This window comes from Polyangium sp. 15x6 (assembly GCF_029960785.1).
In the GTDB taxonomy this organism is placed as follows: Bacteria; Myxococcota_A; Polyangia; order Polyangiales; family Polyangiaceae; genus Polyangium.
In genome coordinates this window covers 55,090-157,874 of sequence record NZ_JASBQE010000020.1, presented here as the reverse complement: position 1 = coordinate 157,874, position 102,785 = coordinate 55,090, and the positions used below count along the sequence as shown (strand labels likewise).

General features: G+C 68.4%; 81 protein-coding genes and 1 pseudogene (1 of these 82 running past the window's edge). 42 read left to right on the top strand and 40 right to left on the bottom strand.

The features are described 5' to 3' along the window. Window positions 1-1,414 (top strand): annotated as a pseudogene (locus QHF83_RS17405) (hypothetical protein); the annotation flags it as partial. Between the two features lie 276 nt (window positions 1,415-1,690). On the opposite strand, the gene QHF83_RS17400 reads toward QHF83_RS17405, so the two are convergent. The 3 genes from QHF83_RS17400 to QHF83_RS17390 form a co-directional block, all read right to left on the bottom strand. Continuing rightward, on the bottom strand, window positions 1,691-2,422 hold the full coding sequence (locus QHF83_RS17400; protein ID WP_282418969.1) for a hypothetical protein: 732 nt from the start codon (window positions 2,420-2,422) through the stop codon (window positions 1,691-1,693). A 5-nt stretch (window positions 2,423-2,427) separates the two neighbouring features. After that, the gene (locus QHF83_RS17395) at window positions 2,428-3,552 is read right to left on the bottom strand and encodes a M50 family metallopeptidase (RefSeq protein ID WP_282418968.1); all 1,125 of its coding nucleotides are present in this window, start codon (window positions 3,550-3,552) and stop codon (window positions 2,428-2,430) included. A gap of 179 nt (window positions 3,553-3,731) precedes the next feature. Beyond that, on the bottom strand, window positions 3,732-4,304 hold the full coding sequence (locus QHF83_RS17390; RefSeq protein ID WP_282418967.1) for a hypothetical protein: 573 nt from the start codon (window positions 4,302-4,304) through the stop codon (window positions 3,732-3,734). A gap of 217 nt (window positions 4,305-4,521) precedes the next feature. On the opposite strand from QHF83_RS17390, the gene QHF83_RS17385 reads away from it, so the two are divergent. Further along, on the top strand, window positions 4,522-6,573 hold the full coding sequence (locus QHF83_RS17385; RefSeq protein ID WP_282418966.1) for a TonB-dependent receptor: 2,052 nt from the start codon (window positions 4,522-4,524) through the stop codon (window positions 6,571-6,573). Window positions 6,574-6,629: 56 nt separating this feature from the next. Here the strand turns inward: QHF83_RS17385 and QHF83_RS17380 are convergent, their stop codons facing one another. Continuing rightward, entirely contained in the window at window positions 6,630-7,415 is a 786-nt protein-coding gene (locus tag QHF83_RS17380) for a hypothetical protein (RefSeq protein WP_282418965.1), read from the bottom strand. Between the two features lie 582 nt (window positions 7,416-7,997). Between QHF83_RS17380 and QHF83_RS17375 the strand changes: the two genes are divergently transcribed. The 6 genes from QHF83_RS17375 to QHF83_RS17350 all read left to right on the top strand — a co-directional run bounded on the left by QHF83_RS17375 (window position 7,998) and on the right by QHF83_RS17350 (window position 13,933). Then, on the top strand, window positions 7,998-9,374 hold the full coding sequence (locus QHF83_RS17375; RefSeq protein ID WP_282418964.1) for a hypothetical protein: 1,377 nt from the start codon (window positions 7,998-8,000) through the stop codon (window positions 9,372-9,374). Between the two features lie 35 nt (window positions 9,375-9,409). Then, entirely contained in the window at window positions 9,410-10,792 is a 1,383-nt protein-coding gene (locus QHF83_RS17370; RefSeq protein WP_282418963.1) for a tetratricopeptide repeat protein, read from the top strand. A 371-nt stretch (window positions 10,793-11,163) separates the two neighbouring features. Continuing rightward, window positions 11,164-11,955 (top strand): hypothetical protein, encoded by a 792-nt coding sequence (locus QHF83_RS17365; protein ID WP_282418962.1) that lies wholly within the window; start codon window positions 11,164-11,166, stop codon window positions 11,953-11,955. A gap of 74 nt (window positions 11,956-12,029) precedes the next feature. Then, entirely contained in the window at window positions 12,030-12,635 is a 606-nt protein-coding gene (locus QHF83_RS17360; RefSeq protein ID WP_282418961.1) for a macro domain-containing protein, read from the top strand. Window positions 12,636-12,788: 153 nt separating this feature from the next. Beyond that, a complete protein-coding gene (locus QHF83_RS17355) occupies window positions 12,789-13,337 on the top strand; it encodes a hypothetical protein (protein WP_282418960.1) in 549 nt (182 codons plus the stop codon). 83 nt (window positions 13,338-13,420) lie between these two features. Beyond that, complete coding sequence (locus tag QHF83_RS17350; RefSeq protein ID WP_282418959.1) at window positions 13,421-13,933, top strand: hypothetical protein; 513 nt, start codon at window positions 13,421-13,423, stop codon at window positions 13,931-13,933. Window positions 13,934-13,948: 15 nt separating this feature from the next. Here QHF83_RS17350 and QHF83_RS17345 read toward each other — a convergent pair whose 3' ends face one another. The 3 genes from QHF83_RS17345 to QHF83_RS17335 form a co-directional block, all read right to left on the bottom strand. Then, complete coding sequence (locus QHF83_RS17345; protein ID WP_282418958.1) at window positions 13,949-14,239, bottom strand: hypothetical protein; 291 nt, start codon at window positions 14,237-14,239, stop codon at window positions 13,949-13,951. Between the two features lie 85 nt (window positions 14,240-14,324). After that, window positions 14,325-16,799, bottom strand: coding sequence for a magnesium-translocating P-type ATPase (gene mgtA, locus QHF83_RS17340; RefSeq protein ID WP_282418957.1), 2,475 nt, complete (start codon window positions 16,797-16,799; stop codon window positions 14,325-14,327). Continuing rightward, window positions 16,796-20,245: a protein kinase gene (locus QHF83_RS17335; protein ID WP_282418956.1), complete on the bottom strand. Its 3,450-nt coding sequence runs from the start codon at window positions 20,243-20,245 to the stop codon at window positions 16,796-16,798. Before QHF83_RS17335 ends, mgtA begins: the two co-directional genes overlap by 4 nt. Window positions 20,246-20,323: 78 nt before the next feature. Here QHF83_RS17335 and QHF83_RS17330 point away from each other — a divergent pair, with 78 nt between their 5' ends. The 7 genes from QHF83_RS17330 (at window position 20,324) to QHF83_RS17300 (ending at window position 27,226) form a co-directional block, all read left to right on the top strand. Beyond that, window positions 20,324-22,138, top strand: coding sequence for a hypothetical protein (locus tag QHF83_RS17330; RefSeq protein WP_282418955.1), 1,815 nt, complete (start codon window positions 20,324-20,326; stop codon window positions 22,136-22,138). A 67-nt stretch (window positions 22,139-22,205) separates the two neighbouring features. Further along, a complete protein-coding gene (locus QHF83_RS17325) occupies window positions 22,206-23,036 on the top strand; it encodes an SDR family oxidoreductase (protein WP_282418954.1) in 831 nt (276 codons plus the stop codon). A gap of 74 nt (window positions 23,037-23,110) precedes the next feature. Further along, the gene (gene tpx, locus QHF83_RS17320) at window positions 23,111-23,602 is read left to right on the top strand and encodes a thiol peroxidase (protein WP_282418953.1); all 492 of its coding nucleotides are present in this window, start codon (window positions 23,111-23,113) and stop codon (window positions 23,600-23,602) included. 155 nt (window positions 23,603-23,757) lie between these two features. Continuing rightward, window positions 23,758-25,209, top strand: coding sequence for a hypothetical protein (locus tag QHF83_RS17315; protein ID WP_282418952.1), 1,452 nt, complete (start codon window positions 23,758-23,760; stop codon window positions 25,207-25,209). 178 nt (window positions 25,210-25,387) lie between these two features. Continuing rightward, entirely contained in the window at window positions 25,388-25,828 is a 441-nt protein-coding gene (locus tag QHF83_RS17310) for a hypothetical protein (RefSeq protein WP_282418951.1), read from the top strand. Between the two features lie 63 nt (window positions 25,829-25,891). After that, a complete protein-coding gene (locus tag QHF83_RS17305; protein WP_282418950.1) occupies window positions 25,892-26,578 on the top strand; it encodes a hypothetical protein in 687 nt (228 codons plus the stop codon). A gap of 42 nt (window positions 26,579-26,620) precedes the next feature. Next, window positions 26,621-27,226, top strand: coding sequence for a pentapeptide repeat-containing protein (locus QHF83_RS17300; RefSeq protein ID WP_282418949.1), 606 nt, complete (start codon window positions 26,621-26,623; stop codon window positions 27,224-27,226). A 5-nt stretch (window positions 27,227-27,231) separates the two neighbouring features. Here QHF83_RS17300 and QHF83_RS17295 read toward each other — a convergent pair whose 3' ends face one another. The 5 genes from QHF83_RS17295 to QHF83_RS17275 are packed head-to-tail and all read right to left on the bottom strand — an operon-like array spanning window position 27,232 to window position 32,061. Next, window positions 27,232-28,038 (bottom strand): carbohydrate ABC transporter permease, encoded by an 807-nt coding sequence (locus QHF83_RS17295; RefSeq protein WP_282418948.1) that lies wholly within the window; start codon window positions 28,036-28,038, stop codon window positions 27,232-27,234. Continuing rightward, complete coding sequence (locus QHF83_RS17290; protein ID WP_282418947.1) at window positions 28,035-28,913, bottom strand: sugar ABC transporter permease; 879 nt, start codon at window positions 28,911-28,913, stop codon at window positions 28,035-28,037. Before QHF83_RS17290 ends, QHF83_RS17295 begins: the two co-directional genes overlap by 4 nt. Continuing rightward, the gene (locus QHF83_RS17285) at window positions 28,910-30,181 is read right to left on the bottom strand and encodes an ABC transporter substrate-binding protein (RefSeq protein WP_282418946.1); all 1,272 of its coding nucleotides are present in this window, start codon (window positions 30,179-30,181) and stop codon (window positions 28,910-28,912) included. Before QHF83_RS17285 ends, QHF83_RS17290 begins: the two co-directional genes overlap by 4 nt. Further along, complete coding sequence (locus QHF83_RS17280) at window positions 30,178-31,263, bottom strand: ABC transporter ATP-binding protein (protein WP_282418945.1); 1,086 nt, start codon at window positions 31,261-31,263, stop codon at window positions 30,178-30,180. Before QHF83_RS17280 ends, QHF83_RS17285 begins: the two co-directional genes overlap by 4 nt. A 3-nt stretch (window positions 31,264-31,266) precedes the next feature. Next, window positions 31,267-32,061: an HAD family hydrolase gene (locus QHF83_RS17275; protein ID WP_282418944.1), complete on the bottom strand. Its 795-nt coding sequence runs from the start codon at window positions 32,059-32,061 to the stop codon at window positions 31,267-31,269. 192 nt (window positions 32,062-32,253) lie between these two features. Here QHF83_RS17275 and QHF83_RS17270 point away from each other — a divergent pair, with 192 nt between their 5' ends. Next, a complete protein-coding gene (locus tag QHF83_RS17270; protein ID WP_282418943.1) occupies window positions 32,254-32,637 on the top strand; it encodes a hypothetical protein in 384 nt (127 codons plus the stop codon). A 7-nt stretch (window positions 32,638-32,644) separates the two neighbouring features. Here the strand turns inward: QHF83_RS17270 and treS are convergent, their stop codons facing one another. Then, window positions 32,645-35,959, bottom strand: coding sequence for a maltose alpha-D-glucosyltransferase (treS, locus tag QHF83_RS17265; protein WP_282418942.1), 3,315 nt, complete (start codon window positions 35,957-35,959; stop codon window positions 32,645-32,647). Continuing rightward, window positions 35,956-37,968 (bottom strand): alpha-1,4-glucan--maltose-1-phosphate maltosyltransferase, encoded by a 2,013-nt coding sequence (locus QHF83_RS17260; protein ID WP_282418971.1) that lies wholly within the window; start codon window positions 37,966-37,968, stop codon window positions 35,956-35,958. Before QHF83_RS17260 ends, treS begins: the two co-directional genes overlap by 4 nt. Before the next feature lie 214 nt (window positions 37,969-38,182). Here QHF83_RS17260 and QHF83_RS17255 point away from each other — a divergent pair, with 214 nt between their 5' ends. Beyond that, a complete protein-coding gene (locus QHF83_RS17255) occupies window positions 38,183-38,926 on the top strand; it encodes a hypothetical protein (RefSeq protein WP_282418941.1) in 744 nt (247 codons plus the stop codon). Window positions 38,927-38,941: 15 nt separating this feature from the next. On the opposite strand, the gene QHF83_RS17250 is transcribed toward QHF83_RS17255, so the two are convergent. After that, complete coding sequence (locus QHF83_RS17250) at window positions 38,942-40,504, bottom strand: 4-hydroxyphenylacetate 3-hydroxylase N-terminal domain-containing protein (RefSeq protein ID WP_282418940.1); 1,563 nt, start codon at window positions 40,502-40,504, stop codon at window positions 38,942-38,944. 146 nt (window positions 40,505-40,650) lie between these two features. Between QHF83_RS17250 and QHF83_RS17245 the strand changes: the two genes are divergently transcribed. After that, a complete protein-coding gene (locus QHF83_RS17245) occupies window positions 40,651-41,367 on the top strand; it encodes a hypothetical protein (protein WP_282418939.1) in 717 nt (238 codons plus the stop codon). Between the two features lie 5 nt (window positions 41,368-41,372). Here QHF83_RS17245 and QHF83_RS17240 read toward each other — a convergent pair whose 3' ends face one another. After that, entirely contained in the window at window positions 41,373-42,260 is an 888-nt protein-coding gene (locus QHF83_RS17240; protein WP_282418938.1) for an alpha/beta fold hydrolase, read from the bottom strand. 46 nt (window positions 42,261-42,306) lie between these two features. On the opposite strand from QHF83_RS17240, the gene QHF83_RS17235 reads away from it, so the two are divergent. From QHF83_RS17235 to QHF83_RS17215, 5 genes are all read left to right on the top strand, one after another. After that, window positions 42,307-43,500: a mechanosensitive ion channel family protein gene (locus QHF83_RS17235; RefSeq protein ID WP_282418937.1), complete on the top strand. Its 1,194-nt coding sequence runs from the start codon at window positions 42,307-42,309 to the stop codon at window positions 43,498-43,500. Between the two features lie 60 nt (window positions 43,501-43,560). After that, entirely contained in the window at window positions 43,561-43,974 is a 414-nt protein-coding gene (locus tag QHF83_RS17230) for a hypothetical protein (protein ID WP_282418936.1), read from the top strand. 138 nt (window positions 43,975-44,112) lie between these two features. Next, complete coding sequence (locus QHF83_RS17225; RefSeq protein ID WP_282418935.1) at window positions 44,113-46,011, top strand: M20/M25/M40 family metallo-hydrolase; 1,899 nt, start codon at window positions 44,113-44,115, stop codon at window positions 46,009-46,011. Continuing rightward, the gene (locus tag QHF83_RS17220) at window positions 46,008-47,045 is read left to right on the top strand and encodes an SUMF1/EgtB/PvdO family nonheme iron enzyme (protein ID WP_282418934.1); all 1,038 of its coding nucleotides are present in this window, start codon (window positions 46,008-46,010) and stop codon (window positions 47,043-47,045) included. The genes QHF83_RS17225 and QHF83_RS17220 overlap by 4 nt, the downstream gene beginning before the upstream one ends. Before the next feature lie 328 nt (window positions 47,046-47,373). Then, window positions 47,374-48,006 (top strand): hypothetical protein, encoded by a 633-nt coding sequence (locus QHF83_RS17215; protein WP_282418933.1) that lies wholly within the window; start codon window positions 47,374-47,376, stop codon window positions 48,004-48,006. A gap of 39 nt (window positions 48,007-48,045) precedes the next feature. Here the strand turns inward: QHF83_RS17215 and QHF83_RS17210 are convergent, their stop codons facing one another. From QHF83_RS17210 to QHF83_RS17200, 3 genes are read right to left on the bottom strand one after another with little or no spacing between them, the layout of a single operon-like run. Further along, on the bottom strand, window positions 48,046-51,048 hold the full coding sequence (locus QHF83_RS17210; protein WP_282418932.1) for a type I restriction endonuclease: 3,003 nt from the start codon (window positions 51,046-51,048) through the stop codon (window positions 48,046-48,048). A 2-nt stretch (window positions 51,049-51,050) separates the two neighbouring features. Beyond that, window positions 51,051-52,271 carry a restriction endonuclease subunit S gene (locus QHF83_RS17205; RefSeq protein WP_282418931.1) on the bottom strand — a complete coding sequence of 407 codons (1,221 nt, stop codon included), beginning with the start codon at window positions 52,269-52,271 and terminating at the stop codon, window positions 51,051-51,053. After that, window positions 52,268-54,742 (bottom strand): class I SAM-dependent DNA methyltransferase, encoded by a 2,475-nt coding sequence (locus tag QHF83_RS17200; protein ID WP_282418930.1) that lies wholly within the window; start codon window positions 54,740-54,742, stop codon window positions 52,268-52,270. Before QHF83_RS17200 ends, QHF83_RS17205 begins: the two co-directional genes overlap by 4 nt. Before the next feature lie 231 nt (window positions 54,743-54,973). On the opposite strand from QHF83_RS17200, the gene QHF83_RS17195 reads away from it, so the two are divergent. Further along, the gene (locus QHF83_RS17195) at window positions 54,974-55,405 is read left to right on the top strand and encodes a hypothetical protein (protein WP_282418929.1); all 432 of its coding nucleotides are present in this window, start codon (window positions 54,974-54,976) and stop codon (window positions 55,403-55,405) included. Between the two features lie 7 nt (window positions 55,406-55,412). On the opposite strand, the gene QHF83_RS17190 is transcribed toward QHF83_RS17195, so the two are convergent. Then, window positions 55,413-56,408 carry a fatty acid desaturase gene (locus QHF83_RS17190; protein ID WP_282418928.1) on the bottom strand — a complete coding sequence of 332 codons (996 nt, stop codon included), beginning with the start codon at window positions 56,406-56,408 and terminating at the stop codon, window positions 55,413-55,415. A 101-nt stretch (window positions 56,409-56,509) separates the two neighbouring features. Between QHF83_RS17190 and fumC the strand changes: the two genes are divergently transcribed. Continuing rightward, the gene (fumC, locus tag QHF83_RS17185) at window positions 56,510-57,898 is read left to right on the top strand and encodes a class II fumarate hydratase (protein ID WP_282418927.1); all 1,389 of its coding nucleotides are present in this window, start codon (window positions 56,510-56,512) and stop codon (window positions 57,896-57,898) included. Window positions 57,899-57,973: 75 nt separating this feature from the next. On the opposite strand, the gene QHF83_RS17180 is transcribed toward fumC, so the two are convergent. Together QHF83_RS17180 and QHF83_RS17175 are read right to left on the bottom strand one after the other, a co-directional pair. Next, entirely contained in the window at window positions 57,974-58,435 is a 462-nt protein-coding gene (locus tag QHF83_RS17180; protein ID WP_282418926.1) for a hypothetical protein, read from the bottom strand. A 285-nt stretch (window positions 58,436-58,720) separates the two neighbouring features. Beyond that, window positions 58,721-60,562 (bottom strand): hypothetical protein, encoded by a 1,842-nt coding sequence (locus QHF83_RS17175; protein ID WP_282418925.1) that lies wholly within the window; start codon window positions 60,560-60,562, stop codon window positions 58,721-58,723. A gap of 111 nt (window positions 60,563-60,673) precedes the next feature. On the opposite strand from QHF83_RS17175, the gene pip reads away from it, so the two are divergent. Together pip and QHF83_RS17165 are read left to right on the top strand one after the other, a co-directional pair. Continuing rightward, window positions 60,674-61,648, top strand: coding sequence for a prolyl aminopeptidase (gene pip, locus QHF83_RS17170; RefSeq protein WP_282418924.1), 975 nt, complete (start codon window positions 60,674-60,676; stop codon window positions 61,646-61,648). A gap of 51 nt (window positions 61,649-61,699) precedes the next feature. Continuing rightward, window positions 61,700-62,428, top strand: a complete 729-nt coding sequence (locus QHF83_RS17165) for a hypothetical protein (protein ID WP_282418923.1) — start codon at window positions 61,700-61,702, stop codon at window positions 62,426-62,428. A 6-nt stretch (window positions 62,429-62,434) separates the two neighbouring features. Here QHF83_RS17165 and QHF83_RS17160 read toward each other — a convergent pair whose 3' ends face one another. The 5 genes from QHF83_RS17160 to QHF83_RS17140 all read right to left on the bottom strand — a co-directional run bounded on the left by QHF83_RS17160 (window position 62,435) and on the right by QHF83_RS17140 (window position 66,769). Continuing rightward, window positions 62,435-63,052, bottom strand: coding sequence for a DUF4360 domain-containing protein (locus QHF83_RS17160; RefSeq protein WP_282418922.1), 618 nt, complete (start codon window positions 63,050-63,052; stop codon window positions 62,435-62,437). Between the two features lie 73 nt (window positions 63,053-63,125). Further along, entirely contained in the window at window positions 63,126-64,187 is a 1,062-nt protein-coding gene (locus QHF83_RS17155) for an alpha/beta hydrolase (RefSeq protein ID WP_282418921.1), read from the bottom strand. Between the two features lie 208 nt (window positions 64,188-64,395). Further along, window positions 64,396-65,268 carry a succinate--CoA ligase subunit alpha gene (gene sucD, locus QHF83_RS17150; protein ID WP_282418920.1) on the bottom strand — a complete coding sequence of 291 codons (873 nt, stop codon included), beginning with the start codon at window positions 65,266-65,268 and terminating at the stop codon, window positions 64,396-64,398. Window positions 65,269-65,308: 40 nt separating this feature from the next. Further along, a complete protein-coding gene (gene sucC / locus QHF83_RS17145) occupies window positions 65,309-66,502 on the bottom strand; it encodes an ADP-forming succinate--CoA ligase subunit beta (protein ID WP_282418919.1) in 1,194 nt (397 codons plus the stop codon). A gap of 18 nt (window positions 66,503-66,520) precedes the next feature. After that, the gene (locus QHF83_RS17140; protein WP_282418918.1) at window positions 66,521-66,769 is read right to left on the bottom strand and encodes a hypothetical protein; all 249 of its coding nucleotides are present in this window, start codon (window positions 66,767-66,769) and stop codon (window positions 66,521-66,523) included. Between QHF83_RS17140 and QHF83_RS17135 the strand changes: the two genes are divergently transcribed. Continuing rightward, window positions 66,768-67,571: an SUMF1/EgtB/PvdO family nonheme iron enzyme gene (locus tag QHF83_RS17135; protein WP_282418917.1), complete on the top strand. Its 804-nt coding sequence runs from the start codon at window positions 66,768-66,770 to the stop codon at window positions 67,569-67,571. The genes QHF83_RS17140 and QHF83_RS17135 overlap by 2 nt on opposite strands. Window positions 67,572-67,707: 136 nt before the next feature. After that, complete coding sequence (locus tag QHF83_RS17130) at window positions 67,708-72,711, top strand: AAA family ATPase (protein WP_282418916.1); 5,004 nt, start codon at window positions 67,708-67,710, stop codon at window positions 72,709-72,711. Between the two features lie 397 nt (window positions 72,712-73,108). Here the strand turns inward: QHF83_RS17130 and QHF83_RS17125 are convergent, their stop codons facing one another. The 3 genes from QHF83_RS17125 to QHF83_RS17115 all read right to left on the bottom strand — a co-directional run bounded on the left by QHF83_RS17125 (window position 73,109) and on the right by QHF83_RS17115 (window position 76,034). Then, a complete protein-coding gene (locus tag QHF83_RS17125) occupies window positions 73,109-74,206 on the bottom strand; it encodes a hypothetical protein (RefSeq protein WP_282418915.1) in 1,098 nt (365 codons plus the stop codon). Beyond that, window positions 74,203-74,661 carry a hypothetical protein gene (locus QHF83_RS17120; protein WP_282418914.1) on the bottom strand — a complete coding sequence of 153 codons (459 nt, stop codon included), beginning with the start codon at window positions 74,659-74,661 and terminating at the stop codon, window positions 74,203-74,205. Before QHF83_RS17120 ends, QHF83_RS17125 begins: the two co-directional genes overlap by 4 nt. A gap of 440 nt (window positions 74,662-75,101) precedes the next feature. After that, window positions 75,102-76,034, bottom strand: a complete 933-nt coding sequence (locus tag QHF83_RS17115; protein WP_282418913.1) for an STAS domain-containing protein — start codon at window positions 76,032-76,034, stop codon at window positions 75,102-75,104. A 137-nt stretch (window positions 76,035-76,171) separates the two neighbouring features. Between QHF83_RS17115 and parA the strand changes: the two genes are divergently transcribed. The 4 genes from parA to QHF83_RS17095 all read left to right on the top strand — a co-directional run bounded on the left by parA (window position 76,172) and on the right by QHF83_RS17095 (window position 79,661). Beyond that, entirely contained in the window at window positions 76,172-76,855 is a 684-nt protein-coding gene (parA, locus tag QHF83_RS17110) for a ParA family partition ATPase (protein ID WP_282418912.1), read from the top strand. Then, window positions 76,806-77,444, top strand: coding sequence for a hypothetical protein (locus tag QHF83_RS17105; RefSeq protein WP_282418911.1), 639 nt, complete (start codon window positions 76,806-76,808; stop codon window positions 77,442-77,444). The genes parA and QHF83_RS17105 overlap by 50 nt, the downstream gene beginning before the upstream one ends. Window positions 77,445-77,665: 221 nt before the next feature. Next, complete coding sequence (locus tag QHF83_RS17100; RefSeq protein WP_282418910.1) at window positions 77,666-79,054, top strand: hypothetical protein; 1,389 nt, start codon at window positions 77,666-77,668, stop codon at window positions 79,052-79,054. Window positions 79,055-79,199: 145 nt separating this feature from the next. After that, window positions 79,200-79,661, top strand: coding sequence for a VOC family protein (locus QHF83_RS17095; protein ID WP_282418909.1), 462 nt, complete (start codon window positions 79,200-79,202; stop codon window positions 79,659-79,661). A gap of 3 nt (window positions 79,662-79,664) precedes the next feature. Here the strand turns inward: QHF83_RS17095 and QHF83_RS17090 are convergent, their stop codons facing one another. Continuing rightward, window positions 79,665-81,494 carry a TIM-barrel domain-containing protein gene (locus tag QHF83_RS17090; protein ID WP_282418908.1) on the bottom strand — a complete coding sequence of 610 codons (1,830 nt, stop codon included), beginning with the start codon at window positions 81,492-81,494 and terminating at the stop codon, window positions 79,665-79,667. Window positions 81,495-81,564: 70 nt separating this feature from the next. On the opposite strand from QHF83_RS17090, the gene QHF83_RS17085 reads away from it, so the two are divergent. Beyond that, complete coding sequence (locus QHF83_RS17085; RefSeq protein ID WP_282418907.1) at window positions 81,565-82,791, top strand: cytochrome P450; 1,227 nt, start codon at window positions 81,565-81,567, stop codon at window positions 82,789-82,791. A gap of 72 nt (window positions 82,792-82,863) precedes the next feature. On the opposite strand, the gene QHF83_RS17080 is transcribed toward QHF83_RS17085, so the two are convergent. Then, window positions 82,864-85,632, bottom strand: coding sequence for a HEAT repeat domain-containing protein (locus tag QHF83_RS17080; protein ID WP_282418906.1), 2,769 nt, complete (start codon window positions 85,630-85,632; stop codon window positions 82,864-82,866). A 119-nt stretch (window positions 85,633-85,751) separates the two neighbouring features. On the opposite strand from QHF83_RS17080, the gene QHF83_RS17075 reads away from it, so the two are divergent. After that, the gene (locus tag QHF83_RS17075; protein ID WP_282418905.1) at window positions 85,752-86,303 is read left to right on the top strand and encodes a TlpA disulfide reductase family protein; all 552 of its coding nucleotides are present in this window, start codon (window positions 85,752-85,754) and stop codon (window positions 86,301-86,303) included. Here the strand turns inward: QHF83_RS17075 and QHF83_RS17070 are convergent, their stop codons facing one another. Then, complete coding sequence (locus QHF83_RS17070; RefSeq protein WP_282418904.1) at window positions 86,304-87,638, bottom strand: alpha/beta hydrolase fold domain-containing protein; 1,335 nt, start codon at window positions 87,636-87,638, stop codon at window positions 86,304-86,306. 102 nt (window positions 87,639-87,740) lie between these two features. On the opposite strand from QHF83_RS17070, the gene QHF83_RS17065 reads away from it, so the two are divergent. Beyond that, complete coding sequence (locus tag QHF83_RS17065) at window positions 87,741-88,226, top strand: hypothetical protein (protein WP_282418903.1); 486 nt, start codon at window positions 87,741-87,743, stop codon at window positions 88,224-88,226. 3 nt (window positions 88,227-88,229) lie between these two features. Here the strand turns inward: QHF83_RS17065 and QHF83_RS17060 are convergent, their stop codons facing one another. After that, on the bottom strand, window positions 88,230-89,036 hold the full coding sequence (locus tag QHF83_RS17060; protein ID WP_282418902.1) for an SAM-dependent methyltransferase: 807 nt from the start codon (window positions 89,034-89,036) through the stop codon (window positions 88,230-88,232). A 175-nt stretch (window positions 89,037-89,211) separates the two neighbouring features. Between QHF83_RS17060 and QHF83_RS17055 the strand changes: the two genes are divergently transcribed. Beyond that, window positions 89,212-90,171 (top strand): hypothetical protein, encoded by a 960-nt coding sequence (locus QHF83_RS17055; RefSeq protein WP_282418901.1) that lies wholly within the window; start codon window positions 89,212-89,214, stop codon window positions 90,169-90,171. Between the two features lie 3 nt (window positions 90,172-90,174). On the opposite strand, the gene QHF83_RS17050 is transcribed toward QHF83_RS17055, so the two are convergent. After that, a complete protein-coding gene (locus QHF83_RS17050; protein WP_282418900.1) occupies window positions 90,175-91,314 on the bottom strand; it encodes a cysteine desulfurase family protein in 1,140 nt (379 codons plus the stop codon). Between the two features lie 134 nt (window positions 91,315-91,448). On the opposite strand from QHF83_RS17050, the gene QHF83_RS17045 reads away from it, so the two are divergent. The 4 genes from QHF83_RS17045 to QHF83_RS17030 all read left to right on the top strand — a co-directional run bounded on the left by QHF83_RS17045 (window position 91,449) and on the right by QHF83_RS17030 (window position 95,184). Continuing rightward, on the top strand, window positions 91,449-92,210 hold the full coding sequence (locus tag QHF83_RS17045; RefSeq protein ID WP_282418899.1) for a glucose 1-dehydrogenase: 762 nt from the start codon (window positions 91,449-91,451) through the stop codon (window positions 92,208-92,210). 131 nt (window positions 92,211-92,341) lie between these two features. Continuing rightward, a complete protein-coding gene (locus tag QHF83_RS17040; protein WP_282418898.1) occupies window positions 92,342-92,941 on the top strand; it encodes a hypothetical protein in 600 nt (199 codons plus the stop codon). Window positions 92,942-93,012: 71 nt separating this feature from the next. Further along, a complete protein-coding gene (locus QHF83_RS17035; protein ID WP_282418897.1) occupies window positions 93,013-93,939 on the top strand; it encodes an exopolyphosphatase in 927 nt (308 codons plus the stop codon). A gap of 57 nt (window positions 93,940-93,996) precedes the next feature. Continuing rightward, window positions 93,997-95,184: an NAD-dependent epimerase/dehydratase family protein gene (locus tag QHF83_RS17030; RefSeq protein ID WP_282418896.1), complete on the top strand. Its 1,188-nt coding sequence runs from the start codon at window positions 93,997-93,999 to the stop codon at window positions 95,182-95,184. A 5-nt stretch (window positions 95,185-95,189) separates the two neighbouring features. On the opposite strand, the gene QHF83_RS17025 is transcribed toward QHF83_RS17030, so the two are convergent. The 4 genes from QHF83_RS17025 to QHF83_RS17010 are packed head-to-tail and all read right to left on the bottom strand — an operon-like array spanning window position 95,190 to window position 100,695. Beyond that, window positions 95,190-97,049: a hypothetical protein gene (locus tag QHF83_RS17025; protein ID WP_282418895.1), complete on the bottom strand. Its 1,860-nt coding sequence runs from the start codon at window positions 97,047-97,049 to the stop codon at window positions 95,190-95,192. Further along, entirely contained in the window at window positions 97,013-98,893 is a 1,881-nt protein-coding gene (locus tag QHF83_RS17020; protein WP_282418894.1) for an acyltransferase family protein, read from the bottom strand. The genes QHF83_RS17025 and QHF83_RS17020 overlap by 37 nt, the downstream gene beginning before the upstream one ends. Window positions 98,894-98,953: 60 nt before the next feature. Further along, window positions 98,954-100,006 (bottom strand): aromatic ring-hydroxylating dioxygenase subunit alpha, encoded by a 1,053-nt coding sequence (locus tag QHF83_RS17015; protein WP_282418893.1) that lies wholly within the window; start codon window positions 100,004-100,006, stop codon window positions 98,954-98,956. A gap of 17 nt (window positions 100,007-100,023) precedes the next feature. Further along, the gene (locus QHF83_RS17010) at window positions 100,024-100,695 is read right to left on the bottom strand and encodes a hypothetical protein (protein WP_282418892.1); all 672 of its coding nucleotides are present in this window, start codon (window positions 100,693-100,695) and stop codon (window positions 100,024-100,026) included. A 136-nt stretch (window positions 100,696-100,831) separates the two neighbouring features. On the opposite strand from QHF83_RS17010, the gene QHF83_RS17005 reads away from it, so the two are divergent. Then, window positions 100,832-101,545, top strand: coding sequence for a TetR/AcrR family transcriptional regulator (locus tag QHF83_RS17005; RefSeq protein ID WP_282418891.1), 714 nt, complete (start codon window positions 100,832-100,834; stop codon window positions 101,543-101,545). A 4-nt stretch (window positions 101,546-101,549) separates the two neighbouring features. Here the strand turns inward: QHF83_RS17005 and QHF83_RS17000 are convergent, their stop codons facing one another. Continuing rightward, window positions 101,550-102,785: the end of a protein kinase gene (locus QHF83_RS17000; protein WP_282418890.1), read on the bottom strand. The gene runs 2,244 nt beyond the window's last position; 1,236 of the gene's 3,480 nt are visible here — the last part of the coding sequence; its start codon lies beyond the right edge, outside the window; its stop codon occupies window positions 101,550-101,552.

Sequence of the window (102,785 nt, the reverse complement as noted above, 5' to 3'; positions counted from 1 at the left end):
GGTTGCCGCGCCGCAGGCTCCCGCAGCCGAAGCGGCCGGCGCGGTCGATCCCGAGCCCGCCGCCGCGCCGCAGCCCGGACAGCTCGCCGCCCAGGCCCAGGCCGTCGCGCAAAAGCAGGGCCCGCGCGCGCCGAGCGTGCCCCCGAAGGCCCCCGCCGCGGCCCCCTTGCAGAAGTCCGCGGGGCCCGCCACCACGCCTTCTCCGCCCGTCGTCGAACCGCGCCCCGAGGCGAAAACGCAGCCGCCCGTCATCAAGGCGGATGCGCCGCCGCCCGAAGCCCCGAAGGCCCCCGCCCCGACCAAGCCCGCGATCGGCGGCATCAACCCCGCCGCGCGTCGCGCCCTCGCCGACACGCTCCAGAGCCCCATCGCGGCGAGCGCGCTCCGCGTGCCGAAGCCCCCGACCGTCGCCACACAACCGGCGCCGGACAAGGAGCCCGCCTGGGCCGTGCCTCCGCCGGCGAAGACGGCGCCCGCGGTCCCCGACGCCATGAAGAGGTCCGGCACCACGATGCCGCCGCCCGCGCCGCCGCGCCCTTCCGCCGCAGCGACCACCGGTCGCGCCGCGCTCGCCGCGATCAAGCCCGACGCGGCGCAGCCCCCGGCCGAAGCGCCCAAGCCCGCGGCGCCTCCTGCCGCTGCCGAACCTGCGCCGCTCTCCTCGGGACCGCCGCGCATCGGCGACGTGATGCTCGAAGCGATCGAGCCGCTCACGGACCTGCCCGAGGACGTGCAGCGCGCCCTCTCGCGCGCCGCGAAGCTCGAGGAGCTCGGCCCCGGCCAGACGCGCGCGCTCGGCGTGATGCTGGTGATCGCGGGGGAGGCGTCCGTCTACGCGGCCGACGCGACCGTGCCGGGCCACGTCGCGGGCCCGCGCTCGTTCTCGACGTCGCGCGGCTCGCTCGAAGGCGGCTTCTCCATGCGTTTCGTCACCGGCGCGAGCGGCGCGAAGATCGCCTCGTGGGACGATGCGACCTTCGACCACGCGCTGCGCTCGTGCCCGTGGGTCCTCGACGACTGCAAGGCGACCGCCGATCGCTTGCAGGCGCGCGCAGGTCTCGCGCTCGGCGCCCTCGGCGGGCTCGACGCGAAGACCCGCGACAGCCTCGCCACGCGTCTCGACATGCGCGTGGTCGAGCCGGGCGAGATCATCACGCAGGAGAACGATCCGATGCCCGGCCTGATCTTCGTGGTCGGAGGCGGCGTCGAGATCGTCGAGGGCGAGCCGCCGGCCGTCGTCGGCGAGGCGCGTGCAGGAGAGCTCCTCTTCGCGGACGCACTCTGGGCCGGCGTTCCCGCGCCACTCACGTCACGCGCGAAGGCCTCGGGCGCGCTCCTGCTCGTCGCGGACCGCAAGCTCGCGCTCGAGCTCGCGGCGGATATCCCGCTCGTCGCCGAGTTGCTCTCGCGCTGATGCCGTTGCGCTGGGGCTTCGCCCCAGGCCCGACCAGGGGCTGTCCGCCCCTGGACCCGGACCAGCCAGGGGCTGGACCCAGGGTCGATGAACTGCGCGATGCGCAGTTCATCGAACGGGCCGAGACGGTCTTGCCACCGGCTTGTGGAAGAACCGCGCATCGCGCGGTTCTTCCATCCCGAGTCCAGCGCTTGCGCTGGTTCGGGTCGAGGGGCGAACAGCCCCCGCGGGGCCCGGGGCAGAGCCCCGGCGCGACGTCCCCCAGAACAACAACCCTCAGCGCACGGCCGTCGTCGTGCTGCGCGGATCTGCGGCTGGCGCGTTCGGGCTTGCCGGATCACTCGCGCTCGCGCCATCCGTGGGACCCGTCTCCTCGATCGTCCAGACGAGCTCGCTGTTGCCTTGGGCGCCGGCGAAGCGGACTCCGAACCACTTCGCTTGTGGTGAGATCGTCGGCCTTCCCTCTGGCGTCGATCGCGGGAAGCGGATCCGGAAGGCTTGCCGGTGCACCGTGCTGTACGGGAAGTAGGTCCGCTCGAGCGCGTTCGGCTTCGTGATGGCGATGATCTCTTCTGGCGCCGTCTCGTTGCCCGTGTCGTCGATCAGCCGCACGATCCATGCGCTGTCGGGCTTCGTCAGATCGTTGAACCGACGCTCGCCGCCGTAGAGTGCCACGAAGAACTGATGCCGCTGCCGCGTCTCCTCGAGCGTCCGCTCGAGCAGCTTCTTCCGTTGATCGATCGTGAGCCGGTAGTCCTGCACGTACCGCACGACGTAGGCCCAGCGGAAGTCCCACGACTCGAACGTCGCCGTCGCGGTCAGGTAGTTTTCGAGCTCGCTCACCGCGAACAGATCTTCGGTGCGCGTCCATTTCCGCAGCACGCTCTCGTAGTCCGTCGCGACGTACTCGCGTGGACCTTCGGCGAGGCTCACGCGTGGCGTCACGCAGCCCGAGGCCCCGACGAGCAGACTCACCGCGAGCGTGGCGCCGAGCAGCGTGCGTTCCATCGTGATCACTTCGACAGCATGTGCGGCACGTCTTTGAAGACCGTGATGTACAGTGCGAGCCCGAGCAGCGTCAGGATCCCGAAGCCGTTCGTGTAGACCTCGACCATCGCGTTCGGCTTGCGCCGCGTCACCGCCTCGTAGGCGAGGAACACCAGCCTCCCGCCGTCGAGCGCCGGGAACGGCAGCAGGTTGAAGATCCCGATGTAGGCCGACAGCACCCCGAGCAGCCACAGGTATGCGGCGAGCCCTTGCTTTGCGGCGTCCTCGGTCTCCTTCATCATCCGCAGCGGGCCGCCGAGGTCCTCCGTGTTGCCGCGGAAGAGCTGCGACAGACCTGCGCCGATGCTCTTCACCACCTTCGGCGGCTCGGTCAGCGCGAAGATCGCCGCCTCCTTGATCGGCACGGGCAGCTTGTGCGGCGCGACGCCGATCTTGCCCTTGCCGCCCTCGTTCTCGGGCGTCACGTCGAGCGTCTTCCGCTCCTCGTGGTTCTCGTTGACCTTGCGCTCGATCACCACCTTGATCGGCTCACCCGGACGCTTCGAGATCTGCTCCGCCATCTCGTTCCACGTCGTGACGGGCGTGCCCGCGACCTCGACGATCTTGTCGCCCGGCTGCACTCCCGCCGCCTGCGCCGGCCTTCCGGGCACTGCGTCGACGTACGTGAGGAGCTGACGCTCGTTGTTGATGACGGCTTCGGCCGCCTTGCCGCCGTAGAGCGTCGCGCCGAAGAAGAACACCGAGGCGAACAGGTAGTTCGCCAGCGGGCCGCTGAAGATCGTGACGATGCGGCCCCACAGGCTCCCGTTCGAGAAGTTGCCCTTGTCCTTCGGGTCCACCTCTTCGAGCGGGTTCATCCCGGCGATCTGCACGTACGCGAGGAACGGGATCATCGCGACCTGGTAGACCGTCGGCCCTTGCTTCTCGGCGTCGTGCTTCCAGAGCCGCAGCTTCACCTTCTCGGCGGCCGACGTGAACCAGTAGTAACCGTCCTTCGGGGAGACCTTGAAGAACGTCGGTCCGAATCCGATCGAGAACTTCAGCACGCGCATCCCGAACGCACGCGCGGCGAGGAAGTGCCCGCCTTCGTGGACGACCATCAGCAAGGCGAGGGCCAGGATCCCGAACATCGACGTCAGTTTACCTGCCCGGCGGACGATCCGCACGCGCGAGATAAGCTCGGATGACCAGCTTTACCGTGCTTTCTGGCTCGAACGAGGGGGCGAGGGGAGGCGCGCGGCGCGCGAAGGCCCCGCGCGGGCGGGCCCGTCCCCGGGGGGCGGGGAGCCGGGCCGCCTGGAGGGGGCCGTCAGCTCCCGACGAAGAAGGACACGCCCACGCTGAACATCGGGTACCCGAGGCGGAAGGTCAGCGCGATGTCGTTGTTGAAGTGGATACGCGTGCCGACCCAGATGGCCGGGTCGATGTCGACGTAGCGGAAGGCGCCCTCGCTGCGGATGATGCCGCCGAACTCGCCGAACGCGCTCCAGCTCCGCGTGAGGAAGAAGTTCCACTGGAGCGCCACGGGCGACCAGATCGCGTAGTTGTCGCGGTAGTAGCGGCAGTAGCGACACTCGGTGAAGTCGACGCCGAACGAGATGCCGATCGTGTTGTTGATCTTCTTGATGAACATCGGATCGGCGAGCTCGATCGTGGCGCGGAAGCCACCGCCGAGCTCGGCGCCTCGCCCGTACACGCCGCTGTAGCGGCGCCGGAAGAGGATGAAGTTGGCGTGCGGCTCGAGTTCGGCCCGGTACTCCGGGTGCTGCGAAGGGCTCTTGATCACCCAGTCGACGGCGTGGGCGTCCGGCGAGTACGCCACGAAGGCCCCAGCAGCAGCGAGACCTGCAGCGAGCAAGCGGTGTGTCGTGCGCGTCTTCATGGAACCTTCGTAGCAAGAGAATTTCCGGGAAGGAAGGAACCAGCATCAACTCGCTCGCTCGGTGGTAACTCGTGTTTCCAGAAAGACGCCGCTTTTCGCGGCTTTTTGCGTCGAGGGCGGCAACCACGCAGCGAATGCTCGCCTCGCGGTGAGGATCGATCTACGAGCGGCGCGGTTCGTCCCCGTGCATCACGGGTGACCCTCGACCCGGATCGGCATGTCCTCTCGCGCGAGCGCACGTTCCCTCGTCGCGGCCGCGCTCGTCGCGACGCTCGTGGCTCCTGCGCGTGGTCTGGCCGCCGAGGAGGACGAAGCACCGGCGAAGCCCGCGCCGCTCGACGTCACCGTTCGTGGCTCCACCGCGCCCGCGTTCGTCACCCGCGCATCGAGCGACGAACGTGCCCGCGAGCCCGTCGACGCGGCCTCCATGCTCGCCGAGCTGCCGAGCGTGCACGTACGTCGCCTCGGCGCCGACGGCGCGCAGTCCACGCTCTCCATCCGCGGCTCGGCCTCCACGCAGGTCGGCGTCTTGCTCGCCGGCATCCCGCTCACGAGCGGCGCGGATCCCTCGCTCGACACAGGCTCGCTCCCGCTCTGGCCCGGCGCGAGCTTCCGCGTCTACCGCGGCTTCGCGCCTGCTTCGCTCGGCGCCACCGGCTACCTCGGCGGCGTCCTCGTCATCGACCCGCCGACGCCGCTCGCGGGCGCGCGCACCGAGTGGCACGTGCTCGCCGGCTCCTTCGGCGCGCTCAAGGTCCGCGCCGGCGATGCGCGCAAGATCGGCGACGTCACGATCGGCCTCGGCGTCTTCGGCGCGCGCTCGGACGGCGACTTCCCGTACGAGATCACGAACCCGCGCACGGAAAAACTCGACACGCGCACGCGCACGAACGCGAGCGCCGTCTCCGCGGGTGCGATCGGCCGCGTCGCGCTCGAGCGTTCGTGGGGCACGATCGGCGCGACCTTCCTCGCCGACGCGCGACGCGTGGGTTTGCCCGGCTCGGCCACCTTCCCCACGTTGCTCCCGCGCCTCGAAACGGATCGCCTCGTCGTCGGCGTCGACGCCACCGTGCGTGACGTCCTCCGCGGCTCGCTCCGCTTGCAAGCGTGGGGACGACGCGAAGGCGCGACCTTCTCGGATCCGAACGGCGAGATCGATCCGACGCGCGTCGCGATCGACGCGCGGCAATCGATCCTCGCGGCGGGCGGCTCCCTCGGCTACCGCGCTGTGTTCCCGCGCCTCGCGCGCTCGAGCCTCGGCGTCTTCCTCGACCTCCGCGGCGAGTCCCTCGCGCCTCCCGAGACGAGCACCGTGCTCGCGGGCGTCACGGCTTCGCGCCTCGCGGGTGGCCTCGGCGTCGAGCTCGAAGCGCGCCCGTTCGAGCCGCTGCGCCTCTTCGCCACCGCGCGCCTCGACGCGCGACGCGACCGCGCGACCGACGTCCCTGCCTCGCTCTCCCCGACCGACGACACGAACCCCATGGCGACGGACCTCGTCCCGAGTGGCCACGTCGGCGCCTCGTACCGCTTCGCCGACGCGGCGATCCTCTCGGCACACGCGGGCGCCCTTCGCCGCTTCCCGAGCTTCGTCGAGCTCTACGGCGATCGTGGCAGCTTGCTCGGCGACCCGCGCTTGCGTGTCGAGGGCGCGCTCGCGGCCGACGTCGGCGTGCATGGCGACGTCGCGGCGGGGCGCGTGTCGTTCCACTACGAGCTCGTCGGGTTCGTCACGTCGGCGCGTGACCTCATCGTCTTCTTGCCGCTCGGCCGCAGCACGTTCCGCGCGGGCAACGTCGACGCCGCGCGCATCGCGGGCGCCGAGGTCTCGGCCTCGCTCACGGGGGCGCGCTTGTCGACCACGCTGAGCTACACGCTCATGCACACGGAAAACCTCGGCGAGGATCCGCTCGCGCGTGGCAGACCCTTACCGGGCCGTCCGCTGCACGACCTCTCGTACGACGCGGCGTATCGATTCGGCCCGGTGCGGCTTCGTTACGGCATCGACGCGGTGGCGGGCACGACGGTGGACACGGCGGGCACGATCCTGGTCCCGCCGCGCCTGTTCCACGGCGCGGGCGCCTCGCTCGACGTCCCGCACATCCCGTCGCTGCGCATCGGCGTCGAGGTGCAGAACCTGTTCGACGTGCGGACGCTGCGCGTGCCGTCGCCGCTCTCGCGGACGAGCGTCGCGGTGCCCGTCAGTGACTTTCTGGGGTTTCCGCTGCCGGGGCGGACGGTGTGGGTGACGTTGAGGTATCGGGCGCCTTAGGGGAAAAACTCCCTCCCTCTCCACGCGTGAAGAGGGAGGGCTCGGGGAGGGTGAGGTCAGGCGGTGGGCTCGGCGGCCGGCGCGGCCGGCTTCTTCTTGCGGCGCGTCGCGCGCGCGGTGGCGAGGGCCTTGGCGTGTGCAATCGCGTCGTTCAGGGGGGCGAGGATCGCGCCGTTCTCCAGGGCGACCTCGACGTTCCCCGCCGGAGCGCGGCAATCGAGGTATTTCCGCAGGCGCCCGACGACATCGACCCACGCGGCCTCCGCGTCCTTGCCCAGGGTGATGTGATCGCCGAGGACGCCGCGCGCCGTGGCTTTCTCGGCGAGCGCGAGGTCACTCTCTCCGACCGCGGATTCGAGGCGATCGAGCCATACCATTGGAAACGAAATCCCGGCGAGCGTCGGCGCATGCTCGGGCGCGCGCAGGACGGCGAGGACGCGTCGAATCTCGCGGTTCTCGTCGGGAACGTGATCATCGAGGAATGCGCGCCCGCGCGGGAATGCGGCGGTGTGGAGCGCGCGGGCCGAGCTGACGTGGGGACCAGCCCGGCGGCTGGCCTCGATGTCGATGTATCCCTCGATGTGCCGGGCGAGGGTATCGACCTCGATATCGGCTTTCTCGCCGCGGTCGGCAAGGGCGGCGCGCGCGGCGCTCGTCTCGTCTTTGCCGACGACGTGGGTTTCGAGGCGCGTGGTGATCGCGTCGACCTGGGGGATGAAGGCGTCGAGCGTGGGCTCGGGCGGGCCTTTTTGCGCGCGGAGGGTGAGGTTGTCGTGGAGCTTGCGGCCGATGGTGGCTTTCTGGGCGCGGGGGAGCTTGGCGGGGGAATTGTTGATCGGCATGGGAACACCTCGCTGAAACACGCGCGGCGGGATGCCGCGCGGCGGGTTCGGGAGGTGATGCAGCAAGGGCAGTGCCAGGATGGAATGCGCGGAAAAGCAGGGTGGGATGGGGCGGACCAAGGGGGGAGTGCTCCGAAACGGAGCGGCTCGGTGCTCCAAAACGGAGCGGGCGTGCTCCAAAACGGAGCGGCGACGCGCCGAAGGGAGGTCGGGGCGATGGGGAAGGGTTTTCTGGTGCGCCAAGCGAAGGTCGGAGCGGTCGGGGGCGCGGTTGGCGACGCGCCGAAGCGTGTTCCGGGCGGTCGGGGTAAGGCTTGGCGATGCGCCAAGCGGAGGTCGGCGCGAGCGGATCAGGGCTTGGCGCAGCGCCAAGGCGTGTTTCGGGCGGTCGGGGTGGGGTTTTCCGGTGCGCCAAGCGGAGGTCGGGGCGGCGCGGGTCGCGCTTGGCGACGCGCCGAAGGGAGGTCCGGGCGGTCGGGGAGGGATTTTCCGGTGCGCCGGGCGTGAAGGGGCGAGCGAAGTGGGGCGTTCGGCGCGGCGCCGAAGCGCGACCTGCCGGCCGGGGCATGGTAGGGTGCGCGCATGTCGGCGAGGCAGGACTGGGAGGAGGTCTACAAGCTGTTCGATCCCGAGCAGCCTGCGTACGACAGCCGGATTCGGGTGGATCGGACCGATGGCCCCGTCACGCAGATCGTGAAGGCGCTCGGAAGGCCGTTCGGTACGCCGCACGTGCTCTTCACGGGGACGACGGGGACGGGCAAGACGACGGAGCTTTTACGGCTCACCGAGCAGCGTCGGGACGCCGAGCTCGTCGTGTTCTTGGACCTCCAACGGCATTTCTCGGACGTCGTCCAGGACCCGAGCGCGCTCGAAAAGATCAGCCCGTGGGAAGTCTGTTTCCTCGCGGGTTTGCACCTCATCGCGACATTTCGCCGACAATGTGGGATGGAGCTGCCGGAGGCGCTCGTCCGGGATTTCGCCGAGGCCTGGTCCCGCGCGGCGCGGCGCACCGACACGCCGAGGGCCGCCGAAGTCGACGTGGGGGTCTTGACGAAGGCGCTGCTCACGGTGGCCTCGGGCGGCGTCGCCCTTGCGACGGGCGCGTCGGCCGCGGCGGTGCCGGTGATGGGCAAGCTCGTCGCGGATGCTTTCGGCGCGCTCAAATTGAGCTTGCCCGTGGGTCGGAGCGCGCGTGACCTGCCCGATCAGGACCCGGACATGCAAACCATGCTCGGGTGCGTGAACAACCTCGTCACCGAGGCGCGCCGCAAGAGCCGTCCGGTGCTCTTCGTCATCGACGGGCTCGATCGGATTCGCGACATCGAACGAGCCAAGGCGCTTTTCGTCGATTCGCAGATGATCTCGAAGCTCGAATGCCCGAGCATCGTTTGCGGACCGTTTGCGTTGCGGCACCACCCGTCCACGGCCGCCATCCGCGGCTGGAGCGCGGTCTGCGTCCTCGTGAACGAGCCGGTTCTCCTCCAATCGGACCCTCGAAAGCCAGGACCGGGGGTGGATTTCTTCTGCAAGCTTTTCGAGCGCCGGGTCGAGCACATTCAGCAAAGGAACAACCAGCGGCTCATCCCGGACGACCTCCTCCGGCGGCTCGCGTATCGTTCGGGCGGTCGAGCGCGTGATTTCATTCGTTTCGTGCAGGCGGTCGCCGAGCTTGCCTGGGACGCGGATGAGGCCGTCGCGTCCGAGAAGACCGTGAAGGGTGTGCTGGACACGATACGGCGGCAGCACGAGATAGGCCTGCACAAGGGGCACATCCAGATGCTGGAGGAGATCGCCGCCGACCCCGAGCACCGCTTGCCGGAGCATCCGCTGGCGCAGGAACTTCTGACCTATAGCACGCTTCTCCCGTACCCCAACGAGTCGGAATGGTATTACCCGCACCCCCTCCTGACGATGCACCTCGTGAAGGAGCCTGGCTCGACGCCATCCTCCGCGAGCTGAGGCTGGCGGGCCAGGGTCGGGGCCTGCTCATCCTCGTGGATCACGCGCGCCCGGAGCGGCTGCGCGACCTCGTCCTCGCGCTCTTGCCGACGTATCCGGACGTCGAGGTCTATACGGACGTGCGGGCCGTGTACGAGGTGCCGGAGGGTGCGGTGATGGTTCTCGCGCCGCGGGCGGAGGACGCGGACTGGCTGAACATGCAGAGGCCGGTGTTCGCGCGGCGGAGGCTCAAGGTGATCCTCTGGTGTGATGCGGAGACGTCGGTCACGCTCGTCCGGAAGGCGTTTGATTTTTTTGATTGGATATCGCATCGGCACGAGTGCCCGCCGGGGGTGCCGATGCATGCCGTGTTTGGGATCCGGGCGGCGCTTTGTGCGCGGGTGCTCGAAATTGGATGGATAGGGGACAACCTGGAGGCCTGCTTTCATGCGGCCTTGCCGGGTAGGCGGCTCATCCATTTGAGCGCAAAGTGCTCACATGAGAAGCTCGTGCAGACGATTCGCGGGGCCGGGCGCGCGTGGTTCATGTCGCATGATGCCGATGACCCACGCCGAGTGGCGCGGGCGCTCGCTGAATTTCGCGTCAAGACCAGAATCTTCTGGGTTGGTGACTGGCCTTTGCGTCACCCATGGACCATCAACAGTCGCTGTCGCAATCTGGTCGAGGCGCGGACGGCAATTGCATCCTTGGGGACGCGCTCTCCGGGGAGGCTTGTGGCGCTCGCCGGGCTGGAGCCAGAGGCCGTCGAAGCGATCGAGCTCGGCTTACGCTGCGGCGTTCCTGAGATCGATTTCGAGCGGTCGATGCGAAGTGCCGCAGATCCCGGAGCCGCCGTGGCGCGCCTGGTGGAGACGCACGTCCCCCCCATATGGGATATACTTTGGCGTCCGCTCTTGTGGCGCGGACTCGGTCGCCGCGGGATCTGGCCTGCGGGTGAACCCTATGGAGGAAAGCGCCACGTATGGGTGACTATTTTTGCCGCCAAGGATGCGCTTCTCCACGGAAACGTGGACGATGCGGAGGCATGGGTGAACGCCTCGTTGGTCTCCGCAAGCCGCGACCCTGGGACGCGCAGCTTGGAGTATGTCAGTGCGCTCAGGGTATTCGCGTTCGTGGTCTCCGACCGCGGAGACTTCAGCGAAGCCGAGTCCACACTTCTTTACGCGATCCGCCTGGCGGAAGTGCGCCTCGGCCCCGACGACCCCTTCCTCGGCGGCCTCTACGGCGACCTCGCCGAAGTCCTGGCCCAGAAGGGCGACTTCGACGAAGCCGACCGCCTCGCCGAGCGCGCCTTCCAGATCGAAAAAAGCATCCCCTCCCTATCGAGCCCCTACATGAGCCGCGCCTACAAGCGCTTCGCGTACATTCAATCCCTCAAGGACGCGGCGGCCGCTGAGGTCCACCCGGACCGCCAATGAACCCCCCGTTTCCCTGCTCGCCCCTCCTACTCCCCATCCTCCTCCTTTCCCTCTCGCCCGGATGCGCCCCGCAGCCCGCGCCCGGCCGCACCGCGCCACATGGCGAGCCCGTGCCCTCCTCGGCAAGCATATCGCCCCCGGCCCCCTCCGCACCCCGTCGAACCGAAGCCCCGTGTGTCCCCACGACCGCCTCCACGGCACCACGTTCCCTCGCGGCAATCCCTCCCGCGACCCGCGCGACCGCGGGCGCGCCGCGCTGTCGCGTCGAGCGCGTCCCCCTCGGAATCGGGCTCGTCGGCGACGGCGTGCGGCTCGGCGTCGGCCCCCTCGGGGCCGTCGCGTGCTGGCCGAAGGACGGGGACCATGTATCCGTGCGCCTGATCGACCCCGAGGGAAAGGCCCGCGGCACAACGTGGACCTCCGCGCCTTATCCTTGGCTGCGCGGATGCGACGTGCTCGTGGGCTCGACGAGCGCGCTCGTGCTCGTCCATTCGGGACGCGAAGTCGAGGCGCGCCAATGGTTCGGCCTGTTCCTCGACGCGCAGGGGACGCTGGTCGCCGATACCCTCCTCGACCTCGACGGGCCGAGCAGCGTCGAAGTCTCGGCCACACGCGACGACGGGGGATTCATCCTCGTCCAGGTGCCCCCCTCATCGAGCGAGCGCGACGTCCGGCCGTTCGTGTTGCAATGGCTCGACGTCTCCGCGGCGCAGCCCCGCGCGTGCGCCACGCACATCCAGACCAACCTCTTCGCGCCCACCGTCCATCGTGTGCACTGGGAATCCGACAGCGCCGTCCAGCTTCGCTTCGCGGCGCTCGACAGGCCCGATACGCACTTCCTCGAATCCTGGTACACCGTGTCGCCCGGCGCGGGCGCGACGCCTGCTGTCCCGCCGAGCGCGCCGAAAGAAGAAATGGCGGACGGGGACGAGCTCGGTCTCGTGTTTTCCCAGAAGGGCTTGCAGCGGATCCTCGGGCGGCACAAGGCAGGCGCCGCGCCCGACGTGCCGGCGGAGCTCGAGATTATCGACCTCGGGCCCTTCGTGCCCAACGTCCTCGCCGTTCGAAACCCCGTGTGGACGGGCCGACGGTACCTCGTCCCGCTCCCCATGGCCGACGACGGCACGGCGGCTCTCCTCTCCGTGGATTGCACGCCGCCTTAGAGTCGCGCGTGGAGGCGAAGTGAGGCATCCTCGTTCAACCCATGCCCATCTCGCTCTCGATTCACCTACGAGACTTGAACCGAGCGCTGGTGCACGCCTGGCAAGAGGAGTTCGCCGGCGTGCCGGGGGTCACCGTCTCCCATGGCGATATTTTCACCGATCGACCCGGCCCGGTCACGGCGAGTGATCCCATCGACCTCCGCGCGGACGCGGTGGTAAGCCCCGCCAATAGTTTTGGCTTCATGGATGGCGGCATCGACGCGGTGTACACGTACCACCTGGGCCCCCAGCTCGAAGAGCGATTGCGGGCGACGCTCGCGACGCGATTCGGCGGCGAGCTTCCCGTGGGCCAGGCCCTCGTCGTTCCGACGGGCCACCCGGCCATTCCCTGGTGCATCAGCGCGCCCACCATGCGCGTCCCCGCGGACGTGAGCGACACCGTCAATGCTTACCTCGCGATGCGCGCCGCGCTGCTCGCGGTGCTCTCGCACAACGAGAGCTCGGCCGAGCCCATTCGGACGGTGCTCTGTCCGGGGCTCGCGACGGCCTCCGGGCGCATGCCGCCCGCTCGCTGCGCGCGGCAGATGCGAGCGGCGTGGGACCAGGTCCTCGGCGGACGGCCAGCCATTCCCTACTCGGTGTACGAGGCCATGGAGGACGATCGCCGGTTGCGGGCGTGAACGAGATACGCGTCCTCCCGACGGAGGCAGCGGCCGTCGCCCCTGCAGCGGACGCTGTCCTTGACGGCCAGCCGGCGCGCCTCGATGAAATACTCGCAGGGTCTTCGAGCTCCGGCGGGTACGTCGCGTGGCCGAAGAGAATGGGGGGACGTCATGCAATATGGATCGAGCGCGGGTTTCGTCGTCGCAGCCGGCGCCGCCATGCTGTCCTTGTGCAGCGTGGCGATGGCAGAGACCCCGGAGAGGGTGGCGGAAGCCGAGCAACCGCAGACGGTCGCGAACGTGCTGCTGCGCAATGAATCCACGGGGAACTGCGCGTATGTCGCCGCCCTCGGCGACCTGGTCGTTCGCAGCAACCGCCCTTGCCAGCAGCAAAATCGAGCCTTTCGATGGGACCTCGTGCTGGGTGCCGGGGGGCTTTACAGGATCCGCTCGGCCGCACCCGGCGCCGGCGTCAACCGATGCATGCTGCCCGTCGGCGGCGCCGTCATGCGGGCCAACTGTGCGAATCCTGCCACCGCGCGCTGGCAGGTCGGCGGTGGTACGGGGCCGGGGGTGTCGCATTTCATCTGGTATGTGTCCCCTGCGGGCGCTGCCGCGTCGTTCTTGCGGGGGAACGCTGCGGGCGCGCCGCTCACCGTGAACGCGCCGCCGCTGGCGCCGCCCCCCGTTCAGAAGTGGAAATGGTGGATCGTGCCATAGGGGAGGAAATCATGAGGTCGACGGCATGCGCCATCTTGCCACCGTCGGACCTCGGATGATGGATCCTGGAAGGGAGGGGCGCGATGAAGGAAGGAACATCGGTCGGGTACGCGGCTGTCGCGGCGAGCCTGCTCGCGCTTTCGGGATGCGGGGAGGCGGGCGAGGAAGCGGGGAGCGTGGCGGAGGAAGCGGAGGCATTGACCGCCAGCGCCGTGAAATTGAAGAGCAGCACGACGGGCAATTGCATGCGCGCGACGGAGACATTCGTCAGGAACGGAGATTGTGGTGATTCGCTGCTTCAGCGATGGGACATCTTCCAGCTCCCTGGGGGCCTCCATGCCGTTCGCTCCGTCGGCCTGAGCAGGTTGCTGCGGGAACCGATGTGCATGACCGTGGTCGAGCCATCGCCCGGAGACCTGGTCACGATGCAGCGTTGTGATCGCTCCGTGGGCGGCCAGCAGTGGCGGATCAGCATCGCCGCGCCGCACGCATTCTCCGTCGCATACGGCGGCAGCGCGCAATCGGGGATGTTGGGCACCCCGATCTTCGTGACGACCGGGGTCGGCGCGTCGGACAGGTGGGACGTCATTCCCTGAGAGGTGCAGCCCGCGTCACTCGATGCTCTCGCAGATCGACTCCGAGGGCGAGTCCCCAGGCCGCGGGGGCCCGCACCGGATCTCGAGCTCGCAGAAATGGTTCGTGCGTATTCCACGCAGCGTGTTGCCCCTGGGCCGGCCGAAGCAGGTCATGACCGTCTCACGCCCCACGACGGTCGTATAACTGCTGGAGGTATAGTAAAGTCGCACGATCCTGTAGGCGGGCAGCGCGTTCGCAAGGGTCGCGACGAGCAGCAAGCTCGCGCCGGCCATGATGGCCATGGTCATTCGTTGTTTGGTCTTCATGCGTTCCGAAGGGCAGCTCGCATGCCAGGGCGAACGGCCTCGGGATGTACACGAACCACACGTCACCCCATCGATCGGCGGCCTCTCAAGCCCATCCGAACCGCCGATAAAACCACCGCTTCACCACCTCGACCGTCACCAGATACGCCACCACGAGCGGCACGAGCACAGCAAAAAACATCGGCGGCAGCGGCGCGAACCCCACCTTGGGCCCGATCGGCGTGAACGGCAGGAGCATCGCCGATGCCACCACCAAGAGGCTCGTCACCAAGAGCGCTCCGCTCGGCTTTCCCCGAAGCGGGCTCCCCTGCGTCCGGATCACGAAAATCACGAGCACCTGCGTCGCCAGCGATTCCACGAACCAGCCCGTCTGGAACAGCCGCTCGTCGCCCTGGAACAGGTACAAGAGCAGCGCGAACGTCGCGAAGTCGAACAGCGAGCTCACCGGCCCGATCGTCAGCATGAACCGACGAATGAACGGCATGTCCCACCGGTGCGGGCGGGCCACGAAATCCGGGTCCACCCGGTCCGTCGGGATGGGCAGTTCGGAGAGGTCGTAAAGAAAATTGTTCAAGAGGATCTGCGCCGGCAGCATCGGCAGGAAGGGAAGAAACAACGCGGCGCCGGCCATGCTGAACATGTTGCCGAAGTTCGAGCTCGTCCCCATCAGGATGTATTTCAGGATGTTGCCGAGCGTCCGCCGCCCCTCGACGATCCCGTCCGCCACCACCGACAGGTCCTGTTCGAGCAGGAGGATGTCCGCCGCCTCCTTCGCCACGTCCACCGCGCTGTTCACCGAGATCCCCACGTCCGCAGAATGCAACGACGGCGCGTCGTTGATCCCGTCGCCGAGATAACCCACCACCCGCCCTCGTTTCTTCAAGGCGAGGATCACCCGGTTTTTCTGCGTCGGGGAGAGCCGGCAAAACAGATTCGTCGTCTCCACGCGCGCCCCGAGCGCGTGCACGTCGAGCGCGTCGAGCTCCGTCCCCGTCAGGCATCCGCGCACCTCCACGCCGAGTGTTTTGCAGACGTGCGCGGCGACGTGCTCGTTGTCCCCCGTCACGATCACCACGGACACGCCCGCGTCGCGGAGCGCGCGGAGCGCCGCTCCCGCGCTCTCCTTCGGCGGGTCCTCGAATGCGGCGAAGCCTGCGAAGACGAGCTCGGTCTCATCGCCCGTCACCACGTGCCGGCATCCAGGCCCCTCGGCTTTCCAGGCGATCCCGAGCACGCGGTATCCCTCGCGCCCGAGGTCCTCGAATCGCTTGGTAAAGGCGCGCCGCGCCGCCGCGTCGAGGGGACGCTGGTACTCGGGCCCGTTTCCCTCGTAATGCGTCGAGACCCGCAGGATCTCCTCGAACGCGCCCTTCACGACGAGCCGCACGTCCCCGTCTCGCCGCAAGAGCACCGAGATGCGCCGCCGCTCGAAATCGAACGGCACCTCGTCGAGCTTCTCCCAGCCCCGGACGTCGACCGCCTCGTGCCGCAGGATCGCCTCGTCGAGCGGGCTCCGCAGGCCCGACTCGAAATGGCTGTTGAGGTAGGCGAGCTCGAGCACGCGCGGGCTGTCCTGGCCTTGCGGGTCGAGGTGTTTTTCCAGGCGAATGCGTGCTTCGGTCAAGGTCCCCGTCTTGTCCGTGCAGAGCACGTCCATGCTCCCGAGGTCGTGAATGGCCGAGAGCCGCTTGACGAGCACCTTCTTGCGCGACATCCGCAGCGCGCCCCGCGCCAGGGTCACCGACACGACCATGGGCAAGAGCTCCGGCGCGAGCCCCACGGCGAGCGCAAGAGCGAACATGAACGACGTCAGCCACGTGCGCTCGCGGACGAGGTTCACGAGCAGCACGAACAGCACCATCCACATCGCGAGGCGCAGGATGAGCAGGCCAAAATTGCGCGTGCCGAGCTCGAATGCCGTGGGCGGCTGCTGCCGCGTCAATGCGACGCCGATCTTGCCGACCTCCGTGTTCGTCCCCGTCTGCGTGATCAATGCCTTGCCGCTGCCGCTGATCACGGACGTGCCCATGAAGACCGCCGCCGTGGCGCCGTCCGCATGCGTGGCGTCCGCGCTCGGCCCGGGGTGTTTTTCCACGGGATAGGGCTCGCCGGTGAGGAGCGCCTGATTCACGAAGAGGTCGCGCGCTTCGAGCAGCGTTCCATCGGCGGGGACGAGGTCGCCGGCCGCGAGGAGCACGACGTCGCCGGGGACGACCTCCTCGGTGGGCACGTCGCGTGCCGCGCCGTCCCGCACGACGGTCGCGTGAACCCGCGTCGCCTTGCGCAGCTCCTCGGCCGCGCGGCCGGCGCGGTGCTCCTGCACGAAATCGAGCACCACGCTCAAGAGGACCACGACCATGATGATCGTGGAGCTCTCGAAGTCCCCCGTCGCCGCCGAGACGACGCACGCCGCGAGCAAAAGGAGAATGAGCGGGTTCTTGAAACGAGCCAGAAGCTCCAGAGCGGCGGAGCGGCGCGTCGCGCCGAGGATCACATTGCGTCCGTGGAGGGCGAGGCGCCTCTTCGCTTCGGCCTGCGAGAGACCCTGGTCCGTGTTCAATGCGCCCCTCCGAGGCCCATTTCCTCCGCGAGCGCGAGCGTCCTCCGATGCGCCGGCACGTCTTCGAGGAAGCTCCGTCGAAATGCGGGATCCCCGATTCTCTCCGCCGTCGACAGGAGCCTCTCTCGCGCCTGGGCCAGCGCTTCCCGCGCCGCCTCCAGGTCCCCCGTCGCCATGCGGGCCTCCACGACGGCGAGGCGAAATCGGCTCTCGGTGAGCCCCATGCATCCCTGCGCCGAGAGCCGCTCGAAGTCCTGCTCGGCGATCCCACGCGCCTCGGCCGCGCGGCCCTGCCGGAGGAGGGACGTGACGAGGAACGTCGACGCGGGGAGCCGATAACTCGGCATGGTCGAAAGGGCCTCCCGCGCCACGCGTGCCTCCGCCTCGGCGCCCACGAGGTCCCCCTCGTGGAGCAATGCGCTCGAAAGGCACCCGTGGGCGAACCGGGCGAACAGGGTGGAGCCGGGGCAGAGGTCGATGGTCTCGCGCGTCAGGCGCTTCAGCTCTTCGGCGTCGTGAACGTCGCCGAGCATCATCAGGACCCACTGGATGGCGCACGTGGCTTGCGCGATCATCAGCGGATCGCCCACGCGTCGGGCGACGGTCAGCGCTTCACGGGCGAGCTCTTCGCTCTTCTTGCGTTGCCCCATCCACATGAGCATGAGCGCGGCGCCACATTGCGGATAGATCATTTGCCGGAGATCCCCCACCTCCGCGAAGCCCGCGGCCACCCTGCGGAAGAGGGCGAGGGCCTTCCAGGGATCGAGCCCCAGCAACATGAGGTGCGTGGCCCGGGTCTGCCAGGCATGGCAGCGCTCCCGGACGTCCGTCTCCTCCAGGGCGTCCTCGGCGCGCCGCACGTAGGCGAGCATGTCACGCGTCATCGCTTGCTCGCCGGCCACGGCCATTCCGGTGACGAGCATCGACGCCATTTCCATCGCCATGGTGCGGGCCGCGTGGTCCGGCTGGGTGGTGGCGATGTCCGCCGCAAACTCGATCACGCGGTCCCGACGGCCGGCGAAGATCCAGTACGAGCACAGGACGAACGTGACCCTGCACCAGGCGGCGCTGCCCGGCCGCGAGAGCGCCCGCACCTCCTCGCCCAGGCAGAGGACCTCCTCGGTGATGCTGCACCGGTAATGATGGGCCATGAGCTGCCAGCTCCGCAGCGTGAGCAGCACCTCGCCGGTCGCTCCGCACGAGACCCCGCGCGCTGCATGGAGGAGGACGCCATCCAGGTCGAAATGCGCGAACGACCGCTCGGCCGCGCGGGCCTCGTAATGGCAGGCGCGCTCGAGGTCGCCGCCGCGCTCGAAATGCTCCGCCAGGACCGACGGGTCCTCCTCGCCGTGCCGTTCGAGCCATTGCCCGGCGAGGAGGTGGCCGAGCGCGCGATCCTCGCCGAGCAGCATCGAATACGCGCCCTCCCGGAGCAGCGCGTGCCGGAAGCGATATTCCTCCTCGCCGGAAAACCGGCTCTCGCGCACCCGCACGACGACCTCGCCGTCCATGAGCCGCGCGAACGCTGCCTGCACCTCGGAGGCGTGATGGCTCTCGCCCATCAAGGCCACGACCCCGCCGACCCAGAACGTCTCCCCGAAGACGCTGGCCGCCCGGAGCATGCGCCGCGCCGTGCCGTCGAGCTGCGCGATCCGCGATTGCACCATGGAGACCACGGTCTCCGGCAACGTCGTCCGGTTCTCCCCCGCCGCGCGGATGAGCTCCTCCAGGTAGAACGCATTGCCGTCGGAGAGAGCGCAGATCCGCGCGACGGTCTCCTCCGAGGCCGCCTCGCCGAGCACGTGCCGGACGAGCTCCTCGCTCGCTTTCGGGCCGAGCTTCCGGAGCCGGAGCTCGTAAAAACGCCGCTTCGACCAGAGGTTCGGGAAGGCGTCGTGGACCTCCGGCCGCCCGAGCGCGAGCACGAAGAACGGCGAGCTCCGGCATTCCCGCAGCGCGGCGTCCACGAGCTGCGCCGTGGGCCGGTCGCTCCATTGCAGATCGTCGAGCAGGAGCAGCACCGGCGCCGCGCTGCATTCGGCTTGCAGGAAGGAGAGCCAGGCGTCCTGGATTCGATCTGCGAGGAGCTGGGCATTCTTGCGCGCCTCGCGGAGAAGCGTGTTCTCCGCGTCCGGAAACGGCGCGCCCACGATCTCGCCGAGCGCCTCGGCCACGGGCCGCCCCGCGGGCCCCATGCGCGTCGTGATGCGCGCGGAGAGCGCGTCCCTCGCCGCTTCGAGCGGCTGACCTTCACGAAGGCCACACGCGACGCGGAGGGCCTGGCCGAGCAGGCCCAGCGCCGAGCTTTGCCGGAGCGGATCGGCCCGCGCGTTCCAGATCGAGAGGGGCTCGCCCCGGGCGCGCAGCATCCTCGAGAGCTCGTGCGCGAGGCGCGATTTGCCCATCCCCGGCGGCGCCACCACGAGCACGGCGTGCGCGACCCCGTCCTCCACGCATTCGTCGAAGATCTGCAGGACCATGCCGAGGTCGCGCTCCCGGCCCACGCACGGCGTGGGTTTTCCGAGCAGGAGCCGCGGGCCCTCCGCGATGGGTTGCCGCACGATCATGCGGCGCTCGCTCCCGGTCATGGCGCGCCGCGGCCGCTCCGGGGCCGGGACGTCGTCCGTGATCCACGCATGCGAGAGGGCCGAGGCGACCGCCCGGCCATCGGCCGGCCGATCCGCCGGGTGTTTCGAAAGCATTCGCGCGAGCAGCTCTTCGAGCCCCTCGGGCGCGCGCGGGACGAGCTCCCGCAAGCGCGGCGGCTCCTCGAAGAGCGTCTTGCTCATGACGGCCAGGAACGTCCCGCCTCGAAATGCGGGCCTGCCGGTCAGGCATTCGAAGAGGACCGCGCCCAGCGAAAACACGTCGGCCCCCGCGCCCACCGCCTCCCGATCCCGCGCTTGCTCGGGGGCCATGTACCCGGGCGTCCCGACGATCAGCCCCGTATCCGTCAGCCGCGAGGCCCCGGGGAGCTGGGCGATGCCGAAATCGAGCACCTTCAATCCCTCGATGCGCCCGCCCACGAGGAACAGGTTGCTCGGCTTGACGTCCCGATGCACGACGCCGCGCGCGTGCATGGCGCCGAGCGTCTCGGCCGCGACGCGCAGCAATCGAACGCCCTCCGCGACGCCGAGCGGGCCGCGCCGGAGCCGGCTCGCGAGGTCCTCCCCTTCGAGCCATTCCATCACGAGCCAGGGCTCTCCGGTCGGCAGGGCCCCGCGCGCCACGTACCGCACGATATGCGGGTGCGACGACGTGGAGAGGATCTGCGTCTCGCGCTCGAAGCGCTCGGCCGCCTCTTCGCGGCCGGGCCGGAGCACCTTCACGGCGAGCCGCTCGCCGGTCGCGTGCTCCCGCGCCTCGTAAATCTCGCCCATCCCGCCGCTCTCGGCGAGCCGCACGAGCTCGAACCGCCCCCCCAGGGTGTCTCCGATCCCGAGCATGTCCTCTCCCCCCGCCTCGGGCCGGCAACGCTACCATTGCCTCCCGCCCGCTGCGAGGTTATGCGCGAACGTACGGCCATGACCACTCCCGCCGAGCCTGCCGAGACCGAGACCGAGATCCCGCCGGAGCTCGTCCCCAAGAAGCGCCGCTTCTGGCCCGTCGTCGGCGCGCTCGCCGCGCTCGTGGGCGTGGCCGGGTTCTTCGGCCTGCGCTCGCTCGGCGAGCCCGAGCCCTTGCGTGTCGTCGTCGCCGTCGACCTCGACGGTCACTTCTGGGACGGCTCGCGCGCCTCGGCCACGCTCGTGAACGAGCTTTGCCAGCGCCTCGACGCGATCGGCTTCGAGCCCGTGCGCGGCGGCGACCCCGAGGTGCTCGACGTCCTGCGCGAGAGCGAGAGCCCCGAGGCGGCCGCGAAGAAGCTCCGCGCCGCGTTCGTCGTCAAGGCCAAATTGACCCCCGAGATGATCGAGCATCCGGTCGAAGGCGGCTACTTCGAGCTTCGCGCCGACGCTTCGTTCGAACTGCGCCACGTCCGCGACGAAGTCGCGCAGAGCGGCCGCCTCGTCAGCTGGTCGGGCGGCCATACGAAGAGCGAGGCCTTCCGCCACCTCGCGGACACGCTCGCGCTCCAGGCCTTCGATCAGGTCGTGCCGCACCTGGTCAAGCACCCGGCGATCCAGAGCATTTTCCAGGGCAACGACATCAAGCTCGCCGACCACGTCGCCAAGGCGAAGAAATACGTCGAGGTCCGCGGCGGCCGCCTCGAAGACGCGCAGCGCGCCTACGAGGACCTGGAGAAGCGCCGCAAGGACTTCGACAAGGGCCCCGCGAAGGTCACCTACCACAGCGTCATCGGCGCGGACGACGCCCTCGGCGGATCGGCCGCGCCCGGGTTTCTCGTGAAGACGGCGGCCATCACGCCGTTCGTCGTGCCGCGCACCATGAACCTCTCGTGGATCACGGGGCTCGAAACCCTCGAATGGCGAACGCCCGGCGGCGAACGAAAGCTGCTCTGGAGCGGCTATCACCTCTTCAGTTATCCGGCGGCCGCGCCGGACGGCGGGCGCGTCGTGTTCGCGGAGGACCTGTTCGGCTGGGCGAAGACGCTCACCGTGGTCGACCCCGACGGCAAGGCGCGGCGATTGCGCCTCGACGAGGACCATCGATACTCCCAGCCCAAGGTCGCGCCCGGCGGCAAAGCGACCGCGCTCTACGATCGGGCCTGCCGCGATTGCCCGGCCAGCCTGGTCGTCGTCTCGCTCGACGACGGCAAGACGCTGTACGAGCGCGCGTCCGAGGGCGGCATCTTCTCGGGCTTCGCCTGGCTCGACCCGAACCGCCTCGCGTTCCTGCACAAGGCCATTCCGCAGGACGACCCGGCCGCCCCGGGCGCGGAGGAATCGGACAAACCCGCGCCCAAACCCCCGCCCCAGACCTTGTACGTCGCCGACCTCGGGGCCTCGCCGCCGGCGGTGAAGCCGCTCTACGAGGTGCCCGAGTACACGCGCTTTTCGTTCCTCGAAGCGAGCCGTGATGGGAAAAAGCTGGTCATGGAGGGGACCAACCTTTCGATCTTCGACGTGGAGGCGGGCAAGCTCCAGCGCTTCGCGACCGGGTCGGTCTCGGAAAACCCGAGCTTCTCGCCCGACGGCAAGCTCGTCACGTTCACCCAGGCCGGGGACGTGTACCTGTTCGACATCGAGCAGCAGGCCGTCCGTCGATTCACCAAGAACCCCTGGAGAGAGCGATATCCGGTTTTTTCCGAGGACGGGACGCGGATCTATTTCGAGTCTTTGGGCGACGACCCGAACTACGAACGCCGCACGATGTCGCTCATCGGCTCCGTCGCGGTCAAGGACGCCGGACCGCCGGAGCCCGCCCCCGCACCTTGACGCCCTGATCCCCTTCCCCTGATCCCTTTTTGCTCCCGCGCGAGGGGAGCAGAGGCACAAGAGCATCATGTCCCAGCAGCGGATCGTCCTCGTCACCGGCGCGACCGACGGAATCGGACGCCAGACCGCGCTCGAGCTCCTTCGTCGCGGCGCCCGTGTCCTCGTGCACGGGCGAACCGCGGCCAAAGCGAAGGCCGTCTGCGAGGTGCTCGCCCGGGAGAGCCGATCGAGCGATCTCGTACCCGTCGCCGCGGATCTCTCGTCGATGGCCGCGGTCCGCGCGCTCGCGGCGGACGTCATGGCCCACGTGGAGCGCCTCGACGTGCTGCTCAACAATGCCGGCGTCTTCATGCACGAGCGAAAGCTCACGGAGGACGGATTCGAGACGACGTTCGCCGTCAATCACCTCGCGCCGTTCCTGCTCACGCACCTGCTCCTCCCGCACGTCCAGAAGAGCGACGGCGGCCGCATCGTCACCGTGAGCTCGATCGCCCATGCTCGCGGGCAAATCGATTTCGCCGACCTCACCTCGGAGCGGTATTTCCACGGTTATACGGCGTACGCCACGTCGAAGCTCGCGAACGTGCTTTTCGCCTACGAAATCGGGCGGCGCCTCGCGGGGACGCGCGTCACGTCGAATGCGCTGCATCCGGGCGTCATCAGCACGAAGCTTTTGCGCAGCGGCTTCGGGATGGGCGGGGGCACGGTCGTGCAGGGCGCCGCGACGTCCGTCCGGCTCGCGATCGACCCCGCGCTCGCCGGGGTCACCTGCAAATATTTCTCCGACGAGCACGAGGAGGCCTCGTCGCAGGCTTCGCACGATCGCGCGCTCCAGCGCCGGCTCTACGAGGTCAGCGCGAAGCTCGTGGGTATCGAGGGTCTCCCGGACGTCACGTAGGCAGAGTTTCGCCCCTTGTGGCGCTCGTCCTTGTGTGTACACTCCGCGCCAAACCGAACAGGGAGACGATCCACATGGCGACGATCACGCTGAAGGGCAATCCGATTCACACGTCCGGCGAACTGCCGAAGCAGGGCAGCGCGGCGCCCGATTTCCAGCTCCTTCGCGGGGACCTCTCCCGGGCCTCGCTCGCGTCGTTCTCGGGCAAGAAGATCCTCAATATCTTCCCGAGCATCGACACGCCCGTCTGCGCCATCTCGGTGCGCAAGTTCAACGAGCGCGCGTCGAAGATCGGCGCGACCGTGCTGAACATCTCCGAGGACCTGCCCTTCGCGCAGAAGCGCTTCTGCGGCGCCGAGGGCATCGACAAGACCGAGACGCTCTCCGCGTTCCGCTCCTCGTTCGGCAAGGAGTACGGCGTCGAGATCACCGATGGCCCCCTCGCCGGCCTCGCGGCGCGCGCCGTGCTGGTCCTCGACGGTGACAACAAGGTCGTCTACGCCGAGCTCGTCCCCGAGATCGCGCAGGAGCCGAATTACGACGCCGCGATCGCCGCCCTCGGCTGATCTCCCCCGCCTCGCTCTCTTCGCGCCTTCCCCGCGAAAAAGATTACACATTTCCAGTCATTGACGCCGCTTCCAGGCGCCCCGACAATCTGCCGCATTGCGTCGAGCTCGCGCCGCTTGGAGGCGACGACCCGGCGCTCCACGGGAGATGGCGTATGAGGAAGCTTGCGCTTGCGGTCGTTCTAGGTTCGGGTCTCGCTTCCGTGGGGGGATGCACGGTCACGCAGTACGAGCCGCCGCCGCCGCCGGGGCTCGGCGAAGGATGCAGCGCGGAGGTGACCTGCGATGGGTCGCCGGTCGCCCTCGGGCATGGGGTCGTCACCCCGCAGGACGACGTCTTCCACGCTGTCGCGGCCTCGAGCGACGGCGTGGTGTTCCTGGGCGGCTTCGGGTCGGGGGCGGCGGAGGCCGAGGGCGCGCCGAAAAGTGGCCGCGCCCTGCTCACCCGGCGCGGCCCCGACGGAGAGGTCTCGGATTGGTCCGGCAAGTTCGTGCCGGGGAAGGAAGGCACGCTCGTCCACGTCGCGAGCCTCGCGATCGCGCCGAACGGTGACGTCGCGGTGGCCGGTTTTTTCAATGGCACGCTCCAGATCGGGATCGAGTCGTACACCTCGAAGTCGAACGAGCGTGACGCGTTCCTGGCCGTGTTCGACGCGAAGGGCGCGCTCCGGTACATCAAGGCCTTCGGGGACGAGTTCCACCAGGCGGCATACGCCGTCGCATTCGACGCGGCGGGCAACGTGTACCTCGGCGGCGAGTTCGCGGGGTCGGTGAGCTTCGACGGCAAGGAACCGCTCGCGGCATCGGGTACGGCGGACGGGTTCGTGGTGTCCTACAAGGGCGATGGCACGTTCCGCTGGCAGGCGCTGGTGCTCGGCGAGGGGGCCCAGGCGGTGAACGCGCTCGCGGTCACGAACGACGGCGACGTCCTTGCGGCCGGAAGCATGGAGGGGGCGAGCTCCTTCGGGCCGCTCGAGGGCGAGCTCACCCAGGGGAGCGACATGTTCCTCGCGCGCCTCGACGCGGCGTCGGGCGGGGTGGAATGGGCGCAGAGAATGGGCGGGTCGGGCGACCAGGTCGTCGACGCGATCGACGTCTCCGAGAAGAGCGGCGAAATCGCGGTCGTCGGCAATTTCCGCGGCGGGACGATGGACCTCCTCGGCAAGCAATACACGAACGACGACCAGCTCGTCTGGGACATGTTCGCCGCGTTTTATTCGTCGACGGACGGCGCGCTCCTCCGGAGCGCGGCATTCCAAGGACCCGGTCTCCACTCCGGCACCGGCGTCGCATTCGATCCGGCCGGGGATGTCGTGATCGGCTGCTATTTCACGCAGCAGATCCAGCTCGGCATCAAGGTCCTCGAGACATCGAGCCCCATCGACGGCGACGCCTGCGCCTTCAAGCTGCGCGGCGGGACCCTCGAGGTGGTCTGGGGCCACGACTATGGCGACGCCTGGCTCCAGGGGATCACCGCCGTCGACGTCTCCCCCAAGACGGGCCGTCCGCTCCTCGTCGGCGGCTTCCAGAGCAAGCTCACGGGCGTCCTCGACGAGCCCGAGAGCGCCGGCGGGTTCGACGGGTTTTTCGTCGAGCTCTCGCCCTGACCGCGCCGCGCTTCCATCGACCGGCGCCTCGTCCCGGACGTCTCGCCCGTGGCCTTCGGGGCGGACAGGGCCGTCATGGCGGCGAGGATATCCTCGTCCCGAAAAAAAGTTGGTCACAGAAAGACCCGACCTCGCCACATGGCGAGCGCGCGACGCTCGCGCTCGGAGGGAGGACGTGATGGTGAACGTGTGGAAGGTCTCGACGCTGGTGCTCGCGGGGGCGCTCGTCGTCGTCGTCGGTCGGGGCGCGGTGCAGGAGTCGGCCGCGTGTGACGCGGATCTCCCGACGGCCGAGCAGATCACGCGGCTCAAGCTCGCGCGGGGCTTCGCGTTCCTCGAGCGCGCCGAGCAGGAGGTCGAGCAAGCCACCGCCGCTCGCCCCCGGGAGCGCGCGAACGCGCTCGCCCAGATCGCCAAGGCCAAGGCCTCGATCGAGCTCGCCCTCGGCCCCGTCGCCGAGCCCGAGCCCCAGCCGCTCCCCAAGCCGAAGCCGCGCATTCCGCGCAAGACGGTGAACGAGACGCCGGCCACGCAGGCGGCGGGGACGACGGTGCCGGCGAGCGTGGTGAACCCGTTTCTGGTCTCCACGCGCAAGGACCTGCTGAACGGCCGCAACTGAGCGCGCCGTCGAGAAAATTCGCTTGCCAGCAAACGCGGGCGCGCAATCGCGCGTCCAAAGGGCATGGCCTACCGCGACGACGAGTTTGCCCTGCAGACGAAAAAGGCTGAGATCGAGGGCCGCCTCGCGCAGATCGAGGTGCAGCGGCGCGAGCTCGAAGGCCTGTCACGCGAGGAAGCCGACCTCGGCAAGGAGCTCGCGGACGTGAAGCGAAGGCTCGAAGAAAGGCGGCGTTTGCCCTTGCTGTCGCGGGTCGAGGTCGCGGCCCCTTGCCATGCCGACTGGGACAAGATGGTGGGCGACGACCGCACGCGGTTCTGTCCGTCCTGCGAAAAGAAGGTTTACAATCTCTCGGCGATGACCACGCAGGAGGCCGAGCAGCTCATTCACGAGAAAGGGGGCAACCTCTGCGCCAAGTTCTACCGGCGCAAGGACGGCACGGTCATGACGGCCGATTGCCCCGAGGGCGTGCGAAGTCGTCGGGCGCGGCGGTTCCTCGCCGTCTTGGCCGTGGGGGCGGGCGCGGTGGGGGCGTCAATGGGTATGCCCGTGGACAGGAGGATGGGGGGCATCGGGCTCGCGCCGGAGCGGCCCCGCATGCACGCGGGCAGCGATGTCCTCGGCCAGCTCACGCAGGAGCAATACTTGATGCACGAGGCGAGGGCGGCGGAGGAGGCGGAGGCGGCGAAGAAGGCGGCTCTGAGGGCGAAGGCGCTGGAGAAGAAGAACGAGATCACGAAAATGCCTTAGGCATTGAAACCGGGATGGCGACCGGCCTATGATGATCGCCAGATGAACCCATTCGAAGGCAAGAATTCGTTCGACGGCGAGACATTCGACAAGGTCACTCTCGAACGAGCGGACCTGCGTGATCGAGAGTTCTCCTCCTGCGTATTTCGACGCTCCAAGCTCAGCGAGGGCCGATGGTCGCGGACGCGGCTCGAGGGCTGTACATTCGAGGAATGTGATCTGCGGCAAGCCGACGTCACCATGCTCTCGTTGCGGGGCGTGACGTTCAAGTCTTGCAAGCTGATGGGGATCAACTGGACGAAGATCGCAAAGTTCCCCGACGTATCCTTCGAGGACTGCGACCTCCGATACACCGTGATGGACTCGCTCGCGCTGCGCAAGACGCACTTCACGCGGTGCGGGATCACCGAGTCGGTCTTCGCGGCGACGGACCTCTCCGGCGCCGTGTTCGAGGAGTGCCGTTTCGCGGGGACGCGCTTCGATGATTGCGATCTTCGCAATGCGCAGTTCCCCCGCTCCTCGGATCTGTACGTCGATCCGGCGAAGAACAAGGTGAAGGGCGCTCAGGTTCCGCTCGATACGGCGATCCTCCTCGCGGCCTCGTTCGGCATGCGCGTGATCGGCTTCGCCGAGCACCGAGACGAATGAACGCGCTACCCGACCCGCGCCGTCACCGCCCGTAAGATCTGCTTTTGCACGGCCGCGAAGAGCGCGAGGACGGGCAAACTCAGGATCACGTTCCCCGCCATCACGATGTGCCAGCGCACGCCGGTGCCTTGCTCGCGGAGCAGGGCGACGGCGAGGGGCAAGGTGCGCACGTCGTCGTCGGTCGTCATGACGAGCGGCCAGAAATAATCGTTGTAATGGAAGACGAAGCTGAAGAGGAACAGCGACGCGAGGGTCGGCCGTACCATCGGGGCGAGCAGGCCGTAGACGATACGAAGCTCGCTCGCGCCGTCGAGGCGCGCCGCCTCGATCATCTCGTCGGGCACGGAGAGCAGCGCTTGCCGCACGAGGAACGTCCCGAGCGCGCTCACGCCGAATGGCAGGATGAGCGCCGCGAACGTGTTCACGAGGCCGATCGGGCCGAGCATCGAGAAGACGGGGACGAACGTGACCTGCGCCGGGATGAGGAGGCAGGCGAGGACGAGCGCGAAGGCGACCTTCTTGCCGACGAAATGCAGCTTGGCGAGCGCGTATCCCGCGGGCAACGCGAGCAGGATCTGGAGGAGCGCGATGGCCACGGCCATGGCCGTCGTGTTGAGGAAATAAAGGCCGACGGGGATCGTCCGGAAGACCTCGCGATAGGCCTCGAACTGGATCGATTTCGGGATGGGCCACGCGGGCGCCGCGACGATCTCCGGCAAGGTCCGGAGCGAGGTGAGCACCATCCACGCATAGGGCCCGACCCAGAGCAGGGCCACGACGACGAGCAGGATCCACGAAAAGCGGAGCTTCATGCGCGCCTCGCGCCCGTCTTGCCGAGCTGCCAGGACCCGAGCTGCAGGGCCGTGAGCACGAGCAGGAGCACGAAAAACGCGACGGTCATCGCGCTCGCCCGTCCGACGCGCAGGTTCACGAAGACGTGCTCGTAAATCGCGTAGACGAAGACCGTCGTCGATTTCACGGGCCCGCCCTGGGTCATCACGCGGACCACGTCGAAGGCCTGGAACGAGAGGATCAGGCTGGTCGTCCCGACGAACGAGGCGCTCGGGCGCAGCATCGGCCAGGTGACGTGCAGGAATCGCGAAAAGGGCCCGGCGCCGTCGAGCGCCGCGGCCTCGTGCAAGGAGCGCGGGATGTCCTGCAATCCGGCCAGGAAAATCACCATCGAATACCCCGTGATTTTCCAGACGCTCACGGCCGCGAGCGTGTAGAGCGCGACCGCGGGATCACCGAGCCAATTTTTGGGGGCGATGCCGACGGCGCGGCAGAGCGTGGAGAGCAGCCCGCCGTCCGCGTCGAGGATCCACATCCAGAGCAGGGCCACGGCGACCCACGAGACGACGTACGCGCTGAAGACCGCGCCCCGCACGAAGGCATAAAGTTTCCCGGGGCGATCGAGCGCGAGCGCGAGCCCGAGGCCGAGCGCGAGCGAAACGACGACGACCACGACGCTGTACGAGAGCGTCCGCCCGATCGTGCCCCAGAGCTCGCCGCTCGCGAGGATCTGCGTGTAATTGGCGGCGCCCACCCATTCGGGGGGCGTGAGCATGTCCCAGCGATAAAAGCTGTTCTTGAAGACGAGCGCGAGCGGCCAGAAAAAGAAGAGGCCGAGCACGAGCGCCGTCGGGGCGAGGAAGAGGTACGGATCGAGCGGGCGCTTCGGCTTCATGGCTCCCCCGCGGCGCGGCGCGCCTCGTCGAGCGTCGCCCGCGCGTCCTTGCGGGCGAGGACGGCCTCTTCGAGCCGCGGCTGCACCGCCTCGCGCTGGATGCGGAACAAGGATGGCGCCCAGGGCCACGCGAAGGCGTCTTTCAATTGATCGAGCGCGACCCGATCATTCGGATGCTCGCCGTAATACCCGCTCGCTTCGAGCTCGGCGAGCCCCTTCTGCGAGACGGGGAGATACCCCGTCCGCGTGGCCCACTCGTTCGCCTGCCGCGGCAACATCATCCATTGCAAAAACGCGCGGGCCGCGGGGCGCTCACGCTCCGAGGAGGCAGCCGGGATCACGAACATCGTGCCGCCCGTGGGCACGCTCTTCCGCACGTCCCCCGGCAGCGGCGCGGCGCCGACCGGGAACTTCGCGTTCGTTTCGAGGTACTTGAGGAACGCCGTCGAGGTCCAGATCATGGCCACCCGGCCCGCGAGAAAATCGGTGTTCGTGGCTTGCCAGGCATTGTAATCGCGGCCCGGCGGCGGCTTCATCGTGCGCTCCTCGTGGACGAGCCTTTGCCAGAATTCGAGCGCCCGCACCCCGGCCTCGCCGCCGAGCGAGGGCGTCCCGTCGTCCTCGACCACGGCCCCGCCCGCTTGCCCCACGAGCGCGACCCAGAACCACCAATCGATGGGGCAGGCGAATCCGTGGCGGGTCACGGTCCCGTCGCTCGCCCGGACCGTCGCCGCGCGGGCCACGGATACGAGCTCGTTCCAGGTGGTCGGCGGGCGCAGGCCGAGCTCGTCGAACATCGCGCGGTTGTAATACGCGATCGGCGTCGACCGATTGAACGGCGCGCAAACGATCGGACGCTCGCCGCCGCGCACGAAACACCCGGTTTGCCCGAGGGCAGGGACGACGTCGCCGGTCACGTGGTTCGTCTCGTCGATGGGCAGGAGCGTGCCGGCCTGCGCGAGGTAAGGCACGACCTCGCCGACGACGTGCGTGAGCGCCGGCGCCGCGCGCGCCGCGATGGCCGTGCGGAGTTTCGCCAGGGCCTCGAAATAATCGCCCTGATAAATGGCCTTGATGCGATGGGTGCTTTGCTCGGCGTTGAACCGATCGACGAGCGAGAGCAGGACCTCGCGGTTCGTGCCGCCATAAGCGAACCAGAGCGACGCCTCGCCGTCCCTGCCGCCGCGCGCGCAGCCCGCCCCCGCGAGGGCGGCGAACGAGGAGGCGAGCGTGATCAGCGCGTCCCTGCGCCCGAGGCGCGCGCTCATCCTCGCGCCTCCGCGACCCTTCGGCCCGTCTGGGCATCGAAGAACAAGCAATGGCGCAGATCGACCGCCGCAACGAGCGCGTCGCCCGGCGAAAAGGCCCCCCAGCCCGGCATACGCGCCGCGATGCGTGTCCCCGAGGCGTCGAGGTAAAGGTACGTCTCGGCGCCGAGCGGCTCGGCGTGCACGACCTTCGTGGAGATTGTAATGTCGTCGGCGCGTGGTTTGTCACGCACGATCGATACGTGCTCCGGCCGGATCCCCACGACGACGCGGTTCGGGAGCCCGAGCGTCATCGGTACCGAAAAAAGGAGGCTCGGCGCCTCGATCGTTCCCGCGTGGTGCGTCGCCTCGATGCGATTGATGGCCGGCGCGCCGAGGAACGAGGCCACGAAGACATTCGCCGGCGCCTCGTAAATCTCCTTGGGCGTCCCCACTTGCTGGAGCACGCCGCCCTTCATCACGGCGATTCGATCGCCGATCGTCATCGCCTCGACCTGATCGTGCGTGACGTAAATGCTCGTGACACCGAGCCTGCGCACGAGCGAAGCGAGCTCGACCCGGAGTTCCGCCCGGAGCGCGGCGTCGAGGTTCGAAAGCGGCTCGTCGAAGAGAAAAACGCGCGGAGAACGCACGATGGCTCGCCCCATCGCGACCCGCTGCCGCTCCCCGCCCGACAGCTCCCCCGGCCGCCGATCGAGCAGCTTCGACAAACCCAGCATCTCCGCCGCCTCGAGGACCTTTTTCTCCTGCTCGGGCCGCGGCACGTCGCGCATCTTGAGGGGGAACGCCAGAATCTCGCGCACCTTCATGTGCGGATAGAGGGCATATCCCTGAAAGACCATCGCGACGTCCCGATCCTGCGGCGCCACGCGCGTGACGTCGCGTCCGTCGATCCGGATCGTCCCCGCGTCGGGCGTGTCGAGCCCCGAGACGAGGCGCAGCGTCGTCGATTTGCCGCAACCCGAAGGGCCGACGAGCACGAGCATCTCGCCGTCGCGCACGTCGAGGTCGAGTTTGTCGAGGGCGGGGATTTCGGTGCCGGGGTGCCGGCGGACGAGGCCACGAAGCTCGATCGTAGCCATGGCTCAGGTACCGACGACGACGAGGCTCGGCACCTCGGCCGCGCGCGCGAGCAATCCCGCCTTCGGCCGCACGCCGACGGGGACGCGTGAAGCCGCGAGCATGGGCACGTCGTAACTCGAATCCCCGAACGCGCCGAGCAGCGTGCCGCCGGGGCAGGCCTCGCGCAGCGCGACGGGCTTGTCATTGCCATACACGGGCCGCCCGGCGAGCTCGGGCGCGATGCGGCCGTCCTCTATCCGAGGCGTCATCGCGACCACGCGATGCGCCGGGATTCCGAGGAGCGCGACGCCAATCTCGACGATCCAGCGCGGCGAAGCCGAGACCACCCACACGGGCACTTTTTCCGCTTCGGCCCAGGCGAGGACGGGCGAAAGAAATCGATGCAGCCGCGCATCCAGCCCTCGCGCGGCGATGACGCGCCGGGCAAACGCCTCCGCTTCGGCGAGGGCAAACCCCGCGAAGACCCAGGCCATCATCGCGAAGGCGCGGACTTCTTCATATGTGCCGTCCGAAAGCGCGCGGTAGAGGCCCTGCGCGATGTCGGTCGTGCTGCCAGCTTCGCTCGTGCCAGCGGCGCGAGCTTCGACGATCAGCGCCGCGCGCGCCTCTTCGCGCACCGCTTCTTCGGCGATCAGCGCTTCGAAGAGATCGTTGCCGACGTCGCCGTTCCACAGCGTACCGTCGGCGTCGAACGCGAGGACCGGGTCCTCCTCGCGCGGGAGCGCCGCGCGCGCGGCCACGAGGCGCCGAACGACGCCCTCGGGGGTCTCGTGAATCGGGGTTCGACCTTCCTGCACGGTCTCCCCCCTACCACATCCGCGGCCCGGCGGGACATCCGGCCAGCGAACGGACACGTCCGTCGTCGCAGTCCTTGCGCCGCCACGCACGCCTTGCGTTACCTCGCGCCGCGATCCGCCGCGCCTTCGCGGGTTCCCGGTGTTTTACGCGAACCGGCTTCGCGGCACGGCGGTTGCGAAGGCAGGTTTCCCATGAACACCCGACATGCCGTCGTCTGGCTCGATCACAATGAGGCCCACATTTTCCACCTCACGCCCGAGAGTTATGCCGGGGAGGTGATCAAGTCGCCGCACGCACACACGAAGCTGCACCGCAAGGCGGGGCCGACGGCTTCGTCGGGGCACGCGGGCGAGGACCAGCATTATTATCACGACGTCGCGGAGCACCTCGCCGGCACGGAGGAGATCCTCGTGGTCGGCCCGGCGAACGCGAAAATCGAGTTCGTCCGGCACCTCGAGAACCACCACCACGACCTGAAATCGAGGGTCGTCGCGGTGGAGACCCTGGATCGTCCGACCGACAAGGAGATCGCCGCACACGCGCGCGCATATTTCAGGCGCGAGGGTACGCTGTAGCGAGCCCTCATCCTTCGAGCATGCGCGCGAGGCCGTGGAGCGGGATTCCGATCCAGTCGGGGCGATTGTCGAGCTCGTAGCCGATCTCGTAGATGCACTTTTCCAGGACGTAGAAATCGACGAGGAGGTCGATGTCGGGGTCGTTTTTCGGGAGGAACTCGCTGCCCGCCGCGGCGCCGAGGTAGCCGCCGAGGTAGACGGCTTCGGCCCAGGCGACCCAGGCATGGGTCCAGGGTTCGAGCACGGGCCGGTCCTCGGGCCGCGCGCGGCCGGCGGCGAGGGCGGAGGCCGCCGCGTAATCGAAGGAGCGGAGCATGCCGGCCACGTCCCTGAGCGGTGTGCGGCGGAAGCGGCGCGTCGCGAGCGGGCGCGTGGGTTCGCCCTCGAAATCGATGAAGACGAAATCCTCGCCGGTGAAGAGGACCTGACCGAGGTGGAAGTCGCCGTGACAACGGATACGCGTGGCGTCGACCTTTCGCGCGCCGATCGCCTTGAATCGACGGTCGACCTCGTCCTCGCGGCGCGTGATCTCCCGCGCGAGCTCCTGCACGCCCTCCGGCAAGGTGTGCGCGCGCCGGCGAAGCGCGTCGAAGGTGCGCGCGAGCATCGTGTGCGCGCCTTGATAGAGGGATTGCTGGTGCAGCGTGGAGTAGGGCTCGCGGCCGAACGTGGTATCGGTCGTGTCCGTCGCGAGCGCCGCGTGGAGCTCGGCCGTCCTCTGGCCGAGTTTGTTCAGCCAAACCCCCTGCGCGCCGAGCAGGTCGTGCGCGAGCGGCGGTAGCGGCGTGCGCGCGCGTTCGGTGAACGTGCCCCTCGGCAGGGGCGGCGTGGCGCCGGCGCGCGTGGCCTCGTCGGCGAGGACCCGCTCGAAGAAGAGGTCGAGGGATTCGAGCGCGGCCTGGAACGCGTTCCCTCGGCTCGGCACCCATTGCTGGACCATCGCGAGCACGGTCCGGTCGCGCCCGGGGGCCTGGTATTCGATCGCGCCCGCGAGCCGCGGGACATTCTTGTAGCCGTGCGCGTCGAGGAACGACTGAACCTCGAACTCGGGATTGATGCCCTCCTCGACCTGGCGGAAGAGCTTGAGCATCACGGACTCGCCATACACGACGATGCTGTTCGATTGCTCGGCGGAGAGGAGCCGGCCGCGCTCGGTGGCCTCCTCGGGGACGCTTTGCAGGAAGGGGTGCGGGACGAACCGGAGCTCGCCGCGCGCGCCGATGAATTTCGCGCCCTGACGCACGAAGCGGAGGAGCGCATTCGAGAGATCGGGGTCGACGAGCGCGTCGATGAGCGTGCCTTCGACGACCTCGGTGTGGCCATTGCTCACGTGCAGCCGGACGGCCGCGATCACGGCGTGGCCCGCGTTCTCTTCGATCTCGCGCGCGCGCTCGCCCGAGGCGAAGGTGACGGGCAGGACGTACGTCTCCGGGGGCCCGGAGGCGAAATCGACGCGGACGAAGAGCAGCCACGCGAGCGGGGCACCGGGATCGCCGAGGGGAATGGCATCGAGGATCGAGGCGCTCGAACGCGCACGGCCCTTGCTGCGGAAATACCGGCGCCCCGCGAGGTAATTGCAGAGGATGCGTTCGAGCGCGCGCCGGCCTTCGGGCCGCTTCACGAGGCTCTCGACGGTCTGGTAGGCGAGCAGGACGGGGAGCCTCTCGCGCTCGGCGATCGCGAGCGGCGCCGTGCGCTCGAGGCCGAACCAGAAGAAATCGTGCGGCCCGAGCGAGAGCGGGTATTTGCCTTCGACCTCGGGGAATCGCGTCCGGCCGAAGAGCTCCGTGGGCACCATGCCGCGGAATCGCGAGAGGTCGAGCTCGACGTACTGGCCATACCGCGAGAGGTTCGCGACGACGAGCACGTGCTCGTCCCGGTGAGAGCGGACGAACGCGAGGACGCGGTGGTTGTCGGGGTGGAGGAACTCGATCGAGCCGCGGCCGAAGACCTCGTGTTGCTTGCGCAGGCCGATGAGGCGCTTCATCCACCAGAGGAGCGACGCGGAGTTCGCCTGCTGGGCCTCGACGTTGACGGCCTCGTAATGGTATTCGGGGTCGACGATGACCGGCAGATAGAGCCTCTGCGGGTTGCACCGCGAAAAACCGGCATTGCGGTCGGAGCTCCATTGCATGGGCGTGCGGACGCCGTCGCGGTCGCCGAGGAAGATGTTGTCGCCCATGCCGATCTCGTCGCCGTAATAGAGGACGGGCGTGCCCGGCAGCGAGAAGAGGAGCGCGTTCATGAGCTCGATGCGGCGGCGCGTGCGCATGAGCGGGGCGAGGCGGCGTCGGATGCCGAGGTTGATGCGGGCGTTGCGCTCCTCGGCGTAGACCTTGACCATGTAATCGCGGTCCTCGTCGGTGACCATTTCGAGCGTGAGCTCGTCGTGGTTCCGGAGGAACGTCGCCCACTGGCAGGCCTCGGGGATCGCCGGGGTCTGGCGGAGGATATTCACGATGGGAAAGCTGTCCTCGAGCTCGACGGCCATGAACATGCGCGGCATGAGCGGGAAATGGAAGTTCATGTGGCACTCGTCGCCTGCGCCGAAATAAGCGGCGGCGTCGCTGGGCCACTGGTTCGCCTCGGCGAGGAGCATACGCCCGCCGTCGTAGCGAGCCTCGATGTGGGCGCGGAGCTTTCGCAGGAATGCGTGCGTCTCGGCGAGGTTCTCGCAGTTCGTCCCTTCGCGTTCGTAAAGATACGGCACGGCGTCGAGGCGCATGCCGTCGACGCCCATGTCGAACCAGAGGTCGACGACCTGGAGCAGCGCCTCGTGGACGGCGGGGTTGTCGAAGTTGAGGTCGGGCTGGTGGGCATAAAAGCGGTGCCAGTAATAGGCCCGCGCGACCGGATCCCAGGCCCAGTTCGAGCTCTCGAAATCCTGGAAGATGATGCGCGCCTCCTCGAAGCGGTTCGGCGCGTCGCTCCACACGTAAAAATCGCGATGCGGGTGGCCGGCCGGGGCGCGGCGCGCGCGCTGGAACCAGGCGTGCTCGCTCGACGTGTGATTGAGGACGAGCTCGGTGATGACGCGGATGTCCCGGTCGTGGGCCTCGCGGAGCAGCCGGGCGAAGTCGTCGCGCGTGCCGTAGCTCTCGCTGACGCCCGTGTAATCCGCGATGTCGTAGCCGCCGTCGCGGAGCGGGGAGGGGTAGAACGGCAGGAGCCAGATCGCCGTGACGCCGAGGTCGTGGAGGTAATCGAGCTTGTGCACGAGCCCCGGGAGATCCCCTATCCCGTCGCCGTTCTGATCGTTGAACGCGCGGACATGCAGCTCGTAGACGACGGCGTCCTTGTACCAGAGGGGATCTCGCTTCATAGGAAATACTCGTAATCGTTCTCCCTACGGGCGAGCCTCCGCGCGTGGAAGACGCAGGCGGGCGACGTCCGCGGATCGATCTCGACCCAGTTTCGCTTCCCTCGGAACGTATAACGCGCGCCGCTCAGGAGGTCATGGACCTCGAAGCCGCGCCCCGCGTCCGTGAGGCCCGGCAGATCGAGCTCGACCCAAGCGCCGTGGCGATGATACGGGTCGAGGTTGACGACGACGATCAGCGTGTCGTCTCCGTGCGTCTTGCCATACGCGAGGACGAGGTCGCTGTCGGTGTGGAAGAACTGGAGATTGTCGTTCCGCGCGAGCGCGGGGTGCTCCATGCGGATGCGGTTGATGCGCGCGATCATGGGGCGCAGGCTGTCCGGCCGGCGGAGGTCCCAGCGGCGGAGCTCGTATTTCTCGCTGTCCGCATACTCCTCGGCGCCCTCGCGCGGAGGCTTGTGCTCCATGAGCTCGAACGCCGGGCCATAAATGCCGTACGAGCTCGACAGCGTCGCGGCGAGGACGAGGCGAACGAGGAACGCCGCAGGCTGGCCGTTCTGCAAGTGCTCGGGCAGGATGTCGGGCGTGTTCGGCCAGAAGTTCGGCCGGTAAAACTCGGCGATCTCCGTCTTCGTGAGGTCGTGCATGTAGGACGTGATCTCGTCCTTGGAGACACGCCAGGTGAAATAGGTGTACGACTGGGTGAACCCGCGTTTGGCGAGGCCATACATGAGCGCCGGGCGCGTAAAAGCCTCGGAGAGGAAGACGACCTCGGGGTGGTCGCGCTTGATCGAGCGGATGACCCACTCCCAGAAGGGCAGGGGCTTCGTGTGCGGGTTGTCGACCCGGAAGAAGCGGACGCCGCGGGCGATCCAGAACCGGAAGATGCCTTCGAGCGAGCGCCAGAGCTCGGGCCACTCCTCGGTCTCGAAATCGAACGGGTGGATGTCCTGGTATTTCTTGGGCGGATTCTCGGCATAACGAGCCGTGCCGTCGGCGCGGCGCGGGAACCACCCGGGATGCTCGTGGACCCAGGGGTGGTCGGGCGAGGCCTGCAAGGCGATGTCGAGGGCGACGTCGATGCCGAGGCGCTCTGCGGCCTGGAAAAACCTGTCGAAATCGTCGAGGGTGCCGAGCGACGGGTGCACCGCGGTATGCCCGCCCTGGGGCGCGCCGATGGCCCAGGGGCTGCCGACGTCGCCATGCTCCGCGACGAGGGTGTTGTTTTTCCCTTTGCGGTTCGTCTGGCCAATCGGATGGATCGGCGGGAGGTAAAGGACGTCGAAGCCCAGGTCGGCGACATACGGCAGGCGCGCCTCGGCGTCGGCGAAGGTGCCGTGGCGGCCGCTCTCGCCGAAGGACCGCGGAAAGAGCTCGTACCAGGCGGAGAAACGTGCCTTTTCGGGGTCGACGACGACCTCGAGGATGCCCGGATATCGCGAGGCGAGGCGGCGATCGGGGTGGCGCGCGGCGGCCATGCAAAGGCCGCTGTCGAGCGCGAGCGTGATTCGCTCGGTGAGCGCAATGGTGTCGTCGCGCAGGCGCGCGGCCACGTCCGCGAGGGAGCGAGCGTCGTCGCCGGTCGCGTCTTTGGCGGCCTGTTCGAGCAGCGTCGCGCCGTCGAGGATGTCGACGGAGACGTCCTGCGCCGCCTCGACGCGCTTTTTGAGGTCACGGCGGAACGTGCCGTACCGATCGATGTAGGCCTCGACGGTGTATTGCCAGAGGCCGAGCGTGTCGGGCGTGAACGACGCGACGAATCGATCGGGCTCCGCCGTGGGCTCGAGGGGGACGGAGAGCCAGGGCGGATCGGGGTCGCCGATGGACGGCGCGGGGCGATAGAGGAGCGAGCAGGCGAGCAGATCGTGCCCGTCGGCATAAACGATGGCCGAGATGTCGATCCGATCGCCGAGGATACGCTTGATCGGGAAGCGTCCGCCGTCGATCTCCGGACGAACGCGCTCGATCTGCACACGCCGGCGGCCTTCTTCAGGGAGCTTGTCGAGATCCACCAAGGCGCTTCGATGCGCCGCGCGGGAGGGCGGTTGTCCGAGCGGGCGGGCGCGGGAAAAGAAAGGTTGTCGTCCGGCCGAGGTCCAGGGTAGTGGCGGACGCGTGATCAACGCCTCCCCGGATCCCCATTTGCGCGCCCGCATCCTCTCGTCCCGACCCTTGCCCGGGGTGCGGGCGGGTTCGGCTGTGGTTTGGCATGACCGACGTTTGCTCGTGATCCAGGACGACGCGTTCTCCGTGGTGTGGATCGATCCGGCGTCGGGGGCGATGTCGCGCGTCACGCTCGAAGGGCGTGGGGAGGAGCTGCCCAAAGCGCGAAAGCCCGATTTCGAGGCGGCGTTCGTGGGGCCGGGGCGGGCCGTGACGGTCCTCGGGTCGGGGTCTTCGGACAGGCGCAGGCACAAGGCGTCGGTCGATCTCGATTCTGGCCGGGTCGAGGTCACGGACCTCGGGCCGCTCTTCGACGCCGTCGAGGCGCGGATCGGCGTCCGGCCGAACGTCGAGGGCGCGGTGCTCGCCGGCGGGGTTTTGCGGCTGTTTCATCGCGGCGCGGGGCCCGGAGCGAGCGCGACCGTGGACGTCGCCGGGAGCGTGCTCGAAGGCCGCGCCGTGGAGCTCGTCGGGCACGCGTTTTACGACCTCGGATTCGCGGGCGGCGTGCCGCTGCATTTCACGGACGCGGCGGCGTTCGGCGGGCAGACGCTTTATCTCGCTGTCGCGGAGGGCACGCCGAACGCGATCGACGACGGTCCGGTCGTGGGCGCCGCCGTCGGATTTCTCGCGGGGGAGCAGGCGAGGTATACGTTCCTCGAAGAACCCTCAGGAGAAAGATCGTGCCGGAAGGTCGAGGGGATCACGTTCGATCCCGCGCGGAAGACGATCTGGGCCGTCACGGATCCCGACGATCCCGAGCGGCCGGCGGAGCTCTGCGTGATCGCGCTCGAGGGGTTTTTCTGAGGTGATGCCCCGCCTTCACCACGACGACGGCCGCCTCCGTGAGGAGACGACCGGGATGAGCTCGTTCGGGGTGAAGAGATCCTTGGTGCGCCAACCTTCGAGATCGTACTCGTCGAGGCAGCGGCCTGCGAAGGCCTTGCAGCGATCGGCGAGCCCGCTCGTGGCGGCCGCGGCGAGCACGTCGATGCGCATGTCGTCTGCGCTCTCCAGGCGATCGCCGGAGGCGAAATGGCTGTCGATCTGGCCGCCGAGCGCGTCCCAGAGCAATTTCGTGAGCTTGACCCGATCGAGCGCGGTGTAGCCGTTCTCCCCGCGCACGAAACGTTCGAGGTACGCCCGCGTCTCGGGGTTCATGAAGTCGCTCGCGTTCGCCGTGAGGAAGACCTGGCCGCTCCCCACCGCCCGCTCGATGACGTCGCGAAGCCGTGGATAGGCGAGCGTCGAAAAGATGCGGAAGGACAAACCATGCTCCGGGTTCGGCAGCAATGCGCCCTGCGCCCACGGGGCCGGGACCCGCGCCTGCGCCTCCGTGAGGCCCCAGAACAGATTGCGATACGAGAGGACCTCGCCGAGCGACGCGCGGACCTCCGGCGAGCCGCCCGTGCCCGCCGCCTCGACGGAGCGCAAAAGCAGGCCCGCGAGGAATTCGAGCTTGATGCTGAGGCGCGTGCACTCCTGGAAGCTCGCGCGCGCGGCGAACGAGGTGCGCTGGAAGGCCGCCGCCCGTTCGGTCGCGTCGCGGTACAGAAACACGTTTTCCCAGGGGACGAGCGCCTCGTCGAACGAGAGGACGGCCTCGTCCTCTTCGAGGCGGCTCGTCAGCGGATGATCGAAGGGGCTTCCATGGAGCTTGGTGTTCGTGGTGGCGCTCGGGCGGCATTGCAGCTTCACGCCGCGGCTGCCGAGGGGCACGACGAACGAGAGGAGAATCTCCTCGTCGCGCAGGATGCCCGGGTGCACGACGAAGCTGCAATGGGAGAGCGCCGCGACCGAGGGGACGAGCGTCGTGCCATTGACGACGATGCCCGCGTCGGTCTCGCGCTCGACGTAGAGCGGCGCCGGGGCCGGGGCGTTCGGCGGGGGGCTTCTGCGATCGAGCATCGCGTGGTGGAAAAAGAGCGCCTGTCCGCTCGCTTTGCGATACCAGCTCCGCGCGTTCTCGGCGAATCGGCCATAGACCTCGGGTGCGGCGCCGAGCGTGGCGACGACGCTCGCGCCTTCTTCCGGGCTCTGTCCCATCCAGCCGTACGTGATGCGCGCCGATTCCGCGATGGCGTCGCGGGTCGCGACGAGGTCGTCGATGCTGCGCGGGATGCAGAAGAAGCGGTGCGTCCGGACGCCCGAACCCGTTTCGGGCTCCGCCGTGAGCGCGGCTTGCCTTCCGGGATCGTTCAGGGCGTCGTAGAGCCGCGCGAGCATCCGCGTGGCGTTGCGGAAGACCGGGTGGCTCGGGAGATCGATGACCCGCTCGCCGCGGATCCAGACTTCACGCCCGTCGCGCAGGCTCTCGAGGTACTCCGCGCCGGTGAGCGGGCGGGTGCGAGGGGCCGCGGTGCCATTCGTGGGAGGGGCGCTCATGAAGTCGTCTCCTGGGCAAGCCCGGTAGTGTAGACCGGTCTGCCGGAACTCCGGCAAATTTCGCCGAGAATACTCCACAGCGCAGCGAAAAGACGTCGCTTTTTTGGCGCGTCCGGCCAGCCGATGCGAGCATCGCGGGCGCCCTCATGCGGAGCTCGCTCGCTGGAACGGTCGCCCTCGCCTGCACGCTCGTCTCGGGCGTTGGCTGCTCGCGCGAGGTCGCGGATCTCGACGCGTCTTTCCTCCTGCCGCCGATCTCCACGGCCGAGCCGCGCGCCGCGCTCGCGCTCGACTGCGACGATCTGCCCCCCCTGTCGCCCGAGGAAGCCGCTCGCCCGCCGCTGTCGCCGCCGCGCCTCGAAAAGTCGACGCCGCGAGGAAAGCCGCCGGCGTGGAGCGCGCTCGCGGACGTGACGTTGCCGGATCCGGTCGCGGACAAGGTGGACGCGATCGACGAGGCGTATTTCAAGCGGACGGGAAAACACATCACGGTCACGAGCGGGACGCGGGACGCGGCGCGGCAGGCCAAGGCGATGTACAAGATGCTGCGCCTCGGCGGCGATCCGATGCAGCTCTACCGGAACAAGGAAGCCGCGCGGGAGATCAAGCAGGCGTACGAGCGAGGGCGGGCGGGGCGCAAGGAGCCGGACGACGTCGTCGCCGCGATGCACGAGGTGCTCAAATCGCAGATCGCCCGGGGCGTGTACATTTCGGCCCACCTGCGCGCCGGGGCCGTGGACGTGCGAAACCGCGACATGTCGTCCGCCGACAAGAAGGCCTTCGTCGCGGCCGTGAACGAGGCGAAGGGCGTGACCCTGCTCGAAGAGTCGGCCCCGCCGCACTGGCATTTGCAGATCGATTGAAAGCGTCAGGCGATTGACGTCGCCCATTCCGCGATTTCTCGCCAGACGGGGAGCGAGCGCGGATCGGTCACGAGCCCCATGTGGTCGGGCGCCCGGCCGTCGTGCTCGGCGTGCGTGACGATGCGCAAAGTTTTGTTCGGGCTGCCGATGCGCGCGAAGAAACGCGTCACGGATTCGGGGTGCGCGAGCAGTTTGTCGCCCTCGCTCGCCACGGCGAGGACCGGGCAGGTGACGCGCGAGAGCGCCTCGGCATAATCGTACCGGTCGTCGACGCTGCCGTACCGATCGGAGGACCAGACCTTCCAGAACTGACGGATGTACGGCAAGGCGACGGCGTCCGAGCCGATGCGGAATGGTTTGGGGTCGAAGTGACCGAGCGTCTCGGCCGCGGCGAGCCAGGTCCGGAGGACGGCCGCCTTCGCGGCGCGCCGCGCGAGGCTCGGTTCGTCCGAAGGGAACCAGAAGTTGCCGGCGATCGAGGCGACGGCGTCGGCCGCCTTGTCCGGAAAAACGCCGGCGGAGGCGAGCGCGGCGTGCGCGCCGAGGCTGTGGCCCACGACGATCACGCGTTTGCCCGGGAACAGAGAGCGCGTGAGCCCGACGAGCGCGGGGACGTCGAAGAGCACGCAATCATCGTACGTGTACCGCGCGCCCTCACGCGCGGAGGGGCCGCTCTCGCCGTGGCCGCGCAGGTCCATGGAAACGACCGAGAGTCCGGCCGCGGCGAGCGTCGTGGCGAGGCCCGCGCCGCGTGGTTTGTCCATGCTCCGGCGGTTCGCCATCATCGCGTGCAGGAGCAGCGCCACCGCGGGCCGACGGCCCTCGGCGAGCACCTCGCCGCAGAGGTGCCAGCCGTCGTCGGTCCGGGCGGAGACGGGCCCGATTGCGATCATGGGGACGAGGCTACCACGCCCCGGATCCTTCGCTACAGTGCGCGCCATGCTGGACGAACCGCCGATCACCCTGTTCGCCGCGCAGCCCGGCGTGACGCCGGGATGGGTGATCCGCAACCTGCCCGCCTGGTCTTACACGAAGTCGGTCTACGGCGTGGCCGCGTGGCAGTGGGTCGCGCTGCCGCTCGCGTTCGTGCTGTCGATGCTCGCGGGCTCGCTCCTGTCCGCGATTTTCGTGCGCCTCACGTCGCCGATCGCGCGGCGCACGGCGACGGCCTGGGACGACGAGCTGCTCGTCGCGCTGCGCGGACCCGCGACGCTCTTCCTCGGGACGACGGCGTTCTGGTCGGTGGAGCCCGCGATCGCGCTGCGCCGCGCGGCGAGCGACGTGGTGGGCCGGGGCGTCGACGCGCTGCTCGTCGCGAGCCTGCTCTGGGGCCTGTTCGGACTGCTCGACGTGCTCGCGCACCGCGTGGGAGCGCGCATCGCGAAGGCGGGCGACACGAAGGATCGCGGCGGCGCGCTCTCGCTCGTGGCGATCTCCACGAAGGCCGCGAAGGTGCTGCTCGTGGTCTTCGGGTTCATCCTGGTGCTCGGGCAGCTCGGGCTCAACGTGACGGGGATCATCGCGGGCCTCGGGATCGGCGGTATCGCCGTCGCGCTCGCGAGCCAGAAGACGCTGGAGAACCTGTTCGGCTCGTTCACGATCGGCGTGGACCGGCCGCTGCACATCGGCGATTTCGTGAAGGTCGACGATCTCGTGGGGACCGTGGAGCAGATCGGCCTGCGCTCGACGCGGATCCGGACGCTCGACAGGACGCTCGTGACGATGCCGAACGGGCGGCTGTCGGACATGCGCATCGAGAACTACAGCGCCCGCGACCGGCTGCGGCTGCACGCGAAGATCGGCCTCGTGTATTCGACGCGCCCCGCGGCGGTGCGTCGGATCGTGGAGGAGATGCGCAGCTATCTCGCCGAGCGGCCGGGCATTTATCCCGACGCGATCAACGTGAACTTCATCGGCTTCGGCGACTCGGCGCTCACGCTCGAGGTGATGGTGTGGCTCGACTCGCGCGAGTGGACGGAGTTCACCGTCTGGCGGGAGGAGGTCCTGCTCGGGCTGATGGAGATCGTCGAGAAAAACGGCTCGGCGCTCGCGTTTCCGACGCAGACGATCCACGTGGCGTCGTATCCGTCCCCTCCGCAGCAGGGCCCGACCGAAAAGAGGTTCGAGCGGTGAGGCTTTACAGCGGGACCGTTCTGAAGGATACGTGACAAAAGTCCGAGACGAGGAGGCCCCGTGGCAAGCTGGCGAGACGAGCTCATCGAGGCAGCGAAGACCAAGGCGGAGCGCGACGCCGAGGAGCAGGAACGGCATCGAAAGCGCGTCCAAGAAGCGCTCCACACGGCCGAGGCCGCGCTCTCGCTGGGCGCCGAGGCGCTGCGCTTCACCCGCGACCGTTTGCGCGACAAGGGGCAGTCGCCCTCGTTCACCGAGCAGGCCGACGACTTCAAGCTGAAGCTCGGCGATTTCGGCCTGCGCGTGGAGCTCGCCCGAGACGCGGCCGTCGTGCGTGTGACGTTCGGCGACGGCAAGCCGCGCGAGTTCGACTTCGCCAAGGACCGGCACATCGCACCGGCCGACGTGGAGGAGTACATCGGCCGGCGCGCCGTCGAGCTCGTACGTACGGCCCAGAAGGCATCGCCCTGGTGATCCCACGGCTGTCGACGCTTGGGGGCTCCGCTCGGACAAGCCGAGCTCTGCCCCCAATCCTCGCGTCGACGCTTGGGGGCTCCGCTCGGACAAGCCGAGCTCTGCCCCCAATCCCCCGTTCGTGGTAGAGGCGTTGGCGTGAAGCCGACCCTCCTGCGCCTTCGTGGGCGCCTCGCGATCACCGCGTCCATCCTCGCCCTGCTCGCCGCCTGTGGACCCACAGCCGAGCCCGTCACCCCGCCGCCGCCCGCGCCGCCGGAGCTGCCCGCTGCGCCGGCGCCGAAGGCGGAAAACCCGATCGAGAAGGGCGATCCGCAGCGGATCGGCGAAGACGTGAAGCGGCTCGCGTCGGACGAGCTCGCAGGTCGCGGCACGGGTGATGCGGGCGCGCAGCAAGCGGCCGAGCACGTGGAGAAGCGCTTCCGCGAGCTCGGGCTCGAGCCGTTCGGAGATGCGGACGGGAGCGGGAAGGGCTTCAAGCAGAAGTTTTCCGCGCGCGTCGGCGCGAAGGTCGAGGCGCCGACGGTCTCGCTCGCGAAGAAGGGGCAGAAGGCGGCGAAGACGCCGGCGGCGGCCGACGTGATCACGGCGGAAGGCGCGCAGACGGGCGAGGCGAAGGGCGAGGTCGTGTTCGTCGGGCACGGCGTGACGGCGACCGCGGCGTCGTGGGACGACTACGCCGGCAAGGAGATCGCCGGGAAGGTGGCGCTGATCGTGGACGGCGCGCCGAAGCCGGAGTCCGGCGGCAAGAACGCCGAGGCGCTGCGCGACTTCAAGAGCGTGCGGTACAAGCTGCGCACGGCCCGCGAGCACAAGGCGGTGGCGGCGATCGTGGTGGCCGCAGGTGAGGAGCTTCCGGCCGCGCCGGAGAACGCGAGCGGGATGGGCATCCCGGCCGTGGTGATCAAGCGGAGCGCGGCGAAGGCGCTGTTCCCGGAGATCAAGTGGGACGACGCGGCGGTGAGCTCGTCGAAGGCCGCAGCGAAGCCGAAGGCGCTCGCGGGCACGGAGCTTTCGGTGGCGACGCGGCTCGAGCCGACGTTCGCGGACGCGTGGAACGTGGTCGCGAGGCTGCCTGCGCGCGCGGGTTCGAAGACGGCCGAGGAGTACGTGGTGGTCGGGGCGCACTACGATCACCTCGGCAAGGGCGGCACGTCGCACTCGCGCGCGCCGGGCTCGCGCGAGATCCATCACGGCGCGGACGACAACGCCTCGGGGACGGCGCTGCTGCTCGACGTGGCGCGGCGCTTCTCGAAGCTCGCGGAGAAGCCCGCGCGGAACGTCGTGTTCATCGCGTTCGGGGCCGAGGAGCTCGGCACGCTGGGATCAAAGCACTGGGTGGAGCACCCGCCCATGCCGATCGGCACGGTGACGGCGATGATCAACGCGGACATGGTCGGTCGCATGCGTGACCGGACGCTGGTCGTCGACGGTACGGGGACGGCGGCGGCGTGGCCGGAGCTCGTGAACACGGCGAACGCGGGGCTCTCGCTCACGCTGAAGCTCGGCGCCGAGGGCTTCGGCGCGAGTGATCACGCCTCGTTCACGGCGGCGCGCGTGCCCGTGGCGTTCCTGTTCACGGGCGTGCACGACGACTACCACAAGCCGAGTGACACGGCCGACAAGGTCGACGTGGGCGGCATCGACCTCATCGCGACGCTCGCCGCGCGCCTCACGCAAGCGGTCGCGGACCGGCCCGAGCGGCTCGCGTTCGTCGAGGCGCCGGCGGCGCAGGATCCGCACAAGGGCGGCGGAGGCGGCGGGCGAGGGTTCCGGGCGTCGCTCGGCTCGATCCCGGACTACGCGTGGCAGGGCAAGGGCGTGAAACTCACGGGCGTGCGTCCGGACGCACCCGCCGCGCGCGCTGGCTTGCAAGCGGGGGACATCATCGTGAAGCTCGACAAGCACGAGATCACGAACGTGCACGACTACGTGTTCGCGCTCGGCGATCTGGAGCCGGGGCGCGAGATCACGGTCGAGGTCGAGCGCGACGGCAAGCGCGTGGCTCTGAAGATCATCCCCGCCCCGGGCCGATGAGCGAGCGCTTTTCGAATCCGTCGAGGCTGGGCCTCGGCGTTCTGTTCTGCGTCGCGCTCGCCACCTCGGCGACGGCGCCCGCGTGCTCGGGGGGCGGCTCGACGCCGCCCGCGCCCGACGCGTCGGCCGACGCTGCGATCGAAGCCGCGGAGGCGCGCGCGGAGCTCGACGCAGCGCTCGCCGATGCGGCGCTGGATGCGGAAGCCGACGCGGATGCGGCGGCGGATGCGGATGCGGACGCGGCGATGGACGCGAATGCGTCGCTCCCCGGGACGAGCGAAGGGTGTCCGTCCGATATGGTGCTCGTCGCGGGCGAGTATTGCCCGCTCGTGCAGCAGCGGTGCGTCGAGCACCACGACGAATTCGAGAAGGACCAGGCCAAGAAGAAAAAGGCGTCCGAGGGGGGCGAGGGCTCCGGGCCGAGCACGGTGAGCGAGCGGTGCATGAAGTACGAGGAGCCGTCGGTGTGCCTCTCGAAGAAGCGCACGCCGATGCGGTATTGCATGGACCGTTATGAATGGCCGAACCAGAAAGGCGAGCTGCCTGCGCTTCTGGTCTCGTGGGGCGACGCGCAGAAGCTCTGCGAAGCGAAGGGAAAGCGGCTCTGCACGGAGGCCGAGTTCAATTTCGCGTGCGAGGGCGAGGCGATGCTGCCGTACACGTACGGCTACGAGCGCGACCCCACGGCGTGCAACATCGACAAGGTCTATCGAAAACGCGAAAAGAAGCTGTTCAAGTACGAGCGATGCATGAAGCGCCCCGAGTGCAAGGCAGAGCTCGAGAAGCTCGACCAGCGCTTGCCGACGGGCTCGATGCCGCGTTGCGTGTCGCCGTTCGGAGTGTACGACCTGAACGGCAACATCAACGAATGGGTGGTGCGGCCGAAGCAGAAATACCCGAACCGGAGCGGCCTGAAAGGCGGCTGGTGGGGCCCGGTGCGCGGCCGCTGCCGGCCAACGGTGGGGTTCCACAAGGAAGACGATTACGGCTACGAGGAAGGGTTCCGCTGCTGCAAGGAGGCGGAGGGGACGTGAGGGAGTGAGCTTCGCCGGTCCGTGGCGGAGCTTCGTCGGTCCGTGGCGGAGCTTCGCCGGTCCGTGGCGGAGCTTCGCCGGTCCGTGAAGATGCTTTGCTGGTGAGTTGACTTTCTTCTCTGACGCGTGACGGAGCCTCGCCGGGCCGCTTCCGAGCTTCGCCGGGCCGCGGCCGACCTTCGCGCCCGCGTTCCCGACCTTCGCCGCCAGGTGCCGAGGCTTCGCCGGTCCGTGCTCGACCTTCGCGCGCACGATGCCCTTGCATGTCCGGCCTGTCCCGGTTGTAATGTCGCCGTGTACAACACCACCCCAGAACGGAGGAGGTTCCGTGACCATTGATTACGAGCGCTTCGCGCGCGTCATCGCCCGCTCGATCGAAATCGCCGACGAGCCTGACGCAAACCCTGTCGTCGTCGCGGTTTTCAAGGAGACGCTCGCCGATTCCGCCATCGCATATCTCGCCGCCGAGGAAGCGGTTGCCAATGCGATGACGGCCTTTGCCAAGGAGAACCGGGAGGCGCTCGATGCCCTCGGCAACCTGGACGCTCCTTATCGCGTCGCACGCTCCGCGCTCCTCGCCGTCCTGCCCGATACGAAGCTCCCCGATACGCTGAAATCGCAGCCGACCGACACCGACCAGCTCAAGGCGATCGGGAGGCTCGTCGATCTCATCGACGATCATGTCGGCAAGCCGTGGGCGGACGCGCTGCTCGCAGGCGATTTCGGCCAGCGGGCGCCCACGGCGATCAAGGAGCTCACGGAATCCATCGCCGCGAACAAGGCGCTCTCGAAGGCGCAGATGGCGCGCGCCCAGGCGTATGGGCCCACGTACGAGAAGTACCTGTCGTTCAAGCAGGTCGTGCGGAATGCGTATGGGCCGGGGTCGAAGCAGTACCGGAGGATTCATCTCCGCGCTTCGCCGGGGGCAGCCGAAAAGGAGGCGGGGGAGCCGAATCCCTGAAACGGATGCGGCCCACCCGCGGGCGGCGCCCCTTTTCGATCACGCTGCGCTCTCGCTTCCCCTCACATCCTCATAAATCCGCCGCACAATCCACCGGAACAGCACGTCCTGGAACTGGGGATCGCTCATATACCGCGACACCACCTCCTGGTTCTGCTCCATCCGGTCGATCATCTTCGCCTCGATCTTCCCCTTCATCGACAGCGCGAAATTGTCGAGCGGGTTCGCCTTCGCGCGCTGCACGACCTCCGCGTCCTGCTTCGCCTCCTCGACGAACTGGTGGAATAGGAGCTCGTCGGCCTTCTTGAAGTCCGTGCCGAACCGCTCGTTCAACACTTGAAGGATCTCCGAGATGTTGACCTCCTCGTCCTTCTCCTTCCGCGTCCCGACGTCCGTCGGACCCTTCAGCGGCACGTTATTCGACATGTCGAGCGAGATCTGCTGCTCGCTGATCTTGTCGAGCCGGTAGTACCGAAGCGCGACCTCGCCATCGAGCGAGAGCGGGGTCTTCTTTGGATCGTGCGGTAGCTTCAGCTCGAGGAACCTGCTGAACGTGTAGAGCTTCTCCAGGTCCGGGTCCTGGAAGGGCATGATCTGCGACAGGAACGCGTAGAGCCGGATGAACGCCACGAGCGCGTTCCGGAACTCGTCCTGCTTCGCCTCGTCGAGCGCCTTGAAGCGGTCCACGCCGGGGTCCACGTGGCGGTAAAGCTGCGCGATGTCGTCCCCCGTCTGCTTGCCCTTGCTCGCGAAGAAGACCTTGCAGAACGCGTCGAGCTCGGAGGCCCAGAACACCTGGGCCGACTCGATCCGGTGCGCGAGTTCGTAGAGCTCCTGCGGGTCGGCGCTCTCCGCGATCGTCGTGCGCTCGTAGTAGGGCTGGAAGCTCCGGCGGATCTCCTCGGCCTCGTTCACGAAGTCGAGGATGAACGTGTCCTCCTTGCCCGGATGCGTGCGGTTCAGCCGCGAGAGCGTCTGCACGGCCTGCACGCCGGAGAGCCGCTTGTCCACGTACATCGTGTGCAAGAGCGGCTGGTCGAAGCCGGTTTGGTACTTGTTCGCGACGAGCAGCACTTGGTACGCGTCGGAATCGAACGCGCCGGTGAGCTGGCGCTCGCTGATGTGCTTGCCGTCCTTGCCGACGTTCATGCTCGGCTCGGTGCGCTCGACGCCGTCGGCGGGGTCTTTCACCTTGCCGGAGAAGGCCACGAGCACGCCGACGTCCGTGTAGCCGTTCTCCTTGATGTATTTCTCGAACGCGAGCTTGTAGCGGACCGCGTGCAAGCGGGAGCTCGTCACGAGCATCGCCTTCGCCTTGCCGCCGATCTTGTGCCGCACCTTCGCGCGAAAGTGCTCGACCATGACCTCGGTCTTCTGCGCGATGTTGTGCGGGTGCAGGCTCATGAACCGCGCGAGCTGCCGCGTCGCCTCCTTCTTCGGGACGCGTTTGTCCTCCTCCGTCGCCTTCACGAGCCGGTAATACGCGCGGTACGTCGTGTAACTCTTGAGCACGTCGAGGATGAACCCCTCCTCGATCGCCTGCCGCATCGAGTAGAGGTGGAACGGCGCGGGCTTGCCCTCGGCGTCGCGGTGGCCGAAGACCTCGAGCGTCTTGTACTTGGGCGTCGCGGTGAACGCGAAGAAGGACAGGTTCTTCTGCCGCCCGCGCGAGGCCATGACCTTCGCGAGCCGGTCCTCCATGTCCTCCTCGGGGGCGTCCTCGTCCGCTTGCTCGGCCTCTTCGAGGGTCGCGACGGCGAGGACCTCTTTCATCTGCCGCGCGGCCTCGCCGGTCTGCGAGCTGTGCGCCTCGTCGACGATAACGGCGTACCTGCGCTTCGGGAGCTTGCCGATCTTCTCCGTGACGAACGGGAACTTCTGCAGCGTGGTGATGATGATCGGCGTGCCGGACGAGAGCGCCTTGGCGAGCTGCTCCGAGTGCTCGTCGATGCGCGCGACGACGCCTTGCTTGTGCTCGAACTGGTAGATGTTGTCCTGGAGCTGCTTGTCGAGGACGCGGCGGTCCGTGATGACCACGACCGAGTCGAAGACCTTCTGATCGTTCGCGTCGTGCAGGCTCGCGAGATGGTGGGCGAGCCACGCGATCGAGTTCGATTTGCCCGAGCCGGCGGAGTGCTGGACGAGGTAGCTATTTCCAGGCCCGTCCTTCCGCGCTGCGGCTTCGAGCCTGCGCACGGCATCGAGCTGGTGATACCGGGGGAAGACGATCTTCTCGCTCGTGGTCTTCTTGCCCCCCGTGGTCTTCTCCTCGATGAGCACGTGGACGAAGCGGCCGACGATGTCGAGGAAGGAATCGCGCTGCCAGACCTCCTCCCAGAGATACGCGGTGCGGATGCCGCTCGGGTGCTCGGGATTGCCGGCGCCGCCGTCCTTGCCTCGGTTGAAGGGGAGGAACGAGGTCTTCTCGCCGTCGAGCTTGGTCGTCATGTAGACGGCATCGGAATCGACGGCGAAGTGGACGAGGGCGCGTTTCTTGAACTGGAAGAGGCGCTGGCGGGGGTCGCGGTCGCGGTATTGCCTGATCGCGTGCTGGACGTTTTGGCCGGTGAACTGATTCTTGAGCTCGACGGTGGCGACGGGGAGACCGTTGAGGGAGAGGAGGATGTCGAACGAGTCGTCGCTGTCGGGCCGGAATTTGACCTGCCGGGTGACGGTGAGCAGGTTCCGCGCGTACTTCGCGAGCACGTCCGGGTTCAGGCCATGGGCCGGGCGGAAGTAGGCGCAATCGAGCTTCTTGCCGAAGAACTTGAAGCCGTGGCGGAGGACGTCGAGGCTGCCGCGGGTGTCGAGAGCCTTAGCGAGGGCGTCGAGGACGGCGGGCTCGAGGCCGGAGCCGTGTTGCTTCTTGAGGTCGGCCCAGAGTTCGGTCTGGGTGGCGGCGAGGAAGGCGAAGAAGTCGGCGGGGTGGAGGGCGCGCTCGCGGTCGAAGGTCTTGGGGTCGCCTTTGGTCCAGCCGCCGGGGCCGAGGAGGCTTGCTTCGATGAGGGATTCGAGGGCCTTTTCGGTGTGCGCGCCGGGCATGGTTATGCGGCCTCTTCGCGGGTGACGTCGATCTTGCCGGTGACGGCGGCGGTGATGAGGGATTGGCGGTACTGATTTAGTGTATGTATACTTGCGTCGATCCTGTCACGGATTGCGTCAATCCGCCCAACCTCAGTCGACACAAAACTAGCGATTGCGCGCTGTGCATCGAGCGGCGGAAGCGGAATCCAGATGTTGGCAACGGTAGGAATATTTACTCTGGGCGAAGTTGCGCCTACCGTGTCTTGAACAACTTGCGCGTATGCTGATGCGCTGTTCAAGAACCACATTAGGAACATCGGATCCACGCGAGCGCCGACACGAAAGATCATCATGCGTTGGCCTAAGCAGATTGGGACACGGTCTGGAACCAGTGCTGCCATTCCGAACCGCTCGCCCTCACGGCTATACAATATATCACCGAAAGCCGGCGCCATTCGAGCTGTGCGTTCCCAATAGGTTGCCCAGGAGCATCGTCGTGCTCTTTCGAGATCAAGACGACCCCGATCAACATCCGACGTCCTAACAACGATACAGTCCCCGTCGTCCTCGTATTCTGGAGTCGAGTGAGGACAGTCGACAATCCTGGCGACGACGTGTTTGAGGCGTACTGTGTCCCAGTGCAACGGCGTTCGTCCTAGAGTCGCGACGTCACTCAGCCGCGTAGGCACGTCGCTATCCAGACCCGTGGTGACTGCCCTCGTGAGGATCGTCTGTCGCTGCTCTGCAAGTAGTGTCGCAGCTTGCTCCTTCTTGGAGATGAGCTCGTCGATTGCAGCGGTATTTCGATCTAGAAATGCAGCGATCTTTGCCTGAGCTTCTGCGGGAGGTACGGCCAGAATTGACTCGTACGCGACCTCCCTGGACAGCCCAGGGACGCCCGTATCCTGCGAGACCGCATCCAGGTTGAGCGTTTGAAGCGCATAGTAGAGCCATCTCAGACTGGCCCGAGAGTGTCGAGAATCAATAAAATAAGTTGTATCGATGCCGAATGCGGCCTGCTCAGACCACTGGATTTTACCAAAAGAGCCCTTGCGTCCTACTAAAATCACTGGTCCACGGGTGTTGGGGCAATCGTGCGTGCCGACGATGCCATTCGACCCGAATACCGGAACCGATCCTTCCCGCCGCAGTTCGGAGGGGAGTGAATCTCCGTAGGCCAGTCTTGTGATGAATTTGAGGCGAAGCCGTTGCCAACCTCCAACGTATTGCGTGCTGTTCATTTCAGCACCTCGCCGAGTAGCGCTAGGATCTCCTTCTCCAGCCCCCGGATGTCGGTCTCGATTTCTTCTAGCGGCCTCGGCGGCGTATACTTATAAAAATGTCTCGTGATCGGTATCTCGTACCCAACCTTCACCTTGTCCTCATCCACCACCAGGGCCTTCCCGCCCCGCATCTCTACCCCCGCGATCCACGCATCCGGCACGTGTGGCTTCACCTCCCGTTCGAAGTAGACCGCGACGTCCTCCTTCAGCGGCACGTTCTCGTAATCCCGCAATTCGGAATCCGCCTCCGGCCGCCCCTTGGCATCCAGGCAAACCTCCGCCGTCTCGTCCCGCTCCGACAGCGCCGCGAGGATCGCCTTTCGCGCAGGCGCCACCAGATCCACCCCCTCCGCCAGCACCGCCGCCTCGAGCGCCGCCTCGAATGCCGGTCGGCTCTTGTACACCTTCGCCGCATCGAGGTGCGTGAGCGTCCGTAGGATTGCCTCCTGGAGCGCTCGCCCTTCGCCCGAGGCCCCCTTCTTCGCCTTCGCGAGGTTCACGAACCCGGACTCCTCCCGCAGCCGATCGATCCGCTCCGGCGACGCCTGGAAGTTCAAGCGCAGCGGGCGCTCCACGATGATGCGCCGGTACCCGAAGTCTTCGTTGTCGAACACCTTCGAGACCTCGCTCTCGACGAAATCACCAAAGGTGTCGACGATCGTCTTGATGTGCCCCGCCCCGAGCTCGTTCCGCTTGTTCCCGAGCGACTTGCGCATCTTCTGGTACAGCTCCGTCGCATTGATGAGCTGCACCTTCCCCTTCCGATGCGCCGGCTTCCGGTTCGTGATCACCCAGACGTACGTCGCGATTCCCGTGTTGTAGAAGAGCTGATCCGGCAACGCCACGATCGCTTCGAGCCAGTCGTTTTCGAGGATCCACCGCCGGATCTCACTCTCCCCCGACCCCGCGTCCCCCGTGAACAGCGGCGACCCATTCAACACTACCGCCATCCGGCTCCCGCCCTCGCCCGTCTTCTTGTCGACGGGCTTCATCTTCGCAATCATGTGCATCAGGAAGAGCAGCGCCCCGTCGTTGATCCGCGGCAATCCTGGCCCGAACCGCCCCGCGAACCCGAGATTCTCGTGCTCGGCCTGCACCTTCGTCTGGACATTTTTCCAGTCGACGCCAAACGGCGGATTCGACAGCATGTAGTCGAACTTCCGCTCGGCGTGCCCATCGTCCGAGAACGAGTTCCCGCGAACGATGTTGTCGGGGTTTTGCCCCTTGATAATCATATCCGACTTGCAGACCGCATACGTCTCGGCGTTCAGCTCCTGTCCGAACACCTCCAGCTTCGCCTGCGGATTCAGCTCGAACAGGTACTCTTCCGCGACGGAGAGCATCCCGCCCGTCCCGCATGCCGGATCGAGCAAGGTCCGCACGATACCGGGGTTCTGGAGCACGTCGTCGTCCTCGATGAACAGCAGATCGACCATCAGCCGGATGATCTCGCGCGGCGTGTAATGATCACCCGCCTCCTCATTCTTCTTTTCGTTGAACCGCCGGATCAGCTCCTCGAACACGCGCCCCATCACGTGATTCGACACGACGTCCGGATGCAGGTTCACCTCGGCGAAGAGCTTGACCACCTGAAAAAGCAGGTTCCCCTCGTCGAGCCGCGTGATCTGTTCGTCGAACTTGAACTGCTCGATGATGTCCCGCGCATTCGGCGAGAACGCCTTCAAGTAACTACGGAGGTGCTGCGCGATTTGCTGCGAGTCGCCCGTCAATCGCTCGAAATCGAGCGGCGACGTGTTGTAGAACGGCACACCCGAGGTCTTGCGCAGGACGGAGTCCACGATCGGATCCGCCACCTTCATCCCCTTGCCCTGGAGCTCCGCGAGTTTCTTCAGGACCTTGTCCTTCGTCGGCGCGAGCACGCACTCGAGCCGGCGCACGACGAGCAGCGGCAGGATGACCTTGTCATATTCGTTCGGCTTGTACACCCCCCGGAGCCGCTCAGCGTTTTGCCAGAGGAAATCCGTGATCTCGCGAAAGCTCTGGAAATTGCGGGGCGACGGGGGGACCGGCGTGGGCGTCACGTTCGTCGCGGCCTTGCGCGGGGGCACGGCCGGGGGCGTGGGCCCGAGGGGCAGCTCGATCTGGGCCGACTTCGGCTCCGTGGCTGCGGCCTTCGCGACCTCCCCCTCGACCGGCGCCCCGTTCGCCCACGCCGCGCCCGCGAGCCGCGCGATGATGACGGCCTTGTCCCGGCCCCCGTCGTCGAGCGCGAGCTCGCGACAGAGCTCCTTGAGGCGGTCGCGCGAGAAGCCCGCGAGGAGCTCGGGGAGCGCGGGGCCGTGAGCGTCGAGCTCGGCGGCGATCTTCTCCTTCGAGCGGCGATCGGTGACGGTCACGTGGTGGCGGTCGACGAGCTCCCAGAGCTCCTGGCGGGTGAGGATGTCGAGGACTTGGCGCTTCGTGGGCATCGGGGGGCGGGAGGGTACAACGGGGACGGGCTAGGTTGGGAAAAACCTGCGTCCTCGCGGGGCGCAATCGAGTTGCCGGACAAGTCCACGCGACGAGGAGGTTTCCGCCATGAAATGGGAAAGAGGCTGCCCGGCGGGCACGATCCCCCGCCTTTTGACCCACCGCGTCGAGCACGCCCCCGCCTCTCGTTGGGGTTTTCCACGGGCCCTCGTCTCCGCTAGGCTGTGGGCATGGGGCTAGGACATCGTGGGCGAGATGGCTTCCACGGCGGGTTCGCGCTCGTCGGTGCGCTCTTCTTCGCGGCGTGTGGCGGGAGCCAGGCCGACGGGTCGCCCCCGACGGTCGAGGGCGGCAACGCGTACGCGCCTGCGGCCGCGCCCGGGCAAGGCACCGTCGCCGGATCTTATGGCCCCACGCCCCAGGGGCAGGCCGCCGGATACGGTCAGACGCCCACGGCGGCCACGGGCACGGCCACGCCCCCGCCGAGCCCGCTCTCGCCCCTCTGCACCGAGGCGACCGCGATCGTGTGCGGCGGTCATCGGTGCAATGCCCAGGTCGGACGGTGCGCGATGCCCTGCGGCTCGGCGCAGGATTGCAATCCGGGGTTTTCGTGTCTGGGGGCGGGCGGGCCGACGGCGATCTGCGTGCCCGGAGGACCGTGAGGCGAGATCAGGCCGCGCCGGGCTGAATGCCCTGCACTGCGAGCATCTTCTCGCGCTCTTTTTGCTTGTCGAGGTCCCGGTACTTCTCCTCGAGCTTCTCGACGTCGAGCTTCCGGATGCGGCCCCAGAGCATGAACATCGGGCCGAGGACCGAGCCGTAGCATTCGGCCTTCACCCGCTCGTCGTAATGGGGGTACGCGGCGTGGTGGAAGCTCTTCAGGTTGTAGAACGGGATCCCCGGGTACTTGTGGTGCTCGTTGTGGTACGTGACGTTGTTCCACAAGAAGTTGAGGAAATCGCTCTTCGTCCCGTACGTGCGTGAGCTGTAGGCGTCGTCGTCCGTCGCCGGCATCTCGAAATGCTCGATCATCGACGTCACGCTGGCCAGGATCGCCCCGAAGATGAACGGCAGGGCGAAGCAGAAGAACCACACCTGGAACGGCATCTTCCAGGCCGCGAGGCCCACGAGCGAGAAGTAACCGAGCGTCTCCAGGTGCGTCCGCAGCTGCTGCCCCAGCGTGAGGCGGTTCATGTAGAACTTCATCATCTGCCCGAGGAAATACATCGGGTACGCGAACGTGTAGACGCAGAAGAGGAAGATCTTCGCGAGCGTGGGGTTTTTCGTGTAATCGGTGACCACGACGTTGTCGACGTCGGGATACGTGTTCGTGATCTTGTGATGGTGCAGGTGATAGTTCGCGTAGAGCGTCACCGGAAACCCCGAGGGGGACCAGCACAGGAGCGCGAGCCAGTACGAGATCGTCTTCGACCGCGAGAGGTTTCCATGCACGGCGTCGTGCCCCGCCGCCCCGAGCCCGCGGATCAGGTTCGCGATCGTAAACGAGACCACGACGCCGATCGGGATCGCGAAGCGATGATGCTGCGTCGCGTAGAGGACCCAGGCGAGGCCCGCCCAGAGACCATAATGCAGCGGAATCTTGAGCAGGTAGATCGGCTTGCGCTCGTAGGCCGCGCGCAAGATCTCCCGGGGTACCGCGTCCATGCCCTGTCCGGCCATCACTCGCTCCACGTAAGAATCGTCGGGGGCGGAAGGTGGCAAAGATCGGGACAGATGACAAGCGCGTACGCTGCTAAGCCAGCGGCATGACGACGCGCATCGAGACCGACACCTTCGGACCCATCGAGGTCGAAGCCTCCCGCTACTGGGGCGCCCAGACGGAGCGATCGCTGCATCACTTCGCGATCGGCGTCGAGCGCTTCCCGAGGCCGTTCCTCCGCGCCCTCGGCCTCGTGAAGAAGGCCGCCGCGCTCACGAACGCCGAGCTCGGGCTGCTCGGGCCCGAGGAATCGCGTTGGATCGTGGCCGCCGCCGACGAGGTGATCCAGGGCCAGCACGACGCGCATTTTCCGCTCTCGATCTGGCAGACCGGCAGCGGGACGCAGACGAACATGAACGCGAACGAGGTGATCGCGAACCGCGCCATCGAGACGAGCGGCGGCGTGCTCGGCTCGAAGAAGCCGATCCACCCGAACGATCACGTGAACCTCGGGCAGAGCTCGAACGACGTGTTCCCGACCGCGATGCACGTGGCCATCGCCTCCGAGATCACGGCCGCGCTGCTGCCGAAGCTCACCACGCTGCGCGAGACGCTCGCGCGGAAAGCCGAGGCGTTCGCGGACGTCGTGAAGATCGGACGAACGCACCTGCAAGACGCGACGCCGCTCACGCTGGGGCAGGAGATGTCGGGCTGGGTGGCGCAGCTCGATCACGCGAAGGGGATGATCGAGCGGGCCCTGCCGCCGCTCTTCGAGCTCGCGCTCGGCGGGACCGCGGTCGGGACGGGGCTCAACACGCCCCCGGAGTTCCCGACGCGCGCCGTCGCGAAGATCGCCGCGCTCACGGGCCTGCCGTTCGTGCCCGCGCCGAACAAGTTCCAGGCGCTCGCGGGGCACGAGGCGATCGTGTTCGCCCACGGCGCGCTGAAGACGCTCGCCACGAGCCTGACGAAGATCGCGAACGACGTGCGGTGGCTGTCGAGCGGGCCGCGCGCCGGGCTCGGCGAGATCACCATCCCCGAGAACGAACCCGGCAGTTCCATCATGCCGGGCAAGGTGAACCCGACGCAGAGCGAGGCCGTGATCATGGTCGCGGCGATGGTGCAGGGGAACGACGTCGCCGTCGGGATCGCCGGCGCGGGCGGGAACTTCGAGCTCAACGTGATGAAGCCGCTCCTGCTCCACGTCACGCTCCAGTCGATCCGGCTTCTCGGCGACGCGATGGCCTCGTTCGAGGAGCACTGCGCGCGCGGGATCGAGCCAAACGGCGTCCGCATCGCGGAGAACCTCCAGAAGAGCCTGATGCTCGTGACGGCGCTCGCGCCGCGGCTCGGCTACGACGCGGCCGCGCGTATCGCGAAGAAGGCGCACGCCGAGGGGACGACGCTACGCGAGGCGACGCTCGCGCTGGGGCTCCTCACGGGCGAGGAGTTCGACGCGATCGTGCGGCCCGAGCGCATGATCGGACCGGCCTGAAAGAAATACCGGGCGCGCGTGGCCAGGGGGATCACCACGCGCGCCCGGCGGACTGTAGCTTTGGGGTTCGAGCTCCTACGGAATCATCCAGGGCAGCTCGAACTGAAAGCCCACGAGCACGCCCTGCATGCCGCGGGCCTCGGCCACCACCGTCGAGGCGGTCTCGATGGGGATGAGCTGGGCCCGCGCCGGCCCCACGTAAATGGTGGGCTGCTCGGGGCTCGGCGGAATGAACGTCCGCATGTCCGCGCCCCAGAGTTGCGAGGGCACGCTCACCTGTACGGCCGGCGTTATGGCGGGCGGCGCGCCATAACGGGAGAGATCCGCGAATGCCTCGAATGCCTCGAACGTATCGCGCAGGACACGGCGGTAGCCGTCCCCGAACGGGGTCGCCTGTGTAAAGACCTGACCGGGCTGCCAGGGCAGGCTGCTCTCCGACAGCGGCGCCAGAGGCGCCTGCGCCCAAGCCAAAGCGGGCGTGCCGAGCGCGATTCCCATCGCGACGACCGCTCCCAGCACCTTCGTGCAAGCTCCCATCGCACGCTCCTCCATGGACGCACGCCGCGCGCGCGCCGGTGACCGTGAGAGGCGGTCAGACCGCCCCAGAATCCAATGGCAAACACGAATATAGCGAGTGCCAGCGACAGTGAAAAGAGGGTCTCCTCACGCACGCGGCATTTTCCAGCGCGCGGTCGCGTTTCGAGTCGCTCGCCCGCGGAGGGGCCCGACGTGCCTACGGTCCTTCCTCAGGCGGCTGCTTGCCCCGCCCGGACGTGACACGCGGCGGCAAACATGAAGGGTGGTGGAGCTCGCGTGGCGCCGTCACTCCCAGGTGACGTCGACCGGCGTCATCCCGCCGCCGGTGTCGAGGCGCAGCGCATACACACCCGTCACCGTCGAGAGGAGCAGGATCGCGAATCCATCGCGGGAGAAGAGCCGCAGGTCGAAGAGCGTCGAGAGCTTCTGGACCTGACCGTCCTTGTAGAGGTCGTCGTAGAGGATCGAGTCGTCCGCGCGCTCGATCTCTTCGGCCTTGGCATAACGCATGCGCACGCCGCCACGCTCGCCCGCCGCCCACACGACGAGCAGCTTTCCGTTGACGTCGACCGCGTCGACCTTCCTCTCGCGCGGACCGAACTCGTATTGGCCCTTCAGGATCTTGTCGAACGAGACGTCGTGCACGCGACAGCCGGCCGTCGTGCACTGGCTCTGGGCGATCTTCGTGGCCCAGCCTTTGTCCGGGCCGCCCGGATAGAGCCGCGTGACCACGGCCTCGGTGCCGTGGCACGAGAGCAAGCCGTCGCTGACCTTGGGCGACATCGGCGGGCTCCACTTGCCGCCGACGAGGAAGCTCATGAAATCGTTGTCGTAGCCCTTCACGCGGACGACCATGGCCTCGGACGATCGGCAGCCGCCGATGTGCGGGGCTTCGTCCGCGCCGCCCTCGACGAGGCCCGGCTCGGGCAGCTCGCCGATGTCGGCGAACGAAGGCTCGGTCTTGCCCGCGACGCCATACGGCGAGACGAAGAGGCGGCGCTCGTTCTGCTTGGTCACGCCGCGCAGGACGAGGTGATCCCAGAGGATCTGCGTCGAATAATAATAATTGCCGACACGGAAATCCGGCTCGAGCTTGGTGCGTCCGGGCTCACCGCCCGAGGCCCTCCGCGTGAGGAGCAGGTCCTTCGTCTTCTCGTCGAACCCGAGCGCCGCGGCTGCGCCGTCTTTCTTGGCATATCCGCCGTAGCTGTACATCGCGTCGACCTTGTCGCCGCTGTCCGCGCGGAAGATGCCGGCCTGGCCGCGCTCCCCCGCGAAGACGAGCGGCGCGGAGTCGTCGTCGGCCGTGCCCCAGAGGCGCAGGCCGTGGCCCTTCGGCAGCGTGCTCGGCAGCGATTTGCACGTGGCCTTCGCGTCCTTCGCGGCGAACGTGCAGAGGAACGGCGCCTTCTCCACGCCCTTTTCCTCGATGAGCAGCCGCATCACGCCCGCCGGGTGCGCGTCCGTGTAGGCCGCCCTCAACGTGAACGCCGTGCGCGAGAGGGGCTCGGTGAGTTCGTCGAGGCGCGTCGCGTCGAGGGGACGAACCGGCTCGGGCGCGCGGGGTCCCTTCTCGACGGCGACGCGCTGCACGGCGGCCTTCTTGGCCTGCGCGAAGGCCGCGTCGATCGCCTCGGACAGGTCGTCCGTGCGCGCCGTCGGCTCGCCCAGCGATTTCGCCAGGGACTCGGCCGCAGCGCCGAGATCCTTGCCGCCTTCCTCGACGCGGCCCGCGCTCTTCCAAACCTCGGCCACGGCGTGGCCGAGCGGCGCGCACGCGGCCGGCCAGGGTTTGTCCACGCCCGGCGTCATCCGCTCGGCGTCCGTCATCGTCATCGCTTCGAGCTGCACGCGCCGGAAGCGCTTGCTCGCGGGCTCGTTCTCCTCGAGCTCGGGGCCGACCGTGCACGTGGCGAACGCGCTCCACGCCGCGGCGATCGCCTTCGTATTTTGCGCGTCCTGATACCGGAGCAGCCCGAAGAGGCCGCCGCCCCCGAGCACCAGCGCGAGCGCGCCGAACGTGAGGAGCCGACGCCCGCGCTTTTTGCGATCTTCCACGAGCTCGTCGATCGGCTCGGGCGGAGGCGGCTCGTGATCGGCCGCGTGCGAGGAAATGGGTTCGTTCATGGTGGAGCGTTCTCCCTCCCTGGGGGGGCCGACACATACCACGCGTTTCGAACCGCCTGGAAGATTCCCCTGATGGACAGACGTGAGCCTGTCTGGCAAGCTCGCGCGCCCATGGCCGGATCTCCTCCCATTCTCAAGACGCTGTACCCCGGAATCGAGCCTCATCGCACCGGGCGCCTGCGCGTCTCCGACGTGCACGAGCTCTACTTCGAGGAGTCCGGCAATCCCGCCGGAAAACCCGTCGTCTTCCTGCACGGCGGCCCCGGCGGCGGGAGCGACGCGAAGCAGCGGCGGTTCTTCGATCCTGCCCATTACCGCATCGTCCTCTTCGATCAGCGCGGCTGCGGCAAGAGCACGCCCCACGCCTCGCTCGTGGACAATACGACCTGGCACCTGGTCTCGGACATCGAGCGATTGCGCGAGCACCTCGGGATCGAGCGCTGGCAGGTCTTCGGCGGCTCGTGGGGATCGACGCTGGCGCTCGCCTACGCGGAGAAGCACCCCGAGCGCGTCACCGAGCTCGTGCTGCGGGGGATCTTCCTCCTGCGCAAGTGGGAGATCGACTGGTTTTACCAGGACATCGGCGCGGCCGCGTTTTTCCCCGACGCGTGGGAGGCCTACCTCGCCGCGATCCCCGAGGCGGAGCGAGGCGACATCGTGTCCGCGTATTACAAGCGCCTCACGAGCGACGACGCGTCCGTGCGGCAGGCCGCGGCCCGCGCGTGGAGCGTGTGGGAGGGCAGCACGAGCTTTCTCTTGCAGAACCCGGATTACATCGCGCGGTGCGCGGGCGACACGTTCGCGGACGCATTCGCCCGCATCGAGTGCCATTACTTCGTGAACCGCGGGTTCTTCGAGCACGACGGGCAGCTCCTCACGGACGCGGCTCGCATTCGGCACATCCCCACGGTCATCGTGCAAGGCCGTTACGACGTGGTTTGTCCCGCGAAGAGCGCCTGGGATCTCCACCGCGCCTTGCCCGAGGCAAACCTGCGTATCGTGCCCGACGCGGGGCACTCGGCGTTCGAGCCGGGGATCGTTCACGAGCTCGTCTCGGCGACGGACGCTTTTCGCAGCAAGAAGTGAGCGTGCCCGGCGATTGACGCCGCTCCGCGAGCCTGGTTCATTGTCGAGGACATGAAGCGAAAGGCCCCCCGGAAAGCGCTGGCCATGACGGTCGAGACGCTTTTCGAAGCGGCCCCGCCCAGAGCGTACGGGGACACGACCCCGAACGAGGACGTGCTGCTCGTGTCGGGGCACGTCTACGGCGTGTTCGACGGGGGGCTCGCCGGGACCATCGCGAGCGAGGTGTTCGGCGAGCGGACGCGCGCGCCGCTCGCGGAGCTCTGCCAGGAGGCGAATCGGCGCATCGGCGAGGCGCGGGCTCGAGGTGGGGCGCAAACGGGCAGCGCGGCGGCCGTGGTGCGGGTGGCGAAGGACGCGTTCGAGTGGTTGATGGCCGGAAGGAGCCAGGTCGTCGTGGTGCGGGCGGACGGCTCGTTCGAACGGCTCGCGCCGGAGGACGAGCACGTGCTCTCCGGCGATCCTTCGGCCGAGGCGCACGTGCGCGCGGGCGTGCGCAAGCTCGCGGGCGTGCGGCACCTGCTTCTGTTCACGGACGGCCTGCTCGCGTCCGGCGCGGACGAGGCCATGGTGGGCCTCGTGAGCCGTTTCCTCGACGGCGGGCTCACGGCGGCGCGGCACGGGGCGACCGAGGTGGACGTCGCGGCGGTGGCAATCTCGTTTTTGCCGCCAAACCCCGCGGCGCGGAAGCGGATCTCGCTCTACCCGCGGAGGATCCTCACCGGAGGCGCGAAGCGGAGCTCGGGCGCGCCTTCACGGAGGCGGCGGAGCCGGTTTCCTTGAGCCTCGTCAGCGACAGCGGGTCCAGCGCAATCGATACGTTTGTCGGACCACGCCGTCCACGCTGTCGACGGTGAGCAGGCCGCTCTTGCCGCGGGCGAAGCGGTCGTCGATGACGGTGTCGGTCTTGATGAGCAGGTTTTTTCGGCCCGTGCAGGGGACGGGGCGGTCCGGCGTGACGACGTCGTGTTTCTCGTAGTTGTCGTCCATCTCTCCCTGGAGCACGATCTCGAAGGCGCGCTCCTCGCGGGGCAGGCCGGGGAACGAATACGTCGAGCGTATGATGCCGCTGAGGCCCGCTTCGAGAAAGGCATAACCGCGCACGTCGCCGCCCTCGATCGCGAAGGACCAGCCAGGCGGGAAATCGAAGTGGATGTCGAGGTTGCAACGCTTCTTGGCGTCGCCGCGGGCCACGTTCGGGCCGACCTCGGCGTAGAGCTTGGAAAAGAGAATCGTGAAAGCCTCCGCGTCCTGCGAGGCGAGGTAGGCGACGGATCCTTGGGGGCAGCCGGGGCCAGCGTATTTGAGCTCGCGAATGGCGAACGCCTCCGGCGCTTCGGCCCGCGCATCCGCGGAGAAGGCGATCGCGGCGGGAAAGGCGAGGAAGGAGAGCGCGAAATGCCTCATGGTCGTGGCCTCCCGGGGGCTCCATGAGACGGCCTCGTCGGCTCGGCAAGCGAGCCCGAGCCTCAGCCCGAGCTCATTTCGAGCATGTCTCCATCGCGCTGGCCACGGCACCGGGGTCGGAAATCAGCATGTCGTGGACGGCATCGGGGCGCGTCACGAGCACGAAGCGCTTGTCCTGCATATCGCCCGTGAGATAGCGATAAAGAGCCACCTCCTCGTCGACGGCGATGAAGATGTCCTCGCTGAAGGCAATGACGCAAGGCTCGCTCCCGTGGCGTCGACCGAAGATTCCCGGACCCACCGTGGGGCGACTCCATCCGCCGGCCCCGAGCATTTCCAGGCTGGCGATCAGCGCCTCGGGCGCGATGTATCCTTGGGCGACGACGTCGGCGGCGCTCGGCGTACCCGGCACGAGGTCGCCGATCGTGTTCGTGAAAAACAGGCCCGGCCAGACCTCGGCAGGGATGGATAGATGTGGGCCCAGGATCGGATCCGAAAAGAGGACGAAGGGCGCAAGAAATGCCGCGCCCGCGCCGGAGTCCGCGAGCGCCCAAGGCAACACGCTCGGCGGGACCGCGTTCGGGATGGTGGAGGCGAGCAGCACGACTTCCTTGACGCCAAAGCGGGTCCGGAAGTCCGTCCCCTCGTCGATCAGCCGGTCCTGCGCGAGCTCGACGATTCCCGCGCCCATGCTGTGGCCCACGAGGACATCGGGGCGAAGCCCGCGAGCCTCGAGCGCATCCAGGGCGCCGATCAGGGCCGCCGCGTCGTCCTCGAGCGAGAGGTCTCCAAAGAGGACGCCTTGGCCCTGAGGCAATGAGCTCCCGCCATGTCCGGGCAGGCTCAGGAGCACCGCCCTCGACGCTTTGAGTTTGGGGTTCGCGAATACGGCTTCGGCCAGCGGCCGAAGGGCGTCGCCGGTGTGGGCCAGGCCGTGGAGCAACACGAACGTGCGGCCTCCGTTCGGATGGCCTGGATTCACGAGTACCTGGGCCTCGATATCGGCCGTCACCTCAAGGCGCAGCTCCACAGGGAGCAAGAGGTCCTGTTCGACGGGCTGGTCCGCGGACGCGGGGAGTGCAAACAGGAATGTCACCAGCGAAAGCAGGCGGCTCCAGATGGCCACGGATTTCATGGGACGTCCTTCCTGATCCGGCAGGAGCCGGAAGCAATCCCCGCTGCTTGCCATACGCAGGCCAGGCTTCGGTGAGCGCGACGGACACGAGCGCCGGAGATGTCTGGAACGTCGGACAAACCCGCGCATCCACGACCGATGCGCACCGGACGCGTCACGCGAGAATGGGGGAGGGAAGTACGAGGGGGGAGGGGAGGGGCGGAGCCGATTACTTCATCAGGCTCATCAGCGTCGACGCCATGTCGGCCGGGGTCGGGGCGACCTTCACGCCGGCGTCTTCGAGCGCCTCGATCTTCTCGGCCGCCGTGCCCTTGCCGCCCGAGATGATGGCGCCCGCGTGGCCCATGCGCTTGCCGGGAGGCGCGGCGCGGCCCGCGATCAGCGCCGCCACCGGCTTCTTCATGTTCGCCTTGATCCACGCCGCGGCCTTCTGCTCCGCGCCGCCGCCGATCTCGCCGATCATGATCACGCCGTGCGTGTCCGGGTCCTCGTTGAAGAGCTCGAGCACGTCGATGAAGTCCATGCCCGCGACCGGGTCGCCGCCGATGCCCACGCACGACGACTGGCCCACGCCGAGCGCCGTGAGCTGACCGACGGCCTCGTACGTGAGCGTGCCCGACTTCGACAGGACGCCGATATGGCCCTTCTTGTGGATATGCCCCGGCATGATGCCGATCTTGCATTCCTCGGGCGTGATGATGCCGGGGCAGTTCGGCCCGATGAGCCGCGTGGGCTTGCCTTCGAGGTATCGGCGCACCTTCACCATGTCGAGCACCGGAATGCCCTCCGTGATGCAGATGACGAGCCGACAGCCGGCGTCCGCGGCCTCGACGATCGCGTCGGCCGCGCCGACGGGCGGGACGAAGATACACGAGACGTCGGCGCCCTCTTTCTTCACGGCGTCTTCCACCGTGTCGTACATCGGGACCTTGTCCTCGAATCGCTGGCCGCCGCGGCCGGGCGTGACGCCGGCGACGACCTTCGTGCCGTATGCGAGGCAGGCGCGGGCGTGCTGCGAGCCGTACTCCCCGGTGATGCCTTGGATGACGACCCGCGTGTCCTTGTTGACGAGAATGCTCATCGCAACTGGTTCCTTTTCGTGACGAAAATCATCCCCGGCATCAGGCCGCGGCGCCCTGCTTCACCGCGGCGACGATCTTTTGCGCGCCGTCGCCCATGGAGGAGGCGCTCTCGATTTTCAGGCCGCTCTCGTCGAGGATCTTGCGACCCGCCTCGACGTTCGTGCCTTCGAGCCGCACCACGAGCGGCACCGACAGGCCGAGCTCCTTCGTCGCCGCGACGATACCCGCCGCGACCACGTCGCAGCGCATGATGCCGCCGAAGATGTTGACGAAGATGCCCTTCACCTTGTCGGAGCGAAGGATCATCTGGAACGCCTTCTTCACCTGCTCCTGCGTCGCGCCGCCGCCGACGTCGAGGAAGTTCGCGGGCTTGCCGCCGTAGTGCAGGATGATGTCCATCGTGCCCATCGCGAGGCCCGCGCCGTTCACCAGACAGCCGATGTCGCCGTCGAGCGAGACGTACGAGATGCCTACCTTCTTCGCCTCGAGCTCGACCGGATCTTCCTCGTCCGCGTCGCGCAAATCCGCCCATTCGGGGTGGCGGATCTCGGCGTTGTCGTCGAACGTCATCTTGCCGTCGAGCGCGACGATGTCGCCCTTCTTCGTCACGACGAGCGGATTGATCTCGACGAGCGAGCAGTCCTCGGCGAGGAAACACTTGTAGAGGCCGTCGACGAGCTTCGTGAACTGCCGCATCTGCTCCTTCGCCCCGAGCCCGAGCGCGAACGCGAGCTTGCGCGCCTGGTAGGGGGCGAGGCCGATCACCGGGTCGATGTGCAGCGTGTGGATCTTCTCGGGCGTGTCGTGGGCGACCTGCTCGATGTCCATGCCGCCCTCGCGCGAGGCCATCACCGCGATGCGGCGGCGATCCCGGTCGAGCGTGAGCGCGAGGTAGATCTCGCGGTCGATGTCGAGGCCCTGCTCGATGTAGAGCCTGCGGACCTTCTGCCCCTCGGGGCCCGTCTGCACCGTGATGAGCTGCATGCCGAGGATCTGCTCGGCGAGCTTTCGCGCCTCGGCGACGCCGCCCTTGGCGACCTTCACGCCGCCGCCCTTGCCGCGACCACCGGCGTGGATCTGGGCTTTCACGACGACCACCGGGATCCCGGTCGCCTCGATCAGGCGCTTCGCCGCGGCCTCCGCCTCCGCCACGGAGAAGGCAGGCTCACCCTTCGGCACGGGGATCCCGTAGCGTGCGAAGATTTGCTTGGCTTGATACTCGTGGATTTTCATGCGAGGGCGGGCAAGGTATCACACGCATGAGTCCAGCATGGGATCGAATTTGAGCTTGTTGACCGCAGCTGCCGTGATGTCCCTCACGGCATCGAGCTGCGGCGGTCCGACGGAGTTACCAAAAGGGGCGAACGCGACGGGCGTGCCCAGCGCGGCGCCGAGCGCGCCTCCGCCGGAGCTCGTTCCCGCGGCGGAAACGGCCGCGCCGAGCGCGAGCGCGGCGCCAGCGAGCGAGGCCGAACCGAAGTCGCCCTGCCCGGAGGGCATGGCCTTCGTCGACACGACGTATTGCCCCGACGTCGAGCTCGAGTGCCTGAAAAAAGAGCACAACAAGCCGAACAAGATCATCATCTGCCACGAGTTCGCCGAGCAGGCGCAGAAGTGCAAGACGGAGCTCCGGCGGCAGCGATACTGCATCGACAAATACGAGTACCCGAACAAAGAGGGCGCGCACCCGCCGGTCATGGTCGACTGGTACGACTCGCTGCAAATGTGCCAGGAGCAGGGAAAACGCCTCTGCTGGGAGAGCGAGTGGGTCGCGGCCTGTGAAGGGCCGAAAAAGACGCCTTTCCCTTATGGGTACAAGCGCGACCCGAAAACCTGCAACATCGACAACCCCTGGTATCAGCCCGTCCTCAAGAACATCTATTCGCGCGAGGCCTGGATCCAGGATCAGGAGCTCTTTCGGCTCGACCAGAGCGTCTCGAGCGGCGAGATGCCCGGCTGCGCGAGCGGGTTCGGCGTCCACGATCAAACCGGGAACGTGGACGAGTGGGTCAACGCGGAGAAGAACTACGAAAAGTCGAAGTGGGCGGGGCTCAAAGGCGGCGCCTGGGGCCACGTGCGCAACGCCTGCCGGCCCATGACCGTGAGCCACGAGCCGGAGTTCACCTATTACTTCGTCTCCTTCCGCTGCTGCGCCGACGCCGCCCCCGACCCCGCCGCCGAGGCCGATCCGACGCTCTGGCGCCCGCCGCCCCAGCCCACCCCCAAGAAACACGGCGCCTTCTCCAAGGGGTGGACGCCGAAGACACGCGCGCCCCACCAGCCGTCTCCCCCCAAACCCTGACCGGGGGGGCTCGGGGACGCGGGGAGGTTTTTCCCCGTCATGAGCAAGATCCGGGAGCCCCTCGGCCCTTCCATCCGCGCCCGAACCCGCCGTATGGTTCGGTCGAACTTACCGCTCCGGCGGAGGCTCCCCCCGCATGGTTCCCGAGTTCCCCGGCTGTACCATCTTCGCAACGCTCGCTGAGGACGCGCGCTTCGCTCTGCATCGCGGCCACCTCGAAGACGGCACGCCCGTGCTCGTCGAGACGGCTCGTGCCCGCGCCCGCGGCGAGGAACGCGCGAGGATCCGCCGCGCCCACGCGATCGCCAAGGACCTCGGCGACTCCATCGTCCCGCGCACGCTCGGCCTCGTCGAGCACGGCGACGTGTTCGCGCTGCTCCGCGCCGACCCCGGCGGAAGCACGCTCGCGGAGCTGCTCGCGTCGCGAAGGTTGCGCATCGAGACCGCGCTGGAGATCACGGCCGCGCTCGGGCGAGCGCTCTCGACGCTCGCGGCGCACGGCATCGTCCACCGCGACATCGCCCCGAAAAACATCCTCTTCCGCGAGGCAGACGACGCTGTCTGGATCCTGCACTTCACCTCGGCCGCGCGCGTCGGCGAGGAGTCCCTGCGCGCGCCGAACCCGCAAGCGCCCGAGGGGACGCTCGCGTACATGCCGCCCGAGCAGACGGGCCGCACGAACCGCCCCGTCGATCATCGCGCCGACCTCTACGGGCTCGGCGCCGTGCTCTACGAGATGCTCACGGGCTCGCCGCCCTTCACCACGCAGGACCCGGTCACGCTCGTGCACGCGCACCTCGCGCGCACGCCGAAGCCGCCGCACGAGCTCGAGCCGAACGTGCCGCCGGCCGTGTCGCGCATCGTGCTCAAGCTGCTCGCGAAGGGCGCCGACGATCGGTACCAGAGCGCGCGCGGGCTCGTCGCCGACCTCGAGACATGCCTCACGCGCCTGCGCAAATCGGGTCGCATCGATCCCTTCCCGCTCGGCGGCCAGGACCGACCGACGATGCTGGCGTCGGCGGTGCGCCTCTACGGCCGCGACGCGGAGCGCGAGAACTTCGCCTCGGCGATCGAGCGAGCGCGGCGCGGCGGGCGTGAGCTCTTCGCCATCCAGGGCGGCGCCGGCATGGGCAAGACCGCGCTCGTGCTCGACGCGGCCACGCGCATCGGCCCCGACGACGCCTACATCGTCACGGGCAAGTTCGATCCGATCGGGCAAGGCCTGCCGTTCTCGGGCTTCGGCCACGCGCTCGGCGAGCTCGTGCGCGCGGCCCTCGCCGAGAGCGAGTCCGAGCTCGCGCGCATCCGCAGCGAGATCGACACGGCGCTCGGGCCGAACGCCGAGCTCGTCACGCGCGTCGTCCCCGAGGTCGGGCTGCTCTTCGGCGGGCCCGCGGAGGCCGCGCCGGACCTCGGCCCGATCGAGTCGCAGAACCGCTTCGCGCTCGTCGTGCAGCGCTTCTTGTCGGTGTTCACGCGGCGCCGCCCGGTGCTGCTCTTCCTCGACGATCTGCAGTGGGCCGACCCTGCCTCGTTGAAACTCCTGCGCGACCTGCTCGCCGATCCGCAGTCGAGCTACCTGCTCGTCATCGTGGCGTTCCGCGGCCGCGAGGACGGCGACGGCTTCCGGTCGATCGGGCGCGTCATCGACGAGATCGAGTGGCAAGGCGTGCCCGTGTCGAAGGTGGAGCTCCGGCCGCTCCGGCCGTCCGACGTGCGCGCGCTCGTCGCGGGGCTGCTCGGCTGCGACCTCGCGGACGTCGAGTCGCTCGGCGTGCTCCTGTGGAGCAAGACGAGCGGCAACCCGCTCTTCATCCGGCAGCTCCTCGGCACGCTCGTGCGCGAGGGCCTCGTCGAGGTCGATCCGGCCACGGGCGCCGTGGTCTCGGACGAGGCGCGCATCGAGGAGACGGTCACCGACGACATCGTGACGCTCTTGCTCGACAAGATCGGCGACCTCTCGCCGGCGGCGCAGCGCACGCTCGTGCTCGCGTCGGTGTTCGGGCACGAGTTCGAGATCGACGCGCTCGGGGCGCTCGCCGATCGCCCCGAGTCCGAGGTGCGCGCGGACCTCGCCGCGGCGCTCACCGAAGGCCTCGTGCTCCCCGTGCGCGTGCGACAATTCTCGCCGCGCGGATCGGGCAAGTCGACCCCGCCCAAGCCGCTCGCGCCGCGCGCGTTCCGGTTCTCGCACGACAAGGTCCAGCAGGCGGCCTACTCGCTCCTGCGCCCCGAGGAGGTGCCGCACCTGCACCTCGCGATCGGGCGGCGGCTGCGCGACGAGATCGGCGCCGAGGGCGAGGGCCTCTTCGAGCTGCTCCTCCACATGAGCCGCGGCATCGCCGTGATGACGGATCCGGCCGAGCGGCTGGAGGTCGCGAAGCTCGCGCTCGACGCCGGACAACAAGCGAAGGGCGCGGCCGCGTACGAGGCGGCGATCGGCTACCTCGCGACGGGCATGGAGCTCGTCGGCGAGCGTGGCTGGGAGGAGCAGTCGTTCCTCACGTTCGCGCTCACGCGCGACCGCGCGGCGTGCGCGTACCTGACGGGCCAGTTCCACGAGGCCGAGCAGCTCTTCGCGCTCCTTCTCTCGCACGCGACCTCCGCGCTCGATCGCGCGGGCGTGCACGACCTGCTCGTCGTGCTCTACGTGACGCAGGGACGGTTCGCGGACGCGGTGCGCGTGGGCCGCGAGGCGCTCGCGCTCCTCGGCGAGACGCTCCCCGACGAGGCGACGCTCGAAGAGGCGCTCGCGAAGGAGCAAGCCGAGCTCGCGGCCGAGCTCGAGGCGCGCTCGGTCGAGTCGATCACCTCGGCGCCGCCGCTCGACGACGCGCGCAAGCGCGCGACCTTGCGGACGCTCATGCACCTCGTGTCGGCGTCGTACGGCACGTCGCCGTCGCTCATGTTTTTCGTGTGCGCGCGCATGGTGCGCGCGACGCTCGCGTGGGGCCCGACGGAGCTCTCGGCGTACGGGTTCTCGGCGCACGGCATGAGCCTCGTCGCGGCGCGGCGGTACGAAGAGGCCCATCGGATGGGCGAGATCGCGCTGCGCCTGCACGAGCGCCTGCCGAGCCCGACCATCGCGTGCAAGGTCTACCTGAACCAGGGCGCGACCTTGCACCCGTTCCGCCGCCCGCTCTCGGCGTGCTTGCCGTTCCTCGAACGCGCGCAGCGCGAGGGGCTCGCGACGGGCGACTTCTCGTTCCTCTCGTACGCGTGTTTCTCGACGACGGGGCTCCGGCTCGGGATCGGCGAAGACCTCGCCGTCGTCGAGCAGGAGGCCGAGGGCTTCCTCACGCTGATGCAGAAGACGCGGGACACGACCTCGGAGGCGTACCTGCGGATCATGTACCAGCTCATCCGTTGCCTGCGCGGCCGGACGCGGGGTCGGATCTCGCTGTCGGATCGGGAGTTCGAAGAGGTCTCGTTCGTCGCCTCGCTCGTCGAGCGGAAGCTCCCGTTCATCGCGTGCCGCTACCACGCGGCGCGCCTCGAACTCGCCCTGCTCTTCCACGACCTCGAGCTCGCGGAGAAGGCGTGCGCCGAGGCCGATGCGCTCCTCCCCACGGTCGTCGCCCAGTACTTCGCGGCGGAGGTCGTCTTCCACGGCGCGATCGTCGCGGCGGCGCTCATGAACACCGGCACGCCCGGGGATCAGGCGCGAAGGCGGGCGGACCTCGATCGTCGCGAGGCCGAGCTCGCGGCGCTCGCGCGAAGCTGCCCGGAGACGTACCAGCACCGGCTCGACCTCGTCCGCGCCGAGCGCGCGCGCGCGGAGGGACGCGACGCCGAGGCGATCGACCTCTTCGAGGCGGCGATCGCGGGCGCGTGCGAGCACAAGTACATCAAGGACGAGGCGCTCGCGAGCGAGCGCGCTGCCGAGCATCACATCGCCCGGGGCCGCAAGCGCCTCGCGCGCGCCTACGTGCTCGACGCGCGCAAGGGCTACCTGCGCTGGGGCGCGCGCGCGAAGGTGGAGAACATCGCGGCGCGGTACGAGGATCTCTGGGAGAACGAGACGCCGCCTTGGGACATGCCGGCGAACTCGAGCCCCGGCGAGCGTTCGTTCGCGACGCTCGACACGGCCACGGTCATCCGCGCGGCGCAGGCGATCGCGGGCGAGATCCTCCTCGAGCGCGTGCTCTTGCGCGTCGTGCGCGCCGTCATCGAGAGCGCGGGCGCGGACCGGGGGATGCTGCTCATCGAGCGGGGCGGTCGTCTCTGGGTCGAGGCGACGATGGTGGTGGACCCGGAGCGGCTGACGGCGGGCCCGAGCGTGCTGGCGGAGGAGACGGAGGATCTGCCGCTCTCGGTGGTGGAGTACGTGCGGCGCACGCGCGAGCCGCTCTTGCTCGGCGACGCGCGATCGGATCGGCGCTTCGCGAAGGATCGGTACATGGTGGCGCGCGCGCCGCGCTCGATCCTGTGCACGCCGATGCTGCACAAGGGCCGTCTCGTGGGGATCATCTACCTCGAGCACGCGCTCGCGACGGAGGCGTTCGTGCCGGCGCGGCTCGTGCTCGTGGACTTCCTCGCCTCGCAGGCGGGCGCCGCAGTGGAGAGCGCGCTGCTCTACACGGAGGTGCAGCGCGTGACGGAGGAGCTCCTGCGCACGAACGAGGGCCTCGAAGAGGAGGTCGGGCGACGGACGCGGGAGGCGAACGAGACGGCGGAACAGCTTCGCCTCGAGCTCGAACAACGCATGATCGCGGAGCTCGAGCGGGAGTCGCTGCAGCAGCACATCATCGACGTGCAGCGCGAGCGCCTGGCGGAGCTGTCGACGCCGATCATCCCGATCACGGACGACGTGGTGGTGATGCCGCTCATCGGGACGATGGATCGAGCGCGCTCGGACGAGGTGATGGGGGCGGCGCTACGCGGCGCGTCGGAGCGAAGGGCGCGCGCGGTGATCCTCGACGTGACGGGCGTGAAGGGCGGCGACATCTACATCGCGGAGGCGCTCGTGCGGACGGCGTCGGCGCTCCGGCTGCTCGGGGCGCAGGCGATCCTGACGGGCATGCGCGCGGACGTGGCGCGGTCGCTCGTGGGTAGCTCGGCGGAGCTGACGGGGATCGTGACGAAGGGGAGCTTGCAGGCGGGGATCGCGTTTGCGATGGGGGCGCGGAAGCGGGGGTAGGTCGCGGCGTTTCGGACCTCGTACTCGAGGTCGCCGACCATGAGCACGAGGTCGCCGACCATGCGTACGAGGTCGCCGACCATGCGTACGAGGTCGCCGACCATGAGCACGAGGTCGCCGACCATGCGTACGAGGTCGCCGACCATGCGTACGAGGTCGCCGACCATGAGCACGAGGTCGCCGACCATGCGCACGAGGTCGCCGACCATGCGCACGAGGTCGCCGACCATGCGCACGAGGTCGCCGACCATGCGCACGAGGTCGCCGACCATGAGTACGAGGTCGCCGACCATGAGCACGAGGTCGCCGACCATGCGCACGAGGTCGCCGACCATGCGCACGAGGTCCTTGGACCATGCGCACGAGGTCCTTGGACCACGAGCACGAGGTCGCCGACCTACTCCGCTGGAATCACGAGCGGCTCGCAGCAGAACACGCTTGGGTCCGTGGGCACCGCCTCGCCGATCGTCTCGCCGCCCGTCACCACGCAGGACCCCGGCTCCTCCGCCAGCCACGTCGCGGAGATCGAGCCGAGGGCCAGGGGCATGGACGTGTCGTAGCAGACCGGGCTGTTCATCCCGACAGGCACGTTCTGGAAGAGCGGCATGGGTGCGCCCGCGCAGGTCGCGTCCTGGAAGGCGTCCACCGACGCGATGCAGATCGCGTCCTCCGGCGGCGCGCACGAGCACGCAGCGCATTCGCGCGTATCCGAGAGGCCGGCGAAGAACACGCGCCGCTCCGGAAACGCCGCCGGGCACGCCTGCGACTCGCTCTCCGCCGTCCCCTCGGGGTATCGGAGGCATCGCCGGAATCCGGCCGGAAGCTCCTCGATCCCACGCACGCACGGCGCCCCCGCGCACGCGGGCGCCCCCTCCTCTTCTTCAGCCGCGCAAGCCCGCGCCGCCTCTGCCCACTGGGCCGGCCAGGCATAGGCGAAATGGGGGGGCGGCACGGGATCCTCGACGAGCTCGCACCCCGCCGTGCTCGGGGCCCCGATGTGCACCGAGCTGAACGTCCCAGGCTCGAGCGGCGGCCCCGCGAGGCACCCGCCTTCCCACGCGGGCGGCGGCTCGAACGCGCCGACGATGCTCCCAGCACACGCGTCCCCCGCCGTCGCGCTCACCGAGGGCAAGACGCACGAGGGCTCGGAGCATTGGCACGGCGGGCACGTGTTCGGGGCCAAAAGCCCGGCATAACCATTGAAGACCGCCTTGGGCGCCTGCTTCGGGCACGCGGGCTCCCGGCCCTCGGGGCCCACCCACAATGCGACGATCGTCCGCTCGAACTCCAGGGAAACCTCCTCGCAGCCGCCCCGGCAAACCGATTGCTGCTGCCCTTTCCCCTCCAGATGGCACGGGTCGGGGTTTCCCTTGGAATCGAAGTGGCCGATGTCCGGGTCGTCGCAGGAATAAACGACGTCCTCCGTTTCCTCCTCGCATCCCAGGACGAGCGCCGACATCGAGAGCAAAACGAGCACGAGGCGTGAAGTCTTCATTCCGTGGGATCCTTCGTTCCGTATTGCATGATGTCGTAAATGATCTGCATCGAGAGGATGCCGAACACAGGAAAAGGCGGGCCCCAGATCTGGTCGAAGCGCGCGTCCACGCGGAGCGTGGGTTTGGCGAAGGTGTACCCGCCCTCCGCGAGCACGCGAAAGGCGAGCCTCGGCGCGAACCGCCGGTAGAATTCGGCGCCGAGGAGCCCCGCCGCGCTCGACCCCTTGGATTCGAGGGGGCCACTCGGCGTCTCGTTCCAGCCGTACCAGTCGCCGATCCGGACGCCGCCAAAGACGCTGAAAAACTCCCAGGGACGGACGCCGATGTGCGCGAAGAGCGAGACATTGTATCCACGCATCGGCGCGCGAAAGCGCGGTTCCGGGACCACGGCCACGGCGAACGTCGTGCCGAGGTCCCATAACCACAGCGGGCTCCGGATGCTCAGGTTCACCATGCCCCCCGCGTGATAGAGGCTGGGGACGGGCCCGCCGATCTGGGCGAGCGGGCCTGCGGCGACCGAGAACGCCTTGAGGCCCCGCGGGGCCTCTGGCGCGGGGGGTGGGGTTGGTCGGGGGGATGCGCTGGGCGTTGCGTTCGCGGCGGAGCAAGCCAGGGCCCCGAGAAAAACCGCGCCCCCTACGCTCAGGGCCAGACGTCGACAAACCCGCATCCCCGGGCCTTACCGGGGGTTTTTCCGGGGGTCAAGCGAAGTTTGTCCGTTCCCCCCGCCGCTCCTCGGCAATGGTCGACGCAGCCCGTTCGGTGCCAATCGAGGGAAGAGCGAGGAAAGAGGGATCGGCGCCGTCGTGACGCGCGCATCGTGCACAGCCCGGACGTTGCTCCGCGTCCTCGCTGTGCCCAGATTCCCCCTTGCCGCCCCTCGCGTTCTGTGCCCTACCGCCTCCGCCAGGCCGGCCCGATCGCCTCCGCAATCGCGGCCGAAAGCGTGCTCTTCGTGGTCATCCCTCGCATCTCCACGCCGAGCTCCACCAAGGTCCGCGCCACGGCCGGCCCGATCCCCGATAGGATCACCTTCGTCCCGAGCAGCCGCGCCGCCTGCGCCGCCGAGATCAGCGCGTTCGCCGCCGACGTGTCGACCGTCGGCACGCCCGTGATGTCGAGGATCGCCGCCTCCGCCCGGTGCTCCTGGATTCCAGCGAGCAGCGCTTCGAGGATCTGCTGCGCGCGCGCGTCGCCGATCGAGCCGACGAGCGGCATCGCGATGACGCCCTCCGCGATCGGCACGAGCGGCGTCGAGAGCTCGCGGATCAGCGCCTCCTGCGAGGCGATGACCTTCGCTTCGAGCTCCGCGCGCTCCACTTCCTCCCGCTGCTCCTCCGAGAGGTCCTGGACGACGGCGGCGAGGCCGAGCACCTCCTCGGGGCCCGCGCGCACCACGTAGCAGTCGACCTGCGCCGGCAAGGGCGCGCCTGTCGCGCCGCGCAACGTGAGGATCCCGCGATACGTGCTGCCGTCCACGAGCGCCGCGTAGAGCGCCTCACGCGTCGATGCGTCGCCCGGCCGGAGCGCGTCGACGAGCGGCGTGCCGAGCACCGCCTCGTCACGGCCGAACAGCCGGTGGTAGGCGCCGTTCACGTGCGTCACGTCCCCCTCGGGGTTCGCGAGCACCACCGCGTCCGGCGTATGCTCCGTCAGCGCCGCGAGGATGCGCAGCTCACCGCTCGCCTTGCGTCGATCGATCTCGTGCTGGGCCACCGTTCGCGCGAGCTCCGCGCGCAGCACCTCGGCCTCGCGCTCCTTCTCGGCGAGGGCCCGTTCGAGCGCCGCGACGCGCTCCTCGATGCTGCGCTCGGCCTCGGTCGCCACGAGGACGCATCGTAGGGCCTTCTCGCCTGGCCGATCCACTGCTTCCGACCTGTCCACGGGCCCTGCATGGCGCGACGCGTCCGAGGTGCGTCACCAAAAATTGGGCCCTCGGGCGTGGCTTCCGGTAGGGGGGCTTCATGATCATCGCGCTCACCGGACAGAAGGGTGGGATCGGCAAGAGCACCACGGCGGTGAGCCTCGCCGTGGCGGCGCTCTCGCGAGGACAGCGCGTGCTCCTCGTGGACGCCGATCCGCAGGGCACGGTGCGCACGTGGGGTGAGGTCGCGAGCGAAGCGGGGCACAAGACGCCGACGATCGTGGCCATGGGCGCGCAGATGCATCGTCCCGGGCAGCTCGATGCGGTCTCCCCCGCGTACGACATCACCATCATCGATTGCCCGCCGCGGCACGGAGAGATCTCCCGCTCGGCCCTCATGGTCGCGGACGTCGCCGTCTTCCCCTCGGGGCCGACGGCCGCCGACGCCTGGGCGCTGACGGCCGCGATCGAGGTGTTCCAGGAGGCGCGCGCGCTCCGGGAAAAACTCTCCGGCTGCGTGCTCATCACGCGCAAGCAAGGCCGCACCGCGCTCGCCAAGAGCGCGCGCACCGTGCTCGAGAGCTCGGGCCTGCCGGTGCTCGCGACCGAGCTCGGTTTTCGCGTGGCTTACCAGGAGGCGATCGCCGTGGGGAAGGGCGTCACCACGTACGCCCCGCGCGACGCCTCCGCGAAAGAGATCTACCAATTGCTCGACGAGCTCACGAGGTTCCACCATGGCCAAGAAGCAAGTCGCGGTTTCGCTCCGCAAGCCGCCGTCGCCTGAATCGATCGACGCCTTCGTCAGCGGGGACGATCCGCCCGCCGTCGCGGCCGCGCCGAAGCGCGCCCGCCGCGCGTCGGCGAAATCGGAGCGCGCGGCCGCCGAGGTCACGCCCGTCCCCGAGAGCGTCACGCCCGTCCCCGAGAGCGCCGTCGTCGCTGTCGAGGCACGCGCCTCCGCGCCGGCCGAGCCTGCCGCTGCGCCGGCCGAGCCCGCCGCTCAGCCTGCGCCTGCGCCCGCGCCGCTGCCCGAGCCGACGATCGTGGGAGGCGTGCCGCTCCGCGCGGTCACCATTTACCTCGCGCCCGAGCTCGCCGAGCGCCTCACGGTCCATTGCATTCAGCACGACCGCGACGTGAGCAACGTCATCGGCGAGGCCCTCACGAATCACCTCGCGCCGCGCCTCGGCGCTGGCACGACCGAAGGCGCCTCCGCGCCCCGCGACGCCTCGCCCCCGCGCCCCTCCTCGTTCTGGGGCCAGGCGCCGTTCCCGCAGGTGGAATGGCCGCCCCGCCGCTTCGATCAGATCGTGGAAATCGGCCGTATTCTGCTCGGTGTCGTCCGTCGGCGTGGATACGCCGCGACAGCGTAGTCCTGCGCATAACGAAAATCCGTCCCGCGCGGGACACCTCACAGCCGGAGAAATCTTGCACGGCCGTTGAAAGCGCGCGGCGTTTGCGCTGAACATGGCCGTCGGCGTCGGCCCCCCCGTCGCCGTGACTTCGTTACTCTACGACTCTCAACGCTTGGAGGTTCTCGCCTCGGACGTTCCGAGGGAGGCCTCCAATCCCCCTTACTGAGGAGCTTCTTCCCATGCGAATGAGCCGAGTGGGTCTTCTGTCGTTGTCTCTCGCCACGTTGTTTGCGCTCGGTTGCGCCGGGGAGACCGGTCCGGCGGGGCCCGCGGGACAGCCGGGCACGGAGGGGCCGAGCGCGGACCCGAGCATCAGCGCCATCACGCCGAGCAAGGCGTTCGTCTCGCGCCGCGCCGAGGTCACGATCAGCGGCTTCAACACGACCTGGACCGACGCCGCGACGCTCGACTTCGGGCCGGACATCACGGTCGTCGAGAAGAAGATCGCGAGCCCGACGGGGATCGTCGCGGTGATCGAGGTCTCCAACAAGGCCGCGGTCGGCGCGCGTGACGTGAACGTCACCGAGGGCGGCTCGACGGTCACCTACAAGGGCGCCTTCTCCCTCGACGCTCCGCTCGACGTTTCGTTCGAGGGCACGCAGGCGCAGGGCTCGATCCTCCTCGCGAGCGCCAAGCAGAAGGATCTCTCGACGCCGTTCGACCTGACGACCACGGGCGACGGGCTCTTCGAGCCGATCGTCTACACGAACCTCGCCGTCTCGGGCTCGGAGGGCGTCTTCGGCAGCGTCGAGGACGCGCAGCTCTACGGCGCCTCGATGATCGTCTTCACCGACGTGAAGGTGGCCGCGGGGGCTGCTGACGTCGCGATCGCGAGCGGACTGCAAGGCGAGGAGATCATCTCGCCCGCGACGGGAGCCTTGCAGATCGCGGCGCGCGAGCCGGTCGCGCTCACGGCGGGCATGAGCGTCAGCGGCACGGTCGATCAGCCGTTCGGCTCGCTGCTCTACTCGTACACGCCCTCGGGCGCGGGGAAGATCATCGCCATCGAGGCGCTCGCCGACTCGGCCGACGCGACGACGGGCTTCGCGGTGCTGCCGGCGAGCGGCAAGTTCTCCGAGCTCATCGCGTTCGAGACGGCGCCCACGATCGAGGTCGGCGCCGAGCCGGTCTACTTCGTGTACTGGGATAACTCCGGCACGTCGGGCTACAACATCGACGTGACGGTCAAGGAGATCGTCCCGGCGGAGGTCGAGCCGAACAACGCCTGCGGCGAGGCGCAAGCGGTCGCGACGCTGCCGGCGACGCTCGAGGCGTTCAAGATGGCGGACAAGGACGACCAGGACTGGCTCGTCATCGACGCCCTGGAGGCGGACGTGGGCAAGGTCATCCACGTCGTGACGTCGCCCGGCGAGGCGCAGACGGACACGGTCGTCGAGGTCGTGGGTTCGGACTGCACGACGTCGCTCGGCGTGAGCGAGGACTCGAACTACCACGAGGACTTCACGAGCGAGCCGATCACGGCGCCCGGCAAGTACTTCATCAAGGTCACGAACTCGACGTACGGCTACAACGGCGCCCTCTACAACCTCTCGATCACGCTCGAGTGATTCGAGCGCAGGGGAGCGCGGTTTTCCTGCGCTCCCCTTTGCCCCGCCCATTTCCCAGAAAAACCTCCTCGCAGGCCCCGAGCGCCTTGACGCTCGCGCGGGCCTTGGGAAAGCTCTGCCCGCTCGTCCAAGAGGAGGGAACGACATGACCACGCAAGAACCGTCGAAGCCGGCACCGTCGAACTGGCCCCGCATCTCGTCCGCGCTCTACTACGAGGATTCGAGGGCCGCGATCGACTGGCTCTGCCGCGCGTTCGGGTTCCAGGTGCGGCTGCTCGTCGAGGGGGAGAACGGGACCGTCGAGCACTCGGAGCTCGTCTACGGCGAAGGGCTCATCATGGTGGGTCATCCCAAGCCGGAGAAATTCCCGTACATGAAGACCCCGAACCAGCTCGGCGGCGCGAACACGCAGAACATCATGGTCTACGTCGACGACGTGGAGGCGCATTGCGCGCGGGCCCGGGCCGCGGGCGCGAGGATCGTGAAAGAGCCGGAGACGGTCGATTACGGCGAGGAATACTGGTCGGACCGCGGATACGAGTGTGTGGACATCGGCGGTCACCACTGGTGGTTTCACCAGCGGCTGCGCGAGCCGAAGACGAGCTGAACGTCAGGGGTTCTGCACCTCGATCGTGCTCTCCCCGGCGGCCTTGGGGACCTTCACCCACAGAGAGCGCGCGGCCGCCTCGTAAAAGAAGCCCGAGGGCGCCGCATCGAACGCATCCCGCGTGGCGTGTTTGGTCGCCACATTGCCGGAGACCGTGACGCTCGCGGGCTCCTCCTCCACGCGGACGCGGAACAACGTATCGACGAGCGTGCGCGAAATCGTCACGGAGGCGCCGCTCGCCGTCGCGCTCGCCTCGAGCGTGGTGACCACGTCGTCCGTGTCGTGCAGGGAAAAACTCGTCGACGTCGCGTCCGGGAACACGAGCACCGTCAGCTTGCCGGCCGAGGCTGCATTGCCGAGCCCGGTGACGTCGTCCGCGACGTGCATCGGTACGATCGCGCCGGACCGGAAATACAGCGGCACCTTCTGCAGATCGGCCGCGAAATCGGCGGCCACCGTCGTCCCGCCTTCGAGCGGCGCCGCCGACGGCGTCCAGAAATCATAATAACGCGCTCCTGCTGGCAGCACGACGTCCCGCTTCCCCGTGCCATCGAGCAGCGGCGCCACGAGGAGCGCGTCGCCGATCGTATAGCGATAATCGCCGGCCCAGCTCGCCTCCGCGCCGATGGGCCGCAGGGGCACCGCGGCCCCGGCATACGCCTCCTCGGAGAGGCTGTACCAGAAGGGAACGAGCTCGTGGTGGAGCTTCGACCAGTATCGATAGATGTCGGCGATCTCGGTGCCATTCTGCGGCACGGTCCAGGGCGTGATGTTCGCGCGGCCGTGGAGCTGCATGAACGGCGACAGCGCGCCGATCGCCGTCCACCGCGCGAAATTCACGGGGTCGAGCGGGATCTGTTCGCCGAGCAAGTTCTTGTCGTCCCGATCGAGATACCCGCCGATGTCGGATCCGAGCACCACGTATCCCGCCGCCGCCGAGCGGAACGTGTGATCGAGCGCGTCGGCGAGGCCCACCCAATCGCGGCGGTTGTCGCCCATCCACGCGACGGGCGCGTGCTCCTTGCGGGCGAAGAACCGGCCCTTGAAATCGTACGACTCGTCCCACGCCCGGACCATCGTGACGAACTCGGGCCCGCGCCGCGCCACGCCGTACGCCAGGAAATCCTGGTAATAGGCCTCCGAGTATTCCTGGTGCGGCACCGGCCCCGCGGCCGTCATGACCGTGTCGAGCTGGAGGTAGCTGTCGCCGAAATCGATCTTCCAGCCGTCGATTCCCATGTCGAGCACGCCGTTCTGCTGCTCGTGCCACCACGCCCGCGCCGACGGGTTCATGAAATCGACCGCGGCGCCCGTGCCTTTCCACCACGAAAACCTGAACGAATCCTCGACGAAATAGCCGCACGCCTCGCCCTCCGCGAGGTTCGGCGAGGCCCCCTCGTACGCGTCGCCGCCCTCTTCGAGGTCGTACGAGACTCCGTTCACGAAGTTCGTGATCCACAGGACGACCCGCACGCCGTCTGCATGCATGTCCTCCACCATCTTGCCGAAATCGGGGTAGCGCGAGGGGTTCGGGATGAACGTGTTGTAATGGGTCTCCCAGGGGCTATCGAGGACCACGGCGCCGACGGGGATGTCTCGCTCGCGGAAGCCGGACACGAAGGCATATGTGTCCGGGCCGTCCGAGATGTCCTTCGAGATCCAAGGCTCGAACGCCCAGCGCGGCGTGTGGCGCGTGGGCTCGGGCAGATTCTCGGCGGGCCGGACACAAGGGTCGGTCGGGCCCACGGGGGGTGTATCCAGATCCTCCGGGCACCCGAGGAGCGCGAGGAGGGACAAAGGCAGAACACGGAGCTGGAGCGAAAGCATTTTCATTCCGCGAACCTATCGCGGCTCGTCCGCCCCTGTCACCCGCTCCGGCGCAGCCTGCCTCGTTCTCGCGCGCGTGATACGATCGATCGTGATGCCTCCCGCGCCGGTCGACATCATCGCTCCCGCATTCAAGGCGGATCCATTCCCATACTATGCTCGCCTACGGGCCGAGGCGCCTGTCTTTCGCACGAAGCTCGAAGACGGGCGTACGGTCTACTTCGTCACGCGTTACGACGACGTCGTCTCCGTCCTCAAGGATCCCCGCTTCGTCAAGGACCGCACGAAGGTCCTCACCCCGGAGCAGGAGGCGAAGCAGCCGTGGGTCCCGGCCTTCTTGAAGCCGCTCGAGCGCAACATGCTCGACGTCGACGAGCCCGATCATCGGCGCCTGCGGAACCTCATTCACCAGGCGTTCACCCCGCGCATGGTCGAGGACATGCGCGCGCGCGTGCAAGCGATCGCCGACGAGCTCATCGGAAACGTCGCCTCCCGCGGCCGCATGGATATCGTGCGTGATTTCGCGCTCCCCTTGCCGCTCACCGTGATCGCCGAGCTCCTCGGCATCCCCGAGGAGGCGCGCCCGCGGTATCACCGTTTCTCGAACGCGCTCATGCAGACCACCTCGAACGTGAAGATGCTGCTCTCGCTGCCGCTCTTCTGGTTCACGGTGCGCGACCTGCGCAAGCTCATCGCGGAGAAGCGCGCGCGACCTCGAAACGACCTCATCACCGCGCTCGCGCAAGCCGAGGCGGAGGGCAGTCAGCTCAGCGAGAACGAGCTGCTCGCGATGATCATCCTGCTGACCGTCGCCGGGCACGAGACCACGGTGAACCTCATTGCCTCAGGTACGCTCGCGCTCCTCCAGCACCCGCGCGAGCTCGAGCGCCTCCGGAAGGATCCCACGCTGATCAAATCGGCGATCGAGGAGCTGCTCCGGTTCACGAACCCCGTCGAGACAGCGACCGAGCGTTATGCCAGCGAGGACGTCGAGCTCGCCGGCGTCACGATCCCCCGCGGCGAGCTCGTGCTCGTGGTCCTCGCCTCCGCGAACCGCGACGCCGCCCAGTTCGAGGATCCGGACAAACTCGACCTCACGCGCGACCCGAACCGTCACGTCGCGTTCGGCCAGGGCATCCATTATTGCCTCGGCGCGCCGCTCGCGCGGCTCGAAGGGCAAATCGCGCTCGCCACGCTCCTCGGCGCGCTGCCCGATCTCCGCCTCGACGCCGCGCCGCACACCCTGCGCTGGCGCCCCACGTACATCGTGCGTGGGCTCGAAGCGCTCCCCGTCGCGTTCTGATCCCTTCGAAACGCGAAACCCCCTCCCATCACGCGGATGAGAGGGGGTCTCGGGCTCACGAGTGGGCGCGACTCACTGCTCCTTGGCGCCCTTGTCCTTCGGCTGCAGCTTCGAGAGGTCCTCGGCGACGATCGCCTTCGGGTTCATGATCTCGAAGAAGGCACGCTTCGCCATCTCGCCCGTCTCGCCCTGCTCCTGACGGAGCGCCATCAGGACGCCGCGCTCCTTCATGAACTTGAGCGTCTGGATCGCGCCCTTCTTCCGCGCCGCGTCGCCGTTCTTCGCGTCCTGCCAGAGCCGGTAACGAAGCACGACGCGCGTCTCGGAGTGCGGGCCGTTGTCGAACTTGAGGTTGTCGAACTGCGACTGCAGGCGCTGACGCGACCACTCCTGCGGCACGTCCGCCACCTTGATGCGCGCGATCGCCTCGGCGTTCGCCACCCAGCGGTAGATGTTGCCGCGCTTGAAGTCCTCGTCCGACCAGTAGCCGAACGCGCGGAAGTAGTGGTCCTTCAGATCGTTCAGCGCGTCGGGGCCGAAGTCGCCGTACATCGCGACCGTGCGGGCCGCCGTCTCCCCCGAGCCGCCGAGGATCAGCGCGAGCGCCGCGGCGTTGCGGATCTCCGGGTTCTGGAGCTTCTCGAAGAGCTTCGCTTCCGTCCCCTGATCGAAGCCGCCGATGCCGATCGCGCGGGCGTAGGCCATGCGCAGGCCGATGTCGAGGTCGGGCGTGAGCAGGTCCGCGAGCTCGCCCGAGATCGACGGCACGGGCTTGAGCGACAGCGTCGAGGCGTAGCAGGCGCCGATGAGCTGCTTGCGCGGCTCCTTCTTCGCCCCGTACTCCTTCGCCTTCTTCGCGACCTCGCTCATCGTCTTGTCGTCGGCGCACCACGCGAGCGCGTCACAGGCGGCTTGACGCGCCTCCTCGTGCCACGACTCGTCCTCGATGAGCTCCATGAGCGGCTTCGAGGCCTTGCCGTCGCCCCACTGCCCGAGGCCCTGCGCCGCGCCGTAGGCCACCGCGCGGAGCGCCATGCCGAGCATCGCCAGGCCCGCGCCGTTCAGCGCCTCCTGCGTGATGTCCATCTTCTTGTCGGGCTTGCGCTTGAACTGCTCGAGCAGCTTCGGGAACGTCGGCTCGTCCTTCATCATGCCGACGTAGCGGAGCGCGCTCTGCGCCGTCTCGAAGGCCGTGGGGAAGGGAGGCTGCGCGCCCTCCTTCGGCAGCGGATCCTTCGGGAAGGCCCAGTCGCGGAGATCGTTCTTGACCTTCTCGCTCTGCACGGCGCTGAGGAACCTGAGGCCGTTCGCGTGCGGCTGCGGGCGGTCCTTGATCCAGAAGAGCACGCCGTCCTCGGCCGCGGCCTTGAGCTCGTCCTTCTTGTCGGTGTGGATCATCGCGAGGTCCGCGAGCATGCGGCTGGCGACCACGCGCGGCAGATCCGTGCGCGAGAGGTGGCCGCCCTCGTCGGCCTCCCAGAACCGCTCCTGCGCGTAGAGCTTCGAGGGATCGACGCGCATGCGCTCGCCGAGGTACTTCGCCGCGCGGATGTCGCCGACCTCGGCGAGCCGCGTGCCGGCCTCGCCCTGCCAGTGCAGCGTGGGCTTCGGCGACCCCTCGAGCCACTTCACGAGCGAGTCACCGACGCGCGGATCGGCGACGTCCTTCATCATCTCCATGAGCTGCTTCGTCTGGAACCACTCGGTCTCGGCCGGGTCCTTCTTCACGCTGGCGAGCGCGAGCACGAGGCCCTCGCCGCCGATGCCGTCGCGCAGCGCTTCGAGGAACTTCTGCCGGTTCTCCTTGCTCGAGCTGCTGAGCGCCGAGAGCAATGGCGCGCGCGCGGTCTCGTCGCCGATCTTGCCGAGGCCCGTCGCGGCCTCGCGACCGACCTCGGAGTCGGGATCCTTCACGAGCGTGATGAGCGTCTGCGTCCACTTCGGGTTCGCGTCGCGCGAGAGCAGCGTGGCCACGAGCTGACGCACCGACGGGCTCGGATCCGCCGCGAGCTTCGCGAACTCGTCGAGCGACACGAGGCTCGCGAGCCGCTCCGGATCGAACGCGGTGCCGCCGCCGAGGCGCTCGACCTTCGACAGGAAGCCCTTCCTGTACTGGTCCATCGCGTCCTTGAAGACCTGCGGCTCCTTCAGCATGACGAGGGCCCACACGAGCTGCGGCCTGTCGCTGTCGTCGGCCTCCTTGAGCGCGGCGAGCAGCGCGGCCTTGCCGGCGTCGCCCTTCGGCGAGCCGTAGTAGGCGAGCACCTGCGCGGCGACGCCCTTCACGCGGTGATCGGGCTGCTCGAGCGCCTTGATCGCGTGCGTCACGCCCTCGGGATCCTCGGCGTAGGCGAGCTGGATCAGCGCCTCTTGCTGGAGGGCCCACTCGTTCGGGTTCGCGGCCCAGGTGCGCCAGCGCGGGATCTGATCCTTCACGGGCAGGACGAAGATGTTCTTCTTCTCCTTGACGACCTGCTCGACCGTCATCTTCTCCTGGCCCTGCTTGATGCCGAAGAAGAGCGCGGCCGCGCCGCCTGCGACGATGAGCAGCGCCACGATGATCGTGACGGGATTGAAGCGACCCTTCTTGAAGTCGCCGTCGCCGAAGTCGGCGCCGCCGCCGCCGCCGCCCGTGGGCGCGGGGGGCACGGCGCCTCCGCCGCCGGGCGCGCCGCCGGGCAGATCGTCGTCGTCGGGCGGCCACTTCGCGAGGTCGAGCCGATCGGGCGTGCGGAGCCTGCGCTTGACGGGCCTCTCGGTGCCCCCGATCCCCCGGGGAGGAGGCTGTTTTCCGTTGGGAAGAGGAGACGGTTCGGGCTGTGAGTTCGGACGATCGAGCATGGTTCCTCCCCGCGTCGCTCTCGTGCGACCGGCGGAGCGGCGGCGCCGCTTTGCGGGGACCGAACATACCAGGGGACGCCTTTCGGGCGCAGCCGCAAAGAACTTGCTAAGGAGAACGGGTGCCGACGCCCGCCCCTGCTCCCTCCGATGGCAAGGTTCGCTCCTGGGTGTTTGCGGGCCTTCTCGGCCTGGGCGCGCTCGGGGGGGTTTCTCTCTTGCCCCGCGTCGTCGGCGGGGGGAGCCCGTTCGAGGGCAAGCCGGCGCCGGACGCGGTCTTCGCGGTCGCGGCGAACGGTGATCCCGGGGCGCGCATGCAGATCGAGAGCCTCAAGGGCCACCCGGTGGTCCTGGACTTCTGGGCGACCTGGTGTGGCCCTTGCGCCGCGCAGGCCCCGATCCTCGACCGCATCGCGCGAAGGTACGAGAAGCAGGGCCTCATCGTGCTCGGCGTGAACGCGCACGACCCGCCCGCGAAGGCGAAGAGCTACGCCGAAAAAAAGGGACTTTCGTACCCCATCGTGATCGACGCGGGCCAGGAGGCAGCGGAGGCGTACGACGTGCAGAACCTGCCGAGCCTCGTGGTCATCGATCGTGAGGGCCGCGTCGTCCGGTACATGACGGGCCTCGTGGACGAGGCTTCGCTCGACGAGATCGTCGCGGCGACGTTGTAACTAAGCGACCGACGTCGCGCCCTCGGGCTCGTCGAGCGTACGCGGCGCGCGCGCGACCTCGATGCTCGCGCCCTCGTGGCGATGCCTCGCCCACTGGTACGCGAGAAACCGCTCCACCGCGGCGAGCGCGTGCCCCGTGCGCTCCGACGGAAACACCTCGAACGCGTGCTGCGCGCCCGGCAGCTCCGCGTAGAGCACCGGCGCGCGGCTCTCGGCGCGCAGAAGCTCCACGAAGAGCCGCGCCTCCTGCACCGGCACGAGCGAGTCGCGATCGCCGTGCACCACGAAGAACGGCGGCGCGTCCTTGCGCGTGAGGCTCATCGGCGAGGCCTCCTCGAACGCCGCGCGATCCTCGTCGAGCTGTTTCTTCATCACGCTCTTCTCGAGGATCGTCCGCAAGAGCGTGCCCCGCCAGATCCCGCGCCGGTCCGTGAAGTCGTAGACCCCGTAGAACGGCACGCAGGCTTGCACGCGCGTGTCCACGTCCTCGAAGCCCGGCTGGTAGCGCGGATCGTTCGGCGTGAGCGCCGCGAGCGCCGCGAGGTGACCGCCCGCCGATCCGCCCGTGATCACGAGGAAGCTCGGGTCCGCCCCGTGCTCCTTGCCGTGCTCGCGGATCCAGCGGATCGCGCTCTTCACGTCGATCAGGTGATCCGGGAACGTGAAGCGCGGCGAGAGCCGATAGTTCGCCGACACCACGACCCACCCGTGCGCGGCGAGCCGGTAGGCGAGGGGTTTGCCCTGGTCGTCCTTGCTCCCGATCACCCACGCCCCGCCGTGCACGAACAGCACCGTCGGCCGCGGCTTCGTGTTGCCGCGCGGCCTGTAGACGTCGAGCTTGAGGTTCACGCCGCCCGCGCGCGAGAAGACGATGTCGCGCACGACCTCCACGCGCCCGTCGAGCACCGGCAGCGGGAACAGGCGCTGCCGGAGGGAAAAATGCTCGTCGACGTGCGCGCCGATCTCCTCGGGGATCACGCTCCGATACTCCGTCCCGAGCCCTTCGCAGAGCGCCGCCTCCGTCACGTCGCGCGCTTTGCGCGCGTCGATCACGATGCGCACGAGCCCGACCCACGACAGCGTCACGATCGAGAGCGCCATCCAGCCGGGCCATCCGTCGAGCCCGCCGGCCCACACGAAGAGCGCCGTCGCGACGGCTTGCCAGAACAGGTGATGCGCTGCGAGCTCGCCGGTCAGCCACGACGCGAAGAACCCCGCGCCGACCAGCGGCCAGAACTTCCGGGCCGGCCGGAGCGCGTTCAGCGTGAACATGGCCCCGACGGCTGCGGCGATCAGGAAGAGCACGGGGGCGGGGAGCAGGAAGGGCAGGGGCACGTCGCGTGGAGGATGACCGAGTCGCGTGGTGTTGTCCCGCGCCGAGGCGGCTCGAAATGCGCCGCCGGGCGAGCACGGCCCTGCGTGGTATCTTGCGCTGCGATGAAGAAGACGCTCGCGTTCGGGACACTCGGCGAGCTGATCGTGCTCGTGCACGTCGAGCAATCGCCGACCGACCCCGAGTGGAATGCCTACGTCGACGCCTGGGTGGCGCATCATGCCGCGAACAACCGCTCTCGTCTGCTCGTGTGGACCGAGGGCGGCGCGCCGACGGCGGCCCAGCGTCACCGCCTCGACGAGCGCATCCGGAAGTTCGGGCCCGACACCGCGCGCGCCGCGATCGTCAGCGAATCGACCTTCGCGCGGGTGGTCGCGAACGCCTTGAGCGTGATGGAGCATGCGCGCGCGGGCCGGTTTCTGGGTGCGCTCGGCGGGAGCCACGCGCCCGAGTCGTCCCGCGTGTACCGCATGTTTGCCCGGGCCGACCTGCGCCAGGCGCTCGCCTGGCTCGACATCCCTGCCACGCGCGAGCCCGAGATCATTCGCTACCTCGAGCAGCTCCAGGCCGCGATCAAGAACAGCGGCTGACCTTCACGCCCACACGTCTTCGGCCACGCTCGCCACGACCGCGTGCTGGAATCGGAACGTCCGCGCCCGGTCGTACGTCCCCGTCAGGTTCAGCGCGATCTCGTCGAATGAAGCGCACCGCGCGCGCCGGAACCCTTCTTCGTAGAGCATCGGCAGCACGTGATCGATCCCGAACACCACGGGCTCGCCCATCTTTGCGACGCCGTCGCGCGCCGCGACCGACGACGCATCGCGCACGTCCCCCTGGCCCATGCGTTTGCCCACGTGATCGAACAGGATCACCGAGCTCGGGTGCAGTTTTTTCGCGATGCGCCGCAACGTCGCCCGCACGGCCGGTTCTTCCAGGTAATACGTCACGCCTTCCCAGATCAGGAGCGCCGGCTCGTCCGCGCGAAACCCGCTCGAGTCGAGCCGCTCCACGAAATCGTGCACCGCGAAGTCACACGGCACGTACGTCGCATTCTCGAACGGATATCCGGGGAGCGCGGACAGACGCGCGAGTTTGTCCGCCTGCGTCGTCGGGTGATCGACCTCGAAGAACCGCACGCCTTTTTGCCCGAGCCGCGCTGCGCGGGTATCGAGCCCCGCGCCGAGCAGCACCACCTGGGTACACCCTCGCGAAAGCCGGCGCCGCGTCTCGCGGTCGAAGAGCGCCGTGCGCAGCGCCACGAAGAGCTCGATGTGCGGATAACCTTCCTCGTAACGCGCCGCGTCCTCGAACCCGCCGGGACCGGCGAGCGCGCGGGCGAACGGATCGTCGCAGAGCGGCGTTTCTCGCTCTGTCGCTCGCGCTCGGAGGGCCGCCACCATCCTCGCCGTTCGGCTCGGCTGCTGCATCGCCTCAGAATGACAGGGTATGCCGCGGTGCGCAACGTCTACGTTCCACCCGGGACGGACTGCGCGCTTCGCTCGGGTGCGTCGAGTCGCGCGTCCAGCCCGCCGAGGACGAGCGATTTGCGCGGGACGATGTTCTAGGCTCGAATCCATGCGCGCGCTCGTCTCGGCTTTCCTCTCGTTTTCGTTCCTGCTCGCCGCGTGTGGCGGCGGGCCGTCCGCGCAGCAGGAGCCGGCGAAGGCGCCTGTCGTCGAGGTCGGATCTGGCCCCGAGGCGCCGCCTTTGCCCGCGCAGGGGTCCGAGGAGGACGGCGCGACCGAGCCGCGGGAAGCGAAGGCGGTCGAGTCGGTCGACGCCTGCATCGAGCGGATGCGCGCGGGCCTGGGTTTGTCCGAGCGCGTGAAGGCCTCGCCCGAGGGGGCGAAATATGCCGAGGCACTCGCCGCAGAGCGGGCGAGCGACTCGGATGGGGCGCGGAAAGGGTATCTGCAGCTCATTCAGCAATCCCCGGCGTCCGACTACGTTCCGCTCGTCTATTTCGCGTTCGGCGAGCTGTTTCTCCGCGAGGCCGACAAGGATCCGTCGAAGCTCGCGCTGGCGGAGCAGTCCTATTTTCGAGCGGCGCAATACCCATCGGAGAGCACCGTCCATCTCGCGGCGAACTTCCGGATGGCCGAAATCGAGCGGCGAACAGGCCGCCACACGCAGGCGCTTTATTCGCTGGGGAAGATCGCCGGGACGATCGCGAAACATCCCGACGCGCCCTGCGCGGCCGCGTTCGCCGCCCCCGTCCGCGCGAACGTCGTCGCCGTGTACGCCGAAGTGGGCCGGCCGAGCACCGCATTCGCGTTTTTCAGGAAGGTGGGCGGCGACGAGGGCGAAGAGCGCACTCATGCTCTCGCCATGGTCGCCGCGCTCGCGGAGCTCTACGTGCAGCAGCAAAAGCACGACGACGCGGCGACGGCGCTGCTCTCCGCGAATGCGAGTTTTCGCGATACGGCGTATTGCCGGCGGGAGGACCAGCTCGTCACGAAGCTCGGGCCCTCGCTCGCGGCGACGCGCCGGGACGAGCTCGCCCACGCGCACTCGCTTCATTGCGTGCCGCGCTGAGGATTATCGCGAGAGCTTCACCCACGCCGCCGCGAGCACCTCGGCGGCCCGCACGATTTCCGCCTCCGTCGTCCCTCGCCCGAGCGTCAATCGCACCGATCCGATCGCCTCCTCCGGCTTCACGCCCATCGCGAGGATCACGCTCGACGCCGATTCGTGCCCGTCATGGCAAGCCGAACCCGTCGACGCCGCCACCTCCTCCGCCTGCGCGAGCAGCGCCGTCCCGCTCACCCGCGGGAATCGCACGTTCAGCGTGTTCGGCAATCGCTTCTCCGGATGACCATTCAACGCGAGCCCCGGCACCCGCTCCCGGAGCAGGACGAACAGCTTGTCCCGTAAAACCCGTACCCGCGCGCTCTCCGCCGTGAGGTCCCGCATGGCCGCCTTCGCCGCGACCCCGAGCCCCACGATCGACGGCACGTTCTCCGTCCCGGGACGGAGCCCCCGCTCGTGCCCCGCGCCCAGCATGAACGGCGCGATCGGCATGTCTTTCCGGATGAACAGCGCCCCCACGCCCTTCGGCGCATACAGCTTGTGCCCTGCGATCGACAGCAGATCCACCCCGAGCGCGCCCACGTCGATCGGCACCTTTCCCACCGATTGCGCCGCGTCCGTGTGCACGACCGCGCCCGCGCGCCACGCCGCCCGCGTGATCTCCTCGATCGGCTGGATCACGCCCGTCTCGTTGTTCGCGTGCATCACCGTGATCACGCCCGTCTCGTCCCCGAGCTTCGCGGCGATCTCCTCCGCGCGCACTCGCCCCTCCGCGTCGACGCCCACGACATCGACGCGATGCCCGTGCCCTGCGAGCCATGCGCAGAGCTTCGACGTCGCCGGATGCTCGATCGACGACGTGATCATGTGCCTTCGATCGGGCAGCGCCTCGGCCACGCCTCGGATCGCCAGGTTGTTCGCCTCGGTCCCGCCCGACGTGAAGACGAGCTCCTCCGGCGTGCATCGGACGAGCGCCGCGACCTCCACACGCGCCGCCTCGATCGCGGCCCGCGCGCGCCTGCCGTACACGTGGCTGCTCGATGGATTGCCGAATCCGCCGCGCAGCCAGGGCAGCATCGCGTCGACCACCTCGGGCAAGAGCGGCGTCGACGCGTTGTAGTCGAGGTAGATCGGATCTTCGGCGTGCACGATCTCTCGCGGTACTCAGCCCCCGCCTTCGCGTCAAGCTCGCCCTTTCACCGTAGAGCTCGTGCGCCTGCCTTGACAACGTCGCCCGAGCTCGTGCCTGCTTCGCCGCGCGGAGCAATACGAGGAGGATACGAATGAATGCCACGGGCAAGGTTGCGCTTGTGATCGGCGGCAGCGGCGGGATCGGCAAGGCGTCTGCGCTGGCGTTTGGGCGGGCTGGGGCGGCCGTCGTGGTGGCGGCGCGGCGCGAAGGCGCGGGCGAGGCCGTGGCCGACGCGATCACCAGCGCGGGCGGGCGAGCGCATTACGTGCCGACCGACATCACGCGAAAGGCCGACGTGGAGGCTTCTGTGCAGGCGGCCGTGTCCACCTTCGGCCGGCTCGACTATGCGGTCAACGTCCCCGGCATCACGGGCGCGGTCGTTCCGATCGTCGAGTGCAGCGACGAGAATTGGGACGCCATCCTCCAGACCAATCTCACGGGCGTCTTCTGGGCCATGCGGGCCGAGATTCGCCAGATGCTCGCCCAGGGAGGCGGCGGGGCGATCGTGAATGTCTCGTCCGCGGTCGGGAAGCGTTCCTTCCCGGGCCTCGGCCCTTATGGCGCGACGAAGCGCGCGATGGAGAGCCTCACGGAGACGGCCGCCCTCGAATATGCTCGCCAGGGGATCCGCGTCAATGCGATCGCTCCGGGCTCGATCGATACCGATACGTTTCGCGGCTTCACCAACCACGACCCGCAGACCATCAAGGCGATGGCAGAGACGTATCACCCGCTTGCGCGCATCGGCGACCCCGACGAGGTCGCTCAGGCCGTGCTCTACCTCTGCACCGCGGCCACGTTCACCACCGGCGCGACGGTGCCCGTCGACGGGGGCTGGCTCTTCCGCCCCTGAGCCCGACGCCTGCGTCGAGCACGCCTTTTCGCCGCGGGGCCCGTGCGACCGCCTTGACGTGTCGCTCCCGCTCGTGCCTCCATTCGTTATGGGCACCGCACCCCGGCGCCCGCTCGATCAGGAGACGCACGATGAAAATGCTTGGCATCCTTGGAATTTTGATCCTTTCCGCGACCTCCTTCCTCGCCTGTAGCAGCGGCGAGGGCGGGAGCAGCAGCGACAATACGCCGCCCGGCGCTTCGCTCGACATCAAGCCCTCGTTCAGCGCGTGTGGCGGCTTCCTCGCCGCCGGCTCGGAGGGCGCGAAGATCCCGCCGTCCCCCGATCCGGCCACGTATTGCGACGCCGAGCGCCTCCTCTGGAATTACGACCCCGAAACACGCACGCTCGGCCTGCTCGACGCGCGCATGCAGCTCAATTGCTGCGGCCAGCACTCGATCGACGTCGCCGTCGAGGATGGCGTCCACGTCGTCACCCAGACCGACGCCCCGGAAAAACTCGAGGACGGCAGCGAGGCACGCTGCAGCTGCATGTGTGTCTTCGATTATGCGGCCGACGTCTCGCCCGTCGAGAGCTCCACGATATCGATGCGCATCCTGCGCAACGTGACGGACCAGAAGCCGGCCATCACGCTCGTCTGGGAGGGCATGGTCGACCTCACGGCCGGCTCGGGCGAGGTCGTGATCTCCACGGAGAGCGCCGAGCCCTGGTGCAGTAACAAGGCCCCCTGATCCTCGGGGCTTCCCCGCGCGCGCGGCCTCGGTTATCCTCCGGCGCGAAAAGCGGTCCGGAGGGCAAGATCATGGCGGAAAAGTACCGGCTGGTGACGCGGAGCGACTTCGACGGCCTCGTGTGCGCCGTCCTCTTGAAGAAGCTCGGCATCCTCGACGAAATCAAGTTCGTCCACCCGAAGGACATGCAGGACGGCAAGGTCCCCGTCACCGAGCGTGACATCACGACGAACCTCCCGTACGTCGCGGGCGTCCACCTCGCCTTCGATCACCACGCGAGCGAGACGCAGCGGGTCGGCAAGCACGACAACCACATCATCGACCCCCACGCCCCCTCCGCTGCGCGTGTCGTCTGGCGCCATTACGGCGGCAAAGAGAGGTTTGCCGACATCCCCGACGAGATGATGGAGGCCGTCGACAAGGCCGACGCCGCGCAGTTCTCCCGCGACGAGATCCTCTCGCCGAAAGGCTGGGTCCTCCTCAACTACCTCATGGATGCGCGCACCGGCCTCGGCCGATTCCGGCAGTTCCGCATCTCGAACTACGACCTCATGATGCGCCTCATCGACGCGTGTCTGCAGCATTCGGTCGAAGAGATCCTCGAGATGCCCGACGTCAAGGAGCGCGTCGACATGTATTTCGAGCACGAGGAGCGGTTCAAGGAGCAGATCCGCCGCTGCTCCACGGTGCACAAAAACCTCGTCGTGCTCGACCTCCGGAACGAGGAGACGATCTGGGCGGGCAACCGTTTCGTGATCTACGCGCTCCACCCGGAGTGCAACATCTCGATCCACGTGATGTGGGGCCTCAAGAAGCAGAACACCGTCTTCGCCACCGGCAAATCGATCCTCGACCGCAGCAGCAAGACGAACGTCGGCACGCTCATGCTCGAATACGGCGGCGGCGGGCACGAGGCGGCCGGCACCTGCCAGATCGACAACGACAAGGCCGACGAGGTCCTGAAGACCCTCATCGCCCGCATCAACGAAGATGGCTGATCGCTGTCTGCGCGATCGTCGTTCACAACCCTCCTGCGCCGTCGTCCATCCCTCGCCATGATCAAACGTCGCTCGTTCCTCGTCGGCTCGCTCGCCGCGGCCGCGTCCACGACCCTCGGCTGCGCGTCTCAGCCCCCCACGCCGCCCGCGGATCCTGCGGGCGCGGCGGGCGCGGGCGCGGCGCCTCCGCCCCCGACGAACCAGAAGAAGAGCCTGCTCATCCTCGGCGGCACGGGGTTCGTCGGGCCCGCCGTCGTCGAGGCGGCGCGGGCGCGCGGATTCGCCATCACCCTCTTCAATCGCGGCAAGACCCGCCCCGAGCTCTTCCCCGACGTCGAAAAGCTCCGCGGCAACCGCGACCCCGACAAGGACGAGGGCCTCAAAGCCCTCGAAGGCCGTAGCTTCGACGCCGTCATCGACACCTCGGGCTACGTCCCGCGCATCGTCCGCGCCTCGGCGGAGCTGCTCGCGAAGAACGTCAAGCAATACATCTTCATCTCGAGCATCTCGGTCTACAAGGACACCTCCAAGCCCAACATGGACGAGACCGCGGCGGTCGGGACGATCCCCGATCCCACGGTCGAGACCATGGGCAAGGAATTCGAGAATTACGGACCTTTGAAGGCGCTCTGCGAGCAGGCCGCCGAAAAAGCCATGCCGGGCCGCGTCGCCAATGTGCGGCCCGGGTACATCGTCGGCCCGGGCGACGGCACCGATCGATTCACGTACTGGCCGCTCCGCGTCGCGAAAGGCGGCGAAATGCTCGTCCCCGGCACGCCGAACGACCCCATTCAGGTGATCGACGTCCGCGACCTCGCCGAGTGGCTCGTCAAGCTCGTCGCGGACGGCACGACCGGCGTCTTCAATGCGACGGGCCCGGGCGCGCCGCTCACGATGGGCGGCGTGATCGAGGCCAGCAAAAAGGCCTCGCCGAAGAGCGAAGTCAAGCTCACCTGGGTCCCGGCCTCGTGGCTGAAGTCGAAAGAATCGGGCGGCGGTGAGCCGATCGACCTGCCGATCTGGGCGCCGCCCGAGGGCGAGAGCGCGGGCTTCCACCTCGTCAACGTCGACCGCGCGCGCAAGGCGGGCCTCACGTTCCGCCCGATCGACACGACGGTCACGGACCTGCTCGCCTGGTTCAATGCATTGCCCCCGGAGCGCCAGGCCAAGCGCCGCGCGGGCCTCTCGCCCGAGCGCGAGGCCGAGCTGCTCCGCGCGTTCCACGAGGAATCGAAGAAGAAATAGCCGCCTCAGCGCGGATCGAGCGCCTCGCAGACGGGCGGTTTTACGTTCGTGTTCCAGCGGAACGAGTGAAGCCACCCGTCGAGCGTGCGCTGAGCCATCGGGTCGTTGAAAGATTGCAGGAACACGAGCGACCCTGTCCCGCCGCAGATCGGGACCATCACGGCTCGCATCGAGATCGCCGTGTCTCCAATCGTCCACCACCGCTCGATCCCGGCCCCGAGCGGCGTCGCCACGGGCCCGGTCCTCGCGGCCACCACCTGTTTTCCTTCCGCGCCCTTCGCGATCCCGCCCGCGACGTCGGCGAAGAGTTTTTCCTGGAATCGTGGCGTCGTCACGAGGTCCGAGACGAACAGGGCCCCGCTGACGAGCACGTCGGGGCGGCTGATCCGGAGCTCGAGCCCCTCGTATCCCACGACGGCGTGGAGTCCGAACGGGATCCGCCCGCCGATGCCGAGCCACCGGCTGACGTAATCGTGATCGACGAGGAAACCACGCTCGCGCTGCGGCAAGGGCGCGCGCGGCAGGAGCCGGTACGGTAGCGCCACGGGAGGGCTCGCGGGCGCGGCGATCGGCGCGTCGAGGATCTGCTTCGCAGCCGCCTCGGCGATCGGCCCTGACAAACCACGGACCACGGCCACGCGGTTTTTCTCGGCGCGCACCACGATCCCGCCGTCGATCGACGTGGCCCCGAGCGACAGCGCGCGCAGGCATCCGGGCCGCGATTGGATCGCCGTGACGAACTCGGCCGCGTCGCTCTCCGAATCCCACGCCGTGCTCCACAGCAATCCCACCCCGCCGTTCGGCGCCGCGACCAGCGTGTACCGATCGCCGCCCCAGCCCGCGGCTGCCGCGGCGGAGAATGGCGAACATCGATCGAGCACGACACGCGTCTCCAGCTCGCCGAGCGTCCCTTCGTCGAGCGTCCGATACCCCTCGGGCGCGCGCGGCGCCGCGAGCGCGATGGGCCGCTCCCCGGCGAGGTATTTTTCCGGATGGATCACCTGCTCGGTCGACACTGGCGGCGACGCGAACATTCGATTGACGAGATCGAGCCCGCCCGCGCGATAAAGCTCCGCGACCATGGCCGTACCGGCGTGATACCGGAAGAGGAGCCGCTCGCGCACGATCGGCAGCGCGCGGAACAGCGCCGCGTCCCCGTCGCCGGCGACGAACCGCTCGGCCGGCACGTCATGCATCACGTCCGCCGCTCGCCGCACCATGCGCTGGAACGGAACGCCGCGCTCCGTCGCGAGATACGCGAACATCGTGAGCATCGCATCGCCTTCGAGCAGCGATCCGTACGCGAGAACCTCGTCCGCGCCCATCGTCGCCTGCTTCTGCGCGTCCGGCCGACCGAAGCTCTGATCCTGCAATGCGTGCTCGATCTCGTGCGCGAGGATCGCCCGCTCCTTCTCGGCCTCGGCCTCGTTCCGCGGCCGAGACGCGCGCACCACGATGATCCTTTGTTCGTGATCGTAAAACCCGCGCACCTGCTCCTCGAGCACCTCACGCGTGCTGCTCGGCGGCGCGGCGCCCGGCTTTCCGTCGGGCAAGAGATCGAACGCCAGATGAAATGCCTTCCGTGCCTCGTTCTCGGCCGCCGCCGCCTTCCGCTCGGCCCGCTCGCGCAGCGCCGCGAGGAACGCCGGCTCGTCGAGCAAATACACCGGCACGGGCGCGCGCTGCGGCAATCCGCGCAGATGCGCGACCTCGGCGACGAGCGCCTGGATGCGCTCCTGCGTGAGCGGCGCCGGGGGCGCGGACGCGGCGGGGTTTTCCGCGGCAGGCGGCGGGGACCCGGCACACCCGGCGAGAGCGAGGAGAAGCCCTACTGCACTGGCTCTTTGACCTGCTCGATCACCCATCGCGCGATCTCCTTCGCCCCGGGCCCCGCGAAATGCATTCCATCCGGCCGGATCGCCGCCCCTTCGTTCTCCATCGTGCATTCTCCACCGGGACAGAGGCGCGCCGCGAGATCGAACATGCGCACGCGCGCATCACGCTTCGCCGTCCGCTCCAGCAGCGTGTTGTAGCAATCGACCTGCGCGTTCAGCCCCGGCCTCTGCCACCCGCCCACCGGATACGGCACGCGCGCCAGATACACGCGCCCGCTCTTGTCCGCGAGGACCTTCAGCTTTCGCTCGAGCTCGTCCGCGTATGCATCGTCCCATTCCGGCTCGCACACGTGCTGCCAGCGCCCATCGATCTCCACCGGCGCGAAATACCCGCCGCCGAGCACCACGAGCGTCACGTCGGGGCGCAGCTCCTCCACGTCGCTCGCCCAGCGCTTGCCGCAATCGCCGCCGGCGTGCGGCTCGTTCGTCAGCGAGCGCGTCGGCAGCTTCCCCTCCATGATGCTGCAATTCGGCGTGCCTCGCTGGCTCACGATCGTCCCCGTGCCCGCCTGCACCGATTGCATGCGCTCGCCGAGCGACTCCGCCACCGAGTCGCCGATCATCAGAATCTTCACCGCATTCGGGGCCGCCGGCCACGGCAAGAGCTGCAGCCCCACCCGCATCACCGCGCGGTGCTGCGTGCCGACGAGCAGCGCGCCGAGGCAGAGCGCCACCGACGACGAGAGCACGAGCGCCGGCCGCCCGAACGGCGCGCCACGCTTGCGGATCGGCTGCTCCAGGAAATGATAGGAGATCAGCGCAACCCCGAACGTCGCCGCGTACCGGAGCGCCGAGAGCCCGAGTCCGGACAAACCAATTCGCTCCGGCCGCAAGACCACGTAGATCGGCCAGTGCCAGAGATAGAGCCCGTAGCTCACGAGCCCCACCCACGCCACGGGTCGGAACGCGAGCGCCCGCGCCACGAGGCTCTGCTCGCCGTGCGCCGCGCACAGGATGAGCACGAGCACGCAGAGCTCCGTCCCGAAAAAACCTCCGCGATAGAGCAGCGGGTTCTGCCCGTCGAGCTTCACCCACGCAACCCCGAGCCCGATCGCCGCGAGGAGCCCGAGCCCATCGAGCGCCCGCACCACCGTCTTGTTCTTCGACGTCCCCCGCTCGGCCATCAAGCACGCGAGCGAGGCGCCGAGGAGGATCGCCACGCCGCGAGTATCCGTGCCCATGTAGGCCCGCGACGTATCCACCCGGTTGCCCAGCCAAACCATCACCGCCCCCGACAAAAGGGCGAGTGCGAGCGATACACCGAGCATCACCCGCCGCGAGCCCCGCGACAGGTAGAGCACGCCGAACGCGAGCAGCGGCCAGACCACGTAAAACTGCTCCTCGATCGCGAGGCTCCAGGTGTGTTCGAGCGGCGAGGGCACCTGGAACATGTCCCAGTAGCTGCGCCCCGAGAAAATCGCGCGCCAGTTTGCCACGTAGGCCAGCGTGGCGAGCCCGTCCTTGCGGATCCGATCGAGCTCTTCGGGCTTCGCGAGGTGATGCGCATACGCCGCGACCGCCGGCAGGAGCGCGAGGAGTGCCGGGAAGAGGCGGCGCGCGCGGCGAATCCAGAAAGCCTTGAGATCGATCGTCCCGGCCTTGTTCCACTCGGCGAGCAAGAGCGAGTGGATGAGGTATCCGGACAGCACGAAGAACAGGTCGACGCCGAGATACCCGCCGTCGAGCCGTCCATCGTGGAACAAGAGCACGCCGAGCACGGCGAGGCCCCGCAGGCCGTCGAGCGCGGGCAAATGCGGGATGGTGGCGCGGCGGAGGGGATTGGCGGGGGTGTGTTCGAGGGCAGGCGGGCTCACGGGCAGCCCGGGAGATAGCGCATTCCGGGCGCCCGGGACATGAAGAATGTGCGGCCGATGTTAGTGAACGACGGCGGCGCCGTCGGGCATGCCCGCTTCTTCGGCTTCCGGCTGCGGGGCGCCCGGCCTCCGGACGAGCCGGCCCGTGGGCACGAGCGTCGACGTGGAGCCGCGCAGCTCGCGGAAGTAATACTTTCGGAAAAACAGCGTCGGCGCGTCGGTCGGGACGGACGGCTCCTCACCCGGCGGCGGCACCTCGGGCGGATTCGAGGTCTCGAGCACCTCCCGATCCTCGGCGAGGATGTTGTTGAACTTCGTGGCGATCCACGTGAGCACCTCCGAGCCGAAGAACGTCCGCGACGAGGCGAGCATCATCTTCGTATGGCCCTCGTCGACCGGAATGCAATAGACGGCCAGGTGCATCCGGCGCTTCGGATCGTCCATGATCACGAGCTCCATCGCGTTTGGCTTGCGCCATTTCAAGAATTGCTTCTCGGCATCCTCGAAGTCCCATTTCGAGTAAATGAGGCCGCCGAAGGGAGCGGGCTCGACGCGCATCTCGAGCGTCGTGTCCGGGCGGAGCTTTTTCCGGATGTCGCGGCCGATGCTCTTGCGATGGATGAAAGGCAGGTGGGGCGTGTCGAGCATGTTCTCCATGGCCCGCGTCCAGTGCGTCTTCCAGATCTCCTGGGTGAAGCCGACGTGCCACCCCTTCTCGACCAGCGCGGGCGGCGGCTCGGGCTCCGTGCCGGCGGGATCGGGGCCCGTGAAGACCCAGATCAGCCTGCCGACCTCGCGCACCGGCACGGCCGTCGCGCCATAACGAGCGCGCTTGTCCGACGAGACGTGGTTCAGCGGGATCTTCGCGCAGGCGCCGTCCTTCTGGAACGCCCAGCCGTGAAAAGGACACGCGAGGCAGCCGTCCTCGTCGAGCTGGCCGAGCGAGAGCGCGACGCCGCGGTGCGGACATCGATCGAGGAGCGCGCCGATGCCGCCTTTGCCATCCCGGAAGAGGGCGATCGTCTCGCCGGCGACCTTCACCGAAAGCGGCTTCTTCTTGAGCTCTTTGGCCAGGATGACCGGCGTCCATACGTTGGCGAAGCTCTCGAACACGGTTGCCTCCTGCTTTGTTACACCAAGTGTTCTAATAAATCACGGGTCGTTGTCAAGCCCTCGTCCGCGGCGATCGCGGCGGTCGCGGAGGCGCGCTCGCGGGCGAGATCCGTGGTCGCGAAATACTCGGTGATCCAGGAGGTCATGTCGTCCTCGCCCGGCGCGCGCGTGGCGCAGTAGAGGACACGCGTCGTCGCTCCGGTCTCGGGGAAGCAGTAGATGCGCGTGCGCATTTCGGGCGCGTTCGTCGGCAAATGGAGCTCGACGCAGCCGGGCGCGCGAAACGTGAGCACGGGCTCGTCGGGTGCGCCCTGGGCCCACGTGAAGGGCAGATTCGCCGGATCGAGCAGCGCCTCGATCACGCGCGCGAACGGCGCGGACCAGGTCTCTCCGTGGACCACGAGAGGCCGCACCGGATCGATCGCGGGAAGCGGCGGGCCCTCGGCCGGGGCCTCTCGGCCCGTGAAGATCCAGACGAGCCCGAGGGCCTCGCGCGCGGGCAGGCGAGCCTCCAGCGTGATCACCTCGGACGGCGAAGGAGACGAGCGATCGAGACACGCGCCGGGCTCCCCGCGCCCGTCGCGAAAGAGCAAGATCGGCTCCCCGGCGACTCGCACCCGCCGAGCCTCGTCCCGCAGATCCCGCGCGGACAAGACCGGCGTCCAGACGTTCGCGAAGCCTTCGAACATGCAAGCCTCCGTTTTGTAGAACGTTAGAGTTACGAAAAAATCGAGGCTCGTCAAGGCGGCCGAGCCTGGTCCACGAGAGAGGCCGCGCCCGACGCTTGAACTGGAGGATGGATGTTCTAGAGTACCGAACGAAGGTATGGGCAGGCCCGCAGGTTCACGCAATCCGGACTTCGAGGCGACGCGCGCGTCGCTCGTCGCGGCCGTGCAGAAGCGGCTCTCGGAGCCCGACGGCCCGCGGGCGAGCTTCCGCGAAATGGCGGCATCCGCGGGGGTGAGCGTGGCGACGCTGCGGCATTATTTCGGCTCGCGCGAGGGCGTGGTCTCGGCGGTGCTGTCGCATTGGCACGAGCGCGGGCAGCGGTACATGCTGGAGGTCGCGACGGGGCCGCTCCTGCCCGTGCGCGCGTCGCTGCGGGGGTTCTTGTTTTACCTGGAGCTCGGCTTCCGGGGCGGCGTCGAGGAGGTGCACGCGATAGGCATCGCCTGCGGCCTGCGCGAGCCCACGCTCGGCCCGAAATACCTCTGCGAGGTGCTCGATCCGACGCTCGAATCCGTGGAGGCGCGCCTCGCGCGGCACATGGCGCGGGGCGAGCTCCGCGCGGGGGACGTGCGGCAGATGGCCCTCGCGCTGGTCGCGCCGCCCCTGCTCGTCCTCCTGCATCAAGGCTCGCTCGGCGGGGCGAAGACACGCCCGCTCGAATGGGACAAGTTTGCCGACGAGCACGTCGACGCATTTCTGCGCGCCTACGGCACGGGCCACGAGGCGCCGCCCGAGCCGGGCGCCGAGGCGTCGTTCGGCGGCGGCGGGCTGCCGCGAAAACGGCCGCGCAGCGGGCAAAACGAGGCCTGAACGATCAGCGTTCGTCCGGGTGAAGGCCGAGCGACGCGACCGTCTCCGGCGTCGCGGCCTCGACGAACGCGCGAATGCTCGCCGCTTCCATGGGCAGATCATCCATCCAGCGCCGCACGGTCCGGTCTTTTCCTGCCGTGACGAGAGATCGGCCTCCCTCGGCGAACGTGACGGCGAAGACGTTGCCCTCGTGCCCTTCGAGCAGCCGGCTCTCGCCCGCTTCGAGGTCCCATAACCGCACGATGCCGTCCGCGCCCGCCGTCGCGAGCCGGCTGCCCTCGGGCGAGACGTCGAGCCCCGCGACGACGCCTCGATATCCTCGCAGGACGTCGAGCAATCGGCCGTCGACCGCGCTCCACAGTTTTACGTTGGCCTCGCCACCAAGCGTCGCGAATCGTTTGCCGTCCGGGAAAAACACGAGCCGCGTGAGCCCTGTTCCGGCCGCGTCGATGACGTGGCGCGCGGCGCCCGTGGTCACGTCCCAGAGCCGCACGGAATGGTCCATGCCGCCCGACGCGAGCAGGCCGCCGTCCGGGGAAAACACGAGCACGTGCGCCGCGTCGCGGTGGCCGGCGAGAATCGTTTCCCGGCCCGTGACGAACTCACGCAGGACGACCCGCCCATCGCCGAACGAATACGCGAGGCGCGCGCCGTCCGGGGAAAACGCGAGCGCGGTCGTCGCCGCCGAATGACGCGCGAGGACCTGCCCCTCGCCGCCCTTCGTGGGAAAACTCCGAATGGCCCCGTCCTCGCCCGCGGAGACGATACGCGCGCCATCCGGCGAAAACAGGACGACATTCGCCGCGCCCGTGTGGGCCTCGAACGAGAGCGCCGCGCCCTGCGTGCTGAACACACGAACGCGGCCATCCGCGCCCGCCGAGGCGATCGCCGCGCCGTCGCGGGAAAACGCGACGCCCCGCACCTCGCCCGCGTGATTGCCGAGCGTGCGCGTCGTCCCGTCCGCGAGGTTCGTCCAGACGACCGCCCCGTCGGCGCTGCCCGAGGCGACACACGTTCCATCGGGCGAGACGGCGATCACGCCCGCCTCGTGCTCGTGCACGGCCACGACGCGGTCGCGCAGCGCTTCGAGCGAATAGACGCGCAGGCTGTTGTCGTAACTCGCGACGAGCGCGCCCTCGCCGTCGCGGGAAAAGTCGACATCCGACAAGGAATCGTTCGGGCCGCGGAACACCCGCGACGTCCCGGAGGCCACGTCCCACAGGCGCGCGGTCTGGTCCGC

What these genes read in the sequence shown, in the direction of transcription:
- QHF83_RS17400 (WP_282418969.1), bottom strand. Translation starts at nt 2,422, where the DNA reads ATGGAACGCACGCTGCTCGGCGCCACGCTCGCGGTGAGTCTGCTCGTC.
- QHF83_RS17395 (WP_282418968.1), bottom strand. Translation starts at nt 3,552, where the DNA reads ATGTTCGGGATCCTGGCCCTCGCCTTGCTGATGGTCGTCCACGAAGGC.
- QHF83_RS17390 (WP_282418967.1), bottom strand. Translation starts at nt 4,304, where the DNA reads ATGAAGACGCGCACGACACACCGCTTGCTCGCTGCAGGTCTCGCTGCT.
- QHF83_RS17385 (WP_282418966.1), top strand. Translation starts at nt 4,522, where the DNA reads ATGTCCTCTCGCGCGAGCGCACGTTCCCTCGTCGCGGCCGCGCTCGTC.
- QHF83_RS17380 (WP_282418965.1), bottom strand. Translation starts at nt 7,415, where the DNA reads ATGCCGATCAACAATTCCCCCGCCAAGCTCCCCCGCGCCCAGAAAGCC.
- QHF83_RS17375 (WP_282418964.1), top strand. Translation starts at nt 7,998, where the DNA reads ATGTCGGCGAGGCAGGACTGGGAGGAGGTCTACAAGCTGTTCGATCCC.
- QHF83_RS17355 (WP_282418960.1), top strand. Translation starts at nt 12,789, where the DNA reads ATGCAATATGGATCGAGCGCGGGTTTCGTCGTCGCAGCCGGCGCCGCC.
- QHF83_RS17350 (WP_282418959.1), top strand. Translation starts at nt 13,421, where the DNA reads ATGAAGGAAGGAACATCGGTCGGGTACGCGGCTGTCGCGGCGAGCCTG.
- QHF83_RS17345 (WP_282418958.1), bottom strand. Translation starts at nt 14,239, where the DNA reads ATGAAGACCAAACAACGAATGACCATGGCCATCATGGCCGGCGCGAGC.
- QHF83_RS17335 (WP_282418956.1), bottom strand. Translation starts at nt 20,245, where the DNA reads ATGCTCGGGATCGGAGACACCCTGGGGGGGCGGTTCGAGCTCGTGCGG.
- QHF83_RS17330 (WP_282418955.1), top strand. Translation starts at nt 20,324, where the DNA reads ATGACCACTCCCGCCGAGCCTGCCGAGACCGAGACCGAGATCCCGCCG.
- QHF83_RS17325 (WP_282418954.1), top strand. Translation starts at nt 22,206, where the DNA reads ATGTCCCAGCAGCGGATCGTCCTCGTCACCGGCGCGACCGACGGAATC.
- tpx (WP_282418953.1), top strand. Translation starts at nt 23,111, where the DNA reads ATGGCGACGATCACGCTGAAGGGCAATCCGATTCACACGTCCGGCGAA.
- QHF83_RS17315 (WP_282418952.1), top strand. Translation starts at nt 23,758, where the DNA reads ATGAGGAAGCTTGCGCTTGCGGTCGTTCTAGGTTCGGGTCTCGCTTCC.
- QHF83_RS17310 (WP_282418951.1), top strand. Translation starts at nt 25,388, where the DNA reads ATGGTGAACGTGTGGAAGGTCTCGACGCTGGTGCTCGCGGGGGCGCTC.
- QHF83_RS17305 (WP_282418950.1), top strand. Translation starts at nt 25,892, where the DNA reads ATGGCCTACCGCGACGACGAGTTTGCCCTGCAGACGAAAAAGGCTGAG.
- QHF83_RS17300 (WP_282418949.1), top strand. Translation starts at nt 26,621, where the DNA reads ATGAACCCATTCGAAGGCAAGAATTCGTTCGACGGCGAGACATTCGAC.
- QHF83_RS17295 (WP_282418948.1), bottom strand. Translation starts at nt 28,038, where the DNA reads ATGAAGCTCCGCTTTTCGTGGATCCTGCTCGTCGTCGTGGCCCTGCTC.
- QHF83_RS17290 (WP_282418947.1), bottom strand. Translation starts at nt 28,913, where the DNA reads ATGAAGCCGAAGCGCCCGCTCGATCCGTACCTCTTCCTCGCCCCGACG.
- QHF83_RS17285 (WP_282418946.1), bottom strand. Translation starts at nt 30,181, where the DNA reads ATGAGCGCGCGCCTCGGGCGCAGGGACGCGCTGATCACGCTCGCCTCC.
- QHF83_RS17280 (WP_282418945.1), bottom strand. Translation starts at nt 31,263, where the DNA reads ATGGCTACGATCGAGCTTCGTGGCCTCGTCCGCCGGCACCCCGGCACC.
- QHF83_RS17270 (WP_282418943.1), top strand. Translation starts at nt 32,254, where the DNA reads ATGAACACCCGACATGCCGTCGTCTGGCTCGATCACAATGAGGCCCAC.
- treS (WP_282418942.1), bottom strand. Translation starts at nt 35,959, where the DNA reads ATGAAGCGAGATCCCCTCTGGTACAAGGACGCCGTCGTCTACGAGCTG.
- QHF83_RS17250 (WP_282418940.1), bottom strand. Translation starts at nt 40,504, where the DNA reads ATGAGCGCCCCTCCCACGAATGGCACCGCGGCCCCTCGCACCCGCCCG.
- QHF83_RS17245 (WP_282418939.1), top strand. Translation starts at nt 40,651, where the DNA reads ATGCGGAGCTCGCTCGCTGGAACGGTCGCCCTCGCCTGCACGCTCGTC.
- QHF83_RS17240 (WP_282418938.1), bottom strand. Translation starts at nt 42,260, where the DNA reads ATGATCGCAATCGGGCCCGTCTCCGCCCGGACCGACGACGGCTGGCAC.
- QHF83_RS17235 (WP_282418937.1), top strand. Translation starts at nt 42,307, where the DNA reads ATGCTGGACGAACCGCCGATCACCCTGTTCGCCGCGCAGCCCGGCGTG.
- QHF83_RS17220 (WP_282418934.1), top strand. Translation starts at nt 46,008, where the DNA reads ATGAGCGAGCGCTTTTCGAATCCGTCGAGGCTGGGCCTCGGCGTTCTG.
- QHF83_RS17210 (WP_282418932.1), bottom strand. Translation starts at nt 51,048, where the DNA reads ATGCCCGGCGCGCACACCGAAAAGGCCCTCGAATCCCTCATCGAAGCA.
- QHF83_RS17205 (WP_282418931.1), bottom strand. Translation starts at nt 52,271, where the DNA reads ATGAACAGCACGCAATACGTTGGAGGTTGGCAACGGCTTCGCCTCAAA.
- QHF83_RS17200 (WP_282418930.1), bottom strand. Translation starts at nt 54,742, where the DNA reads ATGCCCACGAAGCGCCAAGTCCTCGACATCCTCACCCGCCAGGAGCTC.
- QHF83_RS17195 (WP_282418929.1), top strand. Translation starts at nt 54,974, where the DNA reads ATGGGGCTAGGACATCGTGGGCGAGATGGCTTCCACGGCGGGTTCGCG.
- QHF83_RS17190 (WP_282418928.1), bottom strand. Translation starts at nt 56,408, where the DNA reads ATGGACGCGGTACCCCGGGAGATCTTGCGCGCGGCCTACGAGCGCAAG.
- fumC (WP_282418927.1), top strand. Translation starts at nt 56,510, where the DNA reads ATGACGACGCGCATCGAGACCGACACCTTCGGACCCATCGAGGTCGAA.
- QHF83_RS17180 (WP_282418926.1), bottom strand. Translation starts at nt 58,435, where the DNA reads ATGGGAGCTTGCACGAAGGTGCTGGGAGCGGTCGTCGCGATGGGAATC.
- QHF83_RS17175 (WP_282418925.1), bottom strand. Translation starts at nt 60,562, where the DNA reads ATGAACGAACCCATTTCCTCGCACGCGGCCGATCACGAGCCGCCTCCG.
- pip (WP_282418924.1), top strand. Translation starts at nt 60,674, where the DNA reads ATGGCCGGATCTCCTCCCATTCTCAAGACGCTGTACCCCGGAATCGAG.
- QHF83_RS17165 (WP_282418923.1), top strand. Translation starts at nt 61,700, where the DNA reads ATGAAGCGAAAGGCCCCCCGGAAAGCGCTGGCCATGACGGTCGAGACG.
- QHF83_RS17160 (WP_282418922.1), bottom strand. Translation starts at nt 63,052, where the DNA reads ATGAGGCATTTCGCGCTCTCCTTCCTCGCCTTTCCCGCCGCGATCGCC.
- QHF83_RS17155 (WP_282418921.1), bottom strand. Translation starts at nt 64,187, where the DNA reads ATGAAATCCGTGGCCATCTGGAGCCGCCTGCTTTCGCTGGTGACATTC.
- sucD (WP_282418920.1), bottom strand. Translation starts at nt 65,268, where the DNA reads ATGAGCATTCTCGTCAACAAGGACACGCGGGTCGTCATCCAAGGCATC.
- sucC (WP_282418919.1), bottom strand. Translation starts at nt 66,502, where the DNA reads ATGAAAATCCACGAGTATCAAGCCAAGCAAATCTTCGCACGCTACGGG.
- QHF83_RS17135 (WP_282418917.1), top strand. Translation starts at nt 66,768, where the DNA reads ATGGCCTTCGTCGACACGACGTATTGCCCCGACGTCGAGCTCGAGTGC.
- QHF83_RS17140 (WP_282418918.1), bottom strand. Translation starts at nt 66,769, where the DNA reads ATGCCCTCCGGGCAGGGCGACTTCGGTTCGGCCTCGCTCGCTGGCGCC.
- QHF83_RS17130 (WP_282418916.1), top strand. Translation starts at nt 67,708, where the DNA reads ATGGTTCCCGAGTTCCCCGGCTGTACCATCTTCGCAACGCTCGCTGAG.
- QHF83_RS17125 (WP_282418915.1), bottom strand. Translation starts at nt 74,206, where the DNA reads ATGAAGACTTCACGCCTCGTGCTCGTTTTGCTCTCGATGTCGGCGCTC.
- QHF83_RS17120 (WP_282418914.1), bottom strand. Translation starts at nt 74,661, where the DNA reads ATGGTGAACCTGAGCATCCGGAGCCCGCTGTGGTTATGGGACCTCGGC.
- parA (WP_282418912.1), top strand. Translation starts at nt 76,172, where the DNA reads ATGATCATCGCGCTCACCGGACAGAAGGGTGGGATCGGCAAGAGCACC.
- QHF83_RS17105 (WP_282418911.1), top strand. Translation starts at nt 76,806, where the DNA reads ATGGCCAAGAAGCAAGTCGCGGTTTCGCTCCGCAAGCCGCCGTCGCCT.
- QHF83_RS17100 (WP_282418910.1), top strand. Translation starts at nt 77,666, where the DNA reads ATGCGAATGAGCCGAGTGGGTCTTCTGTCGTTGTCTCTCGCCACGTTG.
- QHF83_RS17095 (WP_282418909.1), top strand. Translation starts at nt 79,200, where the DNA reads ATGACCACGCAAGAACCGTCGAAGCCGGCACCGTCGAACTGGCCCCGC.
- QHF83_RS17090 (WP_282418908.1), bottom strand. Translation starts at nt 81,494, where the DNA reads ATGAAAATGCTTTCGCTCCAGCTCCGTGTTCTGCCTTTGTCCCTCCTC.
- QHF83_RS17080 (WP_282418906.1), bottom strand. Translation starts at nt 85,632, where the DNA reads ATGCTCGATCGTCCGAACTCACAGCCCGAACCGTCTCCTCTTCCCAAC.
- QHF83_RS17065 (WP_282418903.1), top strand. Translation starts at nt 87,741, where the DNA reads ATGAAGAAGACGCTCGCGTTCGGGACACTCGGCGAGCTGATCGTGCTC.
- QHF83_RS17060 (WP_282418902.1), bottom strand. Translation starts at nt 89,036, where the DNA reads ATGGTGGCGGCCCTCCGAGCGCGAGCGACAGAGCGAGAAACGCCGCTC.
- QHF83_RS17055 (WP_282418901.1), top strand. Translation starts at nt 89,212, where the DNA reads ATGCGCGCGCTCGTCTCGGCTTTCCTCTCGTTTTCGTTCCTGCTCGCC.
- QHF83_RS17045 (WP_282418899.1), top strand. Translation starts at nt 91,449, where the DNA reads ATGAATGCCACGGGCAAGGTTGCGCTTGTGATCGGCGGCAGCGGCGGG.
- QHF83_RS17040 (WP_282418898.1), top strand. Translation starts at nt 92,342, where the DNA reads ATGAAAATGCTTGGCATCCTTGGAATTTTGATCCTTTCCGCGACCTCC.
- QHF83_RS17035 (WP_282418897.1), top strand. Translation starts at nt 93,013, where the DNA reads ATGGCGGAAAAGTACCGGCTGGTGACGCGGAGCGACTTCGACGGCCTC.
- QHF83_RS17030 (WP_282418896.1), top strand. Translation starts at nt 93,997, where the DNA reads ATGATCAAACGTCGCTCGTTCCTCGTCGGCTCGCTCGCCGCGGCCGCG.
- QHF83_RS17025 (WP_282418895.1), bottom strand. Translation starts at nt 97,049, where the DNA reads ATGGGTGATCGAGCAGGTCAAAGAGCCAGTGCAGTAGGGCTTCTCCTC.
- QHF83_RS17010 (WP_282418892.1), bottom strand. Translation starts at nt 100,695, where the DNA reads ATGTTCGAAGGCTTCGCGAACGTCTGGACGCCGGTCTTGTCCGCGCGG.
- QHF83_RS17005 (WP_282418891.1), top strand. Translation starts at nt 100,832, where the DNA reads ATGGGCAGGCCCGCAGGTTCACGCAATCCGGACTTCGAGGCGACGCGC.